This is a genomic window from Halorubrum sp. ASP1 (assembly GCF_005435135.1).
In the GTDB taxonomy this organism is placed as follows: domain Archaea; phylum Halobacteriota; class Halobacteria; order Halobacteriales; family Haloferacaceae; genus Halorubrum; species Halorubrum tropicale.
The window spans coordinates 1-115,343 of sequence record NZ_SGUA01000009.1; the positions used below are offsets into that span (position 1 = coordinate 1).

General features: G+C 57.1%; 99 protein-coding genes and 7 pseudogenes (1 of these 106 running past the window's edge). 44 read left to right on the forward strand and 62 right to left on the reverse strand.

Annotated elements, in window-relative coordinates; all coding sequences use genetic code 11:
- Positions 1-151 (reverse strand): PAS domain-containing protein (locus EXE48_RS19280; protein ID WP_137711786.1); only part of this gene is annotated, 151 nt, incomplete at its 3' end.
- A gap of 215 nt (positions 152-366) precedes the next feature.
- Between EXE48_RS19280 and EXE48_RS13370 the strand changes: the two genes are divergently transcribed.
- Both EXE48_RS13370 and EXE48_RS13375 read left to right on the forward strand, forming a co-directional pair.
- Positions 367-774, forward strand: coding sequence for a hypothetical protein (locus EXE48_RS13370; RefSeq protein ID WP_080508779.1), 408 nt, complete (start codon positions 367-369; stop codon positions 772-774).
- A 67-nt stretch (positions 775-841) separates the two neighbouring features.
- Positions 842-1,123 carry a helix-turn-helix transcriptional regulator gene (locus EXE48_RS13375; protein WP_094494467.1) on the forward strand — a complete coding sequence of 94 codons (282 nt, stop codon included), beginning with the start codon at positions 842-844 and terminating at the stop codon, positions 1,121-1,123.
- A 150-nt stretch (positions 1,124-1,273) separates the two neighbouring features.
- On the opposite strand, the gene EXE48_RS13380 is transcribed toward EXE48_RS13375, so the two are convergent.
- From EXE48_RS13380 to EXE48_RS13395, 4 genes are all read right to left on the reverse strand, one after another.
- Positions 1,274-2,104, reverse strand: a complete 831-nt coding sequence (locus tag EXE48_RS13380; RefSeq protein WP_137711787.1) for an IS5 family transposase — start codon at positions 2,102-2,104, stop codon at positions 1,274-1,276.
- Positions 2,105-2,834: 730 nt separating this feature from the next.
- A complete protein-coding gene (locus EXE48_RS13385; RefSeq protein ID WP_137711788.1) occupies positions 2,835-3,752 on the reverse strand; it encodes a hypothetical protein in 918 nt (305 codons plus the stop codon).
- Position 3,753: 1 nt separating this feature from the next.
- Complete coding sequence (locus EXE48_RS13390) at positions 3,754-4,050, reverse strand: winged helix-turn-helix domain-containing protein (protein WP_094580664.1); 297 nt, start codon at positions 4,048-4,050, stop codon at positions 3,754-3,756.
- Positions 4,051-4,078: 28 nt separating this feature from the next.
- Positions 4,079-4,363: a winged helix-turn-helix domain-containing protein gene (locus EXE48_RS13395; protein WP_137711863.1), complete on the reverse strand. Its 285-nt coding sequence runs from the start codon at positions 4,361-4,363 to the stop codon at positions 4,079-4,081.
- A gap of 200 nt (positions 4,364-4,563) precedes the next feature.
- Here EXE48_RS13395 and EXE48_RS13400 point away from each other — a divergent pair, with 200 nt between their 5' ends.
- The 9 genes from EXE48_RS13400 to EXE48_RS13445 all read left to right on the forward strand — a co-directional run bounded on the left by EXE48_RS13400 (position 4,564) and on the right by EXE48_RS13445 (position 12,657).
- The gene (locus tag EXE48_RS13400) at positions 4,564-4,776 is read left to right on the forward strand and encodes a hypothetical protein (RefSeq protein WP_137711789.1); all 213 of its coding nucleotides are present in this window, start codon (positions 4,564-4,566) and stop codon (positions 4,774-4,776) included.
- A complete protein-coding gene (locus EXE48_RS13405) occupies positions 4,769-5,095 on the forward strand; it encodes a helix-turn-helix transcriptional regulator (RefSeq protein WP_137707455.1) in 327 nt (108 codons plus the stop codon). The genes EXE48_RS13400 and EXE48_RS13405 overlap by 8 nt, the downstream gene beginning before the upstream one ends.
- 222 nt (positions 5,096-5,317) lie before the next feature.
- Positions 5,318-5,818 (forward strand): DUF8112 family protein, encoded by a 501-nt coding sequence (locus tag EXE48_RS13410; protein ID WP_137711790.1) that lies wholly within the window; start codon positions 5,318-5,320, stop codon positions 5,816-5,818.
- A gap of 343 nt (positions 5,819-6,161) precedes the next feature.
- Entirely contained in the window at positions 6,162-9,101 is a 2,940-nt protein-coding gene (locus EXE48_RS19095; protein ID WP_241992005.1) for a plasmid replication protein RepH, read from the forward strand.
- Between the two features lie 162 nt (positions 9,102-9,263).
- Positions 9,264-9,860, forward strand: a complete 597-nt coding sequence (gene rdfA, locus EXE48_RS13425; RefSeq protein WP_137711791.1) for a rod-determining factor RdfA — start codon at positions 9,264-9,266, stop codon at positions 9,858-9,860.
- 119 nt (positions 9,861-9,979) lie between these two features.
- The gene (locus EXE48_RS13430) at positions 9,980-10,375 is read left to right on the forward strand and encodes a hypothetical protein (RefSeq protein ID WP_137707457.1); all 396 of its coding nucleotides are present in this window, start codon (positions 9,980-9,982) and stop codon (positions 10,373-10,375) included.
- A 122-nt stretch (positions 10,376-10,497) separates the two neighbouring features.
- On the forward strand, positions 10,498-10,845 hold the full coding sequence (locus EXE48_RS13435) for a winged helix-turn-helix domain-containing protein (protein WP_077152292.1): 348 nt from the start codon (positions 10,498-10,500) through the stop codon (positions 10,843-10,845).
- Positions 10,845-11,189: a DUF7521 family protein gene (locus tag EXE48_RS19430; protein WP_137711792.1), complete on the forward strand. Its 345-nt coding sequence runs from the start codon at positions 10,845-10,847 to the stop codon at positions 11,187-11,189. The genes EXE48_RS13435 and EXE48_RS19430 overlap by 1 nt, the downstream gene beginning before the upstream one ends.
- A 148-nt stretch (positions 11,190-11,337) precedes the next feature.
- The gene (locus EXE48_RS13445; protein ID WP_137711793.1) at positions 11,338-12,657 is read left to right on the forward strand and encodes a methyl-accepting chemotaxis protein; all 1,320 of its coding nucleotides are present in this window, start codon (positions 11,338-11,340) and stop codon (positions 12,655-12,657) included.
- Positions 12,658-12,709: 52 nt separating this feature from the next.
- On the opposite strand, the gene EXE48_RS13450 is transcribed toward EXE48_RS13445, so the two are convergent.
- The 14 genes and pseudogenes from EXE48_RS13450 to EXE48_RS13515 all read right to left on the reverse strand — a co-directional run bounded on the left by EXE48_RS13450 (position 12,710) and on the right by EXE48_RS13515 (position 34,076).
- Entirely contained in the window at positions 12,710-14,371 is a 1,662-nt protein-coding gene (locus EXE48_RS13450) for a sensor histidine kinase (protein WP_241992006.1), read from the reverse strand.
- Positions 14,372-14,454: 83 nt separating this feature from the next.
- The gene (locus EXE48_RS13455; RefSeq protein ID WP_241992007.1) at positions 14,455-15,255 is read right to left on the reverse strand and encodes a UbiA family prenyltransferase; all 801 of its coding nucleotides are present in this window, start codon (positions 15,253-15,255) and stop codon (positions 14,455-14,457) included.
- 523 nt (positions 15,256-15,778) lie between these two features.
- Positions 15,779-16,063, reverse strand: coding sequence for a hypothetical protein (locus EXE48_RS13460; RefSeq protein WP_137711794.1), 285 nt, complete (start codon positions 16,061-16,063; stop codon positions 15,779-15,781).
- Positions 16,064-16,376: 313 nt separating this feature from the next.
- Complete coding sequence (locus EXE48_RS13465; protein ID WP_241992008.1) at positions 16,377-16,784, reverse strand: DUF7475 family protein; 408 nt, start codon at positions 16,782-16,784, stop codon at positions 16,377-16,379.
- A gap of 75 nt (positions 16,785-16,859) precedes the next feature.
- The gene (locus EXE48_RS13470; protein WP_137711795.1) at positions 16,860-20,402 is read right to left on the reverse strand and encodes a UvrD-helicase domain-containing protein; all 3,543 of its coding nucleotides are present in this window, start codon (positions 20,400-20,402) and stop codon (positions 16,860-16,862) included.
- A complete protein-coding gene (locus tag EXE48_RS13475; protein WP_137711796.1) occupies positions 20,395-21,552 on the reverse strand; it encodes a PD-(D/E)XK nuclease family protein in 1,158 nt (385 codons plus the stop codon). Before EXE48_RS13475 ends, EXE48_RS13470 begins: the two co-directional genes overlap by 8 nt.
- A gap of 101 nt (positions 21,553-21,653) precedes the next feature.
- A complete protein-coding gene (locus EXE48_RS19100; RefSeq protein ID WP_241992009.1) occupies positions 21,654-22,475 on the reverse strand; it encodes a hypothetical protein in 822 nt (273 codons plus the stop codon).
- 98 nt (positions 22,476-22,573) lie between these two features.
- Complete coding sequence (locus EXE48_RS13485; protein ID WP_137711797.1) at positions 22,574-23,116, reverse strand: hypothetical protein; 543 nt, start codon at positions 23,114-23,116, stop codon at positions 22,574-22,576.
- A gap of 149 nt (positions 23,117-23,265) precedes the next feature.
- Positions 23,266-23,688, reverse strand: a complete 423-nt coding sequence (locus tag EXE48_RS13490; protein ID WP_137711798.1) for a hypothetical protein — start codon at positions 23,686-23,688, stop codon at positions 23,266-23,268.
- Between the two features lie 413 nt (positions 23,689-24,101).
- Positions 24,102-24,305 (reverse strand): hypothetical protein, encoded by a 204-nt coding sequence (locus EXE48_RS13495; RefSeq protein ID WP_049933292.1) that lies wholly within the window; start codon positions 24,303-24,305, stop codon positions 24,102-24,104.
- A gap of 2,183 nt (positions 24,306-26,488) precedes the next feature.
- Positions 26,489-30,640 (reverse strand): hypothetical protein, encoded by a 4,152-nt coding sequence (locus tag EXE48_RS13500; RefSeq protein ID WP_241992010.1) that lies wholly within the window; start codon positions 30,638-30,640, stop codon positions 26,489-26,491.
- 331 nt (positions 30,641-30,971) lie between these two features.
- Positions 30,972-32,582, reverse strand: a pseudogene (locus EXE48_RS13505) (hypothetical protein).
- Entirely contained in the window at positions 32,579-33,355 is a 777-nt protein-coding gene (locus tag EXE48_RS13510) for an ABC transporter ATP-binding protein (RefSeq protein ID WP_137704839.1), read from the reverse strand. Before EXE48_RS13510 ends, EXE48_RS13505 begins: the two are co-directional and overlap by 4 nt.
- 295 nt (positions 33,356-33,650) lie before the next feature.
- Complete coding sequence (locus EXE48_RS13515) at positions 33,651-34,076, reverse strand: helix-turn-helix domain-containing protein (RefSeq protein WP_137704840.1); 426 nt, start codon at positions 34,074-34,076, stop codon at positions 33,651-33,653.
- Between the two features lie 132 nt (positions 34,077-34,208).
- On the opposite strand from EXE48_RS13515, the gene EXE48_RS18475 reads away from it, so the two are divergent.
- Both EXE48_RS18475 and EXE48_RS13520 read left to right on the forward strand, forming a co-directional pair.
- Entirely contained in the window at positions 34,209-34,355 is a 147-nt protein-coding gene (locus tag EXE48_RS18475; protein ID WP_158293658.1) for a hypothetical protein, read from the forward strand.
- 183 nt (positions 34,356-34,538) lie between these two features.
- Complete coding sequence (locus EXE48_RS13520; RefSeq protein ID WP_137711799.1) at positions 34,539-35,339, forward strand: SWIM zinc finger family protein; 801 nt, start codon at positions 34,539-34,541, stop codon at positions 35,337-35,339.
- A gap of 12 nt (positions 35,340-35,351) precedes the next feature.
- On the opposite strand, the gene EXE48_RS13525 is transcribed toward EXE48_RS13520, so the two are convergent.
- Complete coding sequence (locus tag EXE48_RS13525) at positions 35,352-36,524, reverse strand: tubulin/FtsZ family protein (RefSeq protein ID WP_137711800.1); 1,173 nt, start codon at positions 36,522-36,524, stop codon at positions 35,352-35,354.
- A gap of 345 nt (positions 36,525-36,869) precedes the next feature.
- On the opposite strand from EXE48_RS13525, the gene EXE48_RS13530 reads away from it, so the two are divergent.
- Positions 36,870-37,190: a hypothetical protein gene (locus tag EXE48_RS13530; RefSeq protein WP_053770056.1), complete on the forward strand. Its 321-nt coding sequence runs from the start codon at positions 36,870-36,872 to the stop codon at positions 37,188-37,190.
- Between the two features lie 34 nt (positions 37,191-37,224).
- On the opposite strand, the gene EXE48_RS13535 is transcribed toward EXE48_RS13530, so the two are convergent.
- The 3 genes from EXE48_RS13535 to EXE48_RS13545 all read right to left on the reverse strand — a co-directional run bounded on the left by EXE48_RS13535 (position 37,225) and on the right by EXE48_RS13545 (position 40,886).
- Positions 37,225-37,626, reverse strand: coding sequence for a DUF4864 domain-containing protein (locus tag EXE48_RS13535; protein ID WP_077152231.1), 402 nt, complete (start codon positions 37,624-37,626; stop codon positions 37,225-37,227).
- Between the two features lie 624 nt (positions 37,627-38,250).
- Positions 38,251-38,574: a hypothetical protein gene (locus tag EXE48_RS13540; protein ID WP_077152232.1), complete on the reverse strand. Its 324-nt coding sequence runs from the start codon at positions 38,572-38,574 to the stop codon at positions 38,251-38,253.
- Positions 38,575-38,831: 257 nt separating this feature from the next.
- Complete coding sequence (locus EXE48_RS13545; protein WP_082356835.1) at positions 38,832-40,886, reverse strand: cryptochrome/deoxyribodipyrimidine photo-lyase family protein; 2,055 nt, start codon at positions 40,884-40,886, stop codon at positions 38,832-38,834.
- A 250-nt stretch (positions 40,887-41,136) separates the two neighbouring features.
- Between EXE48_RS13545 and EXE48_RS13550 the strand changes: the two genes are divergently transcribed.
- Complete coding sequence (locus EXE48_RS13550) at positions 41,137-41,571, forward strand: hypothetical protein (RefSeq protein ID WP_137704843.1); 435 nt, start codon at positions 41,137-41,139, stop codon at positions 41,569-41,571.
- 782 nt (positions 41,572-42,353) lie between these two features.
- Here EXE48_RS13550 and uvsE read toward each other — a convergent pair.
- Entirely contained in the window at positions 42,354-43,250 is an 897-nt protein-coding gene (uvsE, locus tag EXE48_RS13560) for a UV DNA damage repair endonuclease UvsE (protein ID WP_137711801.1), read from the reverse strand.
- Between the two features lie 688 nt (positions 43,251-43,938).
- On the opposite strand from uvsE, the gene EXE48_RS13565 reads away from it, so the two are divergent.
- On the forward strand, positions 43,939-44,820 hold the full coding sequence (locus tag EXE48_RS13565; RefSeq protein WP_137704844.1) for a ParA family protein: 882 nt from the start codon (positions 43,939-43,941) through the stop codon (positions 44,818-44,820).
- Complete coding sequence (locus EXE48_RS13570) at positions 44,820-45,254, forward strand: DUF7970 domain-containing protein (RefSeq protein ID WP_137711802.1); 435 nt, start codon at positions 44,820-44,822, stop codon at positions 45,252-45,254. Before EXE48_RS13565 ends, EXE48_RS13570 begins: the two co-directional genes overlap by 1 nt.
- A 57-nt stretch (positions 45,255-45,311) precedes the next feature.
- Here EXE48_RS13570 and EXE48_RS13575 read toward each other — a convergent pair whose 3' ends face one another.
- The 3 genes from EXE48_RS13575 to EXE48_RS13585 all read right to left on the reverse strand — a co-directional run bounded on the left by EXE48_RS13575 (position 45,312) and on the right by EXE48_RS13585 (position 48,973).
- Complete coding sequence (locus EXE48_RS13575; RefSeq protein WP_053770063.1) at positions 45,312-46,541, reverse strand: tyrosine-type recombinase/integrase; 1,230 nt, start codon at positions 46,539-46,541, stop codon at positions 45,312-45,314.
- Between the two features lie 381 nt (positions 46,542-46,922).
- The gene (locus EXE48_RS13580) at positions 46,923-48,545 is read right to left on the reverse strand and encodes a transposase (RefSeq protein WP_137711803.1); all 1,623 of its coding nucleotides are present in this window, start codon (positions 48,543-48,545) and stop codon (positions 46,923-46,925) included.
- A gap of 125 nt (positions 48,546-48,670) precedes the next feature.
- Entirely contained in the window at positions 48,671-48,973 is a 303-nt protein-coding gene (locus tag EXE48_RS13585) for a hypothetical protein (protein ID WP_137711804.1), read from the reverse strand.
- Between the two features lie 163 nt (positions 48,974-49,136).
- Here EXE48_RS13585 and EXE48_RS13590 point away from each other — a divergent pair, with 163 nt between their 5' ends.
- A complete protein-coding gene (locus tag EXE48_RS13590) occupies positions 49,137-50,306 on the forward strand; it encodes an ISH3 family transposase (RefSeq protein WP_137711805.1) in 1,170 nt (389 codons plus the stop codon).
- A gap of 185 nt (positions 50,307-50,491) precedes the next feature.
- A pseudogene (locus EXE48_RS13595) lies at positions 50,492-50,686 on the forward strand (integrase core domain-containing protein); the annotation flags it as partial.
- A 234-nt stretch (positions 50,687-50,920) separates the two neighbouring features.
- On the opposite strand, the gene EXE48_RS13600 reads toward EXE48_RS13595, so the two are convergent.
- The gene (locus EXE48_RS13600) at positions 50,921-51,955 is read right to left on the reverse strand and encodes a twin-arginine translocation signal domain-containing protein (RefSeq protein WP_137711806.1); all 1,035 of its coding nucleotides are present in this window, start codon (positions 51,953-51,955) and stop codon (positions 50,921-50,923) included.
- Between the two features lie 190 nt (positions 51,956-52,145).
- Here EXE48_RS13600 and EXE48_RS13605 point away from each other — a divergent pair, with 190 nt between their 5' ends.
- Positions 52,146-52,940 (forward strand): helix-turn-helix transcriptional regulator, encoded by a 795-nt coding sequence (locus EXE48_RS13605; RefSeq protein ID WP_137711807.1) that lies wholly within the window; start codon positions 52,146-52,148, stop codon positions 52,938-52,940.
- Between the two features lie 320 nt (positions 52,941-53,260).
- Here the strand turns inward: EXE48_RS13605 and EXE48_RS19105 are convergent, their stop codons facing one another.
- From EXE48_RS19105 to nrdR, 5 genes and pseudogenes are all read right to left on the reverse strand, one after another.
- Positions 53,261-54,937: a transposase gene (locus EXE48_RS19105; protein WP_137711808.1), complete on the reverse strand. Its 1,677-nt coding sequence runs from the start codon at positions 54,935-54,937 to the stop codon at positions 53,261-53,263.
- Positions 54,938-55,050: 113 nt separating this feature from the next.
- Positions 55,051-55,397, reverse strand: a pseudogene (locus tag EXE48_RS19375) (ribonucleotide-diphosphate reductase subunit beta); the annotation flags it as partial.
- An 83-nt stretch (positions 55,398-55,480) separates the two neighbouring features.
- On the reverse strand, positions 55,481-57,175 hold the full coding sequence (locus EXE48_RS13620; RefSeq protein WP_137711809.1) for a ribonucleoside-diphosphate reductase subunit alpha: 1,695 nt from the start codon (positions 57,173-57,175) through the stop codon (positions 55,481-55,483).
- Positions 57,176-57,177: 2 nt separating this feature from the next.
- On the reverse strand, positions 57,178-58,188 hold the full coding sequence (locus EXE48_RS13625; RefSeq protein ID WP_137711810.1) for a ribonucleotide-diphosphate reductase subunit beta: 1,011 nt from the start codon (positions 58,186-58,188) through the stop codon (positions 57,178-57,180).
- Positions 58,189-58,321: 133 nt separating this feature from the next.
- On the reverse strand, positions 58,322-58,810 hold the full coding sequence (nrdR, locus tag EXE48_RS13630) for a transcriptional regulator NrdR (RefSeq protein ID WP_137711868.1): 489 nt from the start codon (positions 58,808-58,810) through the stop codon (positions 58,322-58,324).
- Between the two features lie 475 nt (positions 58,811-59,285).
- Here nrdR and EXE48_RS19515 point away from each other — a divergent pair, with 475 nt between their 5' ends.
- Positions 59,286-59,519 carry a hypothetical protein gene (locus EXE48_RS19515; protein ID WP_514111749.1) on the forward strand — a complete coding sequence of 78 codons (234 nt, stop codon included), beginning with the start codon at positions 59,286-59,288 and terminating at the stop codon, positions 59,517-59,519.
- Positions 59,520-59,756: 237 nt separating this feature from the next.
- On the forward strand, positions 59,757-60,485 hold the full coding sequence (locus EXE48_RS13635; RefSeq protein WP_137704881.1) for a DUF6498-containing protein: 729 nt from the start codon (positions 59,757-59,759) through the stop codon (positions 60,483-60,485).
- 127 nt (positions 60,486-60,612) lie between these two features.
- Here the strand turns inward: EXE48_RS13635 and EXE48_RS13640 are convergent, their stop codons facing one another.
- From EXE48_RS13640 to EXE48_RS13665, 6 genes are all read right to left on the reverse strand, one after another.
- Positions 60,613-61,659, reverse strand: coding sequence for a hypothetical protein (locus EXE48_RS13640; RefSeq protein ID WP_137704882.1), 1,047 nt, complete (start codon positions 61,657-61,659; stop codon positions 60,613-60,615).
- Entirely contained in the window at positions 61,656-62,771 is a 1,116-nt protein-coding gene (locus EXE48_RS13645; protein ID WP_137704883.1) for a S49 family peptidase, read from the reverse strand. Before EXE48_RS13645 ends, EXE48_RS13640 begins: the two co-directional genes overlap by 4 nt.
- A gap of 154 nt (positions 62,772-62,925) precedes the next feature.
- Entirely contained in the window at positions 62,926-63,813 is an 888-nt protein-coding gene (locus EXE48_RS13650) for a hypothetical protein (protein ID WP_241992011.1), read from the reverse strand.
- A 382-nt stretch (positions 63,814-64,195) separates the two neighbouring features.
- Positions 64,196-64,612 (reverse strand): SHOCT domain-containing protein, encoded by a 417-nt coding sequence (locus EXE48_RS13655; RefSeq protein WP_241982654.1) that lies wholly within the window; start codon positions 64,610-64,612, stop codon positions 64,196-64,198.
- A gap of 200 nt (positions 64,613-64,812) precedes the next feature.
- A complete protein-coding gene (locus EXE48_RS13660; RefSeq protein ID WP_121601072.1) occupies positions 64,813-65,040 on the reverse strand; it encodes a hypothetical protein in 228 nt (75 codons plus the stop codon).
- Positions 65,041-65,195: 155 nt separating this feature from the next.
- On the reverse strand, positions 65,196-65,690 hold the full coding sequence (locus EXE48_RS13665) for a DUF3592 domain-containing protein (protein WP_121601073.1): 495 nt from the start codon (positions 65,688-65,690) through the stop codon (positions 65,196-65,198).
- A 660-nt stretch (positions 65,691-66,350) separates the two neighbouring features.
- On the opposite strand from EXE48_RS13665, the gene arsN2 reads away from it, so the two are divergent.
- Positions 66,351-66,794 carry an arsenic resistance N-acetyltransferase ArsN2 gene (arsN2, locus tag EXE48_RS13670; protein WP_137707391.1) on the forward strand — a complete coding sequence of 148 codons (444 nt, stop codon included), beginning with the start codon at positions 66,351-66,353 and terminating at the stop codon, positions 66,792-66,794.
- Between the two features lie 139 nt (positions 66,795-66,933).
- Here arsN2 and EXE48_RS13675 read toward each other — a convergent pair whose 3' ends face one another.
- Entirely contained in the window at positions 66,934-68,610 is a 1,677-nt protein-coding gene (locus tag EXE48_RS13675) for an ATP-binding protein (RefSeq protein WP_137711811.1), read from the reverse strand.
- Positions 68,611-68,843: 233 nt separating this feature from the next.
- Between EXE48_RS13675 and EXE48_RS13680 the strand changes: the two genes are divergently transcribed.
- Both EXE48_RS13680 and EXE48_RS19110 read left to right on the forward strand, forming a co-directional pair.
- On the forward strand, positions 68,844-69,815 hold the full coding sequence (locus EXE48_RS13680; RefSeq protein WP_137704888.1) for a DUF3592 domain-containing protein: 972 nt from the start codon (positions 68,844-68,846) through the stop codon (positions 69,813-69,815).
- 1,337 nt (positions 69,816-71,152) lie between these two features.
- Entirely contained in the window at positions 71,153-71,326 is a 174-nt protein-coding gene (locus tag EXE48_RS19110) for a DUF5684 domain-containing protein (RefSeq protein WP_233561725.1), read from the forward strand.
- Positions 71,327-71,684: 358 nt separating this feature from the next.
- On the opposite strand, the gene EXE48_RS13695 is transcribed toward EXE48_RS19110, so the two are convergent.
- Positions 71,685-73,208, reverse strand: coding sequence for a DUF6498-containing protein (locus EXE48_RS13695; protein WP_137705265.1), 1,524 nt, complete (start codon positions 73,206-73,208; stop codon positions 71,685-71,687).
- Positions 73,209-74,035: 827 nt separating this feature from the next.
- On the opposite strand from EXE48_RS13695, the pseudogene EXE48_RS19435 reads away from it, so the two are divergent.
- From EXE48_RS19435 to EXE48_RS13705, 3 genes and pseudogenes are all read left to right on the forward strand, one after another.
- Positions 74,036-74,187, forward strand: a pseudogene (locus EXE48_RS19435) (IS6 family transposase); the annotation flags it as partial.
- A 135-nt stretch (positions 74,188-74,322) separates the two neighbouring features.
- On the forward strand, positions 74,323-74,754 hold the full coding sequence (locus tag EXE48_RS13700; RefSeq protein ID WP_137705264.1) for a hypothetical protein: 432 nt from the start codon (positions 74,323-74,325) through the stop codon (positions 74,752-74,754).
- 132 nt (positions 74,755-74,886) lie between these two features.
- Entirely contained in the window at positions 74,887-75,642 is a 756-nt protein-coding gene (locus tag EXE48_RS13705; protein WP_121600584.1) for a helix-turn-helix domain-containing protein, read from the forward strand.
- A 92-nt stretch (positions 75,643-75,734) separates the two neighbouring features.
- Here EXE48_RS13705 and EXE48_RS13710 read toward each other — a convergent pair whose 3' ends face one another.
- The 3 genes from EXE48_RS13710 to EXE48_RS13720 all read right to left on the reverse strand — a co-directional run bounded on the left by EXE48_RS13710 (position 75,735) and on the right by EXE48_RS13720 (position 78,033).
- A complete protein-coding gene (locus tag EXE48_RS13710; protein ID WP_121600583.1) occupies positions 75,735-76,301 on the reverse strand; it encodes a PH domain-containing protein in 567 nt (188 codons plus the stop codon).
- Entirely contained in the window at positions 76,294-76,929 is a 636-nt protein-coding gene (locus EXE48_RS13715) for a PH domain-containing protein (protein ID WP_137711813.1), read from the reverse strand. Before EXE48_RS13715 ends, EXE48_RS13710 begins: the two co-directional genes overlap by 8 nt.
- A 342-nt stretch (positions 76,930-77,271) precedes the next feature.
- Positions 77,272-78,033, reverse strand: a complete 762-nt coding sequence (locus tag EXE48_RS13720) for a CPBP family intramembrane glutamic endopeptidase (protein WP_121600581.1) — start codon at positions 78,031-78,033, stop codon at positions 77,272-77,274.
- A gap of 108 nt (positions 78,034-78,141) precedes the next feature.
- Here EXE48_RS13720 and EXE48_RS13725 point away from each other — a divergent pair, with 108 nt between their 5' ends.
- On the forward strand, positions 78,142-79,047 hold the full coding sequence (locus EXE48_RS13725; protein ID WP_137711814.1) for a DUF7351 domain-containing protein: 906 nt from the start codon (positions 78,142-78,144) through the stop codon (positions 79,045-79,047).
- A gap of 119 nt (positions 79,048-79,166) precedes the next feature.
- Entirely contained in the window at positions 79,167-79,727 is a 561-nt protein-coding gene (locus EXE48_RS13730; protein ID WP_137711815.1) for a hypothetical protein, read from the forward strand.
- 44 nt (positions 79,728-79,771) lie between these two features.
- On the opposite strand, the gene EXE48_RS13735 is transcribed toward EXE48_RS13730, so the two are convergent.
- The 4 genes and pseudogenes from EXE48_RS13735 to EXE48_RS19120 all read right to left on the reverse strand — a co-directional run bounded on the left by EXE48_RS13735 (position 79,772) and on the right by EXE48_RS19120 (position 86,086).
- The gene (locus EXE48_RS13735) at positions 79,772-80,164 is read right to left on the reverse strand and encodes a hypothetical protein (RefSeq protein ID WP_241992012.1); all 393 of its coding nucleotides are present in this window, start codon (positions 80,162-80,164) and stop codon (positions 79,772-79,774) included.
- 678 nt (positions 80,165-80,842) lie between these two features.
- Positions 80,843-82,378 carry a DUF6498-containing protein gene (locus tag EXE48_RS19115; RefSeq protein ID WP_321168109.1) on the reverse strand — a complete coding sequence of 512 codons (1,536 nt, stop codon included), beginning with the start codon at positions 82,376-82,378 and terminating at the stop codon, positions 80,843-80,845.
- A gap of 313 nt (positions 82,379-82,691) precedes the next feature.
- Complete coding sequence (locus EXE48_RS13750) at positions 82,692-85,604, reverse strand: sensor histidine kinase (protein ID WP_137711817.1); 2,913 nt, start codon at positions 85,602-85,604, stop codon at positions 82,692-82,694.
- Between the two features lie 78 nt (positions 85,605-85,682).
- A pseudogene (locus EXE48_RS19120) lies at positions 85,683-86,086 on the reverse strand (PIN domain-containing protein).
- A 1,103-nt stretch (positions 86,087-87,189) separates the two neighbouring features.
- On the opposite strand from EXE48_RS19120, the gene EXE48_RS13760 reads away from it, so the two are divergent.
- On the forward strand, positions 87,190-87,909 hold the full coding sequence (locus EXE48_RS13760) for a CPBP family intramembrane glutamic endopeptidase (protein WP_137711818.1): 720 nt from the start codon (positions 87,190-87,192) through the stop codon (positions 87,907-87,909).
- A gap of 76 nt (positions 87,910-87,985) precedes the next feature.
- Here the strand turns inward: EXE48_RS13760 and EXE48_RS13765 are convergent, their stop codons facing one another.
- Positions 87,986-88,405, reverse strand: coding sequence for a DUF5518 domain-containing protein (locus EXE48_RS13765; RefSeq protein WP_137711819.1), 420 nt, complete (start codon positions 88,403-88,405; stop codon positions 87,986-87,988).
- A 180-nt stretch (positions 88,406-88,585) separates the two neighbouring features.
- On the opposite strand from EXE48_RS13765, the gene EXE48_RS13770 reads away from it, so the two are divergent.
- The 3 genes from EXE48_RS13770 (at position 88,586) to EXE48_RS13785 (ending at position 92,252) form a co-directional block, all read left to right on the forward strand.
- On the forward strand, positions 88,586-90,130 hold the full coding sequence (locus EXE48_RS13770) for a bacterio-opsin activator domain-containing protein (RefSeq protein WP_137711820.1): 1,545 nt from the start codon (positions 88,586-88,588) through the stop codon (positions 90,128-90,130).
- A 147-nt stretch (positions 90,131-90,277) separates the two neighbouring features.
- Entirely contained in the window at positions 90,278-90,622 is a 345-nt protein-coding gene (locus tag EXE48_RS13775; protein WP_121600574.1) for an ArsR family transcriptional regulator, read from the forward strand.
- 592 nt (positions 90,623-91,214) lie between these two features.
- Positions 91,215-92,252, forward strand: a complete 1,038-nt coding sequence (locus EXE48_RS13785; protein ID WP_121600572.1) for a sensor histidine kinase — start codon at positions 91,215-91,217, stop codon at positions 92,250-92,252.
- A gap of 93 nt (positions 92,253-92,345) precedes the next feature.
- On the opposite strand, the gene EXE48_RS13790 is transcribed toward EXE48_RS13785, so the two are convergent.
- Positions 92,346-92,918 carry a response regulator gene (locus EXE48_RS13790; RefSeq protein ID WP_121600594.1) on the reverse strand — a complete coding sequence of 191 codons (573 nt, stop codon included), beginning with the start codon at positions 92,916-92,918 and terminating at the stop codon, positions 92,346-92,348.
- Positions 92,919-93,160: 242 nt separating this feature from the next.
- On the reverse strand, positions 93,161-93,649 hold the full coding sequence (locus EXE48_RS13795; RefSeq protein ID WP_137711821.1) for a helix-turn-helix domain-containing protein: 489 nt from the start codon (positions 93,647-93,649) through the stop codon (positions 93,161-93,163).
- A 115-nt stretch (positions 93,650-93,764) separates the two neighbouring features.
- On the opposite strand from EXE48_RS13795, the gene EXE48_RS13800 reads away from it, so the two are divergent.
- Together EXE48_RS13800 and EXE48_RS13805 are read left to right on the forward strand one after the other, a co-directional pair.
- Positions 93,765-94,565: a DUF8170 family protein gene (locus EXE48_RS13800; RefSeq protein WP_137705257.1), complete on the forward strand. Its 801-nt coding sequence runs from the start codon at positions 93,765-93,767 to the stop codon at positions 94,563-94,565.
- A gap of 152 nt (positions 94,566-94,717) precedes the next feature.
- Positions 94,718-95,041, forward strand: a complete 324-nt coding sequence (locus EXE48_RS13805; RefSeq protein ID WP_137705256.1) for a DUF6788 family protein — start codon at positions 94,718-94,720, stop codon at positions 95,039-95,041.
- A 772-nt stretch (positions 95,042-95,813) separates the two neighbouring features.
- Here the strand turns inward: EXE48_RS13805 and EXE48_RS13810 are convergent.
- Positions 95,814-97,283 carry an orc1/cdc6 family replication initiation protein gene (locus EXE48_RS13810; protein ID WP_369333733.1) on the reverse strand — a complete coding sequence of 490 codons (1,470 nt, stop codon included), beginning with the start codon at positions 97,281-97,283 and terminating at the stop codon, positions 95,814-95,816.
- A gap of 830 nt (positions 97,284-98,113) precedes the next feature.
- On the opposite strand from EXE48_RS13810, the gene ppk2 reads away from it, so the two are divergent.
- Complete coding sequence (gene ppk2, locus EXE48_RS13815; RefSeq protein WP_137705254.1) at positions 98,114-99,004, forward strand: polyphosphate kinase 2; 891 nt, start codon at positions 98,114-98,116, stop codon at positions 99,002-99,004.
- A gap of 138 nt (positions 99,005-99,142) precedes the next feature.
- Here the strand turns inward: ppk2 and EXE48_RS13820 are convergent, their stop codons facing one another.
- From EXE48_RS13820 to EXE48_RS13835, 4 genes and pseudogenes are all read right to left on the reverse strand, one after another.
- Entirely contained in the window at positions 99,143-99,421 is a 279-nt protein-coding gene (locus EXE48_RS13820) for an amphi-Trp domain-containing protein (protein WP_137705253.1), read from the reverse strand.
- 445 nt (positions 99,422-99,866) lie between these two features.
- A complete protein-coding gene (locus tag EXE48_RS13825) occupies positions 99,867-101,165 on the reverse strand; it encodes an MFS transporter (protein WP_121600562.1) in 1,299 nt (432 codons plus the stop codon).
- A 512-nt stretch (positions 101,166-101,677) separates the two neighbouring features.
- Positions 101,678-103,747, reverse strand: a complete 2,070-nt coding sequence (gene nasA, locus EXE48_RS13830) for an assimilatory nitrate reductase NasA (RefSeq protein ID WP_137711822.1) — start codon at positions 103,745-103,747, stop codon at positions 101,678-101,680.
- 142 nt (positions 103,748-103,889) lie between these two features.
- Positions 103,890-104,549: pseudogene (locus EXE48_RS13835) on the reverse strand (arsenic resistance protein); the annotation flags it as partial.
- Between the two features lie 9 nt (positions 104,550-104,558).
- Between EXE48_RS13835 and EXE48_RS13840 the strand changes: the two are divergent.
- The 4 genes and pseudogenes from EXE48_RS13840 (at position 104,559) to EXE48_RS13855 (ending at position 106,007) form a co-directional block, all read left to right on the forward strand.
- Positions 104,559-104,918, forward strand: a complete 360-nt coding sequence (locus EXE48_RS13840) for a universal stress protein (RefSeq protein ID WP_137711823.1) — start codon at positions 104,559-104,561, stop codon at positions 104,916-104,918.
- Between the two features lie 80 nt (positions 104,919-104,998).
- A pseudogene (locus tag EXE48_RS19125) lies at positions 104,999-105,229 on the forward strand (hypothetical protein); the annotation flags it as partial.
- Between the two features lie 91 nt (positions 105,230-105,320).
- A complete protein-coding gene (locus tag EXE48_RS13850) occupies positions 105,321-105,572 on the forward strand; it encodes an AbrB/MazE/SpoVT family DNA-binding domain-containing protein (RefSeq protein WP_053772389.1) in 252 nt (83 codons plus the stop codon).
- Complete coding sequence (locus EXE48_RS13855) at positions 105,573-106,007, forward strand: PIN domain-containing protein (RefSeq protein WP_121600559.1); 435 nt, start codon at positions 105,573-105,575, stop codon at positions 106,005-106,007.
- A gap of 37 nt (positions 106,008-106,044) precedes the next feature.
- On the opposite strand, the gene EXE48_RS13860 is transcribed toward EXE48_RS13855, so the two are convergent.
- The 6 genes from EXE48_RS13860 to EXE48_RS13885 all read right to left on the reverse strand — a co-directional run bounded on the left by EXE48_RS13860 (position 106,045) and on the right by EXE48_RS13885 (position 113,711).
- Positions 106,045-106,968, reverse strand: coding sequence for a helix-turn-helix transcriptional regulator (locus EXE48_RS13860; RefSeq protein WP_137711824.1), 924 nt, complete (start codon positions 106,966-106,968; stop codon positions 106,045-106,047).
- Between the two features lie 344 nt (positions 106,969-107,312).
- Positions 107,313-109,796, reverse strand: coding sequence for a GAF domain-containing protein (locus tag EXE48_RS13865; RefSeq protein ID WP_137711825.1), 2,484 nt, complete (start codon positions 109,794-109,796; stop codon positions 107,313-107,315).
- A complete protein-coding gene (locus tag EXE48_RS13870; RefSeq protein WP_158295134.1) occupies positions 109,793-110,896 on the reverse strand; it encodes an FIST signal transduction protein in 1,104 nt (367 codons plus the stop codon). Before EXE48_RS13870 ends, EXE48_RS13865 begins: the two co-directional genes overlap by 4 nt.
- A gap of 661 nt (positions 110,897-111,557) precedes the next feature.
- Positions 111,558-112,430, reverse strand: a complete 873-nt coding sequence (locus tag EXE48_RS13875) for a hypothetical protein (RefSeq protein ID WP_137711869.1) — start codon at positions 112,428-112,430, stop codon at positions 111,558-111,560.
- Positions 112,431-112,599: 169 nt separating this feature from the next.
- Positions 112,600-112,818, reverse strand: a complete 219-nt coding sequence (locus EXE48_RS19440) for a DUF7511 domain-containing protein (protein ID WP_137705246.1) — start codon at positions 112,816-112,818, stop codon at positions 112,600-112,602.
- Positions 112,819-113,120: 302 nt separating this feature from the next.
- A complete protein-coding gene (locus EXE48_RS13885; protein ID WP_137705245.1) occupies positions 113,121-113,711 on the reverse strand; it encodes a DUF4397 domain-containing protein in 591 nt (196 codons plus the stop codon).
- Between the two features lie 367 nt (positions 113,712-114,078).
- On the opposite strand from EXE48_RS13885, the gene EXE48_RS13890 reads away from it, so the two are divergent.
- The 3 genes from EXE48_RS13890 to EXE48_RS19445 form a co-directional block, all read left to right on the forward strand.
- The gene (locus tag EXE48_RS13890; RefSeq protein ID WP_137705244.1) at positions 114,079-114,282 is read left to right on the forward strand and encodes a hypothetical protein; all 204 of its coding nucleotides are present in this window, start codon (positions 114,079-114,081) and stop codon (positions 114,280-114,282) included.
- Positions 114,283-114,410: 128 nt separating this feature from the next.
- Positions 114,411-114,791 carry a hypothetical protein gene (locus tag EXE48_RS13895; RefSeq protein WP_137705243.1) on the forward strand — a complete coding sequence of 127 codons (381 nt, stop codon included), beginning with the start codon at positions 114,411-114,413 and terminating at the stop codon, positions 114,789-114,791.
- Positions 114,792-115,222: 431 nt separating this feature from the next.
- On the forward strand, positions 115,223-115,343 hold the 5' portion of the coding sequence (locus tag EXE48_RS19445; protein WP_443984493.1) for a DUF7837 family putative zinc-binding protein. It continues 32 nt past the right edge of the window; the window shows 121 of its 153 coding nt (coding positions 1-121); the start codon lies at positions 115,223-115,225; its stop codon lies off the right edge, out of view.

Sequence of the window (115,343 nt, forward strand, 5' to 3'; positions counted from 1 at the left end):
AGCCGAGAATCCGTGTGATGGCCGGACTAACGTAGGTTATCGTCCCGTCAGTATCGACGACTGTCGCGAGATCATTTACCTCCTCAACGAGCGTCCGATACCACTCAGGCTTGTGGTTATTACTCTCTTGGTGGGTTGTATCGTCATCCATCGATTATAATGGGTCCAGTACACGTGTAAGCATATTAAAATCGTACGCAACCTCCGACGGAAGCACTACTCCTTGTTGTATATATGGGGGTGGTGGCCAAGATCTTGCTGAGTATACTCCTATACCTCTCACGCAAATCCTATCGACTGTTAAAGATTTCAACAGGGAACTAGAGACAAAGAATCAAATAGTCAATCAGAGTAGAATTTGCTATCATGCTCCCAGACGACCTCCCAGTTGATCGCCAGAAATTGCTGACGTGGGAAACAGACTGCTGGCAGTGTGGCGAGCAAACGCCTGTGGTCTGGCCACGAGGAGACCATCTTGATACACCTCTCGGAGATGTATTAGCGAATTACGAAACTCCTGTTGAACGGGTCTACAGCAATACTCTCGGCAAGAAAGTCTGGGGAAACGTCTGTCAGAACTGTGATTCATACCAAGGAAATCATTTTATCCAGCAAGAGGCACTGGAGATTGACCCGCCACTGGTAGACTGTCCACATTGTGGGGATGAACACGAATGGAGTCCGGACCAAGGGATGGGTGGGGCATTTGGACAGGGATGGGTCTCATGTCCAGAATATGGTGAAATACCGGTTGGTGACCCACGGGGAGAGTGATGAATCCTTTCGCTCCATACAGGGCCAGATCAGTAGTATTTCAAAACTCGAATGCGAAAATTGCGACATGTACGATCTCACTGGCTTTCAGCGCGATCTGCTGTACGTAGTTGCCGGACTTGATGACCCCCACGGGCTTGCGGTCAAAGACGAACTCGAGGACTACTACGAAAAGGAAATCCATCATGGGCGGCTCTATCCCAACCTCGACACGCTCGTTGAGAAGGGACTCATCGAAAAGAGTCAGCGCGACCGACGGACCAACGAGTACAGCACTACTCGCCGGGGCACTAGAGAAATCGAAGCTCGGACTGAATGGGAAGCCGGGTATATTGACCACGACGGGTGATCGAACTACTGTTCGAGGACTGTATTTCACGTCCTTGGCTCTGTTGAGATCTCAGCAGGAGATATGTTCCAGGCCGATCACGGTCAATACAGAGAATTCACCGACCGGCTGTTTCAGGGGCTGTGTTGGATCGCTGTAAGGCGGAGAGATTCACTGTTTGACGAAGCGTTTGATGTTATAGACGACACACATCAGCGCGATTTCGCGGAACTCACGGAACCATGACCGCGCTCGCACGGCGAAGCCGAGCGAGCGCTTCACAGCCGAGTTCACGGTTTCGGTCATAGAGCGTTGATTGTAGCGATTATCGTCGATTCTGGCGTTGTGTGCGTGGTCGTACGGTGCGAAGATGCGGTGCTTGATCAGCGGCCTGATCCCGAGATCGCGTAATCCTTCGCGGAGCGATTGCTTGTCGTAGCCTTTATCGGCCGCGAGAGACCGCAGACCGCCCGCGTTCCGGCGGGCGATCTGCTCTGCGAGGTCCGTGTCACTTCCTTCCCGATTCGTTGAGCAGTGAACGTCAATGACGGCTTGCGACGCTGTATCGGCGAGTTTCGTGACTTTGAGCTTCTGAACGCGGTAGCTGATTCGCTGGCAGTAGTGGCGGCTCGCTGGTGAGCGGTCGTAGAACGTGGCGTCGATCGCGGCGTGTTCAGAGAGATCGTGCAGCTGCGCCGACTGGCGCAGCAGCACTCGACAGACGCTCATGCTGATCCGGTCGAACGCTTTACACAACGTGGACGGCGCAGGGAGATCGGCCGCGTTGAGGCCGATCTCCCCGATTATTTGTGACATCTCTTTGAGCAGGTCGATCGTCATGCGGTACGACAAATCGAGGTAAATCCGCAGACAGTGAAGGGAAACGAGTGCGTAGTCGGCGAATCCGCCGCCACCGTCCGGGGCGGCGGATTCGCCTCCATCGCCAGTAACTCTTTGAGCAACCGGTACAACCTCCCCGATGAAGCGGGAGATTTGCGTCATGGTCGACGGAACTCTCCCGCTTCAATTCCTTTGATTTAGCGGCCTATCTCGCCTCCGTATGGCGATTCAACACAGCCGGTTGAAGCTACCGCAGTCTCGGTCTTTGGCTCGCCGCCGACCAGTTTCAGACGAACCCTCGTGCGGTTGAAGCTTGACTGACCGCGTCTCGGCGGAACTCCTCGGGACGGTCTCAGACGAACGCTCGTGCGGTTGAAGTATGGTGCTGGTCATGGGTGCGATAGCGCTTGTGGTGTTTCAGATGAACTCCTCGTGGGGTTGAAGCACGATCACGAACTCGATGGCGACCCCGTTCCGGCGTTTCAGACGAACCCCTGTGAGGTACACTTCATTCAAATCTACCGAAGGACTGCCTTCCATATTAGATCGAGATCTGAACAGTTGAAGTTGTGTTGTAAGAACAACAACGTAGCCCACCGACATAGTTCGAAAGGGTACCGCAATAGTGAACCAACGTATCACACCGATATCCAGTATCCAGAAATCTCTTCAAGACCTACGCGGGTATCGAATCAACGGTCGTATCGTCGAAAACTCCGGATAATACTATAGAGGTACATCGTACCACAAGCATTATCACGAGTCCACTTCGTATATAGCAGCATGGAAGAAGACCCCTTGGAGCGTATGCGTGAGCTCCGTAAAGAAAACAAGGAGATTTACGCCGAAATGGGGAAAGTCGGTTCGGGACACGCTACTGCGGAGGATTAAATCAGCTACCGCTATCGTTCGACGCGTCTTTTTCAATTCCGTTTAATACCTCTCGTGCTGTTTCCAGTACTTGATCTAATGTTTCTGTAGGCGGATCGTGTGGTCGGCGCTCTTCTAATCCCGGACAGAGTGTGTGAGTAAAGTATCGGTGCCAGACGCTGAACAGTTCATCTTTTGCCCACAACGTGTTGTATCGAACGTCAGATTGGAACGTTCGAGTATATTTTGAATGAAGAACAAAACGAGGAATAGACGGGGTGATAATTCGATCACTCGGACCGTCAGACTGTTCAACAAGATATTCAAGCGAGTTTGTCGCAGTTCGGTGGTTTGCGTCGGGAAAAAGGTGGAGCCCGACAATTGCTCGAATCCAGTGAGCGCATGCTTCGGGAAGCGGTGCGGTGGTGGGAAACTCCCGGATCAAGCGGCGGATATCTGAGTCTATGACATTAGAAATCCGCTGTTTTGTCAGCCCCGGTTCGTTTTCTCGTACCTCTCCGTAGGTAGAGCCTGGTTCCTCGTAGAACTCTTTGTTGAGCTGTTTGATTACCTGAGCGTTGACGGAGCCGAAGTCACGAAGCCGCCAGTCGTCTGCTTGGAATGCGTCCGGAGATATCCCCTCAACATCAAGAATATCGTTCTCTATGTGTTTCTCAGGCGGATCTCGGAGAAGTCTTGAGCCATAGGAGTTCTCCTGATAGGTTTCCAGCCCTATTTGAGTGACAGCACCGATACGTTCGAGATCACGGAGTTGTAGACGAAGTACGCTCTCCCGAAAGCGATCCTGTGCCAGCCGGTGTGGAGTGACGTGGGTTTTGTCTTGGAGGGCTTCGAGGATGTCTAGATCAGAGAGGTACATTGGGGCGCTCGGATCGATGAAATCCCGGTACGAGTGTTTTCCAGTGATTTCATCCGGCATATCAGAACCCCGCCCACTCCTCGGGCCGCGTAGCGTAGCTCGGCCGAAGCGCCGGCAGCGGCCGAACAAGATCGGCGTTCACGTGGCCGTCGAGATACCCCGCGCCCCACGTCGTGATCGACCAGTGATCGTCGAGATCGCCGCGATCGTGTGAGGTGATCCAGCCAGCCTTCGCGAGGACGCGGAGCCAGGTGCGAACGAGCCGCTGCTGGAGATGGAGGTCGTGAGCGACTTCCCACCACGACGACGCCCCCTCACGGTCGAGATACTCAAGGATGCGATCGTCCTCGCTGACCATCCAGTTCGCGGATTTTTTCATATTACACCTATGCGCTTTCGTCACCGCTCTCCGAGTGCCCGTTTATATCGTCGACGGCTAACTCTCCATCAAGATACTTCTCCCCGTCAGCTGTTGTGACGTAGATACCGTTTCCAAGAGCCTCAAGAAGCCCATGTTCGGACAGCTTTTTTAGACGTTTAGAGACCTGTGACGCAGATATGTGGATGTAGTCGTGTTCTGAAAGAGGAGTTGGAGATCCCGAGCCTTCGTCCCGGATCACTTCCAGTATTCGGTCATCCCAGATAGTCATCCAATCAGCGCTTTTCCTCATGTTCATGAGATGTTACGGACGCATAATCGTTTCACCGAATTAGTTATATGGAAAATATCTAGTTAGGAATGAATTTCCATTAACTTTATAACATTAGACTTCGTTGACGAAATTACGGGGCCCGAGTGACGAACCCTCGGCTCGCGATGAAATGTAGGATCCCGGCCGCAGTGCTGGCACACTCGGCCGGGTCGGGTTCTGTGTTGGGCCACAGAACCATGCTGACGATGGCAACTGCGGGGCATAAGCCCTGCGCGACGACCGAGGAACCGAGCGGACACAACGACGGCGGCTGCGAGATCTGCGGCGACCCGGCCGACGGGTTCTGCGCGCAGGTGAAACGCCACCTGTGCGCCGACTGTGCGGCGAAGCCGCTCGCCGCGCGCCGCGATGCGGGGGTGCGCGATGCGTAGCGTCCTCGCCGACGACGAACGCGACGGCGACGAGCCGACCGCGCTCGCCGACCTCACCGCCTTCCAGCGCGATCTTCTCTGGGCGCTCTCCCACGAGAACGCCCGCAAGGGGACGGCCCTGAAGGCGGACCTCGCTGCCTACTACAGCGACGAGATCAACCACAGCCGCCTCTACCAGAATCTCGACACGCTCGTCGAGTGTGGCCTCGTCGCCAAGCGGGCACGCGATCGGCGCACCAACGAGTACAGCCTCACCGAGGCGGCCCGCCGCGCCCTTGAAGCGCGCCGCGCGTGGCAGGCGGAGGGTGATGCCGCGTGAATCACACCCAGCCACCGCATCTCCGCTTCGACGCCCGCGAGACCCTTGCCGGCGAACTCGGTGAGATCACCGTTCAACAAGCGGTCGAGGGCCGCGTATGATGAAGAAGCTCTGGCGGTGCCGCCAATGTGATCGACTCGTCAACCGATTCGTCAACGGGTGGGTCTGCCCGCGGTGTGGGTGGTACTGCGGCCAATCGATCGCGAGCGTGAATCGGGGGCCATGAGTCGAGACAACCAGCAGCCCGCCGACGCACCACCAAGTCCTCTCACGAACGACACCATCGCAAGCCTCGATCAGCTGTCGCTTGCGTCCACGTCGGGGGCGTGTCAACACTGCGGGCGCTCGTTCACCGAGGGCGATGAGATCGTCGCGTACGTCTCTAAGCCGGCCGAGAAGCGAACCCACGAAGTTGGCCATTGCGTCTGCGCGCACCGTGAACACCGCCAGCAGGAGGTGTTCACACTCGGCGTCCACGAACTGCTGGTCGCCGGACGTATCGGACTCGCCTCAGACGCCGCGACCCAATCCACATGGCCGATTCTCGTCGAGCCGGTCCCACTCGGCGTGAGCGCACCAGCGACGACGACGATCCGCTGGCTGCCGCCCGAGACGCCACTCGCCGAGGAGGTCACGCCGACAGCGACCCACCGGCAGCGACGGCGCGACGCTCGGGCGCAGGTGACGGTCAGTTCCCCACTAACGACGGAGGGGGATGACTAATGCGGTCACTATCCCGCACCGAGGCCGCGCAACAACGACGGCCCAAGCACCACCGAACGCGTCCGTCCACCCGACCATCAACAACGGACCTGGACATTACCCTCGCGACGATCGCACACCTTCGGCGGGCGCTTACCGCGAGTACCGCCAGTGACGCAGCCGGCGTGACGGCGGCGCTGTTCCGAGCGACGCGGACTATCGACGAGACACACCATCCAGACGTTGCGGCCGCGATCCGGATTGCCCGCAGTGTCGATCCTGTCTCGCGAACAATCCGCCAGTACATCCGAGAGCTGCTCCGGCGGCTCGTCGCGATGGTCACCTGCTGGGAGCCACCAAAGTGATGCCAGCAGACAAGCAGGCCCAGAGCGGGCACGCACAGCCCGTCGGCCAGAGCCACGAGCGTGGCGTCCATCTTGTGGGCCCAACCACACAGTATGACGCCGCCGGCAGCCACTGTGGAAGCGTCTCGCCCCGGCTGACCGAGTGGATACCCGAACTCCTCGACCAGCTTCGTGAGGCGACCACAGAAACAGTCCGGACCCAGACACCCCACACCGACCCGTGGCGGGCGAGTTCGGCACTCCTCGATACCACCCTTCCGGAGTGGACCTCCCTCGAGAACACGTGGGACGATGCAACCGCCGAGGCCGTCGCCTACACGCAGGCGATTACCGAGTTGGCGCTCGTCGACGGCGACACCGAGTCGTCATATCACACACAACGCCACGAGGAGTTGCGCGACACCGTTCATACAGTCGGCACCGGGCGCGGCGCGGTCAACGCCGGGCTTGGCGCACTCGCAAAGGGACCAGTCGCGCTCCACCGCGAATTCGACGCGACTCCACGAGCGATCACCCTCGCACTCGATGTGGCGGCGTGGACCGATCTCACCGACCGTCGAACTGGCGTCCGCGCGCTCGCGGCCATCGCCGTGCTCGCAGCCGGGTTCGACGTTCGCGTTGTCGTCTCCCCGGCGCTCAAACGCCACCTCACCCGGCGGTACCCACAGTGGTGTGAAATCCACCTCGATCTTACGCAGAGCCGGGATCGGTCCCACCCGCATCCCCACCGCGTTCAGTCTCACGAGCCGACCACCGACGAGTGCCACCCTGCCTGGCAAGCGCTCGATGGGCTCGAACGCACACCGAAGAAACGACGTCTCCTCACCAATCTCGACGCCACCACCGGGCGAACCTACCAGGATCTCGAACACGACCATGCGATCGACATTGAGGCAGGGACGGTCAGCCGGTACGTCCTTGATCTCGAGACGCGTGGGCTCGTCGACGTCGACCGTCGAGGCACCCACCACAGCGTCACTCTCTCTGAACGCGGTCAGACGGCCGTGGCTGTGTATCTCGACGCTGCCGGCGACCTCGTCCATCCCGAACAACGCCGACTGACTGACGATCTTACTGCGACCACTCACGATGTCACAAGTACAGTGTCGCCCCGCCCGGAGGGCTCCACAGGTGACACCCCACCCTCACTCGAGGAGTGGCTGGCGGCGACGGGTGACCCCGACGCCGACGAAGAGTTCGTCCAGTGGCTAACGGGGCCCGACACCGTCGATGAAACCCACCTCCACCAGCGATTTCGGACCCCTGCCCAAGACGATAGCGTCACACTTGTTGATGACACCCCAGCGCCGTTCGATGATGGCCGGGTTGGGTATCTGAGCCACACCCCCGGCGAGGCGCAGGTCGTCCTCCAGTGGGGTGGGCCCTTAGCCACCCTGGGACGTCTCGCGGCTGTCTTACTCAGCGATAAGGCGCTCTCGAAGATCTTGACGCCGTCGCGGTTCGGCCGCGCATTCGAGGCAATCCATCGCGGTGATCTCGAACAAGACGCCCCACGAGTGCTGTGTCGGGGCCACCAAGTTGGCTGGTACAGCGACGACGAGCACACGTATGCGGCGTGGCGTGACCGCATCACGACCGTCCGCGATACACTGCTCGCGAAGATCGGCGAACACACGAGCAGTACCAATAGTGCCGCCCGAAGCAAACTCTTCGAAGACCTCCACGGGTTAGTCGCCTCGGCCACTCACCTGTATCACGCAATCGGCGTTGATCTGACGACCACAGTGAGGTTCCCGGACACCGCGGCGCTCGCGCGAAACTCGACGCAACGCCGGCAGCTCTGTACGTTCCTCGCGAAGACGGTGCCCAAACAATCGGTGTATGGCGTTCACTCGGGCTACCGCATGTTGTTCGAAGAGCGCCCACCCAAACTGCGACGGCGGCTCCCCTACGACGTCGAGCCCGACGCGACGATGGATCTGACGATGTCGTGGGTGCTTGCGGGCCCGACGATCACCGATCTCCGCGATGCGATCGAAGAGGCGCTCACCACAGAACTCACCGCGGTGCGGGAGGCGATCGCAGCGGGCACCGAAACCGCCCCTACGCTCTCGATCCCGGTCGTCGACGGGACGACCTACCCCGCCATCCGGCGGGTGATCGACGAGATTGCGATGACCCACGACGCCCAGTGGACACCCCACGAGCGACAGCGGCTCGTGCGGCGCTGTCTGCGCTCGTTCGGCCCGGCGGACACCACTCGCCGTGCGTGTCCGTACGACGTCGTGGTGAGCCTGCTGCGTGCGCTGAACGAGTCTCACGCTCCGACCGTGGCTGCGGTTGAACGCGCGGCGGCGACGCTCTCTGTCGCGCGGTTCCGCCCCGATCTTGTGCCAACGGCGACCGCACTGTATGCGGCCCTGCTTCGAGCCGACGAGCCGCTTGGGCGCTCAGCGTTACTCGAGCGGGCCGACATTGCGGCTAGTAGCTATGATCGCCGGATTGGCACTGTCCAAGCGCTTGACCGGGTACAGGCCGTCTACGTGGATGGCCACCGACGCTGGGTCACCACCGACGAGCCCAGTCACTCCTCACCGCAGCCGTCGCCGTACCTTGGTCAGCCTCATTCCTGGCTCCCGCTGTTGACGCATCGCTCCCGAACACATTCAGTCCGTCTCGCCCCCACTCTGTGGACTCCACTCGGAGTCGACTGCCGACACCCACATCGAATCCACATGTGGGATCACCACGCCCCGACTGGCACTGCCGTTGACACCGCCCTTCCGGTGAAACACTGGGGACAACACTGCGAAGACTGTACCGCAACCACTGACGCACAAACTCGCCACAGTCACCACCCAGCCGCAGCGTTTGAAACCACCACCCATGAACCACGCATGACACCACAATACTACGCACCGACCGCATCGCTTCTTGACCAGTTCCGTCCCCTCTTACCACAGGGTGTGTCCCAATGAAACACGCAGCAAGCGATCGTCCAACCGCCGCCATCTGCGAGCGCCAGTTCACCGAAGAGGGGACACACATCCGCGTCGCCCGCTGTGAAGAGGCCGCATCCCAACTCACGTGTAGCGTCGAACAGCAGAATCAGCGCCTGTATCTCACCGTGTCCACTAACGATGCGTAACGCCACAAGTACGCGACCGAAGGTTGTTCGAGTAATCGACAAGTACGACCTCGACGACATTGGCGACGAAATGGTTACGGAATGGACAAAGCCCGAGAGTACCCGACGCTCTTGTCGTGAACTCGCGGAATTCTTCAACATCCGTGTGCTCGATGCAGCACTCCGCGAAGCGGGTATCATCTGGGAGAGATCACTTGTGGAGGAGTGTGCCGCGATCATCAAAGACGATACTAAATCGATGACAGGATATGATCTCGATCGCAGGGGAGTAGACACCGACGAAGTCGGCGGGGACATGGTGTCGTATCAATCGATATACACGTATCTGACAGAGTATCGTGATATTACGTATGAACGTGAGGTCGATGATATCCGCTCACGAATTAAGAGTTTACAACAGATCGAGACAAAGGCAGAAACGATTGCTACTGGGATTATCTCACACTCTGTGACACACAATCAGGTACACGGAGTGGAGCCTGAAGTAGAGGTCACGATGGATTGTATCTGTAACACATGCGGGAGCAACACTGAGATGTCGGTGTATCTGCGCAACGGCGGCTGTCCTGCCTGTAGCCGGTCAACATAAGCTGTCGACCGGCTGTTTCGGCGGCAGATGGGTTGTAACAGGATCCACGGAAGAGTGCTGATTCGCTGAGTCAGCGAATGCGGGTAAACGCCTTATTATCCAGCCATCTACGTGGATACATGTCTGACAACCAGTCGCTTAGGGCGCGTCTCGAAGAGGATCTGACAAGCAATCTCTCGGTCAGTGTTGTTTCTGTGATCCTTGCTGTCGTAGCCTTGTTTGTGTTCGCTCAGATAGGCGATCCAACTACGGGAGGATTACTTCTTGCACTCAATATCGGGGTGTTCATTCCTTACGCATACGAGCGTTACTGGCCTGTCGCGTATTCAAGAAGCGCAGCAGCTGTGTGGACTATCTCAGCTGCGCTGATCACGACAGGTTTGTTCATCGGCACATATCAACTCGCTTTCAGTGTGGTTCCCGGCGAGTACACCGGTGGAATTGCGTTTGTCCTAACCGTGCTAATTCAGTATGGGATCGCAGCGTTGTTCATGCGAGTCCGACAGCATACGTAAGTGAAAGATAGTAACTAATGGATGAATTGTGTCAGGGGAACAGAATGAGTTTTCACACAGCAGCCAATTGGCCGTCTCAACACAAGGAAACTTGCGTCATCACAGCCAAGGAGAGTACAGGCGTGACCGATGAAGCGGACGTAGATGAAATACTCGATCTCCTTGACGATCAGTACGCGCAAGTAATCCTCCAACAGACACGGAACAATGTAATGTCAGCCAAAGAGATTAGCGAGACATGTGATATCTCAATTTCAACGGTCTACCGGCGGACAGAACGACTGATCGAATGCGGACTTCTCGCTGAACGACGCGTCGCACAACCCGATGGAACTCACTATAGTCTGTACGAAGCACGGTTGGATGAACTTACCGTCCGTCTCACTGACGATGGATTTGAGATAACGGTCTCAGAGAAGGCGACTGGTGATCTCGCTGACCGCTTTACTGATATGTGGGAGGGGTTATGATGTCCGTGGTCCAAGCGGCCGATACACAACTGCCGTCAGATTATTTGTTACTGCTATCTGTATCGCTTATCGCCCTCGGATTAGCGCTGTTCATTGTGTTCCACGCCTATAGGGGATATCAGCGGAACAGCAGCATCCGGATGCTGTACCTAGCCTGTGGCCTCGGTCTCATCACTGCCGTCCCTATGACGCTCTCAATCGGGGTTAACTCACTTGGGCAGATGATTGAGCTTGCTCCTCGCGTGTATACATTTTATCTTCCATTAGTGATACGAGTGAGCGAAATAACTGGGATTTGTACTCTGCTTTACTCCTTGCTTATCACGCCTAGCAAATCTCAGTGAGCGTTCAGTTCGCAGCTCTCATCGCCCGGCTGTTTCAGGTGAGAATATACCTGAAAAAGAGGGCTCCAGCAGATCCTTCAGCCTACAGGTCTATCAGTGGCGATAATTTCACCAAAAATAAAATCACCTCTTGTAGGTGTCTTTCGGTATGGCCACGGCCACAGACAACGACCAGCTTCAACAGAGTGGTTCCGGATCTGGCGGGGATTTCTGGCGGCACTCGTTCGAGCAGTTCATCGCAGACCTCCCTGAACCAGCATTCGTCGTCGACGCCGAAGGTGACATTACGCAGTGGAACACCGCTACAGCCGATCTGCTTGGCCTCCCAGCGCGCAAAGCTGTCGGGATGAACGCATACGACGTGTTTGGTACCGAGGGCAAAAACGAGACCCTCGCCGAAGAAGTCGTCCGCACTGGAACACCCATACGTGAAAACGAGTTCCGATCCGCCGAACGACCAGATGGAACGAAAGCACATGCGCGCGCGATTGGAACCCCAATTCAGACACCAACCGGCGAGGTCGTTGGTGCTGTCGAGTTGCTCTTCGATGTCACCACCGTCGTCGAACAGCGGGAGACGCTCGCCGACCTCCAAGAAGAGCTCTCGGACAATGTCGAGACATCAATGGGGCAGCTAAGCGAGTCGACAACCGAAGTCGCGAACCGATCGAATGAGATCAGCACGCTCGTCGACGAGCAAGCAGCCGAGCTCAAGAGTACACAAGGTGAGATCTCCGGATTCAGCGCCACTATCGAAGAGATTGCGTCTAGCGCTGAGGAAGTCAGCAACCAAAGTGCGGAGTCAAGGGAACTCGCTGAAGAGTCCGTTGAGACCGCAGCCGACGTTATCGATCAAGTAGACGATACGGCCGAGAAGTCGGACACCGTCGCAGACGATGTCGCTGAGTTGAAAGACGAGATCGAGCAAGTTGAGGAGCTTGTTGGCGTGATCAACGATATCGCCGAACAGACAAACATGCTCGCGTTGAACGCCAACATCGAAGCGGCACGCAGCGACAGTGATGGGTTCGCGGTCGTCGCCGACGAGGTGAAGAACCTCGCTAATCGTTCACAAGATCAAGCTGACGAGATCGAAGAAATCGTCGCAAGGATCAAAGAGAAGGCTGCTACGGCAACTACCGAGGTAAGAGCAGGAAACGCCGAGATCCAGTCCGCGAGAGACGACATCCAAGGCCTCCTTGAAAACCAGAAACAAATCCTTGCTGCGGTTGAGCAAACCGAAAGCGGGATCACCGAGATCGCGGACGCAACAGATGAGCAGGCGAGCGTGGCTGAAGGGATATCGAGTGCTGTTGACGACGTCTCTGAACGGGCTACCCTCGTGAGTGAAGAAATCACACAGATTGCGGACGAAAACGACAATCAGACAGAGATGGTCGCGGGGCTAACCCGGCAGGTCGAACAGATTGACCGCGAACTCGCTGAGGTCATGAACACGTCTGTCTGAGGCAGACATCTCGTGATCGGACAGACGAACAGTCTCATCCCACGTTTCCGCTCTAGTTCGTTGACGGTTCCTTCCGTGGGAGTGAGATGCTGACGACAGTTCCGGTCACCTCATTTTCGCCAAACTGGACACGACCGCCGAGGAGATCGGTTCCCCACTTGATGATCCAGAGCCCGAGCCCACTTCCATGGTGAAGCACAGATTCGGTTCCTTCAGAAAGTACGGATAGTTCGTGCTCGGGTATCCCCGGCCCGTTATCGCGGATTTCGATCTGTACCTGCTCGCCTACGCTGGCGACAATCTCAACATGTGGACTGTCACTGGTATTGTGTTCAGCAGCGTTTTCGATAGCGTTCGAAAGGACTGGACTAACAAGCCCATCAACGGGTACCTCCTGGTCAGGACACTGAAGTTCGAATGTCACGTCGGAAAAGCGTGAGCTAACCTCTCTCAGCCGCTCTTCAAGTATCATCTCTATCGATCTGACGTCGGATTCTTCTCGAGCGCGACTGAAAAGCCGGATTGCCTCGCGACCTTTCTGTCCTAGCTCATCAATTTGAAGGGCGCTTTGTTTTACGCGCTCGGCTGCTTTCGTCGGTAGGTCCTCGCTATACCCAAGTATCAGGTTAGTTTCTGTCTTGATGTTGTGGCGAAGCACGCGATTGAGAACCTGTAGACGCTGTTCTTGGCGCAAGAACTCAGTCACGTCCTGTAACGTCACCATGCTCCCGATGACCTGCCCTCGCTGGGTAGTAATCTCGACAGTTTTGATCTTGAAGTCCCGCTTACCTGAGTGGGTTTGTATCGTGAGGAAGTCCTCAAATACTCCAGAATCTGGAAATGCCTCGTACTTAGGAATCGTCTCTGGCGCAGATGATCCGAGCAGTTCGTCTTTTTGTACATTAAGCATCTCCAGTGCTGGACCATTGACGTTAATCACGTTGTCATTCAAATCAAGAACAAGTATCCCCTCTTGGGTGCTATCAAATACGAGTCTTCGAGCGGTAGTATTCGGTGCCGGATTCGTTCGCAGTAAACTGTACCGTCGAATGGCGGTCAGGTAGATGACGCCAGAAACTGAAAATGCGACTGGTGTCGGGTCAATAGGCGTGCTAAGCACGTCTGTGAGGTAGCATAGGTTTATACCCCAGGGAATGATCAACGCTCCAATCAGCGTATACGCCTGCTTCCGAAACGCAGCCATCTGGCTCAGGGCCAACCGGACTAACAGAGCACTACCCACGCCACCCAGTAGATACGTATAAGCGGCGACAATCCAATACCAGACGCCTCCGCTGTCGCTCTGGACAACGCTGAGACCTGGAGTTTGTGCGATACTGATCTGTAGAAGTCCCTGAGCCGGCCCGAGAATGGCCAAAATCACGGTCACCACCGGAACGACCGTAAGTGCTGATACATATCTCCACTTCAAAAAGCGATCGTGACCGGTGTATGATAACGCAAACAGCATCCAGCCGAGTGGGATTGCAACGACGCCTATCCACATCAGGTACATCCAGAATAGCTTTGCCTCCACACCAGGTGCTCGGAGTCGAAAAATAAGCATAAGCGACCAGAACACCTGCCCGGCCAGCAACAGTACGAGAGGTCTCGCCCCCGGAGATTGCCCCTCCCTCCACGCTAAAATAGCCGAAGCTGAGCCAAGAACGACGGAGATGTGTAGCACAGACAGCAGAAAGGTAGTAGTCGACATAGTCTCACAAGGACATCTATGTATACTAACTTTATGTCAGAGAAATCAAAACATCTCCACTTGATAAAAAAGAGTGGCGTGGATTACCCGATGATAGCGATGAACAGTCCGCACGCCACGAACACGTAGTTCATCTCACCGAGCAACTCCAGGCGACGGTAGTCGTTACTACGCCCAATTCGACTATTAAGTAAAACCGCCAGCACTCGTCCAGCAAGAAGGACCAACGCAAAAAGTGCTGGGAGGAATCCGCTAAGAAACGCGCCAATGACGACGAGAATTGAGAGCATGTTAATGATGTACAATAGATGCCGTGTCCGCTTGACGCCGACGACAGTCGGGAACGTTGAGACATTATTTTTGACATCATCTTCGATGTCGCGGACGTTCGGAATTTCAGTGTTGACGAAAATATCGGCAAAAAAGTAAACCGCCAACACAATGGCAAGTGGCGTGATTGCGGCGTCGGCAAACACAATTGGCAGGATTACCATTGCTGTCGCCCACGCCAGTGCCACAAGCGTAGAATTAAGCACAAAGATGGTCTTCAGGCGCTTGAGCGGCACAAGCGATCGTTCAGACAAATCTACTACATACAAGATCCACGTTACGCCTGGCACGAGGGTGACCGCAAGCGCGAGTGGGCCACCAAGCGCCGAGAGAGTAATTGCAAGTCCGTATGCTCCAGCAGACGTGATCGAAAGCAGACGCCTGTGTCGCCCGATAAACGCACTTCGCTCGGACGTCGCTTGTGGGTCGTATCGCACATCGCTGATTCTATCGCCGACGTAGACACCGTAAGCGACCAATCCAACGACGACGGGTGCTAAGGATGGCTCGAGCGACAGGATCACCATCGTGACAAGCGTTCCAGCGATCCCCATGCCTACGATATCAAGTTGGAGAAAAATACAGACTCTTCGTATTCGATGCCACAATTTCACTGATGGACGAAAACCGCTACTGGTTCCGGTAGGTTGTCTACCGGAGCTCGTCCGTTCTGGTTTTTTGTTTGACATTCTGTTAGGGACACCACAAGAAAACCCGCTGTTGTTTCCCCGGGTGCCAGCTATAAATTACTCCCAACTGACAATAAAGATAGACAGAGACCGTTCGGCAGATGAACAGGCTGTCTGTGGGTTTCTCAAATGATACCTTTAGTGATATATTGTGGTTGGAGTTCGTAGCCCTCTGGAGAGATCAATATAAAAGATAGCCCTGAAGAGGTGGGTTTCCGTGCTGTTTCCGCTCTGAACAGGTTGGGCAATTACCCGCTCCACAAATCGGAGAACGCACAAGTGAATTCGCCTGTGTTTGTCCGTCCGTTTCTGGACGATACAGACACAACGGTGAAGCCTCAGGGCTTGTCCCCGAGGTACTTCACCTGCACAGATTGTGCCAAGCGACTCAAAAAAAGGTTCCAAGACTACTTCCGATTGCAACACCGGCAGCGATCTTCGCACAGGTTTGCCAAGACTGCGAACTGAAGCTATAGAGGAGGAATACAACAGGAACCGCTCCGATAGCCGCAGCAGTCCAGTCTGGGATATACTGAAATGGATTTATCCAAAGATAGAGAACAGTAATACTTACTCCGATTGTAAAAGCAAAAATTCGAATCCACTGAAACTCTGACCGGTCTGGCCCATTAGATGGATTTTCTTCTTCGAGAAGATCACGCTTAGAGGGCATACTTAAATGTATGTGCCCCCGCCAATATGTTTTTTTGTAGCGCATCAGTCGGAGCCTAATAGCAAACTCTTAATCACTAAGCTAAACCCTTTAATTCGGAACAGTGACTTATATTCACTTTTATCATAGAACTATTTCAAGTTAGAATATATTTGAATGAGAATATTTTAACAAAGCCAGATACAAGTATATCCCTAGGGAGCGCAGTCTCCACAGGCGTTAATTCGGAGCGTCCCTCTCCTACTTGCTCGATACCGCGAGAAAGAATTTCTCAGTGCGGTCGAGAATCCTCGCCTTCAGGGCAGTGAGGGTGTCAATTGCTCGTGCGGCTGTACAAATAAACCGACACGATCGCGAGGAAAGCCTCCGCAACTTTCGTAATGGTGACAATTGGGTTAATCTCCCCGTTCATGTAGAACGCTTCAATCCCCCACCCTCGGAACGGGAATAACGCAAGAATCGTCACCAAGGAGTATACTGCAGCCACAAGGAAAAACGAGCGTCGCCAGAACCGGGTGAAGTATACTGCTGCTCCGCCGAGGAAACCCAGTCCGTTGAGCACGAAGAGCACTGCCAGCACAACGCTCATTTCAATCGCTCGTGTCGTCGCCACGAGATGGATGAGTCCCGTAATGAGGGCCAAAAGAACCGCCACATACCCGATCGGTTCCGACGGCCACTGATACATGCTGTCTGACCTCGTTGTATGGTTTGTACCCATACGCACAATACTGACTGAACATATAAAAAGGAACATTGCTATATAGAATCGTGGGAATCGGCTGTATAACCAATTTCAAGTGCCGGAGATCGACTCATCCGACGCAACGAGAGTGCGAACACGGCGCGCAAGAACCGTGGGCGGGAACTGTCCATACACTGACCTTCGGACACACCCGAACGTTTCGACACTGGCGTGAATTGTCGCTGCCGGGCCAAGCTCTTGACGGAGGATGTACTCGTAGGCGGCGATCTGGAGTTCATACCGCGGTTGCGTTGCGTCGAGTGACTCATTCAGCGCAATTTTGAGATCGGCCAGTTGCCACTCGCCTCCACCTAGATCCATGAGGATATCGGCCTCACCATGAACTTCTACCTCAACCGCTTCAGCAGTCACGAGTCCACTCAAATTGTGGTCGACATAGACAGCTTCTGCTGCTTGGATCTGGGCCCACAGGTCGGACTTGAGGAAGTCCGACACGACTGACACGTGGAAGAAGCTGACGAGGCCACCACGTTCAGTATCTGGCAGCATCTCGATCGACTGCGGCGTTATCTGTTCCATCGCGTGCTGAAGCGCGCTTCGGACGGGCTTGCTCCACGCATCGATCTCGGTGGCCGGCACGTCCATCTCGATGAGGGTGAGTAAGGCCTCGTGGAGACAGGTTCCGACGGCCTCTGGCCCAAGCGTCTCGAACGTGATTGGGAGGTCGTCGGCCACCGTCTCAGTGTCGGTGTGAATCGGCTCGTCAAGTAGGTGGGCACCCACGGTAGCGTCGACATCGTCAGTCAACGGATAGGCCGTACTCGGGTCGAGAAAACGTGGGACCCACGACTCCAACTGGTCGCGTCGAGGCGGGACGGCACCCGTCACCGATAGCGGCGTGTCGTACGTCTCGCGTGTCTCACTGCCGTCGACGTCATTCACACCGATCGTCAAATCACCGGCACTGGACGGCTCGTCGATCGCATACGTGGGTGTTCGTCCAGGCGAAAACTCGAGTGTCTCAAACAGGGTATCGAGCCAGCGATCACGCGGCTGTGCCGTGCCGGGTAACGTCTTCGGAAGCGGGATGACGAGATGGTCACGTGCCCGAGAGAGTGCCACATACAGGAGTCGCCACGCCTCCGCACGCTCGTTGGCTGCGACTGACTGGAGCTGGTCGGGACCAAGCAGGTGCGGGCCCCCACCGTCGGCGCCGTCGAGCCAGTGCTCGGTCGCCCACCGCAACCCGATATCGCGTGATGCAGCACCCTGTTTATCGCGACTGTCACTGCTTGGCGTGTAGAGTCCCCCATCGAATGGTGGCAGTTCGATATCGGGTGCTGTCTCGACGTTCGTCGGCGGCGCTAACGCCGCAACGCCACCCTGCGTCATGAACCGCTGAGAGAACGGGCCAGTGTCCCAGAGCTTGAACCCCGGCGTTGCGAGCACAATCACGTCGTCTTGATCGCCTTTGAGCCGATGAACTGTGCTGAAGACGACGTCAGCATCAGTGGTCACACTCGGGATATCGGGCCCCTCGCTCGGGGCCGCCCGAAACGGCGCAAGTAGGTCACCGAGGGCGGCTGGTGGGTACTGCGTGTCCGCTTCCCAGTCGGCGACGGTGCTCGTGAGCGCGTCGAGCGCGGCTACTAGTTGTGCTGCCGGCAGGTCGGTGAACTGGTCGCCCGGGTCGGCTCGAAGCGCGAGTTGCTCGATGATGTCTTCCAGATACACCGACGCTGGAACGCGATGGAACCGGCCCAACTGACCGCGAAGATCGCGCAGGCCACAGAGGATGTCTCGGGTTTCGGCGTCGAGGTCGTCGGCCGCACAGATAATGTCAAGGTCGTACCCAGCCCGCTCGAAGCAGTCGTGGGCGCCTGTGAAATCGAACGGCGAGTCAGTCAACAACGCGCGTGTCTGGGCCCGATCGGTCGGCGCAGTGAGCCAGTCACACACGGCGAGGACCGCCTTGACCACGGGACACGCAAAGAGTCTCGAACTCGCATTTTGGACGGTCAGTCCTTCGGCCTCGAACGCGTCTTTGTACGCGTCCATCCGCGTTCGCTTTCTGAAGACGACGGTTATCGACTGTGGCGACCCGGTCTCATCAGTCAATGTCCCATCAACGAGGCCTTGTGCGATGTACGTCGCAAGGATGTTCGCCTCGCCAGCGCGGCCGTCGGGGTTGACCCACCGTGTCTTGTCGGGCGCTGCCCCACCGGTGAACGCGGCGACGTGGATGCTCGGGTCGGCGGTTGGATCCCGAGATGCGTCGAGACCGGGGTAAGTCGCCGCAAAATCACTGAGCCCCCCGCGAGCTGGATCGTTGAAGACGGGCCGCATGATGGTGTTGATGCCGGCGGCGATGTCCGGGGTTCCACGATAACTTGTTGCGGCTGTCACCGTCGCATGGGTGTCCCAGTCGATACCGAGATACTGGCCCTCGCGACAGGCGCTGGTGAATAGCGACGGATCGGCGTGCCGCCAGCGGTAGATGCTTTGGAGTGTATCGCCACACGCGAGGACGCGCATCGAGGGAGTGACAAGCTCTGACAGCGCCGCGTGCTGGATAATAGAGACATCCTGTGCTTCATCGATGATCACGCTATCAAGCCGCGCGTGGTACCGCTGACGCAGGGCTGTGTGCTGGTCGGTGGTTGGCCCATCGCCATCGACTGGCCAGTCACGCTTGAACACACTGGTGATGAAGAAGGCGACATCGGTGTGAGAGACCACGCCATACTCGCGGATCAGGGCTCGGTACTGCTCGCGGTAGGCTTCAAGCACGTCACCAAACGCTGTCAACGTCGTGTCCCACGCGTCATAGAGACGCTGGTCAGCAGCCACAAGGTCGTCCCACGCCGCTGCTGAGAGAGCCGCGTCGGTGTCAGCTGCGGCGTCGGCGTCGACGATGTCTGCGATCGTCGCCACGATATCCGCACGACTGCTGGTTCGTCCGTCAGGATACACTGCCTCCTGTGTGGTACGGAGTTTGCGTTCGAAGGCGGCCGTGGTGAGTCGCTGATCGCGACAGTACTTGACAGCGTCAGCAAGCATCTCCTCGGGAGTGGCTGCCCAGCGGCCACCCGGGTATGCTGCTTCCAGTTCGGCTATCGCGTCTTCGTGGGCCGGATCGGCAGCGACGGCGTCGTAACACGCTTTATGAACCGTTTCCAGCAACGCCTTATTCCCGATCGATGGCGTCTCCTCGAACCCCAGGTCGGTGGCCAGCTCCCCGAAGACGTCACGCAACACGCTGTCGACAGTGCCGATAAACGGTGCGTTCCGGACCCGCGCCACGAGATACGCGATATCTGACTCGGTGAGTGACGCTGCCTCGGGGATCAACGCATGATCCACAATCTCCCGAATGTGCTCACAGACACCGGGTCCGATCGCGGCCGCCTCATCGGTGGTAAACGACATGACGGCTACGCTCTGGGCGGGAGTCCGATCGCCACTAACGTACCGCCGAATGATGGTTTCGGCTGCGATTCGCTGCATCGTCAGTGATTTGCCAGCGCCGGCGACACAGTTCATGGTAAACAGTCCCGAGTCGGCGTCGACGAATCGGTCTCTGATCGTTGCTTGTGCGTTCCGGAGTGTCCGTGGGTCGTCGTCGTTACTCATGAGGTGTCTCGGTGGGTGCTGGGTCAGACGCCCCACTCGCAGAGAGGAGCGCGGCAATCGGCTCAGGAAGCTGCGGTGTCGTGCTCACCAGTTGGGTGCGGGCCTGCTCGGAGACAGTCTCCATCTCGAGTGATGCAAGAAACGGCGAGGGGTACACAGCACCACCGTCGGCGGTCTGTGTGTACCGCGTCACGATCACGCCGCGCTCGGCGGCACGCATCGCATCGGCGAAGTGATCGCGATCACGGCCGTTTCCCCAGGCGGTTCGCGGCGCAACGACATCTGTCTCACCAGCTCCCGCGAGAACGGCTTCCTGGAGCTCTGTGGGAACAACGCTGTCAATCTGGGCCGGCCACTCGGCTGCCGTCGCGCCGACCGCGATAACGAATGGGACAGACAGCGCCCACACGTCGTTCGCCTCCATAATGTCGATGGCCCAGGCATTCGAGTGTTCACGGCGGCCGGGGCGTTGTGTCGCCAGCAGCTCACACAGCTCCTGTACAGCGTCCCACGATCGGGAGACCGTCCCGTCTGCGAGCCATTCGTCGTATTTGTGCAAGACCTGCTCGACGAGCCGAGTGACCCTGACGGTTGCTCGCGCGGCCGTCTCAGTCGCCATGAGCGCCGGTGAGTCAGCCTGCTTGCGGGCGGGCACGCTCGTCTCGCGATACGCGTCGATCGACGCCCCCAGAACCGTTCCAACTGTCTCTGGCGTTGGCTCGCGCTCGGCATGCGACAGTAGCCAGTCACAGTAGGTTGTGAGTCGCTCGTCCGTGGTGTGTGTCTGTATCGTCTCGGCCCACTCGGCGATCGATCGATGCCCGGGAGGAAGGGCCTCAAGAGCGGCCTGGATCGTCGACTGTTCGAGTGGCCAGCTGGCTGTATCCGTAAGTGGTGCCCACCGCTGCGCCACTGGTTCCAACAGCGTTGCAGCAGCGACGTCGCCGGCGCCAAAGAGCGTACAAAGCGCCGCTATCAGCGCGTATGGTTCGGTGCGGGTCACGCGCAACTGTGTCCAAAACACTGGCGTCACCCCATACTGGATGGCTGCCCGGGTCAGCGGCTGTTCATACGGATCAAGATCGCGAGCCACGACGACGATGTCGCGGACGTCCACGCCACGATCGCGAAGTTCGCTGATCGTCGCCATCACAGCACGCGCTTCCTCGCGACGCGTCGGTGCGGGCAATTCGACAACAGGACATGACGGTGCTGGCAGGTCGCCAGTGAGTGCCGTGCGGTGGGCGTGGGTCACAGATTCACCTCTCGCCCGGGGTTATCAATGAACAAGAGGTCCGGAAGTCGCATGGTGAGGTATTCGCTGGTTCCGGGGCGGAGGTGGAGTTCGATATCTGCCGTTGTTGCGGTACAGAGGCCATACAGGAAGTCAACCTCTGGTGCCGGGATGCTGCTCACACCGACGAGCGAGATCCGCTCGATATCGGGATAGCAATCGGTCCACACCTCGTCGCCGCCGACGAGGCGACGCGTCGCCCGTCTGAGAAGCGCCGTCTTCGAGACCGCTTTGTCAGTCTGGTTGCGCAGCCACGTCTCGACGGCGAGGCCACCATCAACCAGTATGGTCGCCTCGTCCGCAATGGGAGTCGCAAACTCGTCGGTGACATCGCGCAGCGCCGCAATCCGATCCGGATGGAAGTTCGTCATTGATTCGACCTCTGAACGGATCTGCTCAAGTTGTTGGGGATCGACGTCTCGACGGGCAGCAAGCAACGGACGGAGTCCCGATGGCTGATCGGGTGTCGTCGTCGGGAGCGACTGGAGGAGCGCTAAGCGATCGACGCGATCGAGGCTCGTCGGGGTCGGGTCTGCGGCTCCAAGCAGTACTTCCGCAACGGTTTTCGGGTCGACAAATTCAAACGCATTCTGTGGCTGTGTACGCTCTCGCAGTCGCCGTTGGAGGTTTCGTTGGTGGAGTTCGGTCGGCGCCAACACGAGTTCTGTCGGCGTCGCTGTGCGGTCAGCACGATTGAGAAGCCGTTCTTCCTCGCTACAGTAAATCGAGATCTGCGAGGCAATATCGTCGTCAGTCGTGTGGAGGTCCGTTGTCGACATCAGATCTATCAGTAAGTAAGGTACAACAAGGCGATAATAAACTGCTTGCCCCAGAGCGGAAGTAGTCAGATAGTGTACTAAGCTATCACTTACGTGACCTACGAGATGACGACCGTTGCAAATGCGTGTCCAAACTGTGGGCCACTTGTGATACCATCTGGTGTCGCCTCGATCACATTGAGCTGGGCCATCTTTTTGATTGCCTCATCGAGTGTCACTTTCAGATCCGGATCGATGGGCTGGTCAGTATTGGTGTCGCCGTGGTCGTATGCTGTGACAAATCGTTCAAGCTGCTCACGGCGCACAGGTTCATCAAGCAGACTCACCGTTTGAAGAATCTGCCACGCGCGCTCTTTAGCGACAATTTTGAACAGTTCGAGCGGACGAGACGGCCCCGTTGATCGGTGCTGAGACGTCTCCAGGCCCTGTAGCGGCTGTGTCCTAATTTGAGCCGTTGTGAGCGGTTCCCGACCAACGATCTGCCAGCGATTCTCAGCGTCGCGCAGTTCGATTAGCCACCAGCCAGTGCTGTCCTCACGAGGCACAAATTGGAGTCGGCGGCGAGAGCCCTGCTCCGGGCGATACGTTACAGAGAATCGGGAGGTGGAGGGCACATGATCAGGATCAAAGGATTCTGACATACATATCTGTCAAAACCAATCGTATTTAAAGGCCAAGGGCAGAAAGCATGGGCCGAGTAGCAGTTGGGCCACCAGAGAAGAGTTGGCGCATGAGATTGGCGAGAGTATCGCGCCGGTCCGGTAGCGCAGAAAAAATGGAGACCGGCTGGTCAGAGTGCTTCGGTCTGGATCGAGAAGTCGTCAGGCGAGAGCTCCACGTCGTCGACGAGGTCGGCCACGATCTCGGCGGCCGCCTCGATGGCCTCCTTGACGTCGAAGCCGAGCGTGGCCTCGATGACCTCGCCGTTGTGGACGACGGTCGCGACGACCGGCTGCTGGGTGTAGACGATCAGGTCCTCCTCGAGCGACTGGTACGGGCCCGCCGAGACGAACTGGCGGGCACACTCAAGCGAACAGAAGCCGACCGTCCCGTAGTCAGCGACCATCCCACGGGCGTCACACCCGAGCAGGAGTTTCAGCTGGTCGTCGACGTCGTCGTGGCAGTCCTCGCAGGCACACTCGATCTCGTCGTCAAGGGTAGTCGTCAGGTCAAACTCGGGCTGAGGCGTCGAACCGCGAAGCGTTTCGGTCATAGTGGTTGGTCGGGTCACCCCCTCGGGGGAAACCCTCGTCTCCGGATGAGGGTAATAATGTTGCCAGCTGAAGCGAGGTCAGGACTCGGCCGTAGCCGGTGTCTTCGCCACCGTGCTGAACGGTGGGTTAGTAGTTGCTACTAACGCCACAACCAGCCGTCCTATTGGGGCCGTTACGAGTGGGGAGGTACGAGACAAATCCCCCACTGGTCACTCCCCGAGATCGACCCCAAGATCGACCCCGAGATCGACCCCAAGATCGACCCCGAGATCGACCCCAAGATCGACCCTGAACAAACCCGACTGATCGACCATCTCCACTACAGGCTGGTTGCGGTTCCGTCAACTGCCGCAACAAACCTACCAGTCACCGGGCTGTAGCAAGGGGGTCTCGACCCCTGCTGAGAAGCCGGTCAGAGGACCCGGCGTTTGCAGTCACTACACGCCACGTCACCACCCCCGAGACGAGTCGCGGCGTCACTCGAACAGAAGTCGCAACCTTCCGATCCACTCCGGGCGTTCATCGACAGCAGAGCAGCGAAGACGATGCCGATGAGCAGGGCGATTGCGGTGCCGAACGAGACGGTGAAAACGACGAGTGCGAGAAGCGTGTTCATCTTGGGAAACCTCACCGCTGGCCCGACCGAAATAATGCTATCACTGGGTTGGGGCCTGCCGCCACTCCGTCCGGATTCAGACGGTGTCGTCTCACCGTGTTGAGACGGAACGAGTCCCCACCGAAGGTGGGTGGCTCGTGGACGCCATTCTGTATGCCAGATTGCTGAGAGATTCTCGGTGGGGATACTGGCGATGACTCCCGCCAAGAGGGAGTCGTCGAGGTGGGGGCAACCCACCCAACAGAACAGTGACCAGCTGCCCTCGAGGCGTGTCGATCGCGACCACTGTTGGTGGGGTGGACCCGACACCGTTCGGTCCCCGTCGGCTGTCAGGCTCGAAGCGGTCACCTGCCGTGTCTGTGGCGGTGGCGATCCGTCGCTGGTGACGGCCGACGGCGTCGTAGTCAGAATACTGAGAGGTCTACCTCGCTGTGGATCCTGATCGTCGGATCCGAGCCGATGGCCACCAATGGTGAAGCGGCGACTGGTCGCCGTGTCTGTGGCCTCGAGGAGAGGCGGTGTCGATGCCGATTGGTGACCACGTCGTGACCTCGGTCGGGAGACGCCGCGAGTCGAGATCGACGAGTCGAGTCGCATCGACAAGCCCACCCGGACGAGGGGATCAGTGGAGTCGGTCACCGACGTCGGAGGTGAGAATCCCGCCGGGGTCGAAGCCGTTCCACACGGCGTGTGATCGTGGCGATGGTGACAGCCGGTCGGCGTCTGCGGTCGACTTGTCATCGGCTGACTCATCAGGTTCCTGAAACAGTCACCACAGCCGCGACTCGGCGGTGAGAGACTGGTCGACAGTCGGTGTGTTGAGGGAGTCTCTCGTCTGTGGATCGGACGGCGTGTCGACGGTAGTCGACTGGTCCCCAAGGGGACTGTCCCGGTGGCAGTCATCGACCGTCAGGAGATGTGGAGTCTACCGAGACGATCGCGGTCGTCGAGACGACGAGTCGTGTTGCGTCCGGGGTCCACCTGACCCGTAGGGAAGTGTGCTGAGGCTATTTCGAGATTCTGAGAGGATTCGTGAGTCACGCAGTGTCGATGAGGCGGTGGCAGTGCCGACCGCCGCGTAGTGGTGTCCCCGTCTTGCTGGCCGACTGCCTTCTGCGGTCAGTCTCGATCGTGGTGGTCGACCAGCTGGTGGTGCTTCTGTCTGAGGCCCTGTCTCTCCATGTCCCCTTCAGGGGACTGCTGGGGTGATCCCGGTTGCCTGCTGTATCAGGCATCTTACTCTTGGCCCTTGGGCCTGAACACCCCCCACCCAACGGGGGTATTACCCGGTATATCTCAGACGCCGCTGGCAAAATCGGGGGTGTTCTGAGAGGGTGAAAATAAGTCGGTCTCAGAAAATGGCTGAAACGGCTTTCGAGAACATCCTCAGGTATGCGAGCGAGTCATATTTGATTGAGCAGCGATTTTGGTGTGTTGACCCCCGAATACGCCTTGCCGTCATGCGATTTTGATTTGATATCCGAGGGGGGTGCTGAGAGTGGACTGAAAACGGGCTAATTCACCCCCCGTATGATTATTTTCACTAAAATTGCCGGGTGTGTCGAAAATGTGGTACTTATATGCGAAATAAACTCTAGTGGATTCTCAGTTGACCCCCCGGATACCCCACTACGTCTTGCGGTTTTGATTCCATATCCGGGGGTGTTTGAGTGACCCTGCGATCCCCCGGATACCCCGCTACGTATGGTTATTTTCAAAAAATTGTATTTGGCTAAATTCCGAGAAATACAAGAGAAAATAACAGGTGATCGGGGATCTGCTGTGAATTAGAGAATACAGGGCCTTTTGGAGACAAAACAGGCTTGAGGTCTGCTGCTGTGGCACCCCCCGGATACCCGGTCACGTCTTGCGGTTTTGATTCTATATCCGGGGGGTGATATTCGGTGGTCAAGCCTGAGTTGGACACCAGCTAAGTCAATATCAGTGACCTCGCCAGCGGGTTGAATAGTTTAGTGTGGAATATGGCGCAAAGATAGTGAGCCAGTCACCTACTCAGCTCGGGCTTTGCCCAACAATCGGTATCGAAAGGTCCAGCGAGAAGGCCTAGTTGACTCTGATGAGAAACACACTAGCGTACAGCAAATCCATAATCAGGAACCTGTCAAGTAGGCCTCGTCGGAGCAACCGAATCACGCAGTGAGAACGGAGCCCGGAGGGAGTCTCTAGCCGTCCATCGAGAACTTCCCTTCGAGTTCAGCGAGGGTTTCGCCCTCGTCTGTGAGTTCAATACCGAACCACGTCCGAACCTGTTTTCCACCGTCGACACTGGGCCGACCTTCTTTCAGTTCGACGTCGACTTGCGCTTTCAGCGGCCCGGTAAACGCACCCGGCGCGTACTCTTGAATCGCCACGTCATCCACCGACGTATCAGTACTGTTACGAATGTGCCGGAGGCAGATTTGCGCCCACGAATTGAACGCATCACGGAGTTCGGCCTTCGGAACGAACACCGTCTCGTCGGTGTCGGTCGTGATCGTCTCGTCTTCCGTGTTGGTGTAGCGACGGAGGAACTGCTTCAGTGGGTCGGGCATGTCGTCCCCGATGAGCGGCTGGCCATACTTCCGGTGGATGCTGTCGAACGCAACGTCTTCTGTGTCGACCGAGGGCGTCGTCGAACCGCTCGCATCTCTGCCCGAGTCACCACCGGATCCACTACTGTCCGCGAGGCGTGCGGGCGTGTATCCTGTCGTGTCCTCGATATCTTTGAGAACTGGGAAGTAGACATCATCCGGGAGCTTGAGGTTGCGCTTTCCAGCTTTGTTCCTGCCCGGCGAGTCGGCATTCTGTTCGTCCGAATTATCGTCGGAATCATCGCTACCCCCGCCGAATTGTTCGAGGTCGTCAGGCTCGCAATAATCATGCTCGATCGCGTATCCCACAAGCCCCTTCAGCGGGATAGGCGTGTGCTCTGGAACAAGGTTGTTCTGGCGAGCGTAGGTCCACAGATGGAGGTACTCTAAATCATCGAGATTCTGACCACTCGCGGAGTCCTTCGGGTCGCGCTTGCCCATGTCACAGAGCGCAAAGTGTTGGAAGTTATAGAGTGCCTCCCGCTTGTGGCAGTAGGCAGTTTCGTCGTCGATCACGACGAAGTAGTTCTCCGATTCACCGAAGTGACCGAAGGGGTTTGTTCCGCGAGAGCCGGGCGTGAGTCCAAGGTCGCGCAGGTCGAGGTTCCAGAGGGGGTTGTGGCTCCCAGTGAGCTCGCGATAATTCCCTTCTTCGATCCGGTCTTCGATCTCCTGTGGGTCGATGTCCATGGCGGTGCTGGCGTCGTTCACCAGCCCCCCAATGTTGCCCGTGGCGGCGGGGTGTTGTGACGGGTGGATTGTGGGGATGAAACCGAACAGCGAGAGGGGTGGATACACCGCGTTTTGTTCAGGGACAGGATCGAAAACATAACCCTCGCCGCGAAGCGTGTTCGCGTCGCCAACAGGCCACCTGTGAGCGGCCGCCAGCGCCCCCGTGTCAGCGTCGGGATCAGCCGGGATGATGTTGGGGTCACGAACGGGGAGATCCACGCCCGTTTCCGTCCGGTCGATCGCCCCGACAGTCTGGGGGAGGTCGTGGGCTGTGGGGTAGCCAAGCGACGCCGGATCCATCCCGGTTGGGTACTCGCCAACCGGGTCCGACCGGTCGGCAAGCGCCCGCATCCACGCAGGGGCCGTGGCCGGTCCATCACTCCCGTCGTCGGCGGGCGTCGGGCCATTCCCCATCGTCAGCCGAAGCGCCCACTCAGCCGGCGGCGTGAGCGCGAGCCAGCCCTCTTGGAGGAAGTCGTCAAGGTCGCGCTTCTCATCGCCAAACTGCGGCAGCTCTAAGAGCCACACGTTCGTCCCGCCGTAGTCAGTATGGTCGAGCTCTTCGTCGGGCGTCAGCGCCGTCTGTCCGTCCGCGTCGGCGCTTTCAGCGGTCTCGTCTGTCTCGGTGTCGACGTCGATGACACCAAGACGTGCCTCGACTTCCTCCCAGAGCTCGTGATCATCCTCGTTGGGGTCGGCGTCGCCCTCAAGGACTTCCTCGCGATACACCTCGGCGGCCGCTTGGACCGTCCCCGTGAACGTATCGTCCGGCGACGGCGTGTGGGTGTCGAGTACCCGGCCCATATTCACGGCGCTATCCACGCCGGGCCCGTACTGGTGAATCTCGATGACCTCGCTGATCGGGCCCTTCCCGTGGAATCCACCTTCGGACTCTAGCAGGTGAACGGGCACTTCTTCGGCCGTGACCGGCGTTTTTTCGTCGGCGTCGACATCGGCGTCAGCCGGCGGCGCGACGCGAATGTCCTGATCGTCGAGTTTGTCTTGGAGCGTCCCGTCGCGGGCGGCCTCAAGGACCAACTTCCGGGTGAACATCTCGTCGCCGGGGAACGAACCCGTACAGAACAGCTCCCGGATGTTCATGTCGCGTTCACACTGGCGCTCGTCGTGGTCGCGATCTTCCTCAGCTAGTACCACCCGCTTTGGCGGGTCCGAATCTTGGAGGAAGTACACGTCGGGGATCTGCCGGCGCTTGATGATCTCCGCGAGCACGTCACGGTGTTTCATCTTGAACGATTTCGTGACCGGAGAGATACACGGGATGCCATGCGCATGGGCCGTAATCGCGTCGGCCATCCCCTCCGTGATTGCGAGAGGTTCGCCCTCGACAATGGTCTCCCGGCCGTAAATCGGCTCGTCAGCGATGGTGTAGTTCTTCGTCGTCGCGAGCTTGGCGTACTTCCCCTTCGTGAAGTCGTCAGGGTGCGTGCCGTGTTCGGTGTCGAAGTCGGGCTGCCGCCCGATGAAGAAGGCTACCCTGCCGTCCTCGTCGTAGTACGGGAAGATGTAGCGGCCCCGGAAGAGACACGAGAGGTCGTCGGGGTTGTCGGGATCGTCAATCGTGGTGTAATCGACGTACTCCTCGCCCTCTTCGTTCTCGCCGTAGGCGTCGTTCGGCTTCGTGAACAGCCCGGTCGCGACCATCGTGTGGTGGCTAAAGCCCTGCTCCTCGAGGTGGAAGAACAACTCCTTGCCGAAAGCGGGTGCCCACCCGAGCTGCTTGTCGTCGACGAGGTCGTCGCTCCAGCCCCGATGGTCAGCGCCGAGATACTGGTACGGCTGTTCGTCAGCAGCGAAGTCCTCGGGCTCGGCAATGCGTTCAGCGGCGTCTTCGGTGGACTGGATGCCGGCGGTCTGTGCGTCTTCGTTCGGCGGCATCGCGTCGGCAGCGTCGGGATCCTGCTCAACAGGGTACGCTGGGTCGGGCTCGTCGAGCGCGGTGAAGTACTCGCGGGGCGTCTCGGGTTTCCGGTAGCCCGCCTCGAACGCCTGCTCGTCGTTCCACGTAACGTTGTTGTCGATCGTCGTATCCAGCTGGCTGTGGAAGAAGCGGGCGGCTTCCTCAAGACACGCTTGGACCGCACCGAGGTCCGGTGTGGGGCTCAAGCGGAGGTCTTCTGGGTCGGCGTCGACGAGCGTGCTGTTGGGCTCGGCACGCGGTTCGCCGGGTGCTGTTTGTCCTGTCGGGCGTGTGTTGTCGACGTCGCTCTCTGCGCCGGCTGCGTCGTCTGCGGGCGGCTCTATCTCGGCGTCGTCCGGGCCGGTGTCGCTTTCGGCGTCCGTCTCGGCGCCGTCCTCGCTCCCAGTGTCCGTCTCGGCGTCGGGTGTAGTGTCTGCGTCGTCCTGACTCCCGGCCTCGCTGTGCGCGCCTGTGCGACCGCCTGAGCCATTCCGACTCTCGGACGAGGCGTCGGTCGTCTCGGTGTCGGTTGCGTCTTCCTCGCGTGTGCTGGCCGTGTCTGGCTCGGCGCTCTCGCCGTTCGCGTCCGTGGGCGTGGGGGACGCATCTTCACCGTCGTCCGTGGCGGGTGTCTCTCCCCCACCGTCCGGGCCGTCGTCGGAATCATCGGACCCGCCGTCGGAATCGTCAGAGTCCGAGTCGTCATCGTCGCTCGGCGGGTACGTATCCCGGTTGAACGCAACGGGGTCAATCTCGGGGCCTTTGTCGTCGCGTGGCGTGTTGATCTTGAAGTGGCCCGTCTCGTCGTCACGGTACACCGCGCCGTGCTCACAAGCCGCCTCAATGGTTGCTTCTTCTTGCTCTTGTGTGAGATCGTGTGCGTCCCAAAGAGCAAGCGTCAGAGCCTGTTCGTTGAACGGGGTGTGCGGTTGGTTGCCCGCAGTGGTCAGTACCTCATCCCAGAACGTCGGGATCGCCCGTTCACCCAGTGCGAGTTGCTTTCCATCCTCCTCGATGACGCCAGCGTCGACGCCCGCCCCGATCGCGGCCCGTGCCCTCGGATTCTTGAAGTCGTGGTCGACCGTGAGCGTCATGACCGCCATCGAGACGTCGATTGAAGAAGAGCTCGGCCTCAAGGGCTAGCTGTTATAATCTATAACCCAAGTTGGTCTGCCATCCATTTTCTCCAGCCTTCCCGAGCATCGATTCCCAAGTAGCGAACATTGTCGTGTCTTCGACGTACGCATCGAACTCATCCTCTGGCATCTCTTCGAAATCTTTCTTGTCGTCGACTGTCCATGGGCTTTCCTCGAAGAACTCCTCGATGTCGCCGAAGTCAGAGAGTGAAGGTTTGCCACGGCAATGAGGTCGACTTAACGGCAAACGTGTACTTGACGGACGGCTTGTCTGAAACGACCGGCGGAGTCACGCTAGGGTATAGCGTCGGTGCCGCCGGAGCGCATAGCGGTAGGAACCATACGAAACGCCGACGGTCAACAGCAGATACGTACCGAAGAGCACGCCGAACACGGGCGTTACCACGACGTTTCCGGTGACCGCGAACCACGTCACGAACAGCCCGAGAACTGTTCCGCCACCCACGACGAACAGGTACACCATCATGACGAGCGTCGACGGGACGACCGTTTCCGTCCCCCAGAACTCGCGCTCCTCATAGATCGGATACGCCGAGCCGATACCGACTGCAAACATCGCCGCAGTGAGACACATTCCAACTCCAACGGCGGCGGTCGCCACCGCCTCAAGCACCAGTATCCCGAAACCGATCGAGACGAGCGAGCTGAGAACAGCGACCGGCACTCCAATCGCAACGCCGGCGAGGAGCCGTCCACGGACAAGATCTGCAGATGATGTCTCGGTAAGAAGAAGGAACGGTAGTTGCGGCCGCTCGTCACCGAGCGGGTTCAACCCGAAGGTAGCGCCTGAGAGGTATGTTGCGAGAACGACGCCGCCCCCAGTGATGAGGGGTCCGAGAGCTTCGCCCGAAAACTCGAGAAACATCGTCCCGAACGGTGCGATAAAAAAGACGGCAATCAGGAGATGACTCAACTCCGCCGGATCACGGCGACCGCGTACGAGAATCCCCCACGCGATACGACCAGGTTTAGTCCATGCGAACGGTCGTGGGGCAGAGAATCCGCCGCTCGATCGCCGCACCTGCCTCAACTTGTTGTTGCCGACCGAATCGGTAAACCAGAGCGTGGAAACCTGCTTAGTCGAGACGACGAGACCGACCGGCGTGAGAGCGATTAACGCCGCGAACACCGCCACCGCCCCTAAGGAAGTCGGTCTGGAGACCGGTGTTCCGACGAACGCGAGCGCAACGTATTCCACGAGGGGATCGAACGCTACTGTCGACAACAGCCGCTGTACGGAGAGGTCGGATTCGACGATGAACTGCCCGGCGAACTGCGACGCAACGACGAGTCCGACCATCGCAAGGATACCGACAGCTTTCAGGAGACGGCGAAGGCTGGGGAGTTGCCGCAGGAGTCGCAACACAGCAATTCCCCCGGCGTACCCCCAGACGGCGGCACAGCAGACGAGCGGCAGCGCGACCGCCCCGCCCGAAGCAATGAGCAGCGGCGAGCCCATTCCGAGTGCGAATGTGACCACCACTGCTCCGACTGGGATCCCGAACCACAGGGAGAGCCGTCCCACCTCCGCTGTGATGAGCCCGATAACGACTGCTCGCGGGTGAACCGCCAGCAGGACGAAATCCGCACCGTCGATGTGTCCGAGTCGTTCGAGGGTCCGAAACACCGATATCGACAGGAGACTGAGAGGAACGAGCGTCGCAGCGGGCGCGAAGAACGGGACCGCCGCCACGGAGCGCGCGGTTTGCCCGAGCACATACGCCGTCGGCAGCGCGAACAGGAGCGCGCCGCCGAAGAACAGCGCCGTGAGCAGGAGTCCAAGGACTCGACGGGGGTTTCCGAGGTACCCACGGAGGCTTCAGACGAACTCCGCCCGCCCAATTCGGAGCCCGTGGCGAACGTCCTGTCGGACGCTCATTCTCTCTGGGAGGCCGCGTCCGTTTCGGGTTCGCTCGTGACGGCGAGGAACGCGTCTTCGAGGGATCCGCTCTCGCCGGTCTCCGCACGGGCCTGTACTTCGGCGGGCGTCCCCTCGGCGACGAGTCTCCCGTCGAACAACACCCCGACCTCGTCGGCGACGGCTTCGACGACCGGGAGAATGTGTGTCGAGAGGAACACCGTGGTTCCTGCGTCGGCGAACGCGGTGATCGATTCCCGGATGGTTCGCGCCGCTCGGGGGTCAAGCCCCGATGTCGGTTCGTCTAGATACAGGACGTCCGGGTCGTGTAGGACACTCTGTATGAACGCGGTCTTCTGTTTCATTCCCTTCGAATACCCGTCGATCCGCCTGTCTGCGTCACCAACTAACCCGAATTGGTCGAGGTACTCACCGATGCGCTCGCGGGCAACGGACCGCGAAATGTCGCGAAGATCGGCGACGTATTCGAGCTGCTCGCGGGCGCTGAACTCGTCGTACAGCGGTGGCGTCTCAGGGAGATAGCCGACCCGACCGGCGATCGCACGCCGGTCGCTTGGGTCGACGCCACAGACGCGTACCGATCCGCCGTCCGGATCGCTGAGACCGGTAAGGAGCCGCATCGTCGTCGTCTTCCCCGCACCGTTCGGGCCAAGAAAGCCGTATACGGTCCCGTGCGGGATGTCGAGCGTGAGACTGTCGAGAGCAACTTCTGAGCCGTAGCTCTTCCGGAGATCGGTCGCCAGAATGGCGGATTCGTTGTGGGTGGAGGGCATACGTAACGGATGTCATTTCTCGAACCGGTCGTCTATGCGTTTCGGAATCATCTTCCGATTATACGTATCGGGGGTGATGCCGCATGGGTAGATAACGACGTGATTAGGGGGCGTAGTCGCTTCTGTACGGCCTTGGAGGATAGAATTGATACGTGCCTTCTGTTCGATTCATCTGTTCTAGATCGAAATCGAGACTGATCTCTCTTGTCTGCTCTGCGCTGGTTCTACTTCCGGAATATCACAGACGTCGAGTTCTCTGTCCGGCAGAACGTACGCCTTGCGGTGGATTTCAGTTTCATCTGTTCGGCCGCTCGACCTCCTCTGCGGCCTCGATTTCGTCTGTTTTCTCGACTTCGGCGAATAGTTCTCGGTATGCGTCGGGCTCAAAGAGGTTGTTTCGGTCGAACAGTTCGCGAGCGGCGTCGGTCAGCTGAAAGAACCGGTATGGATGACCCCGTTCGAGCCCCTCACGATCCCGTTCGATGGCCTCGATCAGTCCCACTTCTTTTAGCCGGATGAGATGGTCGGTGAGCGTCGACGCTGCGATACTCGGATTGTAGTATTCGAGTTCTTTCTTCGAGGGCGCGCCTTTCGGGTGACCGACGATGACCCCGATGATATTCGCACGGGTCGTGTCGTCGAGGGCACTCAACGCTGCGATCGGATCGAGTCCGGCTGAACTCTCGGCTGGGGTGAGCGGGGTGGCGTCAGGCCGGGACATTGTGTATTAGTGTTTGTCTCCCGGCGATATAACCATTTCGGCGAAAATCGAAGTGGTAGCCAGAGTGCTCGCGTATTCCACTTCTGGTCGGATTTCCGTACTGTTAGGTGGCGGTGGTGAATCCTATACAGTATGGCCAACGACGACGCGACCCGTGCCGTCATCGACAAATTGGGTGATCAGCCGGGAGAGACGCTCACACCAGAACGGATCGAGGCAATCCAGAACCCGATGCATGAGAGCCTCGGACGATTTATCAGGCCGTTTCAGAATTGGTAGCGAATACTGATGACACATAGAGGGAGCCCCAGAGTCTGTTTTCCATCCTATCCCGGCACTCAGTGACCCGCTCTCGGGCCCGTGACCGCTAAAGACCTCGAAGACGACCCTTTTGAGGGGTGGTGGTCACGAGTATGACGTGAGTACCGAGATCCCTGTAGGATAATTTCGGACGTGTTCCGTATGAACATCGACACAGAAACCATCCGAGACCGATGTACCGACCCCGTGTTTGAGCGGGGACATACCTATCGCAAGGAGGGACGGATTCAGCAGCTCAACCGGTTCGACGAGCGCATTTCAGCAGTCGTCAGTGGATCGAACCCCTACGACGTGACTGTCAAATTCGGTGGCCAAAGTCTTGAGACCCGGTGTACATGTCCATACGACGGCCAAGGCGACTGTAAACACGTCGTCGCGGTACTCCTCGCTGTCGCAGACGACCCGCCAGAAGACGGGAGTGAGCGTATCGGCTCCGTCCTTGCGGACGTCTCTGACGAAGAGCTGCGTACGTTTGTCCGTAAAATTCTCGCCACACACAGCAGGGCCCGAGAACAGTTTCTCGCACAGTTCGGTGACGAACACAAATCAGTCGATGAGTATCGACAAGAGATTAGCCACTTGTTCGAGCAACACGCCGACCCGGTCGTGTTCGAAGCGATCGACTTCTCCCGATTCTTCGATATTGCCGAACAGTGCCGTGAGCGCGATCGATACCTCGCCGCTGCGACCGTCTATCGAGCAGTGTTCGAAGAAGTCGATGAGAAATTCACTTGGATCGACGGTTCCTACGACCACTACGCACAGACGCTCCAGACAGCTCTCGATGGATACATCGACTGTGTAGTGGCGGCTGATTCCAACGCCGAGGACTTCGAGACGTACGCGGGTGTTTTGGAAACACGGGCATCAACAGAGTCAGAGATTAACAACAGGCAGTTCTGGCGAGCACTCGACGACCTCGAAGATCGATACAACGAATAGACCACCACAATCTCAAAACAGCGACTCCAGCTCCCCGTCGCTATCCATCAGCTCCGAGAAACGGTCCTCGCTCTCGTCAGTGATCTCCCCGAGATTCTGTTGTGCTTCGATTGCGACCTGCTGGAGTTCTTTCACTCGCGGGACGTTCGTCACGCCGCCGAGCAGTACGAGCGCTGCGACCGTCCCTTCTCCACGCCGCGGATAGTCACCACCTCGGACCTCCATCGAGCCGGTCTGTTCTTCGAGCCACTTGCGACCGTGCTCGATGCCTTTTCGATTGAGATACTCCGGGGGGCCGGCAACCACAAGCAACGCCCGCTCTGTCCCGTTCACCTCACAGGGTAAGGTGAGTCGACCCAGCGTCGCTTTCCGGACGAGGCTCGTGATACGGTTGGTCGCCTCTGTACTGTCGATCCCAAAATTCGAATCGCCACGAAGTCGCGAGAGCAACCCCTTCCGCTCTGGTTCGTCCACCTCAACGTCGGCATAGCCCAGTGAGGAGATCCCACCCCCTTTGAGCGTGTTAATAATCTCCGAGGAGTCGACCACACTCTCGGCGATGTCGTTTCCTTCGGTTATCTCGCCCGCACTGAAGAGCACGCCAAACCGCTGGACCAGCTCCTCGTTGATCACATCGAACCCCTCCTCAACGGATTCACCCGAACTGCGCCACGCATCGTTGTCGAACAGCATGAGGTTGTCCACCTCATCGACAAACGTCTTGAGCGACCGAGCGGCGTTCAGCGTGTAGATCCCGCCCTCGTTGCTGCCGGGCAGGATACCGAGTCCATACACAGGTTCGGTGTAGATCCGCTTGAGGTTCTCGGCGATCACGGGTGCCCCACCCGACCCCGTCCCGCCACCAAGCCCCGCAACGACGAGGAACGCATCGATCTCGTGGACCGGCACCTCGTCGAGCGCGCCCTGGATCTCATCGATGTCTTCTTCGGCCACCTCTGCGCCGAGTTCGTTATCTGCGCCCACACCATGGCCCTTCACTCGCGATTGACCAATCAGGATCCGGCGGTCTTTCGAGAGGTGGTCAATTCCTTGGAGATCTGCTTTCGCCGTGTTGACAGCGATCGCTCCACGAACAATATCTGCGCCTGTCCGTGCGTCGTAGGCCAAGAATTCGTCGACCACCTTCCCACCCGCCTGTCCGACCCCGATCAATGCGAGTTTCATGTGAACACACCACGTGTAGATACGCAGGTTAGACACATAAAGGTTAGAAGCTCAAAATATCGGAGTGAAGATGTTGACATACGAAAAGCGTCGGTATCTCATACGTGCCCCTGAGAGTATCTCTCGAAGGTCGGTGACCAGGAGACGGAAGCCAGCCATGTCGGCGACAATACATCCGCTGAGAATAAAACGGTGTTCAGACAGGTATTGACGCCATTGTTCAGCAAGTCAAAGGGGTCAGGAATATCGATCCCAACAGACTGTTTGTTCAATAGGACTCCAACGGAGACAGTTGGGTGGTGGGGAAAGCCGTATTAATACTGGGGCTCATATCCCGAGTGTCGAATGGGCCAACAAACGCTCGGCGGCGACGACATCACGCTCTTACGCAAGAGATATCTCCAACGGGTTACCGAGGCACTCCCCGAGGCGGCAGCCGAGGCCGGCGACTGGCCGATTCACCAAGACCACTGTTTTGCCCGTGTGGTGCTGGACACACTGTTCCAAGGAGTCTGGTACGACCACATCGATGGAACTCCCGCATACGAGCAATTGTCAATCGAGGAACTGCGTGAGGCGATCGAGATCGCCGAGAGGATGCTCAAAGGTGGAAAGCGGACCGTTGAGGCGCTAAATCGGCAATCACTCGAGTGGCGGGGTCAGTGACTCAGACACAAGCGTCCACAGGCAGTCGGTCAGGCTACGCTTGAACGACGCTGTCTGTCAGCCAGTGCTCATCGAGTTCGCCGGGTCGACGTCGCGATAATCTGAAAACGTATGTCACTGTCCGCCCGTTGGGACCGGTCAGCGTGACGCGCTGTGTGGCATCATCGTCGTCACGCTCAACGGGGCCTGTCGTTGCCTCGACGTGGTCGATCATGGGAGCATACCGTGGATTGTGCACCATCTTTCGGAAGCGGTCAAACGGGCCTGTGGTCCGTCTGTTCGCCGGGGAAGCGAAGTTGTACGCGACGCCGATACCGGTGTCTTCGAACGGCTCGTCGTTGGTCGCTAGTGCCTTGAGTTGGATTGAGACCACCCGGCCGGGATCGTACGTGGGGCTTGGCGTTGGGAACTCCGCTATTGCGTACTGCTCAGCCATCTGAATGCCAGACTTAGGGTCGCGAGCGGCATTAATCGTCCGCTGAAACGGACTCTAGTTTAGTGTTGGACCTGATATGGAAGCCGATTAGTCGCGGCCGTGACTTCTGTCGTCGCGGTCCAACTTCGCGTCCTGGCCGGCACATTGAAACCACTGTTTTGGTTCAGGAACGACGCCCATCGTAATCCCGACGAGCAGCGCAAAGTAGCCGGCGAGACCTCCGAGTGTCACCGCGTGAGGCGTGCCATTGCGAGGCTTTACTGACAGGGTCGCGGCGAGAAGTGCGACAGGCGAACCGAAGCGGATCGCTGGACGGCGCCAGAAGCGAGCCATGCGGTCTGGCCACCGTGCGAACACGGCCTCAACAAGCACCGCGACGGCCGCACCGCCAAAGAACGGGACCGGCCGAAGCATCGATCGTGGAGACAGCCCCTCTCGTCGTCCAGCGAGCCAAACGACGAGTGCGACCAACGTAGCCGAAGCGGCGTCAGTGCGTCGTGTCGACATAGTTCATAGTCTATCGCCCGTTTAAATATCGATATTGGTCGTGACCGACCTGACCGGCGTCACACGCTCTATCCACTGGTGCTAGAAATAAAGCTACGACCGAGCCCGCAGCCGTGCCTACCGCGCCTTGTCCTCGTTGACAGCCGCAAGAACGTGATTGAGTTCTCGGCCGACTGCGTCTACGGCGGCATCAAGTGAATCGAATGTGTCGCTCCCCGCATCACTACAGCCGCGCTTACGGACGAGTCGGACAGCCGCGTCACTCAGGATATCAGGACGTACTGCGATTTTCGCCGCAGTACAGGGACTTTCCTCGTCTGGAAGTCGGTACTCGACGATCCCGCCGGGCTCTTCGTTTCGGTCCCAGTCGCCAGGCGCCGCTGGAAGCTCGTTGACCAGCACTCTTGGATTCGCCGCTGTTGCGACGCTTGTGGTGGACATACAAGTTGTTCGGTCGTCACGCACAAACCAGTGTCGGCGTCTTCCAACCGGGCACCTACTGTACCCGCAGAGCGTTTCACCCGGGTCACAGAATCGGCACAAGATAGCTTGCGGTCACCATCGAAGCCCTCGCTACTGGGTATCGATTCGAGGGTTTAACGGCGAGACCAAGTCGGCTGCTCCTCTGGTGGCACCGCTGAGAGCTGATGAGGACGGTCGTGACGGCGCGTGCTGTCAACGAGCCACTGAAGCGCTTGTCATTCGAAGTCACCGAATCTCGTTTGTCCGGTGGACCGAACGTCTCTCTCTTCGTCACGCTCAGCACCTTCCTCACTATCTCGGCGTTGGCCCGACACCGCTGCGCGGTCGTCCGGCGACGGTTCACCGGCGTTCCGGCCCGCTCCCGTTGGAATCGTCGTCTGCGTACTTGATTCACGTGGATCAGTCACTGTCGGGTTGACCGGCTCCGCCGTGTTCGTTTGCGGTGGCGTCGCTGCGGCTCCCTCGGTCTCAGCAGTGGCGGTGTCTGTGTCGGCGAGGTCACCGAGCGAGGCCTGCGTTCCGTCTGGAGCGTCGGCCTCGACTGTCCCGTGTTTGTCCGCGATGGCCCGCGCAGCGCTATAGCCGCCGGAGAATGAGGCCCGCTTTGCGATCGCTGGGCGTCGAAGCTCTCGCGCGGCCTCGGGCCGCTGGGCCTCATACCGCGACCAGAACTGTTCGCGGCGCGCCTCGAAGTCGACAACCGGACGCGGGTACACCTCACCGACGTGGACCCCACATTCCTGCTGGACGGCAAGCGGCGCCTTCTCGGGTTGATCAAGGAACTCACTGGGCAGGTCGGCGAGCTCGGGAATCCATCGCGTGATCCAGTCGCCATCAGGGTCTTGATCGCGGACCTGCTTCCGAGGATTGTACACCCGCTGTGACGGCTTGCCGATGAGCCCCGCCTGGCTCTGCCACTGCGTGTAGTTGATGCCGACATCGCTGTCGATGAGATGGTGGTGATACCAGTCGGCGCCGATCCACCACGGTTGATGAAGAACGTGGGTGAAAAATGACGCACACATCGCGCGCATCCGGAAGTTGAGCCATCCGGTTTCCTTGAGACATCGCATCGATGCGTCGACCATCGGGAACCCGGTCTGTCCGCGTTTCCACGCGGTCACAAGCTCGGGGTCGTGAAATGCCTCATTACGGTTTTCAAACGCCGGATTGACCGCCTGCTCAGTCCAACCCGGCCAGTCGACAAGCTTCTGGCTGTAATGGAGGTTCCAGACGAGCCGGCTCTCAAACATATCTGCTCCCCGGCACGAAGGCGCATTATCGGCGACATACTGGTGTGCCTGCCGGACCGAGAGCAGGCCGAAGTTGAGGTACGGCGAGAGCCCGCTTGTGCCGTCACGAGCGTCCTGCGGTGCTGAGATGTTGCTCGGGTACGACCGGACGCGGTCAGTGAACTCTCGTAATGTAGTCATCGCTGCCCGGTGGGTTCCCACCGGAACCTGCGTCTTCGCGGGGGAGACGTCGAAGTGGCGGTCAACCGCTGCCGGCGTAACGCCAGTGCGGATACTGACTCGGACTGTGTTGTGGTCGTCCCACCCTGGCGTGTGTTGATCGGCCGCGAGCCACTCGGTGATTTGTGTCTGCCAGTTCGACCGCGGCCACTCTTCATCGCGGACGAGTCCGTCACCGGAGACAAACGTGACTGCGTCGCCACACACGTCCCGCACACGCTCGTCTCGCCGCTGACCATAGCGACTGGTGGGGGTCGCCATCGTGATGATATGCCAGCCGCGATCAACGAAGCGAGACAGGATATCGACTGGATCGCCGTACCCGAGCGTCAAACCTGGCGCGTCCGGTCGTTGGAGTGTCTCCGGCTGCTCACTGACAGCCTCGGTCGTAGGCGGCGATGAATCCAGCGTGTCGGCGAGCCGCGCTGCTGAATCCGTCGCAGCCACGTGCGTCGCGTTAGGAGGTGCCGCGGCATACAGTCGGTCGAGGCTTGTAACCGCTTCCTCAAACAAGCGGACCCGAGCGTCACACGCGAGGCCGCTGTCCGCGTAGAACGTTGGGTCGAACACAAACAGCGGGCAGAACACGTCACCATCAGCGACCGCACGCGACACTGCCAGCTGATCTTCCACGCGGAGGTGTTTCCGGTGCCACACAACGATACCCGTCGGGTTGGCGGCATCGCAGACCGCGTCTGGCGTCGGAATATCTGCCGACAGCGGACTCGTTGGCTGTGACAGTTCGTCGCTATCTACAGACGCCGAGCGCTCAGTCTCGCGTTCGGTATCGCCCGGCATTCACATTAATAATATTGCTGGGACAGCGTTTTAATGCGTCGGCCGGTCAACCGAAGTCCCGACGATGTCGGCTGTCAGCGTGTCAAGCGCGCGGTTGGGGCTTGGCGTATCGATTGGCAGGCCGTAACGAGTATCCGCATGGGGCCGGATATTATAATATGAACTGGTGCTCAACTTCTAGCCTTTGGGCGTCACGCGACTCGCCAACGAGTGGCGACAACAACGCGAAACGGCCTACCCACTTCCGTCCATGCCGGTAACTACGCATCTCAGTCTCGTTTCGCCCGATCGGAACGCACTACTAGATGTCATTGATGACGCTGAGGCAGCGTTTTTCGACTACGGACTAGCCCCCGACATCAGCGACGTCCAACACCTGACGGGCACGGAGTCGGATTCAATAGAGGACATCCACGCAGTCACTGACGACGCGCTTCCAGACCACTTCTCGTCAGAATTCACCAGCGAAATATCGCAGTTCGACGGGGACAAGCTATATTACGCGGCCATGCGCGGACTTCCAGTAATTGGACGGATTGTCCGCGAGGAGACACCAGGTCGGCCAAGCGTGGTCATCCAGTCGAACACACAGACCGGGAGTGGCCCCAGTTGTGGGGTGTACCGACACGACAAGCTCACTGGTGACTACGTATTACTCTCGAAGGCTGACAGCCGTCTGGGTTAGTGAGCCGCACGTCAACTGCCAACCGCGTCATGTGCGGGCCTCAAGTACAGAGGGAGGCGTGGACACGCTCCCGCGAGGGCGTCCTGCCTCGTTCGAGGATGTTGCTGCTCCGCTGCGATTCTTTTTGAGTGATGCGGCCGACTACATCAGCAGGGAGAACGTCGCGGTCGATGGGGGATAAATACCTGAGTTCGACAGTTGAATCGATCGGCGTGCGCCACAATTGAGATGCCTCGCCGGTGTGACCAATAAAAAAAGATGCCAGGAAACACGCCAGCTGACGGCCCGCGGAAGATTCCTGTCGATCCGGTGATCCACGTCGAAACGTTTGCGACTCATCGGACATTGACGTGGAAAGCTGGGGGCCGGTCGCAGTTCGTCGAAGCGGCCCGTGCGCTTGACGCGGTTCCATCGACGGCGTCAGTAGTCGTCGACGACACAACCGTTGCCGGGAGGCAACATCACTCAGTCTCGGACCTCGAAAGCGTGAGTAAGACTATAATATATCTTCGGATCGAACCGGATGCCTCGTGGACGCTCTCATGGGAGCGACGAACGGACCCAATTGTTTCTGTAAGCGGAACACCGTCAGCAACGTTTTGCCGCCGTCTTCACTGCTACACAACCGACTGCTCGGAGTGGTGTGACGAAGCGGTCGAAACGCTACAGAGTCTGACAAAAGACGGGACTGCCTGATTGCTATCGTTGATGAGCACTGTGTGGTGCTGGGCACTAGGCCGCTGAATCACGCTCTTGGGAATCTCGCATGCGGCACGGCCGACCTACGCATCGTCACGAAGTCGTAACACGGCTTGTTCCTTACCGTCTGCTTCGATCACAACGTCGCTGTTCGCCACTAGCCATGCTGGCAGGTCCACGACAAACTCGGCGTGCGCTTGTGGGCGTACGGCCGGGTCACGCAGACAAGCCGGCTCGGAGTAGTGTGCCATCGGCCGGACATCACCCCAGGTCTCTGCTGCGAGTTCGAAGGCCTCACGGTACGTGTAGCCGCGGTCAGCAAACGAGTGGTGGTGGTAATCAAACACCACCGGAACATCAGTTGGCTCGCTAATCAGTTCCACGAGCTCTGAAACGCTCCACAGGGTTTCCTTGTCGTCGTTTTCGACGGTCAGCCGCGCTCGTGCGGCATCCGACAGGCTATCGACGAATGCGTGGAAGCGCTCGGCAGTTGCCTCAACGTCGCCGTACGTCGCACCGATGTGGACTGTGATACCGTAGTACAGTGTAACTGGGAGCCCTAGCAGGTCAAACCAGTCAGCGTGGTACTCTAACGCCGTTCGAGCGCGGTCACGGGTATCTGCTGAGTCACTCGCCGGCTTACACCAGTAGTCAGGGTGGAACGTAAGCCGCATGTCGGTCTCTTTGATGAGATTGCCACAGCGACGCGCAAGGCGGCGGATTTCTTCGTATTCAGGGAGTTCGGAGAGTTTAAACTGAGAGTTCCACGGGATCAGCGACGACGTACAACGGTACGTTCGAATCTCATGCTCGAGATTCCACGTGAGTAGCTCATACAAGTCAGTCAGGTTCTGTTGTGCGAGCGTCGAGACATACGAGAGACCGCGTTCTTCGAACGTCTGTTTCTGCATACCGCGTGTACATCGCACCGGCGGATCGCGGTCGCGGAGTGTCCGGTTCAGTCCTGGATAGCCTATCATTGTGTCTGCTAACGACTGTGGTCGTTTATTTTGTGCGACGTAGTGCCTGCGGGCAGTCGCCGTACCGACCTTCCTGCCAGAACAAACGCTCGTGTCGGAGGTCGATCGGGGATGTTTGCAACAACACGATTAGGCTTCTATACCGTCACCAGTTTTTCTGACTGTCTAATCCACTGATCAAATAGATTGATGGAAACTATCAGATGTGCCTCCTTCTTTCCAGAAGCTGACCCCACGACCGTACCTGAAACTGTCCGCACCCCAATCGCGAGGTTACCAAGGCCCAAACTTCATTCACGATCAGATATGTCGGTAGATCTGGAGCCTCCCGGTCAAAAGAGACCTCGAACCCAATTAGTGATTTTAGCGTGGCAGTGAAAAATATCTTAAGCGTCTATCTTAGACATCTATCTTAGTTAAGTGTCTTAGTCAGGTGTCTCAGAAATACAACTTAGAGATACGTTCCAGAAAGCGACTTCCTCGGTTGTATGCGAAACGAGGTGAAAGTCCGGGTTGCGAGCAGGATCACAACGTCTATTCTACGTGGGCTGCGACGAGCGAATGTTATGAGAAATCTTAGATAGTAATCTAAGCTGTCTTAGACATATTAGTATCTGAGAAATCTAAGAAACCTATCTCAGAAATGTGTCTGGCATAGATTTATTTGATGCGTATCTAATAATTTGGTATGCTCTCGTACACGGTTTACAGCGAGGCGGGCGGCGTCGGCAAGACGTCGTTGACAGCGAACGTCGCCTGTGCGCACGCCCGAGCAGGGCTTGATGTCTTAGTGATCCCGCTAGACCCACAAGACGGCAATCTGAGTCGTCTGTTCGATGTCGACGACGATCGGAGTGATTCGTCCGCAGATAGTCTTGTTCGACATCTCGTCGATAACCCTGGTGGAGAGTTCGATGACCTGATTCGAACGGCTGAGGGAATCGACATCATCCCGGAGCACAACACGCTCTCGGACCTCTCAGACCACCTTGCTCGCGAAAAGAGCCGGGCAGAGGATTTCGGCGACGCGTACAACATCTATGCGCAGCTCCGCCGTGTACTGGCTGAAAACGATGTACCGGACCGATATGACGTTCTCGTCTGTGACCCGCCAGCGACAGAGTCAGATCACCTCTATAATGCGATTTACGCGACGCGAAACCTCCTCATTCCGTTTGAGCCATCGGCGAAGGGGGAAGCATCTGTTGAGGGCCTAGAAGAGCTGGCGACAAACTTCGCGAACGAATTGAGTATTGACGTCGGCGTCCTCGGTGCGGTCCCGATCGAGTTCAAAGGGACGAAAGACCAGAACGAGATCGTCGAAGAGGTGCCGTTCGAGGTGCCTGAGGTTATCGGCGATCGGACATCAATGATGGAAGGATGTTGGCGACACCAGTGTAGTGCATTCGAATTCGTACGAACGCACCGGAGTCGGCGTCGTGATTACGAAGTTGAGACACTGGCCAAGTTCGATCGGATTGCTCGATTCCTCGAGACCCAAGGCGGAATTACTGCCCCGTCCCCGCCAGAACCAGGCGCATTAGACGATCCTGAGGAGGTGACTGTCTGATGGGGGGATTCAAGGAAGGCACCGTCAACGGGTGGGACGATGAGGAGGAGGAGGAAGATGCTGACAGCGGGCCTGAGTTCGAGGAGGAGACCGTAGGTAATGAGGACGGCAGCCCGGAGGAGCGATCGACCGAAGTGGAGATCGAGACCGAAACTGACGATACAGTAGAAAGCGGTACGAACAGCACTTCAGCGAGAGAGATCCCCTGGGTTCTCCGGCGAAATAGCATCACTGACGGCCGCGACCAGACGGTCCAGCTTCACCTCCAAGAGGAGACGATGAACGTCCAGCGGAAACAGAAATCCCTCATCGAGGCCCGGCTTGGAGAGAGCGTTCGAAAAGCCGATCTCCGGGAAGCAGCGTTATTGGTCGGACTCCAACACACAGACGATGTCGTTGACGTCCTCCAAGAGTGGGGGTACAATCTGGAATGATATCGCAGTAAGTGGTTTATTCATTCTCCCGCTGATCGCTAGACGGCAAGACGAACACTACTCTTCAGATGAGAAGATCTCGCTGCCGACGTCGGACAGTTCGCTAGCTTCCTTGTGAGCGTACATCTTCGACGTCGTCGACGGATCCTCGTGTCGGAGGGCGCGTTGTGCGTCACTGAATCCTGCCTCGTCGTAGTATGCCTCCCCAACACCGCGGCGGGCGCCATGGAGCGTCAGATAGTCTTTTGGATCGGCTGAACAATCCACAGCAGCTTCTTGAGAGAGCTTCTTAAGCGTGTACCGACCGCCCTCAGTGGTTAACGCCGGTGGCGTAAGGTCTCGCTCGCGGAAGGCATCGGCGAGATCAGCCGTGCTGAGGCTGGTGACTGTGTCAATCGTCTCAGTATCGACTCCACGGTCCTGAAGCTGGCTCCGTGCGGCCTCTCGCAATGAGGCAAGGTGGAACGAAGGGAACACGGGCCACGTCTCGGCAGGCGGGTCTAAGAGCGTCTGCCAGCGGCTGAGAGCCCTGACAGGACGGTCAGTTAACGGTGCCTTCTCGACTTTCTGGCTCTTTCCAAGCACCGTCAGAATTTCCTGGTCAGTATCGATGTCTGCCCACGTAATCCCAGTCCGCCGGTCATCGCGACTGGCAGCCAGAACCTCAGCGCCACGGACACCTGAAAATCCGAGGACGTAGACAAGCGCCCGGTCACGAGCGGCTGTGAGTGCCTCTCGACTCCGAGGATCCGCATCAATGGCATCGTGTGCTCGTTCGTCGACGTACGAGACAATGGTCTCACGCTGTTGCTGAGACCAGAACTGTTGTTGCCCAGAATCCGTCGTGGGGCGGTCAGGCATTTCGTCTTTCGCCCGGTCGGTGTCTGCCGGATTTTCTGCGATGTACTCCCACTGCTGGCAATAATGGAGATACGCAGAGACGAGCGAGTAGTAGTTCCACGCAGTAGCGGGTGTGATCCCCTCGGCATCACCGTTCGCCCGTCGAGCGTTCACGCGCCGGGCGAGATGACCAGCATATCGGGCGAGGTGCCGGCTGTCGAGCGCTTCCAGGGTGGTTACCCCGCGACTGTCCATCCATTCAATCCAGTCCGGGACGACGCGTTCGAGCGCTTGAACGTAGTTCCCTGAGCGGTGGATCCCGTCTTCAGGCGAATCTGTTTCTTCGATCGTCTTCGCCTTAGCGTCGAGGAAATCAGGCAGCGGCTCGTCGAGTGCTGTATCGCCGGTCATTTCCCTGGGTTGCGGGCCATCAGCTGGCGGTGCCATCGATTCAGCTTCACCGACGGCGGCGACCCTCAAAAATCTACTTGTGACTACTCGACTAATCCAAAGTAGATAGCAAAATTTTCAATATCGCCCCAATAACCCGTCTAGCGGCTGATTACGGACAAATAGGCTAGATTCTTCGTGTTGTAAATTGCATGTCGCTATACAGAATATGGGCAGTGTGGAAGTTCCACAGTTTCGGAGGATAGGCCAGTTCCAAGTCGAATCTCCGCCGGTTCGTGGTCTATTTCCCAACGAATCGCTCGATTCCTGTTCATTTAGAACGAGATAATCGGGCGAGCATGGGAAATTGCGCGGATTTTTGTGCTCCTACAGAGCGTCGCCACTCCCAAGCGGTGACCCCGGTGGAGAATCGGTCACTCAGTCGGGCGGAATCAATGCCGAAACGACGATCTCGACACACTCACCCGCAGTCAGGACCGGCGCATAGTCCATTTCGCCATCGACGCCCGCTTTCAGCAGGAAATCCGTGAGTCGCCAGATATTGTAGAGGAGTACGGCGAACACGAAGTAGAACAGCCGGACGCGGTAGTCTTTTGAGGAGGTCTTCGCGAGGAAATCGCCCTTGATAGACTTGTACTCGTTTTCGATCTGCCAGCGGCGGCTGTAGCGGCGACAGAACGACTCGGCCTCATCGGGGCCGACTCGGAGATTCGTGGCGAAGACAGTCGTCCCCTCACCACTCGTCGACGGCACGTACAGAAACTGCATCGAGTGACTTCCCGATTCGACGTGAACGGACGCTGATTCGACCGCTACGTTTTGTCCATCGGCATCCATTGTTTCGATGACCTCCCGCTCAGTGCTATTGATCCGTGTGGGAACGAGGTAGTTCACGCCGAGATTCGAGAGTGTCTGGTAGACTCGCTTAGAATCGAACTCCCGGTCACAAAGCACCGTCTCTACGGGGACGTGTTCTTTCGCTCGTTGAACGAGCCGCCGAACTACACGGTGAACCTGATTCGGCGGATTCCTATCCCACGCTGAGCTCTCCCGAATCGGCTCCACAGCGAGCACGAGCGGGATGTTCTCGCCGACAATCGAGAGCGTCGCGAACTTGAAAACCCGTTCTTCTTCACCTTTTGTACCGCTGACCATCGGCATCGCCTCGACCTCGCCGTAGTAAGGAACTGTCGTGACGTCGATCGCGGCCGTCACGGGTCGTCGGAACGAGGCTTCCTCCCCGATTACCGAGAGTAGTCGGTCGCTGGCCCGGTCGAACCCCTCGATCAGCGCTTCCGGCTCAAATTGCTTGACCGCCCGCAAGTGCGTGTCCCCGTGTGGACCATATTCTTCGCCACGCCTGTACTGGAAGCGAGCAGCTCCCTGCGCAGTGCCACAACCAACCATCCCCATGAACGTCTGTAGCTCGAAGAACTGCGTATCCTCGTAGGAGGCGTTCTGCGCTCGATCAGAATCGAATCCGTCAAATCCGTGGTCCCGTGCGAGGCGTGTCGTCCGGTGAACCTGCTCGTCCGAAAACTCAGTGCCTGTAGAGTGGGTTTGCTCATCGTCGTCGGCCGACTCTGGGTTCGAGTCAGTGACCTCCTCTTTCGGACGCACCACGGGGACAGGAGGTCCGTAGTCGTGGACCTCTTTGACGACGAAGTGAGCGGCGACGGTCACGTATTCGCGGACCCCATCGTCGAAGCGATTGCGCCAAGTGCGCGAGAGAACCGACTCGTCAGGAACGTGGTCTAGCCCGAACGGTTCGGCGAGCTCCTGATGCGTTTCGAGAGTCCGATAGCTGTCGCCGGTAATCTCCCGATACATAAACAGCCGGAGCATCCCCTGGAACGAATCGGATGCCGGGTGCCAGTCCGGGTAGCCGTCTTGGAGATGTTTTGTGTAGAGCGTGACGCCGCTCACCGCAGCTCGGAGACACGCTCGATCTCGCAGTGTTTCGCTGAGCTCGATTCCGGTTTTATAGGCGTGGGTCAGCCGGCGGGCACGGTCCGACAGCGGGTCCAAGATCTCTGACATCGTTTTTCAGTTGTATAGATGTTACAAAAATATGCGAATATGTTATTTATGTAGTCTAGTCTGGCTCAAATAGTCGGCCCAGTTGTCTCAGGTTGAGTATATTACCATATCATGCACGGATACAGCTATTCATCCAAATCAATATCGGACCCGGTGTCCGGGTGTCCTACCAGTAATAAATAAAAACCGGCAGCAAGGAATACGAGCATACCGATTTCAATAACCGTTCTCGCTGTCCCACTCGGATTTCCTAACAAGACAAATAATTGTGGAGCGTACGTTTGAAATAATAACCCAACCAGCAACAGGACACTACCAATCCGTGTAGGTTGACTCATCCGGGACCAACGGTATGCCCAAGCAACACCGGCACCGAGTAGTAAAATCGTTCCGAGTACCGTCCGGAGGGTAAGTTCGAGCGGGGCCATTATATCTGAATTTGCGAGGAGATCATAAATCAGTTAGGTCAACAGAGCGGCTTCGGACCAAGGCATGGGTCGCAGAGAAAGCCCAGCTTTGGGGCTGAAATAATCGCTCCCAAACACAGTACCTCACAAAGCCGGTTAGTTGAGACGTCTGCTTGCTGCGAATGTGCCTAGCAAACAGCAGCAAGCAGACAGTGAAATCCACGAGGACCAACTCCTTAACTTCCTCGTCAACCAGCTTGACGAGGAAGTTTCTCTGGGTCTTGCGAACAACGCTGAACTCAACGCTGAGGACATCTACGAGGTCCTCGTCGGCGCGACCGCCGACGGGACCTCAATCTCTACGCTGTGCAACTCCAGCGAAGACTCGCCATCAGCAAACGCGATCCTCTACCATCTGCGGACGAAGTTCGAGCCGGAACGGCTCGAACGAGTCGCAAACACGCTCCTCCGGCGAGATATCGTCGAACTCCTCCCCGAGCAGGTGGAGGTCTGCGCAGACCTCCACCTGCGGCCCTACTACGGTGACGAAGACGATACAGAGGGCCTCTACCACTCCGAGGCTAAGCGCGGAACCACCTCGTTTCACGCATACGCGACACTCTACGCACGCGTGAGGAACAAACGGTATACGCTGGCGGTGCGCCGTCTCGAAGACGGCGACACCGCCAGCAGCGTCCTCGCTGAGTTTCTTGGAGTACTTGACGGCCTTGACGCCGAGGTCAAGGCCGTCTACCTCGATCGCGGATTCTACGACAGCAAGTGCCTCACGCTGCTTCAGGCGCACAACTACGCCTACGTGGTCCCGATCATCCGGTGGGGTGAGGCGATTCAGCAGGAACTCTCGGAAGGGTGGAGTCGCGTCATCGACCACGACCTGACAGGGAAACTCGACGGTCACAGCTGGACCGTCGAGTTTCCCGTCTACATCGACTGTACGTACCTGAACGGACGGTACGACGACCACGGCGTGGCGCGTCACGGCTACGCCGCTGACGCGCCGTTCATTGAGACTCCACGCGACGCTCGATACCACTACTCGAAACGCTTCGGTATCGAGTCGAGCTATCGCTTGTCCGAGCAAGCAATAGCGACGACAACGACGCGAAACGCGACGGTGAGACTGCTGTACGTCGTGGTGAGTCTGCTGTTGCAGAATGCGTGGCGGTATCTGCACTACGAATACGCGGCGACGCCCCGCCGCGGCGGGCGTCGCCTCTGGTGGTGGCCGTACAAGGAGTTCGTCAATATGGTTCGACGGGCCGCGTGGACGGCTCTCGCGGTGCGTCGGGCCGTCCCCGCGAACCGACCACCTGACGACCGGTTCCACCGGTAGTCACTGACCGAGCAAGCGTCTTCGCAAGTGGCAACGCTGTCGCGTCGGCGGCTGATCGCCGCCGACAGCGACAGCTCCGGCCAATTCACCCGTAATTGTCTGGTGAGAATCAACAGTAGGTTCGCTTCGACACAGAACTCACGCTTCAGAATCGGTTAGCCGAGAGCGCTTTGTGAGGTACTGAGATTGACTACCAGATCCGGAACCATATCAAAAAATGGTTCCAAACAGTGACGATGCGGATCGACCGCTTTCACTCTTTCTGGAGGAGCAGTCAATCCAGCGCGAAAAAGTGGTTACGACGCTTCAGGCACCAATATAACCACGAACGGCCGAACCAAGCGCTCAACGGACGAACGCCCGCTAAGGGGAACCGGAATTATACAGTGCCTTTAAAAACTATGACCTCTGTTTGCCACTTCCACTATATGCCTGATATATAAGTTCAATAATCACTGCTATTCCACCCAATAGCAAAATAGAATTCAAAATCCTCCAACCATCCTCTAGAATCAGTAGCGAACTGCCTATAATAATGAGTATTCCGACGACTCCTCTGACATAACGAAAGGCTCTTTTGTCCATTGTAATCAGTTGAAATGTATCTCGTAAAATTAAATATTACACGACTTCCTTGCGCACCCTCTCCGGAGAAACGCAGCACCCGGTTGTAACCATCCAAGCGTTCGTGCATATGTACAAAGGATGCCATTCCGATCGGAACATTGTCCAACACAGCAGGCGCCCACTGCTGAACATACGAGGCAACCAAGACAAGTAATGAGGCTCCCAGGTGTAGGCACGAAGCATTCCGCACAGCCCAACACACATACCCCACCTTGGAGTCTCCCAGTGCAATTAGTGACACAACTGATTGATTGACTTCCCACTTCTTCTAAGTTATCTGTTTCAGAGGAATCATCCACCAGTACCGAATCAGTTTCAAGATCAATTACTGCAGGTCCTTCAACATCAAATTCATCTGACTCTTCAGCTCCCTCTTCAGATAGGAATAACAGATCCTGCTCGTTATCAATTGCTTCAAGTTTATCTATCTTTTTTCTAGCTAATTCACCGCTTTGTGATTCTTCAGTTACAATCTCGTCAAATTCTGGTAGCGTAGATGTGACGGATTGTATAATCGCTGCCGACGGAGTACTTTCGTCATCGTACCAGCTAATGAATCCAGTTTTGTATTTATTATCGGCTTCGAACGGGAGCAAAACACCCTTCGCAGCGGGGTCCTCGGATTCAATATCAATCGTTCTCCCAACTACTTCGTTGTATTTTGGAGTGAATCCACGATCACGCAGCTCCTTCGCCAGTTGTTTGATTCTATCGTCTTTTAATGCATCAGCACGCAACTGATTGGTTTCTTTTTTATCAAGAAGAACGAACGCGAGTTCGTCAGCAGGTGGGTCATCCCCGTCTCCTTCAGCTGATACTTTCCCAGGCAGTCCAAAAACACCGACAGCGGTTGCTAACCCGGCTGTTTTGAGTATTTTCCGGCGGTTTATATTTTCTGAACGCCGTGCTTGACTAAGTGCTTCCCACGTTTCTGCGCAACCGCCACCATCGTCAACAGCGTCGTTGAGTTCGTTCTGATACTGTTCCTCGTCGAAGTCGGGATCAGAGTCTGGTTCTTCCATGGTAACACACCACTTGCTATTCTTTCGCGGCTCGTATTCATGTTAATTGATGAGTACCCCTCTCAGACTACTCCCACCCCCCTCACTTACTGAGGGTCCCCCTCAAGCTGTACACAGTCCCTAACATGGTCCGGGCACAGCCAATTGACCTCCCCAGAACTGAATACGCTCACGCTACTAGAACCCGCTAATGAAACAACCCGATCCCGCCGATTTTGAAGCGCTCATCGCAGACCGGTCGGGTTTTCTCCGTGTCCTCACTGCGTCCCCACGTTCAAAACGCGACCTTTCCGAATTGTTCGACTGTTCGCGCTCGACGATTGATCGAGTCCTACGCTCGCTCGCTGACGCATACCTCGTTGAGTACGAGGACGGTGAATGGCACGCAACCGCCGCCGGGGTGTGTGCATATCGCAAACACGACGAGTACGCCTCGTTCCTCACCGACCTCGCCGACGCAGCACCGATCCTCGCTGCGCTCCCCACCGAGACCCCCATCGGTGAAGCGTTTCTTGCGGGATCAACTGCGCATATTGCCGAGAGCAGTGTTCCCGATGCAGTCCTCGATGTAATGCTTTGCTCAGTCCGCGGAGCATCTGTCGTCCGAGGGCTAGTCCCGAAGGCGCTTGCAGGCTCAGCGACTGAGTTCTACGAGGCAGCAGTCACAGATGATTCTGCTACACTGGAGTTGGTGCTCGATGGAGCCGTATTCGACCGATTATACGAACTGAATCCACAGGAGACGAAAGATGCGTTAGACAAACCGAGCGTTACGTTGTTTCGCGGAACGATTCCGTGGATGTTTGGGCTGTGGATAGCGGATGAAACGGAGGTCGGTGTCGTCGTTTACACGGAACAAGGAATTCAGGGCTGTATCCTGAATGATACTAAGACTGCGGTTGAGTGGGCGACAAAACAGTATAATTCGGTTGAGCGAGATGCAGAGGAAATTTTCCTTCGTGGAGGTCCCAGAGGGATACGGTAACGGGAAATCCCGTAGTCACACTTAGTGTTCGCTGAAACGGATTTCTGAGAGAAAAATCAACTTCCAATTTCTATTCGGTTCTATATCTCTGTATAGAAGGCACGCATCAATTCCATCCTCCGAGATTGTGGGAAGTTGAGACTACAGTGGGTTTAGCGGGCCTGTGATGCGCGAATTTGGCCGATTCGGTCAGCGAAAACTGCTCCAGATCACTCTCCAAGCGGCCATTATTGTCACACTTCCAATCGTAAGGGCGAATTTTCGAGACATCCAATAGTGTAGCCACTCAGACGGCGCGCTAACCCAGACAGAGTGTCTCTCTACCCGATTCCCGTTTCCTTCTTCAGCAACGTCACCGTGTTGTCGGCTGTTACCATCGGCGAATGTTCGTATTCACCAGTCAACTCAACCTGCACGAGCAGATCGACGGCCCGCCAGATCGAGTACAACAGGCAGGCGAACGCGAAGTAGAAGAATCGCAGCCCGAAATCCTTCGACGTGGTGGCAGCCATGAACCGTTTGATCGACCTGTACCCACTCTCAATTTCCCACCGGTAGCCGTACTCCGTGAGGTGTCCGCTCCCCCGGTTCGTCATAAACACCGAATACTGCCGATGATCGTCGTGCTCGGAGTCCTCTTTCCGGCGGTAGATCAGCGTCGTCTCGTACCACTCATTCTTGCCCAGGTGGAGCTTGCGGTCGGTCTCGTATCGGTCCTGATTCCGTTGAAGCAACCGCTTGGCCTGGGCTTTCTCGCTGGTCTGCATCCGCTTGGGAACGACGTAGGAGAGCCCGCGCTGGCTGATCATCTCCAAGACGTGCTGGCTATCGAACTCCCTGTCCATCAGCACGTTATCGACGTGGACCAACTCTTCAGCCGAATCGAGCAAGTCCTCGACGATTTCCAGTCGTGTCTCCCCCTTTCGGACGGGGCGCGCGTCCAGCACGATTGGGACGGCATTGCCAACCAACTGGACCGTCGCCCATTGGTAGGCGTACTCCTCGGTGTTCTCTTTTGTCCCGATGATCTCGTCCTCGTGCCCGGTCCTGTCGCCGGTGAAAGGATCGGCTTCGGTGATATCGATTGCGACGATGCCTGCGCGGAAGAACTCCTCTGTCTCTGCAATCTCGTCGATGAGGTGCCGGATCGCCTGTCGGTACATCTCGCGAGTCTGCTCGATAGAGAGATCGCGAATGTGGCTGCGGTGGGCGTGTCCGAGTGGTGTTCGATCCCGCGTTGACTCATGAATGTAACTGCGGGCTCCTTCGTTCGCAGCCAGCCGCTCGCGAAGTCCGAGATATGTTTGTAAGTTCCAGTATGCGTTCTCGTGAATCTCACAGCCGTCTCCACGATCCAGCGAGAATGCTGGGAAGATGATGCGACTGACGTGGTCGGTGATTTTCTTTGCCCGCTCCAGAACGGTCCGATCGTCCGGTACTGAGTCGTCTTCATTATCGTTCCGATAGCTGAGCTTCCGCTCTAGTTCTCGTGGAATCTCGATACCCGCATTCTGGGCCTTGATCAAGATCGTTCGAGCTGCTGTTTGGACGGCCTCGCGTAGGTCGACAGAGAACCGCTCGTGCCAACTGCGCCATACCGTCGATTGATTCGGCATACGCTCAAAACCGAGGTCTCGTCGAAGTGCCGGTCGCTGTTGGAGGAACGTCAAAAGTGCCGTTTCGTGGTCCCAGCCGTGAATCTCTTTGAGCAAGAATAACCGCACCAACTGTGGCATCTGATACCGCGTAGAGCCAAAATACTCGTCATGCGGTTCGAAATCGACGTATTTCAGCGGATACTGACATATGAACTCCGCAATCGACTCGTGGGCGTCGTGATCGAACCAGACTCTAGCGACGGTTCGAATGTCCGATTGGAGAGCGGATACTGAACTCCGGTCGTATAGTGGTGTCGACCCGTATGCAGGCCACTCGACGTGCTGTAACTGTGCGATAGTCCGAAAGACATCCTGTCGCGATTGCTCTGTTGATGACATTAGTCGAGAATAATCCGTCCGAGAGACGCTGTAAGGTCTCTTCGGTCAGGAGGTACAGCCATGCTTCGAAGACAGCTAGGGGACCACGTTGCTATGCGGAACGCGGTCGGATGTTACCAGTTGAGGCTACCCCCGATCTGGTATTCGGTCACCTGCGTCTCGAAGGGATTCTCTTCCTTGTTCAGGTTGACTTACTCGGATATCCACGGGAACGGACTGTCAGTCCCGTACTGTTCCGGTAAGTCGAGTCGTCCAAGACGCCGGTCGGCGATGTGTTCGACGTACTCGGCGAACTGCTCGATACTCATGCCAAGTATTTCCTCAGGACACGCCTCATAGGTGTGATTTTCTCTAACTAGACCGCTTCGGTGATCAGGTCGACTACCTCGTCGCCGAACTCTTCGGTCCACACCCTGGGATTCTCTGACCAAATCTGTTTGATGAAATCCACGCCGGAGCCGTCAAGAACCGAGGCACGCTTACGCCGAGGGGTAGGGTGGCGTAGTTTACATGGACCACTCTATCATACCGGCCGATGGGGGATCAGCTCTCACAGGCCTTGCATTCGAGGATGTCTCGGCTGAACTTCTGTGCGGCGTTCACGCTGTGTTGGTAGTAGAGACTTTTCACCCCTTTCTTCCAAGCCTCGATGTAGAGCTGGTTGATCTCCTTGACGCTCACTTCGCTCGGATCGATCGAGACGTTCAGACTCTGTGCCTGATCGATGTGTTTCTGCCGCTGTGCCGCCTGGTTGATGATCGCCATCTGTGGGATCTCGGCGAAGGTCTTGAACACCTCCTTCTCCTCGTCGGTCAGGCAGTCGAGGTGTTGCACGCTCCCGTCGTTCTGTGCGATGCTGTCCCAGACCTCGCGCTCGTCTCTGCCTCGCTCTTTCAGTACCGCCTCAAGGAACCGGTTCTTCTGCGTCGACTTCAGCTTTGCACCGTCACGGACGAAGTAATTCGATTTCAGCGGTTCGATACTCGGACTGACCTGCCCCAGGATGACACTGCTGGATTTCGTCGGGGCCACGCTCATTGTCGTTGCGTTCCGGCGGCCGTAGCCCTCGAGCACCTCCGGTTCGCCGAACTCGTCGGCGAGCCGACTACTCTCCTCGTAACTTCGCTCCTTGATCGTACGGAAGATTGCCTCGTTTTTCTCCATCGCCTCCATGCTGTCGAACGGAATCATCTCGCTCTGGAGGTAGCTGTGCCAGCCGAGGACGCCAATACCGATTGCTCTGTGCCGTTTCGCAAACCGTACTGGGCGTTCCATGAACTGCGTCCCCTCCGCCTCTTGGATGAACTCCTCCATGACGGCGTCGAGGAACCGCGTCAGCGTCTCTACTGCGTCGGTATCCTTCCACTCGTCGTAGTGGAGCGCGTTCATCGACGATAGACAACAGACGAAACTCTCGTCTGGCGTGGCTGGCAGCGCGATCTCGGTACACAGGTTGGAGCCGTTGATCTCGTAGCCCCTGTCCTTGTAGACCTGTGGCTTCCCGTCGTTCATGTTGTCCCGGAAGATGATATACGGGACACCGATGTTAATCCGCGTCTCTATGATCTCTGCCCACGTCTCTCGCTTCTCCTCGTCGCCGTCGACCATCGCCCGGAACCAATCGTCACCGATGATGACGCCGTAGTAGATGTCCTGTACGGGGTCGCCCTCGGTCTTGATGTTGAGCCACTCGTCTAGGTCGTCGTGTTCGACGTCGATGTACCCCGCGAACTGGCCGCGCCGCGTCTCGCCTTGGCTGACGACGTTGATGATCGTGTCGAACAGCTCGGTGAAGCTGTAGCTCCCGTTGCTCTTGCCGTTGTTTGTGATCGGGCTGCCTCGGGGCCGGATTTCGCCGAAGTACCCGCTGGTCCCGCCGCCCAGCTTGGTCATCTCGCCCACTTCGGCCTGCGTGTAGAGGATGCTCTCCATGTTGTCCTCCATGTAGCTCCCGAAGCAGCTGATGGGCAGGCCTCGGTCCAGACCGAAGTTCGACCACACCGGACTCGCGAGGCTGTAGAAGCCCCGACTCATGTAGTCGTAGAACTTGTCCGCGAAGCCGTCGTCGTCCAGGATCTCCTCGGCCCGCTCTGCGATCTCCCTGACCCTTTCCTCGGCTGTGACGCCCTCAAGCAGGTACCCCTCGCTGAGGAATGCCCTACTGTCCTTGTTCAGCCAGTAGAACGGTTCCTTGTGCTGCTGTTGTACCTCGTCGAGTGCTGGTTCTGTTTGTACCATCGTTAGAACATGTCCTCGGCGGTAACGCTCTGTGCGTGCTTGTTGTACGTGGTCGACCGCTTGCTGAAGAAGTCGTTATCTTTCGTCATCATGATGTCTTCATCGAACCACCGTGTCTCCTCGAGTAGGTCATCGTCCGGCTCGAAGATCTGCTCGACACCGACGTTCTCGAGGCTCTGGTTGAACCGGTCCCGCAGGAACGCGTCGACGTGCGCCCGGGGAAGGAACTCCAGTTCGCCCTCACCGAAGATCCAGTCCAGTATCTTCATCTCTGCCTCGAACGCCTGCTGACAGGCCTCTTGGACCTCTTCTTCGAAGTCCTCGTCGAAGAGGTCCGGATTCTCCTCGCGAATCGTCTCCACGAGTTCGACACCGAACAGTCCGTGAATCTGCTCCTCCTTGCTGGTCGCTTCGACGGCGTTCGCGATTCCCTTGAATTTCTTTTCGTGTTTGTCGAAGCTCGTCATAATGAGGAACTGCGAGAACAGCGAGGCGTGCTCGACGAACGTGGAGAACAGCAGGAGACTCATCACGTACTCCTGTTTGTCGTCGCTCTCGCTCTTCTCGAGGTACTCGTCAAGGTAGTCGATCCGCTCCTCGATTGCGGGGACGTTGGTCACCTCCTCGAAGTCCTCCGTGATCCCCAAGATGTCGAGGAGGTGGCTGTACGCGTCCATGTGTCTGACCTCGCTCTCCGCAAAGGTCATGCCGACGTTCCCGATCTCCGCTTTGGGCATCTCGTCGTAGATTTCTGCCCAGAAGGTCTTGACCTGGACCTCGATCTGCGCGATGGCCAGCATCGTTCGCTTGATGACGGTTTTCTCGGCCGGAGTCGTGTTGACCTTGAAGTCTTGAACGTCTCCTGAGAAGTTGAACTCCGTGTGAACCCAGTAGCTGTTCCGTATCGCGTCTTTGTACTCGAGGACGTCGGGGTACTCGTACGGTTTGAGCTGCGTTCGTTCGGAGAAGATGTCGGTCTCCGGATCTCCGCCTTTGGTTTTGTTTTCAGTCATTGGCACGTACCCCGGAGGAATCGTTCTCTGTTGGTTGGTTTCTGTTTCCGTCGTTCTCTGTACGTCTGGAAGTGGATCATGCTCGCCCGGTCAAGGATTGACCGAACATTCGTTTGAGCTGCGTATGTTTGTGTCATAGTGAGCTGTTCGAGGCATCGAAGTCATCGAGTTCTGCATCCAAGACTGCGTCAAGTTCTCTCAGGAACTCCTGCGGCTCAGAGAATGCTTTGTAAACGGAGACAAATCGAATGTAGGCTACCTTATCGAGCGTGCGGAGGTTCTCAGAGACGAGTTCGCCGATGAGACTCGAAGAGGCGATACGTACCTCTCGACCTTGCAGTTCGCTCTCGATATCGTCGACGAGAGCAGTCACTGTTGTCTCGGCCACATCGCGCTTCTCAACGGCTCGCTCGATCCCTGCACGGAGTTTCTGTCGGTCGAACGATTCGATGGTTCCGTCGCGTTTTTTCACCTGGAGTGACTCCCACTCCGGACGTTCGTAGGTCGTAAAGCGGAACGAACAGCGTTGACATTCGCGGCGCCGTCGGACGGAGGTTCCGTCGGCACTGGTCCCTGTATCGATGACGCGTGTTCGCTCGTTCCCGCAGTCCGGGCAGTTCATAGTTGTCACTACTTAATCCTCCAGGGTCTTAACCCCAGATGTGGGGCCTCTCGATTTCGACCGCAATATCTGGTGGTGAGGACTGTCACATAAAGCTTTCCCAATTGAATTGATGTAGTACAACTAAACTTGATTAGTCGCCGTGGATAATTGGGATTATATGTATTGAGTGACCCAGTCTCAACTACTGCATGTGTGCCCCAGTGTATCGAGATGACATATACATGGGTCCGGTGTTTCTGGGCCAGTGACAGAGCCGGCACAGGTCAGCAAAGCCGTAGAATCGGTGTTTCACGTCCCGTAACGGTGACTCCACTTATTACCGACTGGATTTCCACCGTCTGTACATGCCCGCAAAAGAGGCTTATCACGCTGCGCATCGCACACCGACCACTCAGGAAACCCAGATACACGTCGGGTTAGTGGTGAGAGTCTGGTACTCAGGAATTACGACGATAGTATCCACGATGTTCACATTACAGTCACCGACGACAAGGGCAAAACCGTCTTCACTCGAACCGTCTCTGTCGGTCCACAAGACACCGTCAGCATCCAGACTCGTCTCGAACGCTCAATCTACAGAGTAAACGTCCAACTGTATAACGGTGTGGGTGACCGCGCAGACTGTCTTCTCGGCAGCGATCCGAACAAGTGTGCCAAGATCGAAAATGGAAACGGTGTTATTAGCGTCGTTGAAGGCCATTTTTGAACAGTTGGCGTTGCTTGCGGACAGCACATGAGACCGGAGGGTCAGTCTCGTTTTCAGGATCATTTGGCAGGTATTATACAGTCGCCGATGCTGTTACCGAGATATCTTGTCGGCGTGCCGCGGCCGCAGGCCTATTTATGGCTACCGTTAGCGGTCTCAAAATCAAGTGCGTTTCAGTAACTTGGAGGTCGCTATTCAACAGAGCAAAATGAGCAAGTTTCGAACAGCTAAGTGTGTATGAGAGAGTACGGTTGGAAGTCAGCTACTGATACGGTCCTCAGAGTACTCACAGAGTCTCGTGAGTTCGTGTCGGGCCTCATCCTGAACTTCGCACTCATTATTGGAGTAATCGTATTTGAGTGGAGCCTCGTTGAAATCGTTGTTATATATATTATTGAAGTAGCAATTATCAGTTCTCTCTTTCTTATCGTCGCGTTGTTCACTCCACAACCAGTAGATGACCGTGATGGAGACGCGTGGAACACGGAGCCTACTCCAGTTCAGCTAGTCCCTTTTCTTCCACCAATTTACTGGCGGAATATCAAGTTCATCGGGGGCAAGGTTGTTTTTACTGGGATCCTCATCGGAATGCTCATGAGAACCATCGTTTTTAACTCTGAAGTGATTTCGGAACTACCCTCCTCGGTTGGAGTCGCGATTGCTGGCATCGTGTTGTTCCAACTGAGGCGGGTCTGGCGATACTTCATTGCGGATCAATCATATCAAAATAAGTCACCAATGGACGCGATACAGTTTGCGTTTGCTCCAGTTACTGAGTTGCTGTTTATGATTCTCTACGTGGTTGTCCCTGTCACCTTTGTGGTTGTGGGTACCGCAATCGCATTAGATACTGAAGTCACCTCACGACTCGTATTGTTGTTGTATCTCGTACCAATGGGAACGATTCGGGCATGGATAGGGAGCTTAGATCCTCAAACAGACGATCTTGAGATAAGTTTCTCCTGACGACGAAACCGTAGGAGGTATTATGTTGATCAGCGGTCGAATCGACCAACTTCGTAGATGGGGAAAACAGGATAGTTGCGACTAAGAGTAGTTCAAATATTCACCCAGTCGAGGTGATGAGTCGATGCTAGGCCGTCGCGTTCTCCGGCGGCTCAGGCGGGGCCGGGCCACCGGGAGGCACACCTCCGCCTGGTGGGGTTCCCCCACCCGGCCCGGTCGGGGGTCCGAACGACACATCGGGGGCGTCACCGCTCACGAGGAAGTCAGCGAGGTTCCCGATGAAGACACCGTTATCGGCGCGATGGGCATTTTCGGGCGCGAGGAAACTCGAGTCTCCGACCACAGCGAGTGACTCGCTCCGTACTGCGACCGTGTATGAGCCGGGCTCCCGAGTGGTGGAACGCCGCGACGTCTCCGCCGTCGTGAGCGCTGCCGAGTCATCAGCGGAGCCCACAGACGCAGCACCACGAAGGACAACCTGCTCAACCCCGTCAGTGAGCGGTGTCGACTCAGGTGGTTCAACGAGGACGCTGAGGTAGCTCGCATCGTTGTGCTCCATGTCGTACACATAGCCGGCGTCACCGTAGACGCCGAACGGGGAGCCGAAGTCGGTTAATGCCCCGGCGTTGCCCGGGTCGCTCGTCACGAGGGTTCGACCACCCGCATCAACGAATGAGTTGACGGTATCAGCGTCCGGTCCCGAGAGTGCGCCGGGGGCAGTCGTCACGAACGCGTCCGCGTCAGTGAGCAGCGACTGGAGCCGCTCACCGCTTCTTATACCGCCGTAGAACCGAACTTCGTGGCCGTTCTCAATGAGTGCTGTAGTAAGCGGTGTGACGCTACGCCGTTCACCACCGAGCGTCCCAATATCTGCCTCCGTAGGGGCGTTACCATCCTCAACCGGCAGTACTGGTAGCCCACCTCCGGCGCCGGTCGTGCTACCTCCGAGATGGACGACAACCGTGTTCGACGGCTCGTTGCTCTCCATTTCGATCTCACCGCCCTCACTGACGGTCTCTGGTTCGACGGCGTCCAACTGCCAGTGATCGTCTGCGACGGGCTCAGTGTCTGGTGGGGCCGTATCTAAGAGGACGCCACCGGCTGCGGCGACGCCGACAACAGCGAGGAATACGAGCGCGAATACCCCGATTGCTGTTCGGAGATTAACGCTCATGCGGCCTCACCCCCGTTCGTCGCGTTGGGATTGTCGTGTTGCGCGCCAGTGTCGTCGGCATTCGTCTCACTAATGAGTTGGTCCGCGGGCAGTGGTCCGGTGTAGCTTGTCATAACTATCCCCTCTCCAACAGTTTCGTCCCACGTTTGCGGTGCTACCGCGAGAATGAGGTCGTCGTTAAGACCACTTCCAGAGTCGTCGACAACGACGACGGTGCCGTCATCCTGTTGTAACAGCGGAATGCTCCCTGGAACACGGGTTTCGGTGCGACGCGTGTCGACCGTGTAGTCCTCGATACCGGCTTCAGCTGCGGCATCGGCGACTGCTCCGTCAACAAACCCAAACCGGTCCGCGAATCCATTTTCAACGGCTTCGGTTCCGAGGTAGGCGTCGGCGTGCGCGATCGCTTCTCGGTCAAGTTCGATCTCGTCGCCACGCTGTTCGATCACGTTCTCGATGAAGAGATTGGCGAGCGTTTCTCGCCGCTCTCGCTGCGTATCAGGGTCACTCCCTCGCTTGTCCGGCCCGGATGTCCCTGCGTTTGGTCCACTCGGAGCCGGCGCAGCCCCCGCGACACCGACGCTGCCGACCGCCTGCGCAGACGGAGCAACGTAGATGCGGTCGGCGGGCGCGATCGCAAGATACGCGCCGGATGCACCGAGCGTATCTACTGCGGCGTATACCGGCATCACTGAGGCGGTACGGTCAACCGCGGCGTACATCCGTTCGCTCTGAGCTGGCAGGCCGCCACCGCTGTCGACTTCCAAGACGACCGCCTTGATGGAGTCGTTCATGCGGGCGTCACGGAGGTTGTCTTCGACGTGCTGTGCTGTCGACGAGTCTATCGCCCCGTCGATTTCTATCACAGCGACAGTACCGTCCGGATCGGTTGCGGCGCCGTACACGCTGGGAGCGACGAACAGCCCCGCAGCAAGCGCCAACATCACAGCGACACCGACGGCGTGTCGAGTGGTGATCCGGTCGACAACTGATCTCGACTCGGAGCGTGGCGGAACGCGGTCGGAGGTCGTCGGCGAGTGATGCTCGGTTCGCGTGTCCGTATCCGGAGTCGATTCATCTGAGGGTTCTGCGGGGCCTTTCTCAGAACTCATTATACCATCCTCGCTCGGTCCCGCGGTCGTATCTGTAGGTTGTGTCGGTTTTGCATCGTCGAATCGATAGCGTGGTGATAGCGTTTTGCTGTAGCTGCGTTGGGGGCATACTGAAACCGATACCGTGTGTGGAGAGTGGACGCGATGTTGGAGTTCATGAGTCTGACAGCGACTCGATTTCGCCAACGGTCACCCCCGCTAGTTCGGCATGTGGCGCGAATATATCCCCCTCGGCGGCAGTTTCCAGTATCACGGTACGTCCGTGTCTGGAGACGGTTGCGTCACTAAACGAAGACTCTCCCTCGTGGGCGGCACGCGCAATCGCCTCTGCCGTTTTTCTGTCGAGCCGCTTCGGGTCGGCTACTGCGCCGTACCGAAACGTCGTTGTTAGAGTATCGGTAGTGCCATGCTGGCTTGTCGCAGGCGTGGCTGACAGAGACTCCGTATGCTTTGAGCTGTCTTGGGTCACATTACAAGCGACGCCAACTGCGGTTGCCGCATCAACCGCCGTCCGGAGCGCTTCCGGTGCGTCCGAGAGCGTACGTCGTAGATACTCCCGCGTCTCTGTCCCCAGGTCAACACAGACCGTCGCGTCTCCGCGGAGCCGTGCCGGGAGCGGTCCGTAGTCTGTCTCTGTCCGTGAGTGCCCCGCATCGAGGCCGCTGATACCGGCGTCACGGTGGGTCACCGCACTGCTGATCGATGATGCGTGTCCGATGACAATCTCATCCGCGCGAACACCAAGGGCCGTGGTAGCGCGTTTCGATTTGAACCGCGTAAAGCCGGCCTTGGTGGCTGGCTCTCGGATGAGATCGGCGTCACGGGCAAGTTCTCGACGGAGTGTCCGTGCGTCGATATCTCCGACAACGACACCACAGCCCTCAGGGCCGTCTGTCGTGAGTGCGGTTCCGCCAGCCACCCGCTGGAGTCGGTCAAGCGATACACTGTCGTACCGAGAAAGAAAGTCTCGGGTCGGAGCCGCAACCTTCTGGGGGACCCCCATCATCGTTACTAAGCTCGAATCAAACCGCGCAGTAACCACGGTGTCAACTCCCCGTGATGTGACTGCGGCCGGATTATACTCCCCGTTAGCAACCGCTGAGTGGAGTTGCTGCGGAGAGCTGTGGTTGGCCGAGCTACCAGACGCCGGTCCTGTTTCACCGGCTCCGTTGACTGCGAGCGTTCCAGCGGGCGGGGGTTCTGAAGTCAGTGCTCCAATGGGCCTACTAACACCGAGCCCAGTTGCCACGAGCGCACCTAAGCGCCTCGCGAACGTCCGTTTGGAGGGCATCGTTTCAGAAGACGTGTGCTCGGTGATAATGCTCGGAGACGTGTTTCAGGTTCGGAAGCACAACCGTCAGGCGCGTGTTCATCAACCAACACAGAGAGGAATTGTAGAATCAAGGTACGGGAACCGGCTACAGTTACTTTTCCAACTCTTCCATGACAGAATCTTCTTCCAGATGCGATTGCGCGTCATCTCTGTCAGACTCAAGGAGTCGTTCGACTTTGTCTTCAAATTCCGCATCGTTGAGCTCACCGCTGGCATATCGTTCTTGGAGTGTTGACAACGCATCATCCGTAGAGTCGGTGTTGCGGCCGTCGGTTGGAGCATCACCCGAATCCGCGGCTGCCCACAGCGGGTACTGTTCCGGATCGTACTCGTCGGTGTCGGGCGGTACCTCCTTGATCGCGAACTCAAGAACGCCAGATACGATCATTCCCGCGATCAACGCCGTATACCACACTGCCGGAGTGAGTACATACACTCCGGCGACGGTCACAAATCCGGCCACAAGTGAGACCGGGTGATCGTCTAGTTGGTTGAAGATGGAGGGCATATACATGCCGACAATTAGCGGTCGTAGCTGAAATACATACGGCTAAATGTTCTCCATCAAAGGCGTACTACCAGCACACAAAAGGCTGATGCCCCCTGTCCCTCCGGTCCTCAAAGGAGGCTCGTCCCCGTAATCTGCGGAGGGCATCAGCAACTGAGCGTATGCTATCATTTCACAAAAATCGATCGACGCTCAGGCGCTCAGTGTAGACCCTGTGTAACTAGCGTGCGCTGATACCGAAGATATGCTCCGCTACCGACACAGATCGTGGCGATGAGCAATAATCCACCACTGAGAACACCCCTCAGCCTACCTGAAACTCCAGGGGTTTCGACGATGTTGAACGCCCCTTGAAACACGATTAGTTGGAATACTAGTAAAAGACTTCCCCCGGAGACCAACAACTGGCTCTTCGAGCTTCTGTCCATAGTTCAGCCAGCATCCGGCAATTGTATAGATGTTACCTGTACTCTCTGGCTCAGAAACAGAGAATGCTCACAGTTTTTATCCTTACTATTCCTAACAAACAACGAATACATTCTGCTCTACGCCAACGGATCACCCTCAGCGCAGTTTCAGTGTGCTAGAGTTTCCTTACGGCAGAAAATGCGGCGAAGAGGGTGAATAGTCCACCGAGTACAATCGCAATGATCGGTGCGTTCGACGTTTGATCTTTCAAAAACGCATCTCCCGGCTGGTCAGGGGAAACATATGCGGTTGTTTGTGTCCCCTGTTCGAACTCCTCAATGGCTGATTCGGCGCTTGACTGGGTTTCGTAGTTCTGCTCAATATCTGCTGGATAGATTTTTGTCCCAGTATATTCAGTTCCGTTATACGTGTACTCAAACTCAACCACCGGATCGAAATCGGCGCCCGGATTTGATGACGTTCCGCTATCAGCCTCGATGTCGAGTTCGGTGATAGTCGCATCAACCTCGACTGATTCCCGGACTGCCTCCGTCTGTTGAACGTAATCGTATCCCCCGTAACTGATGATAGCAATCCCAATGAGAATATACAGTAACGCACCCTTGAGGCTATCGGGGCCTTTAATATTCACACCTGAATCGTCGCTCATACTATCAATCACCACGAGGCCGCGTACAATGAGGAGAATGTCGGGCGTTGCTGCGGGGTTCAGCCAACTGTAGACGGATCTGTTCACAACACCGAGAGCGGTATAACAGGCGAAGCAGCGATACCCGCTGTATGCGTCGTCCGAATGTCAGACCGTTCTGTTGGAGGACTGAATACATCAGGCCGTTTTTCAAACACCTAGTGACTAAAGATGGTGGCTCTGTTAAAAGCTATTCGGCAGATGATATATTTTGTCCAATCGTCGTCAATGTAGAGTCGCTAAGGATAGCAGCCCAATCTGTGAGAGTAATGGCTAATGTGAAGTTGTGGACCAACCGTCTCCGGACGAAATGCGGCAACGCATGGGTCTCCATGGATTGCGGTCACGTCCCGCCGACGCCGACGGTCGACGACTGCGGTGCGGTATCGGAACTGACAGGCTATCGTCGCCACGAGCAGGGACCTGTCGGTTGACCCGCCAAGACTGAATCCGAACAGCGTGGATGGGGTGTTGCTCGTCCTGAAACACTGCTAGCCGGCTTTGTTGGAATTCTATTATTCAGACACATACACCGATGAATCAGCCGGTTGGTGAGAAATGCGTATTGAACAGGACCACACCTGACGAAACTATTAGATGCTTCGGATACTCCTCCGAAGTATGAATGGAGCACCCCTCAAGCTCCGACGAGCGGACGAGGCCACTCTCTCTTATGTCGAAACTAAACTTGAAGCGAACGGCTTGCCGTCTCAGGACGTACGGTCGAAACCCGACTGCTTCTACATCGGTTACGATGGAGACGAACGGATCGGCGCCGCAGGTATCGAAATTTATGACACTGACGGTCTTCTACGGTCGGTCGTCGTCGAAGAAGCTGTGCGAGGCCAGGGATACGGAACAGCGCTCTGTGCGGTTGCGGAAACGGAAGCGCAATCTGCCGACGTTGACACGCTGTACCTGTTGACGACGAACGCTTCTGGTTTCTTTACCGAGCTAGGATACGTAGAAATAGATCGAAGTACAGTTCCAAGAGCTATTCAGCAAACTACAGAGTTCGACGACCTTTGCCCTTCAACAGCCACCTGTATGAAGAAAACTCTGTAGCACCAGATTTGTTCTCTAGCCCCTCTGTACTGAGCGATTCTTGAGATTTCTGTACGGACTAGGACCCGGTTCAATATATTACTCTTTGAGGATTTCAACAAAGCCACCGTCGGCTAAGACTCCAGCTTCAATACGCTTGTTACCTACTGTGACTACCGTCTGAGTCTTGCCGCATCGACTCGCTGTTCCGATGAAAACGAACGATTACCGTAGTGCCTGTGGTACCAGTAGACTGAAACTCAAGTTCAGCGCCTAATTGGCTTACTGCCCAATTAACGAACCAGAGTCCGACACCAAGTCCGTGCTCGAGTTGCGTTTCATTCGATTCGGTCAACAACTCACGTTCTCGGTCCGGAATCCCGGACCCATTGTCTGCGATGCGGAGCTGCGGGATTTCATCGGTTGTCGTTTCGACCTCGATATCGACTCGTGCGGGGTCATCTGAGTGAACAATAGCGTTCTCGACGAGTTCTGTCATAAGCCGTCGCACAACAGTTCGATAGGAGGTCAATTGTAGCCGCTCCGGAGCAGTGACTGAGATGCTGCTATCCGGGTAGTCATCGCGGGCCGTTGCGGCGACTTCGTGGGCGACCGCAGCAATGTCGACCGTTGACGGGGCGCTAACGCTGTCGGTCATAACTGCTTCAGCTTCCCGTGCTTTCCGGCTGACCGAGGCGAGTTCGCTGGCACTATTTTGAATGACTGTCCGGTGCGTGTCGTCTTCTACGTGATCCGCATGCGCTAAGATCACGTCGAGTTTGTTCCGGACGTTGTGTCGAAGCACTCGATTGAGTACTGAGAGCCGCTGTTCACGGGTTCGCTGATCGGTCACGTCTCGAAAAACAATTGTCCGCGCCACGGGTTCCTCGTCGCTGTCACCCGCGTGGCGTTCGACATCGGAGACCGTGTACTGAAACTGACGTCGGCCCTTTGTCGTCTGAAGCGAGACGACCTCTGTAGTACCAGCAGACAGATCTATCCCGTCGAATCCGTCAACAGCCACGTTGAGTGGTGTCCCGATCACATCTCGTGTCGCCCACCCAAACAAGCCTTCAGCTGTCACGTTGGCATCAAGGATATTTGCTTCCCAGTCGACGACGACAACCGCCTCTTGAAGCGATTCGACGACGCGTGACCGCGCGACATAATCTGCCTTCGGGAACCCCGTCAATACCGGATAGCGTTGAACCGCAACGGCAAGTAACACACCCGAAACTAACAACCCGCCAGTGACTCCATCGATAATCAAACTCCCGTCCAGCCAGCCCCCGATAATGTATGGTGCTGAGATTGCTCCCAGCTGGATCCCAACCTGTGTCCTTGAAACACGCCCGTGGTTCCAACCGTACCTGAGGAAGAGAAACGCTGCGTAGACGTAAATTATGAACAATAAAAACAGTTCAGTACCGACGAGTGACGCGAGTGAGCGACGGATCTCTTCCCGCGTTGGGTCACCCTCGAACGTGGCTGCTGCCCCAATCAGCGGAAGCGCAAGGAGAACAAACAACGCCCCTCGGAGGGAAGTAAAGCCTGTCTCTCGGCCGATATATCCAAGGACATAGACCAGCCACATCGCGGGAAGAAACACGACCGGGACAACCTGTGCGATGGCAGCCAAATTCGATCCGACCCCCCACGCGTTCGGAAATTCAGAAATCAGCGAGAGCAGTGCCCATAGCAACAGACTGCTGGTCATTAGCGCAAAGGGGACAGCATTTGGCGGGGATCGATCCTTCGCAGTGTGCCATGTTACCCACGCCAGGAGGCCAACAGCGGCGACATCAACGGCAACTGAGAGTCCTAATGAGAGCAGCATTGGTGGAGGGCATTCGCTTTCGGATTTTTAGATGGAACAGCGTTGAACCGCTGGACAGTTACTGATGTCATTGCGGTCACTCACGCTGGTTGTTCAACTGATTCATCCATAATTTGATTATGTCTGTTACTGGTCCGGAAACACAAATACGTCGATCGAGCAGCGGACCGCTGTTGCTAACGGTGAAACACTTCATTTACTCTTGTTTGTCTTCTTGAAAAGGCTTAGGTAAAATGGAGTTTACTGTCCGTGGAGTGGCTGTCACGGTCACGCCGGTAATTTTTCTCACGCTCGTTCTCGGACTCGGTATCGCTGGGTATGGAGCTTATGACTATGTCCAGCAATCGAACGCTGTTCACGATGCTGTCGCTGTCGAAACAACTGTTGTTGACACTAGTATAAGCAGATCCAACGGCCGTCGCTTCTACTACCGCATCTCAGTTGAGCACACCTACGAATATCAGGGGCGTGAATATACGAGCGAACAGGTGTTCCCAGGCTCAACGGGGCCGATATACACCGTACGAAGTGACGCTCAACGTATTATTGAGCCGTACGAGTCGGACGAGACAGCGACAGCCTACGTTACCCCCGACAACCCTAGTGGAGGGTTTCTCAAGCAACAAACGATATTTGCTCCGTTCAGATTCATTGGCTTCGGGAGTCTTCTGGCGCTCCTGACAGCACTTCATGCGATTGGGGCACGTAACCCTGGCCAAAATGTAGGGATCAGTCAAACAACTGAACGCGAGCCAACTCGATATGACACGGTGTTCGGGTTCAATCGGGACACACTATCTCGAATTAGTAAGCGTCTCATGTTGTTTACACCAGCTGTGTTTTTCCTTTCTCTCGTAACTATAGTGGCACTTCTGTTGAATTCGGAGGGATCATCACTACAGGTCAGTGTGACTGACCCGGTCGGATTCGCGTTCTTTTCGGCCCTTCTATCGGTTTTAGGGTTTGTCTTTGGGCTCACACTCTATGGCATTTGGTCATTTACCGAATACAGACGACTGCGTGAACGCATTCCAGACCCACGGCCACCGAGCCCGTTCCGACATCCGTCTCGCCTCGTTACAATCATGTACTCCCGAGACGACCTCGATATCTATGGCCGTCGAGTGAAACTGACCGGCTTCGTGTTCGCACTCATTGTGTTCCTCATCGGTATCGTCGCGTTCGTTCTCGTGACGGCGTCGTGATAAAAAGAATTAGCTCGATCGGTACAACGAGAGGAGAGAGCCTACAAACAGAAATGTACCGACGACAATCAGTGCGGCCCCTAGTCGTGTTGACTCTGTGATTTTTGTCGCGCCAAAGACCGTCATCGCGATCCCGACCATACTCAGTAGAACCTTCCAGATCACGTTTGGAACCAATTCTAGCAGTAGTTCAAAGATGAACTCAAAGATATCATCAAACATGTCTACTAATCACCACGATGGCGCCTAATTCGTCAGTTAGTGATGGTGCTAGGTAATAGATCCATTTGCTTTATTTTAGTTCTGTGTTCACCGTTTCAACCTCTCCTAATATTGAAAAGTTGTATCAAAACATAAGAGTAACATTTCTTGTCATCAACGGTTTCCACGATGCCCTCCACGGATTCTGAGCGCTCACAAAAAGCGGTTGATGTCGCACAGCAATATCTTAGACGCGAACGTCCACTCAACGCACTTGTCGTCGTTCTCGCGTGGTTGGTATTCGTCGGCACATATCTCGTGACAGCATTGGGTCAAGCTGTTCTCGTCGCAGCCATCCTCATCATTGGGGTTCGGTTTCCTATTTTGCAGTCAAATGGGACGTTCCGACTTCGAACTAGTGACGATCTTGATACTGTTATGGACGAATTCTCCGGCCCCCTACCGCCTGTTCTCGCAATTCAATGGGGTCTGGCGGAGAAGGTCTTCACAGAGGGTGACACAGCAATATATTCCGTTTCGTACCTGTTTGGACTTCGATCGGTCGACATGACTGTGCACACGAAAACGGATTCGACAGCAGGTGGTGGATGTGTAATTGAGTCAGAAGTTACGGTTGATGACCAACCATGGGCCACATATACGTCGACAATTAGCAGCTCGGGTGAATACACAACTATTGACGTGACATACACCTCAAATCGACGGTTCGGACTACGACGTGTCCCACAACAGCTAATCGCGAATCGGTATCGTGACGAGGTGCTCTCGGTTCAGGGGTATACCGTTATTACACGTGACACACACCTCGGCTTATAAGCGTTCTACCGGTCGTAATTCAGAGCGTGAAACGGTGACTTGGATTTCTTATTAATGTGTGAGAATTCGGTGATTGATGCGATCAGCATTGAGTTCATCCGTTTCGATAGAAGGAACAGGTAGTACCAATGTTGAATTGTTCGTTACACTAGGACTCATTATTTTGATTTTTGCCGGACTTTGGAGAGTATTTGAGAAAGCTGGTAAACCGGGCTGGGCTGCGATTGTTCCGATATACAATCTCTACGTCTTGGTCAAGGTGAGCGGAAACGCATGGTATTGCTTTGTTCTTCGTCCCGGTGATCAACTTCTTCGCCACGCTGAAGGTTAGTATCGATGTCGCTGGCAGATTCAATAAGGGGGTTCTATTTGGTCTCGGACTCACTTTCATATCGTTCATTTTCTACCCACTTCTCGGGTTCGGTGGCTACCAGTATAACGATGCCACTGGCTCAACTGGGAGCGTGGCCTAACACTCAAAGAATCCGATTGAGGCCCAACTGCGCCGTGTTTCTCCCGATGAAACGCTGCTACGGGCTTGATACTATTCCCAGTATTAGATACAGGTAGCCGCCGGCCGGAGGCGGTCTTGAACAAATATCCGGTCGCTGAGTCTCTCCCATCGCTCACCTCCCCCAACGGATGGGAGGCTCACCCACTCCCCCGCGACGCTCCATTGATCACCCCCGCTGGAAGGACGGCCCTCCGCCCCGTCCACCAGCACTATCCATTTGTCAAATAGAGGTATCTACTACCGACACCTCTCCAGTATGGGTTAGTGTCCCAAATTCGTGGAACCGCAGCCTAATACTGGAGGGCCAACAGCGTTAGTTATTGTTTGATTTGATATATGATAAGTCCGACGAGCGGAATCGCAGTAAACAAAAATACGAAGACGCCTGCTGCTACGCCGCCTTCAAACTCAGCAGCTATCACCAACCCAATCAGTGAGACGACTCCAAACAGAGCCATCGACGCAAGCGACGTACGAGGTGCTGTACTGTCTAACCGCAGCAATTCGATGCCAACTTCCACCATAGTGTCTGGCCCGTTCGTATTCGCGTTCCAATTGGCACCAGCGTCATTGTCAGCGGGACTCGCGCCAACAAGTGAGTCCGTGATTGGGGTCGTATCTCCGAGTCGTGGTAGCTTGGTCGGCCTGTCACCGCGGTCAACGAATACCGTCGAGGTGTCCAACCACCTATCGACGGGGTCACGTTCAACTCGGATCTCATGATCAGCTAGCGATTCGTACCGCCAAAGAGGGGTTTGAAACAGGGTATCAGTCGCAACAATAGTGTTCGAATCTAACCGGTATTCAACACCAACGTACCGGATCCAGTAGTCGAGGTGGATGAGACCAAGCGGGACGCCGATCCCGAGAAGCATGATGCCACCCGCTATTTGGATAGCACCATCGAATACAGCAAGTGATGCGGCGAGAAAGGCGAGTGGTGTCAGCAACCACGGTCCAGGGTGTGTCCGGAAATGTGACGCCGTAGGCAGCAGTCGTCCCGAGAGCGACGGGCGCAGATCTGTGGGATTTCCTGATAGCGTTGTCTCAATCGTCTTACGCTCTGGGGGACTGTACGCCTCCCCACGACCGACGAGTGACCACAGTCCCGCACCGAGTCGGCCATCGTGATAATATCCTGCGAGATCGGTGAGGAGCCTAATCGAGACTACTACAGCGACAAGTGGTCCCGTCGCAACCCGTTCAACTGCACGAGAGGTCTCTCCAGCCCCACCGTTAGAAACCACCAGAGCTGCGGTGAGCAGCGCGATGGTGCTCGCGAGGAGTACGGTTGCGCCCTCAGTGACGACACTCTGAAGAGCTGTTGCGACATTATGACCTTGGTAATCACCATCTCGGAAGTACGTAGTGACTGTTCGCCATCCTTCCGCGATGAAGATTCCAAGCGCGCCAATAATGAGCCACGACGAGATATTGGCATCCGGATTTGCGGTTGCCACGGGGCCAACAACCAGTGCCCCGACGAATAGCCACAGTCCGATTATAATTGGTACTACGAACAAAAGTGTCGGAATAGTCAGTAGTCGGATATTAGCACCTGTCAGCGGGAGTGAAATGGAGGTCTGTTTTGTGGCAATCGCCCCAAACAGGATTGGATCCCCGTTCCGTTCCATTGGCCGCCCGGCAAACGTCGCTCGAACAACCGCCCAAAAACATACGACGCCGAACTCAAGCCAATATAATGTCAGCAGCTCTAAAATCGACAGGCCGAACGCAACAATCCCGACAATCGGAACCAGATTCGCCACGAGAAGAGCCAATAGTTCGGGATCTGGGATGCGACTAGCTCCTGTGTCGTGAGTTGTCGCTGCTGAGCTCATCTACGGACGTGGTGGCGAAGTGACCAGCTGCGCGTACCCTGGGCGTGGAACACAGATATCCCGAGGATCAATCACAGTTCTGTCTCGTGACTTTTGAACAGGTGCTGTGGAGGGCATTCATGTACATACCCGGTAGCGAATCTAATAGTAGTAAGCCATGGTTGCTGTAGTCAGTGTTGATCACTGAGTACGGATTTATACCGACTGAGAGTACTTCCTATTGAGGTGAGGATGACAAAGACCCCAACCACGACGAGCAGCCCCCCAAGGATCGGCTCAGATAAGTAATAAGACAGCCAGCCTATCGCAATGTTGGTACTGGCCAGTCCGATCGGATAGAGTGTCTGTTGTAAGCACATGGCTCTCAACGTTGTCGTTACTGAGTTACCGCGGGTAGTGCTGAAAGATCTGTACCGAGCGGGCGACAAGCAATGTGATTTCGGGAACTGGCTCCTAAATGACCTCTCAATCGTCGAACTGAGTGTTCTGTTCCCGGCAACAGCCTGTCGAGGGCCCTTTCCCGCCAGTGCTTACAGATGCTGAGTTCTGGTTGCTCGTAGAACCCGTGTCTCACAGGGGTTGGATATTGAAATATACGCATCATCGTCTTCGGTAGTATCTGTGCGCTGGATCTCCCTGTAACTAAGAGCTAATAATACAGACCCGACGAGACGTATCGGTCTAAGTATACAGAGTGACGTGCCCCCTCGACTGATATCGTGGGGTCCCCGGGATCACTATGTTACTCCCATTGATTCGGATGGTTGAGGATCTGAGCTTTATGAACTGTCGATCACTGACTCTGCCACGAAGCCGTTACTCGTACCCGCAGGGGACATTGGAATGCCATCGAACGTATTTTTTGAAAAATAGAGCGACGAAGTTCTCGGCCACGAATAGTTTCAGCAACGTCGCGCTAGAGACAGCTCAAGATTGGCTGCGAGCCTTCGCTGTCTCCCGCATCTCACGCCAAGATTAATACGATCGGCTGGTGACAGCCTGGCGCGACAGTCCGTGACGCGATCCCTCTGCTTTCCGGATACAAATCCTCCTTTGCGCTCGAAAAATCCGCCTCTGTGAACACAAAATTCTCGGCGCTGCTTTACCGGTTGCTATGCTAGGCGAGTGCGTGGACATGACGCCACGATTACGCGAGATCGTACGCACGGAACTGCTACGAAGTATCGTCTGGTTCGGAGCCGGACTCGTCGGCTGGCCGCTAGCGACGATGGAAATTAGTTGGCTCAACATGACACCCCTGACGGTCTTCGGACTTCCCGTGGTCACCTGGGCCGTGCTGACGGCAAGTGCTATCGGAATCCGGAGCGTGACCGAGTCAGATCTTCGCGTCCAGACGACAAGCGGAATATCCGTAAGCCTCGCCCTCGGGATCATGCTCGGGGGTGTCGCCGCGGTGTATCTCGTCATAAGAGGTGGATACCCCGCTCAGTGGATCACGCTCGGTTACGTCGCGGTCGCGGCCGTGACTTCCCTCTGGTACTGGTACGTTCACCCGACGGGCAGAGGCTCGACAGCGACTACCTGACTCTTTGGGCCGGCCTCGCAGTCTCCGAGCGGTCTCACTTGCTGAAACAGCACCGCACCGCTCTGTGGCCCCGCCAGAGCAAAACATACAATTTGACTCGCTAAGATATTGCGCGTGACCGACCCATAACACATGGCCCTCCCACCTTGGATCGCACAAAAACTGCCCCAGGACAAGCGGGTAAACACCAAACTCACCCGCCGCCACGTCGTCGAAACGATGTATCGAGCAGATCGGCCGTTCTTCTCGCTCCAGCAAATTCAACAGCAGATCAAGCCAGACGTCTCAAAGGTGACTGTCCGGAACCGGTTAACGGAACTCGAGGAACACGGGGTCGTCGCGACGGAGTCGTTCGCTGATTCACTGACCCTGTATTATCTCAACCACCCGGAGTCGGAGTGGCCGCTATCGCCGGAAGGAAAGCAAGCGCTGACAGCCGATGAGACTACTCCAACGCACCCCCTCCGCGAATTCCTTGACCACCCACGCGTCCGTTCAATCTTGCGAGAAGAGTTCTTTCGGAGCATTGGCTGGGCAGCACTCGGGATAGTCGGGTGGCCAATACTGCTCAGTGAGTCTCCACAGTTAGCGGTCACCATATGGACAGTATTCGGGCTCCCGGTCTTGACTTGGGCGACACTTACTGTGGCGATGATCAGCGTCCGGCTGCTGACGGGGAGCGACGTCCAAGTTCAGACACAGGAAGGGTTACATGTCGTCTCACTGTGTGGGATTCTATTAGCCGGATTCTGGGTAGCGTTCGTGATTTTTATTTTGAACTGGCCGCCACTGCCGACAGTCGGGGTGTATCTTCTCGCGACAGTTTCCTACTTGATCATTTATAAACGGGTTATCCTACCGGAAACTAATCTCCCGGTCACCACGTGATCTCTCGCCGACGCTGCTAACGCTGACGGGGGACAGTAACTGACAGCCTTCAATATTGGCAGCAGACCGTTTGAGACCCAATATGAACTCCCTTATTTTCCGGTCAAAGGCTCGCTATCATCTCTGGTGGGCGCCACCGTGGCGCGGATTTCACGGACAAGGCTGAGGACAGATTCCCACTGCTCTCGGGACCCGGGGATTGCGTACTCTTCACTACCCATGTACTCCGCGAGCGTCGTCTGGACATCCTTCGGGTTATCAACCCGGCGAAACTCCAGATCGCGGCCTCCGGCGACCTCAACAGACACTCTCCCATAGCCGAAAAACGAGCCTGTGGCGGATTGAGAAAATGAAGTGTTCTGGATTTTATCGACACGGACGCGACGAATTGTTCGTCCGAGGACGCCTCGTTTCGCCCATACTGCTCGTGTCGTCAAGAGATACTGCGTCCGTCGTACCCTGAGTAGCCCCCAGCTGAGAACCGCAACGCCGACAGGGACCCCCATTAGCAACCAAAGGTTGACGCTGACAGCGCCGATAAGGGCAAGTACGGAAATAGAGCTTCCAACGATTATGTCTGGAAGAGCCGCTGAGAGACGCGGGCGACCCTTCCAGACAACGCGTTCACCGTCGTGTTGATACCACCAGCCGTCACTCATCTGTGTTACCTGTGTCAGTATGTGTTGACTCGTCAGTAGACGAGGCAGTCGAGTCGGTCTGGGACCCACTCTGGTCATCGGCGACGGCCCGCCGAATGACGCGTAGTTCCGTAAGAATCGAATCAAGAATATCCTCTTTCGTCGAGTCGGACTCGGTCTGCTGTCGACTATCAATTTCTCTAGCAATCAGCTCCTGAACTGCGGCTGGGGCAGGGATACTCCGAAACTGAAGTTCGATCCCAGATCCGCCGGCTGTACTGACGTCAACGGAGCCGTATCCAAAGTACGAGCCGAGCGCCGACTGTGAGTACGAGATGTTTTGGACTTTGTCGAACCCAATCTGTTGGACGTCACGTGAGAGTACCCCACGTTTGCTGTAGAGGCCACGATTGGTGACTACGTAGTTCGTATTGGTGTACTGAAGATAGGACGCAGCAACAATTGGGATGCCAATAAGGACGAGTGATAGCGGAATCCCAATGATAAACGCAGGAAGGACGCTGTACTTGTGTGGGGTACTTGACCACTGGATAGACTCGCCGTCTTCAAGCGTGAGCCAGTCGAGATCCAACTCTGAGGAATCCGTTGAGCCGTCTTCTGATATGTCTTGGAGGGCCGTATCAGACATGGATTATCCCAGATGACCAACCCACAAAATAGTGAGGAAATTCACGGCTCGGAACACGGTGTCGCAAGAGGTAGCTGAACGGGTATCAAGGAGACAGAGCACGGCAGCAAGTGCTAGGCCCCATCGCTGGCGTCGATCAGTCAAAACCGTCCCAGAAGCCGATGGAGAGCGGAAAAAATGATGGGCGATCTCACCAGACTATGCCACGGCGATGGGATATGCTCATCAGTCGGATACCTATCTGAATACCGCCTCCGACCGGCGGCTACCTCAACGGTGTACCCTTTCGAATGGTAATCCCAGAGCAGTGTTTCAAGCCTCGAAGCGCGAATTCACCGGATCTCAGGTGAGTAGGGGCGCGACAAATATCACGGCATTAAACACACCATGAACGAGCGCAGGCGCGACAAAGGTATTCGACCGTTCGAACACCCACCCGAATATCCCTCCCATCAGAGAGTAATAAAGCGTCATGTGAGCAACTGCGGCCATCGGCGGCGACAGGAGGAGGACGGGGTAGACGTGAAACAGCGCAAACACGAGGCCGGCCGTACCGATCGCGATTCTAGCCGAGAACGACGCACGGAGCCGCTGCTGGATGACGCCCCGGAAAAAGAACTCCTCGACAGGACCGATCAACGCAAGCGACAGGACTGCCGCGATGACGAGGCCGACACCCGTCGGTGCTGCGAGGTTTGTGTACTGCATAAATCCAGGAGAGAGTTCGACACTCGGAAGAACCGCGTCAGTGCTTACAAGCGAGAGGAACGCGGTTGCGAAACTCATCCCCAGTCCACCGATGAGAGCAGAGACAGAGTCTCGGTCTGGAACGTGAACCGGAACCTGGAACGACGAGTGAAATGAAACGTACCCGATGCCAACGAGCAGAAATGAAAGTTCGGTCGCGGCGCTTCCAGCGATGAATATGAGCGTCTCCCTGGCATCAGAACTGACGGCTGAGACAGCAGCAAGTGAGGCAGCCAAATTCAACAAAACGGTGATCGGTATCGTGAAAGCGAGAAACGCCACCGCACTGGCGGCACCAGTCTCATCATTAAGTTGATTCGGCACGTCCGCTTCTAGCGTGGAGGGCAAATCGACCATAGATGACGAAATGAGTGATTGGGTTGTAAGTGTTATCTGGACGACTATTAAGTTGATTCGGTAACAAATCAGATACCCGAGCGGAAACAACAGCAGTGTTGTGCACCAATGACAGGTGAACGTGAGGGGAGTGAGTCAGCGTATGCGGCGTTGACCGACGAAACACGGGTCCGTATCCTGTTAACTCTCGCAGATCAGTACGACGAAGCGTGGTCATCCGAGTGGCCGACGTTCTCCGAGCTACGAGAGCAAGTCGGCGTTGAGGACACGAGCCGGTTCAGCAACCACTTGTCCGAGCTTCAAGACGACTTCATTCAGAAGGTGGACGGGCGATATCGTCCCCGAATAGCCGCCTTGGAGATTGTGGCCGCAATTCGGGCGGGGAGTTATAAGACACAGAACGGCGACAAACGGTACGAAATCGAAGAGCAGGAGCTGGAGTATAGGTGTCCCCACTGCGATCGGCATCTCGTCGCTGCGTACCGAGAGCACCACCTGTATATTGGCTGTCCGGACCACGGCGCCGCCGTTGCGTACCCGACGCCGCCGCGGGCAACTGAAAACCGGTCACTCGACGCAGTTATCGACTCCACGCTCCGAAACCACGCGTGTGACGTCCGGCTCTTGCGTAACGGGGTCTGCCCGCACTGTTGGGGAGCGGCGGGTTTATCGCTCCCCTCTGACTCCGTTCCAGAGACGTATCTCCACCGAGACGTACCGTATGCCACCGCGGCATGTGACACCTGCTGGCTATCGTATCCGATCCCGATCGCACAGACGGTTCTCGGCCATCACGCCGTCGAGTCACTGTACGCGGCACACGGTCTGCGTCCGCGTGATGCGCAGATCGGACCGCACAGTCTTACGGAGGTGAGCAACGTACGTACCGGTGACGCGGTGCCAACCGCCGCGCAGGTTGTAGTCCGTCTCGCTGACGGGTCAATTGAGTTCGATCTCGACGAAGATTGTCGCGTTCGGCGCTACGACGTGAGCGATACAGAACCGACACGGTGACCGCGGCAGCAGCGCCGTTGGGATCTCCGCGAAGATATCACTGGGACACTGACTTTGGCCGTGTTTCTCGGCCCGAGACACACGACAGGAGGTATACCGGAGACGATCGATCAGCCGGTATGACAGACGACGCCCAGACAAGCGGGTCTACCCCGGAGGTTGACCGAGCTACAGCACACTCCAACACGTACTCAGACCGAGCATACACGTGGCTTTCACGCAACGGACTCTACGTCTGGGCCGGGATTTCCGTGGTGGTGATAGCGCTCGGAGTACTTGCTATCCCGCTTTTGGCTTTCGGATCATTGGCAGCGATCGGCGGAGAAGAGTCGATACTCGCCGGCGGAACCGCCATCGTTCTCCTCTGTACTGTCTTACTACTCGGTTTGGCAGTCGTGCTACTCAGTTACGCCTATTTAGAGGTGGATCGTCGGGGAGTCCCGTTCGTCGGAGACCGCAGTACGCAGACGTTAGCATATGATAGCATCCGGGCAGTAGAGACGGTCGCGGCGGGAATATTCATCGGTGGGTTCCTCACAATGCTCGGACTAGCGGTTTCAGTGGGTAACGTTCCGACAATACTCTCAGTTACCGTGCTAGCAGCCGCAATCGGGCTTCCGGTGACAGTGTTGGTACACGCAGCCGGGCGCTTTGTGTTGTTTGTTGCTGATTCAGCCTAGGACCCCGCTATCAGATGGACACTCGCGAAACTCTTTGTCCCCAGTTAGCCGGTCGCGTTTGTCTGACCGAGATCCGAGAACGACTCTCCGACTCGAAGCGCGATTGGTTCACTTTCATCGCTCGAGCCAATAGAGATAGCGACGATGTCCTCTTCAGTACTAGTAATCGAAAATTGCTGATTCAGCCGTGAGGTCCCTGATATCACGGTATCCGCGAGTTCCAAGTCAACTTGGTACTCGCCGGTGGTGGTCCATACGTCGGCGTAGGCGACAATATTACTCTCACCGTCTGACTCGGTCGAGGGGACGTTGAACGAGGTATCGAGGACCGTCTCGCCCTCGGGATCTACGACTTCGATCGACCCGCTGACCTCCTGATTCATCTGGTTGAGGAGGTTGACCTCTTCGAAGACTTGGTTGCCGATCGCATCAAGCACTGTCGAGCAGCCGGCGGTGGACGCTACGGCGGCACTGGCACCAATTGCGAGAACTCGACGTCTCGTGACGGAGTCGGGTGACGAACGCGTGTGTCGATTCATCGTTGGAAGGCGTATTGCTATTGATGTGGTTTTGGATTAAACCCGTTCGGGGTGTCTCTGGCGGTGAAACCGTTTGATAGAGTGTCTCTAGGAAACAACTGCGACTTCGTCCGTGAATCGTATTTCACGGTTCTGCTGAGTGTTGATCGCGAGTTCCACGAGGTGACACAGTGCTTCGAGGCTCAGCCGAGGTGATCACCGAAAGCGTCCGCTGTTTCGGCGTAAGCTGAGCGCTGCGAGCGCTTTCCGTTCTATATCGGAAGCCGCTCTCTCCGACAGATAATTGTGACCGTGTCGCACATCCCTCAACAGCAGCGGTAAACATAATCTCGTTAGCAGGACGGGCCACACATTGATCCGAGCCAAATGGCGTCAACTACGAATCATAAAAAGCCGCACAGAATGAGCGCGGGAACTTCTCGCTCTGTGAAGGTTACAGTTGGATGCTATGCGGGAACAACTGGAGCGGTGTCGGGAGAAGTGGTTGAATGGTATCTCCAGAAGAGAAAACACTGAGTCGAGTGTCTGACTTCCCTTCGACCTCGGTGGGTTGATGAACTCGCCCTCGCAGGTCGTTTAGATTCGAGCGAGCATCGCATATACGAGAATGCTGAGTAAAATCATAAAAAACGGTGCGATCAAGACTATTACAGCTGCCATTTCTGCCCCACTCACCTGGGGAGAGCCGAGCAACAGTAGTGGAACACTAAGAAAAACCAGTGCCAACATGAGTGCGGCACCCACGACCGCGAGATCCTGCTCAGGGCGCTCCTCGTGTCTGATCGGCAGGTCAAGTGTCTCAGTCGCGTGGTCAAGATCAGCGACAGGACCAAACTGAACTGTGTTTGTTGGGGCTGCCTCAACGTTTGAAATCCGTAGTGTCCCGGTACCGAATAGGCGGTCAGGAATGGCGTTCTTGATTTCAAATCGTGCTTGTGAGTGAATCGGAACCAACCACTGTGGCGCACCAAGTACGGTGTCGTACGCGACAAGTTTCTCACCACGCCGTTGGTACTCAATAGTGCCGTACCGGAGGTAGTAGCTCCCAACTCGGATTATAAAAATTCCCAGTAGTACGGCGAGGCCAATGCCACCCCACAAAAAATGCGCTGTAACCATTGCGGCGACAACGCCAACCAGCAGCAGCGCGACACCGCGATTGACCACCGTGAGTAGTATTGTGGTGGTGCTTCCAAGTAGTACAGATCGAGGGTTGACTTTCACACGTGCCTGAACCGGCTCATCTGGGAGGCTAAGCTCTGGTTGCGACTGACTGAACTCGCGGTCAGCACTGAGTCGGTCAAAGAGTCCTTGGAATGCGCTTGCTATTGGACCGGCAGACTCCCACGATACAGCGAGAACTGTTTTAATAATCACAAATCCCCCAAGCACAGCTACTCCGGCTGACTGGCCCATTGATAGGCCGATCACCCCCAAAAACATCACCCCGAGCGTGAGCTGGGACGGTTGTTGTAGGATTTCACGAGCGGACACATTCTTGTATATTTTGGCCCCCAAGTACTCACGGTGAAACTCGATGCCGTGTGCGACTATGAGGGCACCAATACTTACAGCGACCTCCCACGAAAGCGCTATTGATGTCTCAACCAACACCCAGGAGAGTATCGTAATCGGCACAATAGTGGAAGCCCAGATCCCGAGTATTGACAGCGCAAAAGGCACATTGCGGGGGTATATCGGTGGAAGCGTTGGGAGAGGGCGCCAACCGCCTCGTTTGTGCCGTAGTTCATGAAGTGGTTCTCGCTCTCCGACGACATCGGGGGATCCTTGCTTTGCGAACAACGACTTTAGCACGCCGAAGAGGACTGTACTAAATGCTTCAATCCAGTAGAGTAACAAAAGAGTCCAAACATTCCAATCGCCATAGACTATGCCAGCCAAAGGGAGCAGATTTGTACCGATGATTACGAGATCCGTAGCTGACCGCCTCGATACTGTGGAGGGCACACCGCGCATGTCGCGAATTATTTGCTCGTGATAGATATGTCCCTGTGATATTGTGTTGATGATCTTCTCACAGTTGTCGTGGCTAGTTCTGAAACAGCATAAAAGGCACCAGCTGTCAAATTCACTGTGATGAGGCTTCAACATGCCTTAGCAATGATTATCGCTGGGATTGGGCTCGTCTCAGGTGTGTTAACAGCGATGACATCGTTAATGGTCGGTGCCATTGGCGGGCAAGCAATGGGAATCCTGCTGTCAGATGTTGTCGGACTTCCGTTTTCGCTACTCATTCTTGCGACCTCGGCAGAGACATTCACCCAACTACGAGAGAGTCAAAAAAAGAACGTGACGTCGTAGGTTGTATTGATCGTAATCGTAGTAGAACGTATCACCTGCGAAGAATTTCAACAAAGCCGAACGAGCCTGTTTGGAACCGGGACTGCTACTTCATTTACAGCCGTCAACGCAATACATTTGGTAAAGAAAGGTGAACGGCAGTTCCGCCATCGGCGGGCCGCTCGAACTCGATACCGCCACCGAGCTGCCGAACGCCCCAGTTGACAAGCCAGAGGCCGATTCCATGATTGTGCTGGAACGGCGACTCACCGTCAGCTTGGAACGGAGTGAGCACGCGGTCGGGGATTCCGGGTCCGTCGTCACGCACCGTGATTCGCGTCTCCTCATTGGCCGTAAACGGCGTCGTCTCAATTTCGACTTCCGGGGAGTCCCCGCCGTGTTCGACGGCATTCTCGACGAGTTCACTCAAGACCAACCGAAAGACAGCTGTATCGGCCGGTGCGGGAGCCTCAGCGGAGGACAACTGAATCGTCGCTTCGTCGTGAGACTCACGGAGGTCGGCGACGACGGACTCCAGTACCGTTCCAACCCTGCGATTTTCCGGGTCGTTGTTGTCCTGAAGCATCTGACTGGCGGCACGCGCTTTACCGCTTAGTTCCAAGAGGCCGTTCGCAATGTTGTGAACGCTTTCGGCGTATTCCCGGACGGTCTCGTCTTCCGCCGTCTCCTCAATTGTAGCCGTGTATCCCAAGACCGCGTCCATATCGTTCCGCACGTTGTGTCTCAGTACACGGTTCAACACTTGTACACGCTCTTCGCGGTCGCGCCGTCCAGTGACGTCCCGAGCGATAGTGACCACACGCCGCTCGCCGCCAATCTCTGTTAGGGTCGCGTTAACCTCAAGCCATACGACATCGCCGCTGGCGGTCCGCAACGCCCACTCGATATCCCTCACCGGGTCCCCGGATTCGGCCACGTCGCGGACGACTTCTCCGATCGTGTCCGCATCGAATCCGAGTGCTGTCGCCGTCACCTCTTCCGGGTCCATATCGATGATCGTGTCGCGGTCATACCCGAGGATCGCACACATGGTGTCGTTGACGTCGACCAGCTCCGCAGTCTGCGGGTCGTAGATTCCGATCACGTCCGTCACGCCGTTGAAGATCTGTTCGAACTCTCGTTCGCGACGCTTTCGCTCCGTGATATCACGCTGGATCGACAGGACTCGCTGTTCACCACCGATCTCAGCCGTCGCCAACGTGACCTCGATCCATGACTGCTCTTCGTCCGGCGGGGTGAGTTTCCACTCGATGGTCTTCGGTTCACCCGAACGGGCGACAGCCTGAATCAGTTCTTTACCGCGTTCCGCTGTGTACCCGTCCTCAGTTGCGCTGAGACCCTCAATACCGAGTTCGCGAACATTTTCAATATTGTCGCATCCTGTAAGCTCGAGGTACGAATCATTCACACTGGCAAAAGAGAGCGTCTTTGGGTCGAAAATGGCGATAGCGTCGTTGACGCCGTTGAAGATCTGCTCGTACTCTCGCTCGCGGCGTCTCTGTTCGGTAATATCGCGTATCAAGCCGAGAACACGGCGCTGTCCGCCTACGGTTGCGACTGTGAGGTTCGCTTCGACGAGACGGTGTTCTCCGTCGGCAGTCTCGATGCGCCACTCAACGGTCTCATCCTCCTCATTCTCGGCTACATCGGTAATGAGATTTCTTGCTCGTGAACCGGTATACGCCTCATCAGGGACACTGAGACCGTTGATCCCCTGTTGAAGGATCGTATCGTAGTCGTACCCAAACAGCTCAACGTAACTGTCGTTCACATCGACTATTTCACCCGTGTCGGGGTCGTGGACTGCGATCGCAGTGGTAACGCCGTTGAATATCTGCTCGTACTCGCGCTCGCGACGTCGCGCGTCGGTAACGTCTCGAATGACCCCCACGATCCGATCAACGGCACCGCCTGGACCGCGGCTCGGATAGCCGCGTACCTCAACCCAACGTGTCTCACCGCCTACGCGGAGTCTGTGACTGAACGTGTACGGGCCCGACTCCCCCTCGCGGATATGTTCGCTCATAGCGATGAGATCCGAGCGGTACGCCTCGCGGTCATCCGGGTGAACAGCGTCGAGAACGGCCATCGGGTCATCATACAGGCGTTCGACCGGTTGGTCGAACAAATCTGCGTAGGCCTCGTTAATAAAGAGAACCTCCGAGAGGTCCGCACGTGCTAGATATACGACCTCATCGATATGAGTCGATATCTCGCGGAGCTGACGGCGCTGCCGTCGACGGTCGGTTACGTCCGTGGCGGTCGACAACACCAGTTTCTGGTTGTCTATCGTGACTGTCGTCAACGTTGCTTCGACCCAAACGTGTTCGCCGTCAGCCGTCTCAAGCGGCCATTCAAGTGGACCGATAGTTCCGCTCTCGGTGGCGGAGGTGATAACTTCCATGGCAGCGGCCTGATCGTACCCGTCAATGCTCGCAGTGTAGTCGCCAACCTGCATCGAAATGAGCTCAGCTCGGTCATACTTCAGCAACTCACAAAGCCGCCGGTTCGCATGAATCAACTCTCCCGTCTGGGGGTCATGAAGTGTGAGTGGCTCAGAGACGTTGTCGTAGATGGTCCGGTAGTCGGGGGTCGGCTGTACCTCCGTCGCGGTGATCACCCGCTTGAGCACTGTCGTCGGCGACTGGACCAGCAGTTCCCACGGGAGATACTCCGATACACCGGCCTCAAGCACTTCAGCGATCAATGCTTCTGTAGGGGCGACGTACACCACCGGAGGAACGGAGTCACGGGCGGCGTTCCGGACCGCCCAGTTGCTGACCTCGGTCAGTGACGCGGCTGTATCGGCATCTGTCCGGTCGGCGGTGCTCAACTCAGGCGTTACCGCGGCAATCACACAATCGAACTCATCGACTGAGCCGGGAGCGTCACGTGCGGCAGGTGCTATCGAAACGGCCACATCGAGCGAATCTTTCGCGTCTCGGAGTGTCTCTTCGACCGACGCTGGCCCCACCACGCCAATCGTCGGGTGTCGTTGCGTGAAGGCCTCGGGCATTCTCTCTGTGGGTTGAGGTTTATGGAATAATAACGCTACGCCCGTGCTGGGCCGGTGGACGGCTAATTTACCAGAGTGTCACCCGAGTCCATAGGGGTTTGTCGCGGTATCGAGTCGGTCGACATCCGCGGCGGCGTCGAAATCGTCGTCGAACGCGTAGAGGTAGCCGAGTACTTCTGCTTGTATGTACGCGACAACCGCGGCATCAACGAACGAGAACTGCTCGTACTGCCGAAAGAGTCCTTTCGCCGTGGCAAACCCGTCCGACGTGAGCGAGTCGATGTGAATCCACGCATTCTCGTCGAGTCGATTGAAAAATCGACGGCGGCGGAGTGCCCAGCGTGCGTCGTCAGGCCGTTCAACGTCTCTGCGAGCACATCGTCGACGATCACCTCCTCGGGGAGGTCAGGTGAGTCGATTCCCCTTGCGGTACAAGTGTCGCGGACAATCGTCGCCAAGCTAGAAGCAAGGCAATCACCCAGAACACGGTCCAGAGGTTCACGAGGAGCGGTGAGCCGAGTAGCCCCTCACTAGCCAAGACCCCGGATGCGAGCAGTGGATTTGCGATTCGCAGTACGGCAATTAAGAATAGAACAAACGGAATGAGAAGCATCCCGGTAAAAATAATCCACCGCCGTCGCTCTGACAGTACACTAGCGGCCCGGTATAGTGGGGGACCAATAAGTAGCAGAACGATGCTGAGGCCGACAGCGAGGCGCACGGTCGGATCAACGGTCGGGAAGGCTCCACGCAGGATGACCATTTCGTCACCTCCGGACTGCGCCACGGTGTACAGCCGACCGAAGGGCATTGTCGCGAAAACGAGACAAAATCCAACGGACCGTTTGACCGGTGACTCTGCCGGATTCAATAACCGATACCCGATCCACATCAACCCGTAGCTCCAGAGGAGTCCTGCGAGTGGTGCCAGAACAATTTCCGGCGTTTTCGAACAAGCGAGCCGCCAACTGTTGAAATTTCGTGGGCCCCACGCACCACAAATGAGACGACCGACCCCCGTGTGCGCGATCTCGTGGATCTCGTTGTGTACAAAGAGTAACGCCACGAACGCGACGACCCAGCGGCTATCTCCGTTGAAGACTAGTGGTTGCTCAGAGTCCATGGACGGTAGCCGACCCACGGCACGATTCCTCCGTTAGTGACTGTCTGTCCGTACTGAGAGCATGTGATCTCCGGGTGAGAGCGGCAGAGTAGTTAGCTCGATCGGAACCACAGCGACCCGCATTAATTATCAAGAAACAAACTTTTCTGCGAAGAGACGATGACTGATAATGTTCCAGTATCATGTGGTTCTGTACGATAATCGCGTTAATAATGGCTAATAGAGTGTTTCGGGAGCAGAAACGCAGAATTCGATGAGATAAATCTGACCCAATAAGGATCAGGGTGAGCGAACTGTAAACCCGAAATTCCCACCGGTCGGGGTTCCTCTGCGTTTACACGGAGAAGGATGTCAATCAGTGGTTCCACACCACTCTGAGTGAACTAGTCGGAGCAGAACGGGTTTTCACGGCCAGAAACTCGGTCTTCGCTATCATTAGCTAACGTCGTTTGAGAACGGTATATGGAAACACAGAATGACGTTTCCAAGTCAAAGACAGGAGTGAGAGAGGTGTCTCTGAGTGTGGGGAGTGCGGTGGCACTTACAGCAATAGGTGTTATCGCCGCATTTGCGTCAATTATTATCGTTGATCCACTGGTTGGCATCATCGGAACGGAATGGAATCTACTCGGAGAGTTATTACAGGGTTATATTGTTCAACCAGGATTTGGCCTCATCGCCGCCTGTTATATCCGGTGGCGTGACGACTATAATCCGCTGGACCGAGTTCAGAAGCTCTCGGTTGAAGGGATTGCGTGGATTGGCTTCATACCGATCGGCTACGAGGTGGCGGTGCGAGCGGTGACTCCGGTATTACCAATGGTTGGGCTGAGCCACAGCACGCACGGTGGCACAGCGAAGTGGCGGGTATTCCTTGACCACCCGGAGATCATTGTCCCGGGCCTGGTTATCATGTTCGCAGTTATGGCGCCTATGGAAGAGATCCTATTCAGAGGAGTAATCCATGATACCCTGGAACCGGCGATCAGAGCGCCGGGTCGGGTGCTCATCGGTGGCCTTCTGTTCGGTGGGATACATCTGTTCTTTTCAGGCGGGTTTGTGTCAATTCTGTTCACGAGCATTTTAGGTGTCCTTGCGGCTGGTGCCTACGAGCGGACGAAGAATTTGACCGTGCCGATTATGGCGCACGCAGGCTATTGGCTCATATTTTTGCCTATTTGATTGGAGTTGGGGGCGAACCCTCTTTTTTTATCAACAACTCTTGGAGTAAGGCAAGCGAACAACTCAAATCACGTGATCACGATGGTTGGTCGACTCCGAAACCACCAACACTGCTTGCTGCCCAGCCACCAATCCGACCAAAAATCAGGCCGAACACCGGCGAGAGACACAGAATCATCACAACGGCGATAAGGAAGAACACGATCGTGTTGAGTGACCATGCTACAGCCGTGGCTTCTGTAATCATAAATCCAGATACCGCAACTATACCGCCTAGAAAGCCAGCACGGAGCCCAACAGCATCCGACTCTACCGAGCGCTTAGCTGCGATTGCGCCAGCTATCATTGGCCCAATTATTATTGCCCCGCCACCGGCGGTCGCTTCAGAGTTCGGAAGCCAATTTATTACAGCAGTTGCGGGTAGTGAGGCTATAGTTCCGAGAATCACAACGTGCCAGACTTGAGAAATTAGACGGTCTTGGGTGTTCAAGGGCATATGCTGTATTCTACAACTATACCTATAATCCACTTCTTGGGTTGCTCACTCTGAAACAGTGACAGAACAACACCGGTGTTAGTGACTAGGATATACGCTCGTGAACCGCGGATCAACCGGACGACACGTATATACTGGCCGACGGGAAAACACTGATACAACGAGGAGGTCCCCACGTGAATGGAGTTGGAACATCGTCTCGCAGAAGCACCGATGGGAGTTATCACCGTCCGAGATGGGATGGTGCGCGCGTGGAATGATAGGGCAGCCGATATTCTTACAACTGACACACCCGACGATGAGCCAATTGCTGAGGTGTTTCCCCAGTCTGTCAAAGGGTCTCTCACCAAGGCGTTCGAAGGGACATCGGTATCTGATGTAGCATTCGAAGAGTACTATCCAGAAGTTGACCGCTGGCTGTCCGTGTCAGTTGTTCCTGACGGCGATGCAGCAACTGTCTACGTCACCGACATCACTGAAAAACGCACCAACAGGCAAACGATCGAACGGCTTCGTTCGGAGTCCGAGCGGGCCGAGATGGTCGATACGCTGATCGCCGACGTGCTTGAGGGGTTGGTCGGAGCTACGTCCCAAGACGCGATCATGAAGACAATCCGGAACCAACTGGGAACATCGGACCAGTATCGATTCGTATGGACTGGCGAGTACGCAGTCAGCAGTGACGAACTCGTCATCACCGGCGTTGCGGGTGAACAAGGAGAGCTATTTCCAGCCGTTCGCGAGGCGATAAAACAGGGAGAGGCTACTCCAGAACGGCGAGCGGTCACACAGCAACACCCAACGCTGGTTCAGTCGTTGAGCGAGAACCCATCAGTCCCGGACGCAGTTCGGGCCGCCGGATTCGCAGACGGAGTTCAGTCGGTGTTTGCGCTCCCGCTGGTGTACAGCTCTAGCGTGTACGGCGTCGTCGGTGTCTATGCTGGAACCGAAACCGCATTCAGCGATCACGTACAGGCCAGTTTTGAGACACTCGGCGAACTTGCCGGGTACGCGATCAACGCAACACAGAATCGGAAGCTGTTGCTTTCCGACACCCTCACCGAGGTTACGTTCGGACTCACAGAGAACTCTCCGCTGGTACGTGTGAGCGATACTTGCGATGCGGAACTCACACTTGAGGGGACGGTAATGGCGAGTGATACGGGTCTCACGTGTTTCCTGTCGGTATCGGGTGCCAATCCGGACACTGTCGCCAAGACCCTCGAAGCGCTTCCGAGTGCTCAGGATGGTCGTGTGATCCGTCAATCGGACGCAGAGCGCGGCCGGATCCAGGTGACGCTAGGTGAGGAGGTTCCGCTCATTACAGCAATCAACCGTGGTGCGACAATACAGGGGGGGATGTTCAATGGTGATAACAGCCAGCTGATCGTCGAACTGTCTCCCGACGCAAACGTGCGTCGGCTGGCAAACGTGCTCGGCGATGACGGATCGGCACCCGTTCTCGCACGGCAGGACAAAACCCGCTCACCGACGACCGCGCGGGAGTTCCGGAACGAACTCAATGAACGGCTTACTGACCGACAGGCAACCGTCTTGCGAACGGCGTATCTCGCGGACTACTTTACTTCCCCGCGTGGAAGTACGGCCGAGGAGGTTGCGACATCGCTCGGGATTACCGGATCGACGCTGCTCCACCATCTCCGGGCGAGCCAGCGAAAGCTGTTGGACGCATTCTACGACGAACACGACGACAGTAGCGGATAGCGGTCGCAATTCGCCGGGTCGTAGCCAATCGGCGTGCAGCCGATTGCTCTCACACGAAGACGAGTCTGGATAGTTAGATATCCTCGCTGCGGAGACTCTGAATACTGAGCATATTCCATCAAGGGTGTTCCGTTACATCATCGTCACATGGCAGTGCGACACAAGTCGCGCGGCGACCGGACTGAGGAACCGACCGACGAGCTATCGACGGAAGAGCTGCTCGACCTCTTCGGAGACGAATACACCCGGCGAGTGTTCGAGGCGGTCTCCGAACAGCCTCGCGGCGGGCGCGCTGTCGCGCAGGCCGCCGACGTCTCTCGGCCGACGGCTTACCGGCGTCTCAATGAACTTCGGGACGCCGGATTGGTCACGAGCGAGTGTTACGTCGCACCCGACGGCCACCACCGGGAGCAGTTCAGCGCCTCCGCACAGCACCTTTCCGTGTCGCTCGACGGTGGCGATATTGAGGCGTCGGTCAGTCTGAGTTTCTAGGACTGAAGGAACGCTTGGTCTGCCCACATGAGCACACGCTTGCGGCAGTCAGTCGTATCGGGTCTGAGGTCTCGATCAGCGGGGCGGCAGTGCGCGTGGTTGTGACAGCGGTAATGGTTCTACCGGGTATTATTCTGGTTCAGAAACACGCCAACATCAATATATGATCGTATACTGATGGTCTGGTATGTCGCAATCAGCGAATGTATTCCGCAGTCCGGTCGTCCGTTGGGGGATACCCGCTATGACGGCCACGATTATCGTAGCTATCGCGTTCCTCGTTGTTGAAGATCAGACACTTAGATTAGCGATGGTGGGGGTTGCTGTCGCTGACTTCCTTGTCACGCCACAGATACTGAAACGCGCTGCTCGGAGCGCATAGCTGGTTCCCAATATAGATAGTTTCATTTAGATATAAAATCTATTATAAAAAAGAGTGTTTCTGACATAGAAGCAAGAAATAATGTTAAACAGGTAGCCGGGCCAAAGTGATGACAGGTGTTGTATCGGGTGGTGGTCCGACCAGTTACTATGCGTACTCGCACGGAGAAGCGGGCGCGGTAACAATACCAAATAGAGATGTGAGCAACCGATGAGTGACGATCGTCACACGGCAATTCCGTTACGTGAGTTTCCAGACCCTGCGCTCGCATACACCGTCGACGGTGACGATGCTCGCGTGACTGCCACGAACGATGTCTTCAAGAAGCAGTTCGAACAGGATCTGGTGGGCGGACGCGTGTCGACGATATTCGACCGGTTCAACAGCTGCGATACGACCGGTGATCGAGAGCCAGTCTCACATCTCGTCCGCGGCGATCGGATCGGCATCCGTCTGGACGGATACGGCAACCGAGGCCCGTTCTTTGCTCGCGTAATCCCGTCAGATGACGACACCGGATACCTCGTGTTTTCTGACCTTCGTGAGTGTCCCGACGAAGGCTATTCACCGGGTGTTGATCAAGTGAGCAGCGTTATCAGCCACGACCTTCGGAACCCGCTCGACGTCGCGAAGGCCCACCTACAGGCAGCAGAGGAGACCGGTGACCACGAACACTTCGAGTCGGTCGCAGACGCACACGATCGGATGGAACAGATCATCCGTGATGTCCTAACGCTGACGCGCGATGATGCTGTCGTTCAACCCACAGAGGAAGTCGCAATCGAAACCGCTGCGAGAGACGCATGGGAGTCGATCGATACCGAACAAGTCGAGCTGACGGTTTCGGAGTCGCTGCCGACGGTTATCGCGGACTCCGATCGGCTCCAACGGTTGTTTGAAAACGTGTTCCGAAATAGCGTTGAACACGGTGTCTCAACCGATGAAACGGGTAGCGAACAAACCACAGAGTCACCACCAAAAGGCCATTCGGGCGCCCAAGGCGATCAGACAGCTGAGAGCACGACGGTAGTTGTTCACCCAGTCGAAGGGGGGTTTTATATCGCAGACGACGGACCGGGGATCCCACCCGCGAAGCGTGACGTCGTATTCACTCCCGGGTATTCAACGCAGAGTGGTGGGACCGGACTTGGCCTAGCGATCGTCGACCGAATCGTCAAAGCACACGGCTGGGATCTGACGCTCACAGCAGCGGATGACGGCGGTGCGCGGTTTGAAATCACCTTTTAGTTAGCGGGAAAAGCACCAGAGGCCTCCTTGACTAGTGTAGTCGGGAGACGAGTCGGGTCAACATTCAGCCCGGGTCGCGTCTCTTGTCGGAGATCAGTACCCTTCGCGCTCAATACCGGTGAACTGATCTAACAGCTCGTCTGCGTCGGGGAGAAGCCGACAAATGCGGTCCCGTAAACTGTTGGCCTGCTCATCAAGCGACGAGAACTGGTCGTGGTCTTCGAGACGGTCCTGTGGCAACTCAGCGGCGATAACCGCTCGCTTCGATTCGACTCCGAAATACTGGCCGAGGAGTTTGTATGCGAGGACCTGACACTGCTGGTCGACAGCAGCCCTGATGTCTTCACGGTCGACCGGTTTACAGAGATAGTCGTCGAACGGTAGGTCGAGAAGTTCCAATCCCGGGTCGATAGCGGTCACCATGATAACCCGGGTGTGAATGTCGTACTCTCGTAGCTCACGGAGGATGTCGTCACCAGATCGATCCGGCATGTGCCGATCAAGGAGAATTACATCCGGCGGGTCAGACTCATCGACCGCAGACAACGCCTCAGGACCGCTGTAAGTGACCGTGACATCAGCCACTGCGTCCAGCCGGAGGGCGTACGCGTCGGCGACCTCCTTCTCATCGTCAACGAGCAGCACCCGCGGCCTGTCAACATACATATCGGCCGTCACGTAGTGTTAGTACTCACTACAGCATTTAATAACCCGGCTTCTGAGACAGTTTCTAGTGGGTGTACACGCCGAACGACAGTCTGCTTGGTTTCTCCCCAACCCGAAGGGTTGACAATCAACTGGCTACGTGTCACCGACCGGGGGGCGAGACGGAGGCGAGGTGGTTTCCCCTAGTCACGCCCCGGGACCCTCAGTCTCCAGCGTTGAGAACGATACTGTTCGACGACGAACTATGAATTTGTGCCACCATCGACGGCGTCGAGATCGGGCTCGTCGAACTCGAGTGCGTTCGCGACAGCGTCAGGAAGCTCTGGGCGAGGGGCCGATTCGTGGCGCTCGATTTTCTCGGTCTTGCGCGTGTTTTCGTAGAGCGCGCGTGCGACCGGAAGCCCACGGAGATACTTGTAGTCGTGGAGGACCTCGAGGCCCCGCTCCGTGAATCCGTAGAACTGGGAGGGGAGGTCACGTGTCCCCTCGCTTGGGTCGTACGTGTAGCGTGCGAGGAGCCCGGCGTCGATCAACGTCTCCAACTGGTCTTTGATGGCCGCCTGGCTCTTCCCGGTCATATACCCGAGTTCGGCGAGTGACATTAGATGGGCGGGATGGCCCAGCAGCTCCTGGATGATGAGATGGCGCGTATCCTGGGACAGCAGCTTGAACAGCCGCTGCTGTTCCGCGAACGGCCCTGCATCGGCCGCACCAGTGTCGGTTTCGCTCATACGTGCTGGTACGAGGCAGGACGGTATAACAGTTAGGGCCAACCAAGTTGGTTAATTCAAAAAATACCAAAGTGATTCAGAAGCGATAAGCTGGTGTGGTTTGAATCAGCAGCTAATGACCGACCCAAGCCCGCCGCCGGACGCTGGGGAGATTATGACCGTTGTTCACGAGGCCGTCGGGGGCATCGAACTTGAGCCTGCAGAAAAACGGGAAATCTGGCGGTTCGCCCAGCGTGAATTGCCGTATCTCTGGAGTCAGCGGACATCGTATTTCATCTTGGGGAGCTATCGCGACCCCTATATCCGACGGCTTCGCGCCGTCCAGAACGAACTCACGAAGCAGCTCGGTGCCTATCCGTTCATCATGGGTGATCTCCTCGAACTTCCGACTGACCGCCTCAATACGTTCGATATCATGTTTTCGTTGCTCGCGACGTACAGCGACTACATCGTTGGGGTCTTTGAGAAGGAGAGTGGTGGGGAGGCGCCTGAATTGGGCGAGATTGATGACCCACCCTATTTCGACAAGTCGTACGTGTTCCCACGTGATTACGCGTGGGTGACTGACGAGAACCTTGACTCGAAACAGCACATCGTTCAGGCCGCCCTTGAGAGTGCGTTCGCAGACGATTTGCCGGCGGATGACGTCCAGGCAAAAGTCGAGTCGCTCGTTGATCGCGCCCAAGAGAGCGGTCTCGACATCGACGAACAAGAGGTGTGGGATGTGATCGACGACCGGACAAATGAGGGCGGAGAGCCAGTAACATACAGCTGGGTCCATCTCAACAAGTTCCGCAAATTCGAACTCCACGAACGGTGCTTCCCGTGGACGACAGGGGACGAACTCCGAACTCTGGTAGACGAACTCCCGTCCCCGACACCTCGTCCGGAGTGGGAAGAGCATGAGGGCCAGTGAATTATTGCCGTTGTTTTGACATCGACAGCGTTCTCGGGTTGCTATTTATCGATAGTTTGCTATTCATGCTCTTCAATCCGCGACGAGTCGATATCGGATTAACCAACAAATCTATGCCGATACGCGTTTTGTTGGTTAACACTAGATCGCAGATGTCCCACAAGCCACCAACGCCACCAACTGACCTCTCAACAGAGATGGTCGACACACTCAACAGCTACTCGCCTGAACAACTCCGGTACGTCGCACGCTACGCCGAGGCCTTGGCATCGCACAAGGCTCGTGGGGTCGCTGTCGATGAAGAGTCCGATGATGCCGAACGGGATGAGCGACCCGACGACTTCCCGGATGACGTCCCCTCAAAGGCCACGATTACAATCAAGGAGATCAATGACAACCGCTACTACTACTGGCAGTGGCGGGACGGAAACTCAGTGAAGTCAAAGTATAAAGGGCCGGTTGACCCCGACGAGTGACCACTCCTGTCCCCTAATCCCGTACACATCGATAGAGGGGTGTCGACGAGGATCGGGTAGGGAGAACAAATCGATACAGCTACTGGCCGAGTAGTTCGTATGACGGTCGCTCAACTTGAGAGGGATGGTGGTGTCGGTGAGCACGTGATATTTATCCGCCGAATATGTTCGTTTTGGCGGCTCTCACGGAGAATCACATATCGATAGAGGGGTGTCTATCGGAAACACTGGAAAATAACTAAACACCCGTGTATAAGTAACTTAGATATTAAGTGAGGCCTGATAACAAACTCCGAATACACATCGATAGAGGGGTGTATATCGGAAACCGTAGAAAAATTATATTTCAGGGGTGGGGAGCACAATAGCCGACACATCGAACACATCGATAAAGGGGTGTTTATCGGAAATCATGGAGAAGTCTCATAGCCGGGGTGTGGGAGTACGATAGCCGACACACCGAACACATCGATAGAGGGGTGTCTATCAGACATAATGGAAAGTTTTCATATGCAGGGTGGGAGAGCACGGTAGTCGACACACCGAACACATCGATAGAGGGGTGTCTATCAGACATAATGGAAAGTTTTCATATGCAGGGTGGGAGAGCACGGTAGTCGACACACCGAACACATCGATAGAGGGGTGTCTATCAGAAACAATGGAAAATGGTCATAAGACAGGTGACACCGTGCCGCAAAAGACCACATCAATAACTGAAATGTCTACAAATAAGCAAGGCGAGTGCCTCGGGGCTTGACCCCGAGGCGGTTCACGTCTGGTTCCGGATCTGCGCTTTTACCACAGAGGTGACCTCTTCTTCAGAAATCGCCTCAATACGCGAATCTTCACGGAGTGTCTCAAGAATTGTCCCTGGACTTTCGCCAAACTGGAACTCAAGGAACATCCCCGAGCTAGGCCCATGGCTCCGTCGCTCGAAGTCGACCAGTGAGTACGTCGTGAGTTCTTTCATCTTATTGACGTACGTTTCTTGATGGTACTGATCCGCGTCAATGGCGTCGGTCAGGTATTGATACACACGATAGCCGGTTGTACTCCTGGCGCTCCCGCCGTCAGTTTGGGACGCAACGGCCGCGGTTGCGTACAGACAGAGCTTCTTTTGTGTACTGATACCACGAACGACCTCTAACACCCGATTCTTCTCGACTTTCTCCTGTGCGGTACGGACGTGTTTTTCGCTAACGCGGTTGTCGCCTTCACGCTCAGCCAGCTCGCCGGCAACCCGCATGAGATCGATCGCCTTCCTCGCGTCACCATGCGTCTGTGCCGCGAATGCCGCTGCGAGTGGAATCACATCATCGTCGACGACGTCGTCATGGAACGCATCCTGACGCCGTCGAAGAATTGCTTGGAGTTGGTTTGCGTCGTAGTCGTCGAAATGGACGTCTTCTGGGGTGAACGAACTGACAGCGCGACTCCCAACAGATTCCATCATTTTCGTGTCGTTTGAAATAGCAACGACGGAGATGTACGCGTCCAGTTCGTCGTTTGCCCCTGCCCGCGAGAGCTGATACAGGAGCCGTGAAAACGCAGGTTCTTGTTTGTCTCGCCGGCCAACGAGCATGTCCAGTTCATCGAGGACAAACACAACAGAGTCGAAGTGTTCGTTGACGATCCGGTAGAGCTCATCCCACTTCTCTTTCGTTGCCACGCCGTGTTTTGGCACCTCAACAGGGACACCTGCCGCATCAGCAGCCTGCTGAACGAGTTCATACACGGCGATACCAAGCGTGTCTAGATCCTGGCAGTTCACTTCAACAGTGCCAAACCGAATATCGCGGCTCTCACAGATACGGCTGATATTATGGCAAACTGCCTTCGTAATTAGCGATTTCCCTGTTCCAGACGGGCCGTAGAGGAACAGGTTTGGCGGTCGGTTATCCCCGAGCGCAACCCGAAGCATCTTGGTGACTTCCTGGAGTTGCTCATCACGGCCCACGATGCGATCCTCTTCAACAACGTAGTTCGGATCGAGTAGCTCTCGGTCCCGGATTAGCCCCTCCTGATTGTCAAACTCGAGGAGCATATCTTCGATCGACTGTGATGACCCCTCGGAATCTGCTCCTTCGTCAGGCTGTGAATCACCGTTAGTGACGTGAGACGATGACGCCTGTCGCGATGACGCCGGCTGTGGCATACTCGACAGGTCAGCTTGAGCCGTCATCTCGTCCTCCGACGGTCCCGGATCCTCTGCGGGATCATCGGAGTCGTCAGTACCCATAGGCCAATTGATACGCGCCTGTATGAAAAAGGTTCCCACCTCTATCGAAGTGTGATTAGCCGTTTGAAACCTGCAATAACCGGTTAACCCCATAATATCCGTGAGGATGGGTTAACTGGCCGTAGCCGATGACGATGTGTTTCGCAACACGCGGTCGAAGACACACACCCCTCTATCGATGTGTTCGAAGTCTTCACGGGGTGGGGGTGTGACGAGATCATGTCTGAGCTAACCGGACGATACAGCCCTCGTATCGGCTTAGAACAGAGAAGGGACGTTCTCGTTGTCTCATAATCACTCATATTGAGTCGGTTCTTCTCTTCTCTTCTCTTCTTTTAACAACACAAACACACACACCCCTCTATCGATGTGTTCGATGTGTTTCGGCCAGTGACAATGTGTCGCTAGAACACCGACAGAGGTACACTCGGCTTGAACACGATCATCCAGGGATAGAGAGACGCTATCGACATTATTTGCCGAACACGAGGTTTGTAGCAGAGAATTGAGCTTCTTCGCCGTTTGGCCTACTCAGTTAGAACACATCGATAGAGGGGTGTGTGTCTCATCGTGTCGGGCTCGTCGAAAGATGTCCGCCTTGCCGTCCGGTGAGGTGAAGACAGTCTCTCGTCTGGTCTTCTATTATCAGATTGAGCCGCTCATCTTAGACCGTGCGATTGAGTCAATACGAAATAAAACAACTCTGAACACCGCACAGTCGGCCAAGCGACCTGCGTTTCGTGGGGATAGGGGTTTATCTATTACTACCATTGATACTCTTACATGTACGTATCAACGATCGGTGGCGGAGACGAGGAGCGGCAGCTCCCATGACCGAGCACCCGGTGTTACCAGCCGAGGAATCCGTGCTGACCACCGTCGACGAGGAGAATCTCTACAAGAAAAGTGGCAAGATTAAGAAAAAACACTACAAGCGAGAACTCGAGCGGCTTCAAGAAGAACTCGTCAGGCTCCAGATGTGGGTCAAAGAGCAGGGACTCCGGGTCGTCGTGCTCTTCGACGGTCGAGACGCGGCCGGTAAAGGCGGAACGATCCACCGAATCACTCGCCGGACGAGTTCCCGGGTGGTGAAAGTCGTCGCGCTCGGCAAGCCCACCGAACGAGAGCAGAGTCAGTGGTACTTCCAGCGCTACGTAGCGCACCTTCCGGCGGCCGGTGAGATGGTGCTGTTCGATCGGAGCTGGTACAACCGTGCGACTGTCGAGCGCGTGATGGACTTCTGTACCGACGAAGAGTACCAGGAGTTCCTCCGGTCAGCCCCCGAGTTCGAGCGGATGCTCATGCGATCGGGGATCACTCTCATCAAGTACTGGTTCTCGATCAGCGATGAGGAACAGGAACGACGTTTCCAGAAGCGCAGTAACGACCCGAAACGCCGCTGGAAGCTCAGCCCGATCGACCTCGAAGCCAGAGAGCGGTGGGTCGAGTACTCGCGGGCAAAAGACGCGATGTTCACCCACACGGATACGAGTAACTCGCCGTGGCACGTGATCAACGCCGATATCAAGAAACATGCCCGGCTCAACTGTATCAGTCACCTCCTCTCACAGATCGAGTACGAGGACACCATGCCTGGGCCGACTGAGTTGCCGGACCGTCAGCAGGATCCCAACTACGAACGCCCGGCGATCGACGGCCAGAACTGGGTGCCTGCACTGTATGGGTCAAACCCATCGGCAGTCGACGTCGAACGGTCCTGATCGCGCGGGTCTCGTGTCGTGTGGTTGCCACTTTATACCCTCGCCCGATACAGGCGAAGTGTGTTCAGGCCACCTCTCGTTTCGATGCTCTGTGCCACGTGTTCAACATCGTATTGACTTCGGCTTGTAAGAGATTCCTCACCCGATATTGAGATCTCCAGTGCCAGTTCCGTCTTCGTCCCACTCCAACTCGAACTCGAGTTCTATCTCCGCTGATCCCCCAGACTTCGACGTTTCGCGTTCGACCTCGACCTCGAACTCGACGCGTCTCGGGGGAGTGAGTGTCACCGACTCGGTACCGGATTCGAGGGTGAATTCATCACCGGACTCCAAGTGGTCTGCGACGGTTCGAAGGTACTGTGCAACTTCACTTGTGTCCATGTTCCGTTCGAATTCGAACAGTGTTTCTTCGGCCATTCCTTAACCTACGATGGACAGGGTATTGAGTGTGAGTATCTGTGCAACCCATGCCACAGTTGACGCATCTCTCTAAGCGCGGGAGGAGGTCGATGCTGGAGCAGGCTGGCTGTGCTTCCAGCGCCCATTCCGCTGCAATCAACCTCCTTGAACACCTCCGGAGTGCGGACTACGTCGACTACAAGAAACTGGAGTCACAGCCGGCCTGACTCCGAGATTGGTGCGCCGGGTTCGGTCGATTTCGTTACTCGTATCTCCGCCAGATACGCGCACTCGGAGTCGGGCTGGCCGCAGCCGGCATCGCAGGCTACGTCATCGAAGCGGTCGAGACTGGAGACGACGGAGACGAGAGCGTGGAAGAGGCAGACGACTCACTCTCGTCTCCCTGATCGACGCCAGCGTACGGCTGTGAATCCGTGGTGATGCAGGGTGCGAGATGAACTCCTCAATCGTCAGTGACACGAGGCGCGTCACGCCGGCCGACGAGGCCGTCCTCGTTCGCGCGTTCGGCGACGTCCGGTTGGAACACCCACGCGGTCAGGGCGACAATGGGCACCATCGAGATGGCGACGAGTGCGTAGCCGACATGGAGGTTCGGCAGCACCGGTGCGGCGTACACGAGCGGGTAGACGATGCCGCCGACTGTCCCGACCCCGCCCACCACGCCGGCGACGGCGCCAGAGCTGTTCGGGAACATCGCCGGCACCTGCGCGAAGATCGCTCCCTCGGCGAACGCACAGGCCATCCCGACGAGAAAGCCGACGCCAACGGCGAGCAGGATCGTCCCACGTAGCCCTGCAAGCGTCATCGCGAGCATCGTGCAGACGACGAGACACAGCGAGAAGAACGTCCACTGCTCCCGGTAGCGACCGGTGAACACCGGGAGGATGTTCCGTTCTGCCCGCGCCAGTCGGTCACTGACGTAGCCGCCGATGGGGCGGAGTAGGCCAGCCGCAATGGAGAAGGTCGCCGCGAACGTCGATGCGATCACAAGATTTTGCGTGTCGAATCCCTCCCGGTAGTAGGTCGCCAGCCAGCCGTTCATCGACAGTTCGAGCCCGAACGTCATAACGTAGGCGAGCGCCAGCACGACAGTGCCGTATCGCGTGGCAGTGAAAATCCACTCTCGGAGCGTCGCTCCCTGCTTCGTCGCCCTCCGTTTCTCGGTTGACCGAGCCGCCTCGCCGAAGACGTAGTAGACGCCCGCAAGGAAGATCGAGACGACGCCAGTGTAGAAGAACGCCGCCCGCCAGTTTGCACTGAACAGCGGGCCGTTCCAGCCGGCGGTGAACACGCGGGGCAAAACCAGTGCACCTGCTGCGGCCCCGGCGTTCCCGATACCTGCGTAGACCCCTTCTGCGGTACCGAGCTCCGACTCGGCGAACCACTCGGAAACGTGCTGGATGCCGATAACGAACGTGATGCCGGCCGTTGCGACGATCAGTCGCGTGCCGAAGAACACCGCGTACGACGCTGCGAACGCACTCCAAATCGAGAAGACGCCGACGTACGCGAGGACGATCGCGAACACGACCGGTGCACCGAACCTGTCCGAAAGCCAGCCAGTCAGGATTCGACCGAACGGCGCCAACCAGATTGCTGCACTCGCTAATACGCCGATTTCGGTGACCGTGAGGCCGAACTCCTCGGCTATCGGTCCGGTGAACGGTGCGAAGGAGAACCAGATGAGAAACGAGAAATTGAACCCGACAGTCGCCAGCAAGAGGGTCCGGTACTTCGTCATCCGTATCGGACTCTTCACTGCTGGTCACCCCCTGCCGCGCTGCGGTCAGATGGACCTGCTGGCCGCCGACGCCGTGCCGTCGCACATTCGCTAGTCGGGTCGACCGCATCGACCTGTCGCGTCGTCTCTCGTTCGATACGTCTCGTCGTTCGGTCCCGTTCGATGTCCGACATCGTGTGTGCAACGCCGTGCGTGTGCGGTTCGGTTTCGGTGGCGACACCCCTACAATCGGAATGCGAGTACCTTCTCCAGTACAGGACTGTCTGAAGTGCTAGCGAGACTAAAACCGGACGGAACTGCGACCAGTGTGTCGGCCACCTCCAGTCACGTCCCGCTGTCCGGTCACTTCTCCGACTCGTCGGCGCCAGTCTCACGTGGGTCCCGGCGCTCGCTCCGACACGTGTGTGTCCGTCCAGCCAGACGACATTCGGCTCGCTTCTCTGCGTCGGAGACGGTAACGTGTCCGTCTGGCGAGAGACAACCTGACGGTCGAATCGGTGGCTCGGAGCGTCTCACGACGACCGTGAGCTGTCGTCCGCACGGGACTCGAGCGGCGAGACAGCGACGGCACACTGTTTGAGGTTCGGCTCGGCCGACTCGGGATCGACAACCGGGAGCGTGAGTTTGTTCACCGCCGGATGGTGGATCGGAAGCCAGACCATCCCCGGCGGGATGGCGTCGTCTCGCTCGACTCGGCTCTCGACAGCCCCCCGGCGTGATTCGACCACTGCCCGATTCGACTCAAGCGACGGGACGTGTGCCCGGATCGTCTTCGGGTGGATCCGTGCGACCGGGGGGTCGGCCTCGTCCGCTCGGGTTCGCACGCCGGTGTTGTACGCGTCGGCCCGGCGGGCAGTCGTGAGGGTGAGGGGGTATGACTCGTCTGTCGGTTCTGCGAGGTCGTCGTGTGTTCCTCTCGAGAAGTGTGCCAGATTCGATGGCGTCGGAAACGACCAGTCCCCGTCGGTCAGGTAGCGGTAGCCCCCCTGTGTCTCTCCATCCGGCGCCGGCCACCGGACGGCCCCGTCGGTGTCCAGACGCTCGTAGGTGATACCAGACAGGTCGGCAGACGTCCCGGCCGTCAGCGCTGCCAGTTCTGTGAAGACCGCCTCGGGATCTGGAGTCGTGTGCTCGAAGAGTGACAGCCCCATCCGATTGGCAATCTGTGCGATGATACTGATGTCCTGTCGGGCGGCCCCCGGCGGCGCCGTCGCTGCCCGAACCCGTGAAACAGTCCGCTCCATGTTCGTGACAGTCCCCTCTGACTCTCCCCACGTCGCCGCTGGGAGGACGACGTCGGCGAGGTCGGTCGTCTCGGTCCGGAAGGCATCTTGCACGACGAGAAACGTGTCCTTGAGCGCCGCCCGGACGACCGACGCGTCCGGCATCCCGGCGACGGGGTTCGTGGCGACCGTCCAGCAGGCGTCGACCGGCCCGTGCCGGAGTGCGTCGACAACGCCGACCGGACCGGGTCCGGGGTCGGCCGGCAGATGGGCGGCCGTGACGCCCCACGTCTCCGCGACCGCGTCACGGTGGTCGGAGTCCTCGAACGGACGGTGTCCGGGCCAGGTGCCCTTCGCGGAGCAGACGCGCGCGCCCATCGAGTTCGCCTGCCCCGTCAGCGAGAACGGACCGCTCCCCGGCCCGAGGTTGCCCGTCGCGAGACAGAGGTCGATCAACGCTCGCGCCGTCGCGGTCCCCTGGACGTTCTGGTTGACGCCCATTCCCCAGTAGACGAGCGTCGGGTCGGCGAACGCCTCGGCCAGAGCCGCGACCGTCTCGACAGTCACGCCGGCGGTGTCAGCGGCCGCCCTCACCGACGGGAGGCGCGCCGCCAGCGCGTCGAAGCCGGTCGTCACTCGCCCGACGAACTCCTCGTCCACGGCGTCGGCCTCGACGAGAGCCGCTAGGACGGCCCGCGCGAGGGCCAAGTCCGTCCCTGGCTCGGGCCGCACGTGTCGGTCAGCGTCCTCAGCCGTCTCGCTGTCGACTGGGTCGACGACGATGAGCCGACTGTCCGGGTCGGTGGCGCTCTCCGCGATCCACCGGTACAGGACCGGGTGGGCGACAGCCGGATTCGCTCCCCAGATCAGGTGTGTACGCGCCGCTGGGATGTCGTCGTACGTCGGTGGCGGCGCATCACTCCCGAACGTCTGGTGGTAGGCCGTGACCGCCGAGGCCATGCAGAGCGTCGTATTCGCGTCGTAGTAGCGCGTTCTGAAACCACCGCGGGCGAGTTTGCCGAGGGCGTACGCCGCCTCGTTCGTCTGTTGGCCGCTACCGAGCACGGCCACGCCGTCGCGGCTCGCCCGCAGTGCGGTTTCGAAGCGTTCGGCTATGATGTCCAGCACGGTGTCCCAGTCGGTGGCGACGAGGTCACCGCCCTCGCGGACAAGCGGGCGCGTCACGCGCTCGCCACCCGAGACCGTCTCGTCGATTCCACGCCGGCAGGCTTGGCCCCGTGTGACGGGATGTGTGGGGTCGCCGCGGACAGCGACGAGGCCGCGGTCGTCCTCGCCGTGCTGCTGAAGACCGCAACCGACCGCACACCGGAGACAGGTCGTCGGCGTCCACTCGCTCATCCGTCCGGATCACCCTCCGCCATCGCCACGACAGTAGCCACAGGACGGGGTCCGCACCGCGGTCGACGTCGCATACTGGGCACACTATCCTTCGTAGGTCGTGCGTCCTGAACCCGTCGAAAGCCGTCAGGATCGCGCGTCGTCAGACGATCTCCGCGACCGCCTCCCGGAGACTCAGCCCCTCCCCGACGACGTCCCGGCGGTAGTGCATGTACACCGCGCCGAGCGGCGGCTGAAGGATGTACGCCAGCGCGATGGGGAGGACGGCCTCGGCAGGCACCGACCCGGCCGCGACGACGATGGCCACCGCGATGGAGAGGTTGCGCATGCTCGTCGCGTACACCAGCGCGATGCCGCGCTCAGTGTCGAGCAGCGCCCGCCCGAGTCCCGCGCCGACTGCGAGGAGAACGGCGTAGAAGAACACGAGCGGGACGATAGTGCTGGCAGAGGCGACGGGGTCCGCGAGGATGCTCTGTGAGCGCATCGTCATCGCGATGAAGACGATGAACATCACGCCAACGGAGCTCAGGCCGCCGAACGTCGGCTTGAGTCGGTTGAACCCATCGGAGCCGTACTGTCGGAGCAGCACGCGGCGCGTGAGGTTCCCGGCGACCATCGGGAGCACGACGACCTGTGCCAGCTGGTGGTACAGCGCCGTCGGGTGCAACGCGACCGAGGCAGGCACGAGCATCGAGAGGTACGCCGGAAGGATGGCGACGGCCGCAAGCAGGTTCACGTCCATCGTGACCAGCGCGGCCTCAAGGTCGCCGTCGGCGAGCCCGGTCCACGCGGCGGTCATCCCCGGGAGGTCGTGTTCGACCGCTTCAACCCCGACGTGGTGACGGTCCTGTTCGTCTACGACCCGGGAGAGGCGGGCTACGAGGCACCCGACCCCTTCGGCACGGACACAGAACTCACAGAACTGGCCGCTGAACGCGTCGAGGGGGTGTTCACGTCTTTCGAGGTGCCCAGGGCGTCGGACACGACGGTTCGGACGGTCCACGAGGTTGGTCACCCCGCCCGGACCGTCGTTGACCACGCAGCCCGCGACGACGTGGACCACGTCGTCGTCGGGAGCCACGGCCGTGAGGGCGTCTCGCGTCTCCTGCTCGGGAGCATCGCGGAAAAAATAGTTCGTCGGTCGTCCGTTCCCGTGACCGTCGTCCGGTGACGGAGTCGTCGGCTTATCGACTGTCGACCCTCCGTCACTTGTGCCGTTGACCCCGCGATTGTGGGTCCGCCCGGGGTGTCGTCGCCGAAGCGATGGACGCCTTACTCCTCTCGAAGGGTGGCCGCTACGAGGTACAGTCTGCGTCCGGGAACCGGTACGAAGTCGACGTCATCGACGAATCGTGTACCTGTCCCGACTGGCAGCAGCGCTCACCCGAGGGCGGCTGCAAGCACCTGCGCCGCGTCGATCACGAAATCAAACGGGGCCGTGTTCCCCGCCCAGACGGCCGGCTCCCAACGACCCCATGGTAGATCACCATCCTCTCCGCCGGAATCGCTCTTCTGGTACTGAGTAGTGTGGCGGCACACTAGGCTTTTCACGGCCCGTCACATATCGGGAGACATGAGCAGCGACAGAATTGACGCCGAAAGCAAGGTGTCTGGCAATCAGGCGAACATTCCGGCCCGGATCCGGCGTGAACTCGATATCGACGATGGCGATCAGCTCCGTTGGCATCTCGAAGACGATGGGAGCATTCGGGTCCAAGTGGTCCAACAGCAAACGGGCACGTTCGCCGACTTCGACGGCTACGCTGGTGAGGAGTCGACCGATGTAACGAGCGAGCATGACGCCTGGGGCGTCGACGTCGAGTAAATGCCTCGTGCACTCATTGATACGACAGTCCTCTTTGCCGCCGCATACCGGCGGGATAGTTCCCACGATGCCGCGCTTCCCGTGCTCCAGGGCATCGACAATGGAACACTTCCGGAGGCAGTCGTGCTCGACTACGTACTCGCTGAAACGCTCAACGGCCTCACGACCCACGCCGGCCACGACGCAGCCGTCGATCTCCTCGATCGCATCGAAGAAAACGCCCGCTTCCACATCGACTCACTCACCACCGACGCCCTCGCGACAGGGAAGGCCCTCTTTCGCCAACACGAACCCCTCTCGTTCGTCGACGCCTGCATTGTCGCGTATATGCAAACCGAGGGGCTCGGTTACCTGTATGCGTTTGACGACGATTTTGACGCTGTCGAGGATGTCTACCGACTCGATACAGCAACGAATCCCTACGATCCAAACTGACGCCGGCTGACGCTACAGCTGGTGACGAGGTTCTGTCTCAGGATAGTGGCACCCCATAGTCAGCCGCCAGCTTCTGGAACTCGTCCCACGCCGGGAGCTGCTCGTCATCGACCTCGCCGTGCGTCTCGAGGTAACGGAGCAGGGTGTCGATTTTGTCTTCGAGGCCATACTTCGCCGCCTGCGCTCGGAGGTCCGCCTCGTCGACGTCGACGTGGCTGAGCAGGAGGAGACAATACGAGCGGTGGCGGCTGCCGTCGTCGGTCAGTAGTGTGTGACAGCAAAGTTCTGCCGGCGAGACTGCGTCGAGATCCTCGGAGTAGACGTAGTAGCGATGGCCGGTGAGCAGGAACTGGAGGTCGAAAGCTGCGAACCGAGTAAGGCCGGTTTCGTGGAACCCCTCTGTGTCGATCTCCGTCTCTGCCTGCGCGAGGAATTCGTCGTAGTCCTCCCAGAGAATCGTCCCCTTCGGGGCAACGGCTTCGAGACGCTGGCGATGTAGATGATGTACGAGTTCCCGGGCGAACTCGTGGAGACGGTCGAAGTCGGCGTTGAACTCGTAGTGGCCGTCGGCTGTCCCGACGAGACCCCGGTCGCGAAACCGCTTGAGGACTCGGTTGACCGTGTTGCGGTAGTTGTCGCTCCGGTCAGCGATTTCGGAGACAGTTCGCGGCTGGTCGAGGTAGTACAGCACCTCGAGTGCCTTGCCGGTCAGCAGCTCGGGGAACTCGATGTGGGAGTGCTGGCGGACGAGGTCCTGATAGAGCTCGACGGCGCAAGCATCCGACGGGACGACGCGTTTTCGACGGCCGTCGCGTTCCGTGTAGACGAGTCCCTTCTCGACGAGGTCGGCGACGGCACGGGAGAGGTAGCTCTCGCTGTGGTCGAGCTTCGTCGCGAGTTCGGAGATCGTGTCGCCGCGGTCAACCGTGGCGAGGACCTCAAGTTCGATACGCCGGAGCACGGTGTAACATAGTACGAAATTATTTTATAAAGAAGTTTCAAGTAGCGTTACAGCCAGCGAGTACGGGAGCCGTCCCCACCGTCTTAACCAACAAAACCACGGATTCGCAGCCGCTGTTGGTTAAGACTTGTCAGCAGAGCCAACTACGAGGACACCGTCTGTGGAGGCGACATTCGGGCCAACGAACTGGTCCGTCGCGACGGTGACTGGTGCGTTCGTCTGGTTGTCAACCGAACTGTAGCCGTTCGAGACAAGTCCGACGATACAGTATACGGTGCGGCACCGTAGGCGCTGTCTTGGCAAGCGCGCCGAACCGAGCGTTCAGTTCGGGGTGCGGTCGGTCGTCAGTGACCGGGAAACGCGATCGTCGCTGTCGTCCCATCCTCATTGTCGATTTCGAGCGCAGCCTCCGAGTATCGGACCACGCGATCCACAATCCACAACCCCGCTCCGCTCCCATGTTCCAGCGCGGACTCACCGTGCTGATCGATCACGTCAAGCTCATACGGATCGATTCCGGGACCGTTATCACTGATCTCGATTCGCACATCCTCGTCACTCCGGCGGACGGCAACCTCGACCACGGGGGCGTCGCTGTCGTTGTGTTCGAACCCGTTCCGGATGAGGTGAGCGAGCGCGGTTTCCAGTTCTGGGTGAGCCGTCACCGTCGCCGCGTCGCAGACATCGACTTCGAGTTCGCCGTTTGGGAACTCCCCGTCGACGGTCGACGCGGCGGACCGGACCTCCTGCTCAAGCGCGACGGTAGTGATCTCGTCCCGACTGTTTACGACCTTACGCATCTCCTTGGCGTGCTTCGAGGTCTTCTCTAGGTCGCGGCAATTCTCCAAGACTCGCTTCGCGTACCCGCGTATCGGCTCCTCAGCCTTCGCCTCTATCTGAGACGTGTACCCCATTATGGCGGTGAGCTTGTTCCGGACGTTGTGTCTGAGGATCCTTGCGATCACCTGATTGAGGAGGTCGATGTCCCGGCGACTGTCAATCACCTCGGTGATCGCTTCAAGATTTGTCCCGAGAGAGTCGAGTATCTCGGCGTCGAGCTCGCTGAAGCTCTCGGCGTACGCCGAGCCGGCGATCAGCACCCCGAAGTCACCGATCGGAACGATCACCTCCTCCTCAATGGGCGTCTCCGGATTGTAGGCGTCCGGGTCCGTGGCGACATCGGCGGCGACGAGCGTAGTGTCGTCTTCGAACGCCTGCCACGCGAGGCTGTCTCCGTTCAGGAATGACGGCAAGTCTTCGAGCAGTCGTTTGGAGTGGTCGGTCGCCGCAACCGGTTCAAGCCGTTGTTGCGCGGGGCGATGCTTCCAGATGCCCATCAGCGGCATGTTCAGTGCCTCGGGGATGTCTGTGAGGACGGATTCGACCATCTCCTCGTGAGAGCGTTCCCGAAGCGCGCGACGGGCTGTCTCTTGGGTCGTCCGGAGACCCTCTTCGCTCAACTGCCTGTCGAGTCCGATCACCGTGAGCTGGCTCAGCACCTGTAGAAAGTACACGTCCTCGTCGTCGAAGCTGTTCCGCTCGGGAGCCGAGGTCACGACGACGCCGTGGCTGCCGATGGGGACGATGAGCACGCTTCCGACAGGAGTCTCCTCGTTTGGAAGGCGTCCGTCGAACGCGGCGATGTCATCGATCCGGATCAGCTCTTCTCGCTCGTACGCCTCCCAGACTACGGAGTCCCTGTCGGTATAGGTTATCGATCCCTCGCTCAGCCGCTCTCGAACCGCCGCGCTTGTGACTATCGGTTCGAGTGCTCCCGAGTCCCGGTCGTACAAGTGAACGCCGACGCTCGAGTGTCCAAGAACAGATTCTACGGTCCGAACGACCGTCTGGCAGATCCGATGACGAGAGCCCTCTGTGAGGATATCCTGTGCGGCAACGTAGAGCTCCTGTAGCGTCAGTTCGCGCTCGCGTTGGTCGGTAATATCGACGTACACACCGAAGTACTCGGTCCGCTCAGTCGCAGTCACCGGAACGGCCGTAAAGAGGAAGTACCCGACCCCATCAGCTGTTTCTCGCTGCACCTCCTGCCGAAACGGTTCTCCCGTCTCGAGCGTCTTGACGAGCGAGTCGGTCTCTACGGGCTGATCCTCGGGCGTAATCAGTTCGTTGAGACTTTGCCCGCGGAGTGAGTCGTTGGGATATCCGAACGTCGATCTGAATGCGTCGTTTGCGCGATGAATCCGCTCTGTTCCGTCTTCTGTGACGACAACCTCGACGGTCGGTTCAGCGGCCGCGGCGAAGATGGCTTCGAAGCGGTCGCGTTGCCTGCGTAGCGCTCGCTCCCTTCGGTTCGACCGACATGCCTGTGCCAACCGACTATTCAACGGGTCCAACGCTGAGACGGTTTCAACGTCGAGCGATCCCCCTTGTTTGCCGAGGATCATGACGCCAAACCCTGGGAGGTCGAAGAGATAGTACATGCCTGAGCCGTCGACCGTGCCGGTAGCGGGCAGGGAGTCGGCGAACCGCCGAACTGTCGTCGACTTCGACGCCACGGCTGCGGACTCGGCCGTCCGGTCGCTTCGCCCCGAGACGCCGCTCCGAGCGCCGGCAGCGATCTCTACGAGGTGTTCTCGGGCGCTGCGGAACAGCTTGTTCCGAATCGGGTTCGCGGGGATAGATGTCACGAGCGTCGGTTCCGCCCCGTCTGACGACGCGGAGATTTCGAATACACCGCCGACGGAACAGTTCAGTTTCTGAAGATACGCGGCGAGCGCCTGGTCAGCTGTCTCTTCGATGCTCCCACGGGTCTCGATGGCGAGCGAAATCTCGTAGAGGGTCTGGACGCGCCGCTGTCGCGAAGTCATACCTCCTCTGCCGCGCCGACGACCGCGGTCTTGTTGTAGTAGTCGAGGTGTCCGTAACCGTCGTTGGCGATTTCGCCGATCGTGAGGGCGCCGATCATCGGCGTGTCGTCCGTCTTGACGGCGGAGAGTTCGCGCTCGAACTTGTCTTCGAGGTACAGCACCCGTGAAATACAATCAAAGAAAAACAGCCCTTCCACGGACACATCTGACTCCCACGCCTCCGTCTTTGCGCGACGTGCAGCGTCGATCAGTGACTCCGGTTCTCCCTCGAGGACGTGAACGAACTCGCCTTCGGGTACCGCCCCGAAGCAGTCGAGACCGCCCTCTTCGGTCACCTCGAAGGGGTCGCGAACGATTTGCTCTCCGTCCATCCGAGCGATTCCGAAGGGGTACGCCTTCGCCGTCTCGAAGAAGTCATCGGCCGTGAGTTCGATCTCAGCATGTTCGTCCACGGCGGATTTATACACCGAAAACGCCGGCTGGCCGTCTAGACGGTGTAGCGTGCCCCCGTCCGAGTCGGTCACTCGGAACGGACCAGCGATTTCGCGCCAACCGTGCTCGACGCCGAGGGTTACCGGTGACTCCACCGCAGCCATCACGGCGCCATCCCCGATGATCCCCTCGTTGGTGAACAGACAAGGGCGCTGTTCCGCTTCGAGCGTGCCGGCCCCACCGCCGATAAAATTGAGCTCAACGCTGTACGTTCTGAACAGCGATTCGATGAACTCCTCAATGTTCGTTGCGTACGCGTCCACAAATACGAACGCCGTCTCGTACCCGTCGAGCGGAAGGTCGGCGTCCAAGGCTGACGTGTAGTCCGAGTCCGCGCCGCTCAGCCCGCGGATCGTCGTCACATGTGGTTCCGATGAGAGTCCGCAGATGACCGCTCCGCTCGCCTTATTCTCACCGTCGTGAATTACTTCGGGAAAGACGCCACCGAAGACGCTCACGTCGAGTTCCCGAAGGAACGGGTCGAGCCACTCGTCGAGCCCGTCGTCCGGAGCGGCACACAGCAGGATCCCCTCGACACCGTCTCGCGACGCCACCTCACGCACCGCCACGCGTATCGATTCAAGCGTGTCAGCGTACCTGTAATTCATGCCCCAATTTCCCCCATGACCCCAGACGCACCGAGGGAGCGGCATGTCGGTTGCACGTTGTACTTCCCCAGAATCCGGGTCACAACTGTCTGGCGTTTAGTCGCGAACTCAACGACATAGTCGAAATGTGCCGAAGCGAGGCAACGGTCCTCATCATTCGAACTCGCGGGCAGCACGTGGACGAGACTGCCGACGCCTCGGTCACGCCACGGTCCAATGGGCTCGTGACGGAACCGAGCGAGCGATATCTTATCCTGGTACAAGCGACGTTGGGTCAACATCTTGGTTGTGAAGTGTTTTGTCAGTTCGTGATCGCGATTTGGTCGTCGCCCACCGTGCGGCGATGCCGATAGGTCTCGTGAGGAATCTTGTGCCCTTCGACGTGTTCTCTACGTACTGCTGAAGTGGCGATTCTGTGTCTGTCAGACACGTAAATCGTTATTGCGCGACCTTCTACTTAATCGCTCTCGCCAAGTTATCGCTTTTGAGAAGTCTCTCCGCTGTTGAACCCGACGACGCGGCCAGGGTCACTGGCTGACATAACAGGTTCACTCTTTTGTAGGAGAGTGTCGATACAATCGTCGGTAGCCGAATGGGAACACGAATCGACTTTCTAAGCACTTCTACCGTGGACTGCCACTTCCAGTCGTTCACAAGCTGCTTAGTGTGGTCGCTTCGCCGACGCGTCGGCGATCGTCTGAAACTGCGTCGGGTCTTGAAGCAGATCTTCGCCCATGTCGGCGATCGCCGACTGGTCGATGTATTTGACGCCGTCGCCGTACACCGCTAGCACGGGTTCGTCTTTGAACTCGCCAATTGGGCGAGGCGTGGTACACTCTATTGCGACGTGCGTTCCTCCCGGGAGGGTGGGCGCGTCGGCGTACGCCGCCGGGAGGTCGTCCCTGTGAACGCCCGCCAGCATATGACCGGGAAGAATCACCATCGCGGTCCGGTAGCCGAACGCCGGTTGGGAAAGTATCCCAACCAGCAGATACGTGAGGTCCTCGCAGTCACCGCAGCCATCGACGAGCGTCTCCTCAACGGTTCGGATGTAGTCCGGCGCTCCCATCGATTCCGCATCCGTCGCGTATCTGAGTGAGTGTACGAGTCCGATCGCCCCGTCAAGAAGGACCGACTCAGGGAGCGACCGCTGAGTACACTTGTCCGTTGCGGTCGCGTTGAGGAGCGCCCCCGTGAGCTGCTCGGCGTGAGCACTCGTCTTCGCCGCTTCGAAGCCGCTTACATATCCGTGCGCCTCGTCGGCCGCCTCTCTGTACGCGGACCGCTCAATCGGGAACTCCAGACGCCACTCACGCCCGGACCGGTCCGTCCACTCGTACGTCATGGCGTAGCCGTCCACGGTCCGTTCCCGAGTGACCGAATCTCTCGTGTCAATGGGTGTCGGCCGCGTCGGTTCGCTCGCAGAAAGAGACAGCGCCACAGACCACAGATCGGACAGTTCGAGGACCGAGGAAGCGACGGCCCCGAGCGCGACTCGGTCTAGCGCTTTGTTGAGGAGTTCCCGTCGGTTCATGCCCACTGGCGGATCACCTCGGATTCGTTCTTTACTGGGAGCGGCGTCCGAATCGACGGCGAGCGAATCACCTGCGTCTGCGTCGACCGCGGCTTCGGATTCAACGGGGACTGGCAGCGTCGGGCCTCTCCACCGTCTCGCCCGCCGCGGTCGCGGTACATCTGGGGGGTTATCGGAAGCATTCGGGCTTGACGACGGAGTCGACGTCCACCGTCACCCATGCTGACAGCCGCTCGTCATCGGTCGCCTCAGCTGGGAACACCGTGACCCGATCGGGGCCCGACGACCGCCTGTCGACTTGATGTACCAGACCGGTGAACGCAGGATTCACCGATTTCCGTTCGGTCGTCTCATCGTTCCTCGACCTTCGGTTGGTATCTGTTGTCATCTGTTGCTTGTCCGGGTTATTCGGCAGCCTTTGCTTGAACCCTTATAATAGGTGAACGCACGCGTCGGAGGTCGACCGGTGGAATATATACTCGTTGGAACCAGTCTGTTGTACCCGTTTCCACTCGACGAAACCGATTCCTTTCCGATATGTAGGTCGCAGTTTTCAAATGACCCGGCTATGGCGTGGACCTAGGCGGAACTTTGGAGATTGGCGATCGTGTCATACATGAAACTACCGTGGGACGTCGGCTAAGCGGCCAGCTCTGGCGAACAGTACCGTGAGAAATAGAGGTCGGGAGGCTACTGAGTGTCGTCCGCGAACACTGCGCCGAGCGAGTCGTCACCCGCCTGCCCAATCGCTATTGCTGAGACTGCGGCGCCGCCGTCAAGTTCGGTGTCAGGCAACGAGAGCGCGACGTCGTCGCTTCCGTGCGGGACGACCTCGAGATCGTAGGAGCCAGCGTCAACAGGAACGTACTCGCTGGCGCCTCGGAATTCGATATTTTCACACAGGGTCGGACCGCCGTTGGCGACTCGCACGTCGACGGCGGGGGCGTCCGGTGAGGCGTGGACAAACCGGACGTGAGTTTGGTCGGCTTCGACATCACCGGGGGCGTCGGAAAGTACTGTACACTCGACTTCAGCGAGCATACCAGTCGCAAGCGCCGAGTACGCACGGTCTGCCTCAAGTTCGACTGTCAGATCGAGGACTGCCTCGTCGTCGCCATGCGGCGTGACAGCGATCTCGTGGCTTTCAGCTGGCAGCTCGGCGTACTCGCTGATGGTTTCGAATGGCACATCTTCGAAGGCGATTTCGCCGTCGACGTGGACATCGACGTTCGGTGCGTCCGGACAACAGTGACCAATGCGGACGGATGCGGTTTCTGCCATAGCAGCTCGTACTTCTCGTACCAGAAGATTCAATCTGTATATGTGAACAAAATATATTATATACCGGCATGAGCCGTATGGGGGACACCGGAGCACGCAGTTCGCGCTCCCGTGGTTTTGAAGAGTGAAACCGGAGCAGACCAGCTATCTGCCGTTGACCCCTGCTCGTACGCTGATCACTAGCCCGCTGATCCGGCCGCTATCGTCGGATTCAATAGAGCAACTACATTCTGTGACGGCCGTGTTGAAATCCGTCATCGCTGATAGTTCGTTGAGGCTGTAGTGAATGCAGAGGGTATATTCGTTAGGATTGAGGTATGACAAACGTCGATTTCCTTATATTGGAGTTGTGCTACTAATCTTATAGATGGGAGTTTCCAACCAGCTATTATTGGCGTTGGCTATTACCAATACATTTGCAGGCTGCATGAGCCTATTGGTGGTTTTGATAGAAGGATATTCACCAACAGAAACAGCCACCTCAGTCGCATTTTTGACTCTCGGAATATTTTTTATTAAAGACTACTACAAACGAACTCAAAAGTCAGATACGAGCAGATCTGCTACATGATGTGTTAGACTTACGCTCTGTATTGGTCAGACCAACAATAACAGAGTCCGAGAAACTTATCAGATATAATATGTTTCTCAGTACGTCCGACAATTAATTACCCCTGTCATCCCACATGTCGAAATACAGTGCCAATTTCCGAAGAAGAATTCGAGTCAGGAACGGTGGAAGTCAGCGGCGACGAACCGATTGCCAACGACGAAGAGGGGCCAATCGAAACTGAAAAAGATCTCATCACATCGTTTTTGAGCGAGCGACCAGACAGAGCGTTCACCGAGCGGGAAATCGTCCTCGGCGTTGATTTCAGCCCCGTGTTCATGAATCGGACGCGGAATCCACTCGGGGCGTTCGTTGACGGTCTGATTGATTTCGCCGGTGATGTTGCCGCCACGACAATTGTCGTCAATGACATCGATGAAGCACTCACCGAACTTGTTGAGGAAGGAATCGTGACGACCGAAGAAGTAGAGACAGAAAGCGGGGCATCGGTCTACTACAAACTGGCGTAGGCAACTCTCTCCGACCGGCTGTTTCAGGCGAGAATATGTCTGATGAACGGTATTTCAACAGAGCCAAAATCCCATACTGGAACCAAACCCGACCAACGTCTTTGTTGAACGCATAGAGAATCTCCTCAACGACTTTTTTCATGATCTCTTCCGTGAGGCGCCCTTGCCATGGGTCAGAGATACTGTCTTACTGTTATTCTGTGCTACTGTAAAGGTGTGCTGCTGTAAAGTATAATCCTGTGGGTAACAGATCCCAGTCTTAACCAACATTGATAGGGTATATTGAGGATTGTTGGTTAAATTTCTACAGAAATGAATCATCTGTCGTGGTTCGCGGTCAGCACTCACCACACATTCCCACCGAGTGTTTATGCTAAATGAAGCTAAATGGCTGGATGGAAGGAGAGTCACACGCTCCTCCTTCCCCCCTAATGACCGACAGCCCGCCGCCACTTGGACACTGTCCAAGCTGCGAACGCGAGATCTCAGCTGCGTGGAAGCTCATCGAGTACGACCAAGCAGACGGGGACACAGGCATCTTCGCGGAGTGCC

Excerpts from the sequence above, each read along its gene's own strand:
- EXE48_RS13805 (WP_137705256.1), top strand. The coding sequence starts at position 94,718 with ATGTCCCACAAGCCACCAACGCCACCAACTGACCTCTCAACAGAGATG.
- EXE48_RS19440 (WP_137705246.1), bottom strand. The coding sequence starts at position 112,818 with ATGACAACAGATACCAACCGAAGGTCGAGGAACGATGAGACGACCGAA.
- EXE48_RS13705 (WP_121600584.1), top strand. The coding sequence starts at position 74,887 with ATGGCCCTCCCACCTTGGATCGCACAAAAACTGCCCCAGGACAAGCGG.
- EXE48_RS13455 (WP_241992007.1), bottom strand. The coding sequence starts at position 15,255 with ATGGGGATCGCTGGAACGCTTGTCACGATGGTGATCCTGTCGCTCGAG.
- EXE48_RS19100 (WP_241992009.1), bottom strand. The coding sequence starts at position 22,475 with ATGTCGACAACGGACCTCCACACGACTGACGACGATATTGCCTCGCAG.
- EXE48_RS13520 (WP_137711799.1), top strand. The coding sequence starts at position 34,539 with ATGAACATCGACACAGAAACCATCCGAGACCGATGTACCGACCCCGTG.
- EXE48_RS13870 (WP_158295134.1), bottom strand. The coding sequence starts at position 110,896 with ATGAATTACAGGTACGCTGACACGCTTGAATCGATACGCGTGGCGGTG.
- EXE48_RS13810 (WP_369333733.1), bottom strand. The coding sequence starts at position 97,283 with ATGGGTACTGACGACTCCGATGATCCCGCAGAGGATCCGGGACCGTCG.
- EXE48_RS13885 (WP_137705245.1), bottom strand. The coding sequence starts at position 113,711 with ATGGCAGAAACCGCATCCGTCCGCATTGGTCACTGTTGTCCGGACGCA.
- EXE48_RS13855 (WP_121600559.1), top strand. The coding sequence starts at position 105,573 with ATGCCTCGTGCACTCATTGATACGACAGTCCTCTTTGCCGCCGCATAC.
- EXE48_RS13825 (WP_121600562.1), bottom strand. The coding sequence starts at position 101,165 with ATGACGAAGTACCGGACCCTCTTGCTGGCGACTGTCGGGTTCAATTTC.
- EXE48_RS13575 (WP_053770063.1), bottom strand. The coding sequence starts at position 46,541 with ATGGCACCGCCAGCTGATGGCCCGCAACCCAGGGAAATGACCGGCGAT.
- EXE48_RS13550 (WP_137704843.1), top strand. The coding sequence starts at position 41,137 with ATGCCGGTAACTACGCATCTCAGTCTCGTTTCGCCCGATCGGAACGCA.
- EXE48_RS19115 (WP_321168109.1), bottom strand. The coding sequence starts at position 82,378 with ATGTTGAAGCCTCATCACAGTGAATTTGACAGCTGGTGCCTTTTATGC.
- EXE48_RS13655 (WP_241982654.1), bottom strand. The coding sequence starts at position 64,612 with ATGCCCTCCATCTTCAACCAACTAGACGATCACCCGGTCTCACTTGTG.
- EXE48_RS13695 (WP_137705265.1), bottom strand. The coding sequence starts at position 73,208 with ATGAGCTCAGCAGCGACAACTCACGACACAGGAGCTAGTCGCATCCCA.
- EXE48_RS13515 (WP_137704840.1), bottom strand. The coding sequence starts at position 34,076 with ATGTCCCGGCCTGACGCCACCCCGCTCACCCCAGCCGAGAGTTCAGCC.
- rdfA (WP_137711791.1), top strand. The coding sequence starts at position 9,264 with ATGCGTAACGCCACAAGTACGCGACCGAAGGTTGTTCGAGTAATCGAC.
- EXE48_RS13450 (WP_241992006.1), bottom strand. The coding sequence starts at position 14,371 with ATGTCGACTACTACCTTTCTGCTGTCTGTGCTACACATCTCCGTCGTT.
- EXE48_RS13800 (WP_137705257.1), top strand. The coding sequence starts at position 93,765 with ATGACCGACCCAAGCCCGCCGCCGGACGCTGGGGAGATTATGACCGTT.
- EXE48_RS13445 (WP_137711793.1), top strand. The coding sequence starts at position 11,338 with ATGGCCACGGCCACAGACAACGACCAGCTTCAACAGAGTGGTTCCGGA.
- EXE48_RS13565 (WP_137704844.1), top strand. The coding sequence starts at position 43,939 with ATGCTCTCGTACACGGTTTACAGCGAGGCGGGCGGCGTCGGCAAGACG.
- EXE48_RS13775 (WP_121600574.1), top strand. The coding sequence starts at position 90,278 with ATGGCAGTGCGACACAAGTCGCGCGGCGACCGGACTGAGGAACCGACC.
- EXE48_RS13605 (WP_137711807.1), top strand. The coding sequence starts at position 52,146 with ATGAAACAACCCGATCCCGCCGATTTTGAAGCGCTCATCGCAGACCGG.
- EXE48_RS13540 (WP_077152232.1), bottom strand. The coding sequence starts at position 38,574 with ATGTCCACCACAAGCGTCGCAACAGCGGCGAATCCAAGAGTGCTGGTC.
- EXE48_RS13475 (WP_137711796.1), bottom strand. The coding sequence starts at position 21,552 with ATGGCGACGATCAGCGAACTTCGCGATCGTGGCGTGGACGTCCGCGAC.
- EXE48_RS13385 (WP_137711788.1), bottom strand. The coding sequence starts at position 3,752 with ATGCCGGATGAAATCACTGGAAAACACTCGTACCGGGATTTCATCGAT.
- EXE48_RS19095 (WP_241992005.1), top strand. The coding sequence starts at position 6,162 with ATGCCAGCAGACAAGCAGGCCCAGAGCGGGCACGCACAGCCCGTCGGC.
- EXE48_RS13430 (WP_137707457.1), top strand. The coding sequence starts at position 9,980 with ATGTCTGACAACCAGTCGCTTAGGGCGCGTCTCGAAGAGGATCTGACA.
- EXE48_RS13465 (WP_241992008.1), bottom strand. The coding sequence starts at position 16,784 with ATGGGTACAAACCATACAACGAGGTCAGACAGCATGTATCAGTGGCCG.
- EXE48_RS13675 (WP_137711811.1), bottom strand. The coding sequence starts at position 68,610 with ATGCTGCTCTCATTAGGACTCTCAGTTGCCGTTGATGTCGCCGCTGTT.
- EXE48_RS13525 (WP_137711800.1), bottom strand. The coding sequence starts at position 36,524 with ATGAAACTCGCATTGATCGGGGTCGGACAGGCGGGTGGGAAGGTGGTC.
- EXE48_RS13640 (WP_137704882.1), bottom strand. The coding sequence starts at position 61,659 with ATGAGCGTTAATCTCCGAACAGCAATCGGGGTATTCGCGCTCGTATTC.
- EXE48_RS13790 (WP_121600594.1), bottom strand. The coding sequence starts at position 92,918 with ATGTATGTTGACAGGCCGCGGGTGCTGCTCGTTGACGATGAGAAGGAG.
- uvsE (WP_137711801.1), bottom strand. The coding sequence starts at position 43,250 with ATGATAGGCTATCCAGGACTGAACCGGACACTCCGCGACCGCGATCCG.
- EXE48_RS13730 (WP_137711815.1), top strand. The coding sequence starts at position 79,167 with ATGACAGACGACGCCCAGACAAGCGGGTCTACCCCGGAGGTTGACCGA.
- EXE48_RS13865 (WP_137711825.1), bottom strand. The coding sequence starts at position 109,796 with ATGACTTCGCGACAGCGGCGCGTCCAGACCCTCTACGAGATTTCGCTC.
- ppk2 (WP_137705254.1), top strand. The coding sequence starts at position 98,114 with ATGACCGAGCACCCGGTGTTACCAGCCGAGGAATCCGTGCTGACCACC.
- EXE48_RS13700 (WP_137705264.1), top strand. The coding sequence starts at position 74,323 with ATGCTAGGCGAGTGCGTGGACATGACGCCACGATTACGCGAGATCGTA.
- EXE48_RS13645 (WP_137704883.1), bottom strand. The coding sequence starts at position 62,771 with ATGAGTTCTGAGAAAGGCCCCGCAGAACCCTCAGATGAATCGACTCCG.
- EXE48_RS19430 (WP_137711792.1), top strand. The coding sequence starts at position 10,845 with ATGTCCGTGGTCCAAGCGGCCGATACACAACTGCCGTCAGATTATTTG.
- EXE48_RS13720 (WP_121600581.1), bottom strand. The coding sequence starts at position 78,033 with ATGGTCGATTTGCCCTCCACGCTAGAAGCGGACGTGCCGAATCAACTT.
- EXE48_RS13660 (WP_121601072.1), bottom strand. The coding sequence starts at position 65,040 with ATGGACAGAAGCTCGAAGAGCCAGTTGTTGGTCTCCGGGGGAAGTCTT.
- EXE48_RS13820 (WP_137705253.1), bottom strand. The coding sequence starts at position 99,421 with ATGGCCGAAGAAACACTGTTCGAATTCGAACGGAACATGGACACAAGT.
- EXE48_RS13380 (WP_137711787.1), bottom strand. The coding sequence starts at position 2,104 with ATGACGCAAATCTCCCGCTTCATCGGGGAGGTTGTACCGGTTGCTCAA.
- EXE48_RS13620 (WP_137711809.1), bottom strand. The coding sequence starts at position 57,175 with ATGGTACAAACAGAACCAGCACTCGACGAGGTACAACAGCAGCACAAG.
- EXE48_RS13725 (WP_137711814.1), top strand. The coding sequence starts at position 78,142 with ATGACAGGTGAACGTGAGGGGAGTGAGTCAGCGTATGCGGCGTTGACC.
- EXE48_RS13390 (WP_094580664.1), bottom strand. The coding sequence starts at position 4,050 with ATGGTCAGCGAGGACGATCGCATCCTTGAGTATCTCGACCGTGAGGGG.
- EXE48_RS13535 (WP_077152231.1), bottom strand. The coding sequence starts at position 37,626 with ATGGCTGAGCAGTACGCAATAGCGGAGTTCCCAACGCCAAGCCCCACG.
- EXE48_RS13580 (WP_137711803.1), bottom strand. The coding sequence starts at position 48,545 with ATGTCAGAGATCTTGGACCCGCTGTCGGACCGTGCCCGCCGGCTGACC.
- EXE48_RS13765 (WP_137711819.1), bottom strand. The coding sequence starts at position 88,405 with ATGCCCTTGAACACCCAAGACCGTCTAATTTCTCAAGTCTGGCACGTT.
- EXE48_RS13785 (WP_121600572.1), top strand. The coding sequence starts at position 91,215 with ATGAGTGACGATCGTCACACGGCAATTCCGTTACGTGAGTTTCCAGAC.
- EXE48_RS13635 (WP_137704881.1), top strand. The coding sequence starts at position 59,757 with ATGAGAGAGTACGGTTGGAAGTCAGCTACTGATACGGTCCTCAGAGTA.
- EXE48_RS13460 (WP_137711794.1), bottom strand. The coding sequence starts at position 16,063 with ATGCCCTCTAAGCGTGATCTTCTCGAAGAAGAAAATCCATCTAATGGG.
- EXE48_RS13495 (WP_049933292.1), bottom strand. The coding sequence starts at position 24,305 with ATGAACACGCTTCTCGCACTCGTCGTTTTCACCGTCTCGTTCGGCACC.
- EXE48_RS13875 (WP_137711869.1), bottom strand. The coding sequence starts at position 112,430 with ATGAACCGACGGGAACTCCTCAACAAAGCGCTAGACCGAGTCGCGCTC.
- EXE48_RS13490 (WP_137711798.1), bottom strand. The coding sequence starts at position 23,688 with ATGACCGAAACGCTTCGCGGTTCGACGCCTCAGCCCGAGTTTGACCTG.
- EXE48_RS13585 (WP_137711804.1), bottom strand. The coding sequence starts at position 48,973 with ATGGCCCCGCTCGAACTTACCCTCCGGACGGTACTCGGAACGATTTTA.
- nrdR (WP_137711868.1), bottom strand. The coding sequence starts at position 58,810 with ATGAACTGCCCGGACTGCGGGAACGAGCGAACACGCGTCATCGATACA.
- EXE48_RS13470 (WP_137711795.1), bottom strand. The coding sequence starts at position 20,402 with ATGAGTAACGACGACGACCCACGGACACTCCGGAACGCACAAGCAACG.
- EXE48_RS13600 (WP_137711806.1), bottom strand. The coding sequence starts at position 51,955 with ATGGAAGAACCAGACTCTGATCCCGACTTCGACGAGGAACAGTATCAG.
- EXE48_RS13710 (WP_121600583.1), bottom strand. The coding sequence starts at position 76,301 with ATGAGTGACGGCTGGTGGTATCAACACGACGGTGAACGCGTTGTCTGG.
- EXE48_RS13545 (WP_082356835.1), bottom strand. The coding sequence starts at position 40,886 with ATGCCGGGCGATACCGAACGCGAGACTGAGCGCTCGGCGTCTGTAGAT.
- EXE48_RS13405 (WP_137707455.1), top strand. The coding sequence starts at position 4,769 with ATGCGTAGCGTCCTCGCCGACGACGAACGCGACGGCGACGAGCCGACC.
- EXE48_RS13485 (WP_137711797.1), bottom strand. The coding sequence starts at position 23,116 with ATGTCAGAATCCTTTGATCCTGATCATGTGCCCTCCACCTCCCGATTC.
- nasA (WP_137711822.1), bottom strand. The coding sequence starts at position 103,747 with ATGAGCGAGTGGACGCCGACGACCTGTCTCCGGTGTGCGGTCGGTTGC.
- EXE48_RS13370 (WP_080508779.1), top strand. The coding sequence starts at position 367 with ATGCTCCCAGACGACCTCCCAGTTGATCGCCAGAAATTGCTGACGTGG.
- arsN2 (WP_137707391.1), top strand. The coding sequence starts at position 66,351 with ATGAATGGAGCACCCCTCAAGCTCCGACGAGCGGACGAGGCCACTCTC.
- EXE48_RS18475 (WP_158293658.1), top strand. The coding sequence starts at position 34,209 with ATGGCCAACGACGACGCGACCCGTGCCGTCATCGACAAATTGGGTGAT.
- EXE48_RS13395 (WP_137711863.1), bottom strand. The coding sequence starts at position 4,363 with ATGAGGAAAAGCGCTGATTGGATGACTATCTGGGATGACCGAATACTG.
- EXE48_RS13510 (WP_137704839.1), bottom strand. The coding sequence starts at position 33,355 with ATGCCCTCCACCCACAACGAATCCGCCATTCTGGCGACCGATCTCCGG.
- EXE48_RS19105 (WP_137711808.1), bottom strand. The coding sequence starts at position 54,937 with ATGTCATCAACAGAGCAATCGCGACAGGATGTCTTTCGGACTATCGCA.
- EXE48_RS13850 (WP_053772389.1), top strand. The coding sequence starts at position 105,321 with ATGAGCAGCGACAGAATTGACGCCGAAAGCAAGGTGTCTGGCAATCAG.
- EXE48_RS13715 (WP_137711813.1), bottom strand. The coding sequence starts at position 76,929 with ATGTCTGATACGGCCCTCCAAGACATATCAGAAGACGGCTCAACGGAT.
- EXE48_RS13500 (WP_241992010.1), bottom strand. The coding sequence starts at position 30,640 with ATGACGCTCACGGTCGACCACGACTTCAAGAATCCGAGGGCACGGGCC.
- EXE48_RS13680 (WP_137704888.1), top strand. The coding sequence starts at position 68,844 with ATGGAGTTTACTGTCCGTGGAGTGGCTGTCACGGTCACGCCGGTAATT.
- EXE48_RS13665 (WP_121601073.1), bottom strand. The coding sequence starts at position 65,690 with ATGAGCGACGATTCAGGTGTGAATATTAAAGGCCCCGATAGCCTCAAG.
- EXE48_RS13530 (WP_053770056.1), top strand. The coding sequence starts at position 36,870 with ATGGGCCAACAAACGCTCGGCGGCGACGACATCACGCTCTTACGCAAG.
- EXE48_RS13890 (WP_137705244.1), top strand. The coding sequence starts at position 114,079 with ATGGGAGTTTCCAACCAGCTATTATTGGCGTTGGCTATTACCAATACA.
- EXE48_RS13570 (WP_137711802.1), top strand. The coding sequence starts at position 44,820 with ATGGGGGGATTCAAGGAAGGCACCGTCAACGGGTGGGACGATGAGGAG.
- EXE48_RS13410 (WP_137711790.1), top strand. The coding sequence starts at position 5,318 with ATGAGTCGAGACAACCAGCAGCCCGCCGACGCACCACCAAGTCCTCTC.
- EXE48_RS13770 (WP_137711820.1), top strand. The coding sequence starts at position 88,586 with ATGGAGTTGGAACATCGTCTCGCAGAAGCACCGATGGGAGTTATCACC.
- EXE48_RS13760 (WP_137711818.1), top strand. The coding sequence starts at position 87,190 with ATGGAAACACAGAATGACGTTTCCAAGTCAAAGACAGGAGTGAGAGAG.
- EXE48_RS13375 (WP_094494467.1), top strand. The coding sequence starts at position 842 with ATGTACGATCTCACTGGCTTTCAGCGCGATCTGCTGTACGTAGTTGCC.
- EXE48_RS13625 (WP_137711810.1), bottom strand. The coding sequence starts at position 58,188 with ATGACTGAAAACAAAACCAAAGGCGGAGATCCGGAGACCGACATCTTC.
- EXE48_RS13750 (WP_137711817.1), bottom strand. The coding sequence starts at position 85,604 with ATGCCCGAGGCCTTCACGCAACGACACCCGACGATTGGCGTGGTGGGG.
- EXE48_RS13795 (WP_137711821.1), bottom strand. The coding sequence starts at position 93,649 with ATGAGCGAAACCGACACTGGTGCGGCCGATGCAGGGCCGTTCGCGGAA.